Origin of the sequence: Chryseobacterium sp. (assembly GCF_019236175.1) — a bacterium.
GTDB lineage: Bacteria > Bacteroidota > Bacteroidia > Flavobacteriales > Weeksellaceae > Chryseobacterium.
In genome coordinates, this window is sequence record NZ_JAFAJM010000001.1 from 1 (window position 1) to 115,343 (window position 115,343).

Annotated in this window: 94 protein-coding genes, 1 pseudogene and 1 riboswitch (1 of these 96 running past the window's edge); of the genes and pseudogenes, 44 read left to right on the forward strand and 51 right to left on the reverse strand. The window is 37.0% G+C overall.

Annotation, left to right across the window (positions count from 1 at the left end; genetic code table 11):
• The 16 genes and pseudogenes from JO178_RS00005 to JO178_RS00080 all read right to left on the reverse strand — a co-directional run.
• Positions 1-264 (reverse strand): annotated as a pseudogene (locus JO178_RS00005) (TonB-dependent receptor); the annotation flags it as partial.
• 208 nt (positions 265-472) lie between these two features.
• A complete protein-coding gene (gene nadC / locus JO178_RS00010; RefSeq protein ID WP_291930150.1) occupies positions 473-1,333 on the reverse strand; it encodes a carboxylating nicotinate-nucleotide diphosphorylase in 861 nt (286 codons plus the stop codon).
• A gap of 10 nt (positions 1,334-1,343) precedes the next feature.
• Positions 1,344-1,979, reverse strand: a complete 636-nt coding sequence (locus tag JO178_RS00015; protein WP_291930152.1) for a hypothetical protein — start codon at positions 1,977-1,979, stop codon at positions 1,344-1,346.
• A gap of 20 nt (positions 1,980-1,999) precedes the next feature.
• Positions 2,000-3,571, reverse strand: a complete 1,572-nt coding sequence (nadB, locus tag JO178_RS00020; protein WP_291930154.1) for an L-aspartate oxidase — start codon at positions 3,569-3,571, stop codon at positions 2,000-2,002.
• A gap of 30 nt (positions 3,572-3,601) precedes the next feature.
• The gene (locus JO178_RS00025; RefSeq protein WP_291930155.1) at positions 3,602-4,228 is read right to left on the reverse strand and encodes an NAD(P)H-dependent oxidoreductase; all 627 of its coding nucleotides are present in this window, start codon (positions 4,226-4,228) and stop codon (positions 3,602-3,604) included.
• A gap of 124 nt (positions 4,229-4,352) precedes the next feature.
• Positions 4,353-6,608, reverse strand: coding sequence for a T9SS type B sorting domain-containing protein (locus tag JO178_RS00030; RefSeq protein ID WP_291930157.1), 2,256 nt, complete (start codon positions 6,606-6,608; stop codon positions 4,353-4,355).
• 93 nt (positions 6,609-6,701) lie between these two features.
• Entirely contained in the window at positions 6,702-8,957 is a 2,256-nt protein-coding gene (locus JO178_RS00035) for a T9SS type B sorting domain-containing protein (protein ID WP_291930160.1), read from the reverse strand.
• A gap of 164 nt (positions 8,958-9,121) precedes the next feature.
• Complete coding sequence (gene rnhA / locus JO178_RS00040; protein WP_291930162.1) at positions 9,122-9,598, reverse strand: ribonuclease HI; 477 nt, start codon at positions 9,596-9,598, stop codon at positions 9,122-9,124.
• Positions 9,599-9,726: 128 nt separating this feature from the next.
• Positions 9,727-11,319 (reverse strand): replicative DNA helicase, encoded by a 1,593-nt coding sequence (gene dnaB, locus JO178_RS00045; protein WP_291930165.1) that lies wholly within the window; start codon positions 11,317-11,319, stop codon positions 9,727-9,729.
• A gap of 154 nt (positions 11,320-11,473) precedes the next feature.
• Positions 11,474-13,597, reverse strand: coding sequence for a T9SS type B sorting domain-containing protein (locus JO178_RS00050; protein WP_291930167.1), 2,124 nt, complete (start codon positions 13,595-13,597; stop codon positions 11,474-11,476).
• Positions 13,598-14,008: 411 nt separating this feature from the next.
• Positions 14,009-16,099, reverse strand: a complete 2,091-nt coding sequence (locus JO178_RS00055; protein ID WP_291930169.1) for a T9SS type B sorting domain-containing protein — start codon at positions 16,097-16,099, stop codon at positions 14,009-14,011.
• Between the two features lie 455 nt (positions 16,100-16,554).
• Positions 16,555-17,790, reverse strand: a complete 1,236-nt coding sequence (locus JO178_RS00060) for an MFS transporter (protein ID WP_291930171.1) — start codon at positions 17,788-17,790, stop codon at positions 16,555-16,557.
• A gap of 92 nt (positions 17,791-17,882) precedes the next feature.
• Positions 17,883-18,245 carry a hypothetical protein gene (locus tag JO178_RS00065; RefSeq protein ID WP_291930173.1) on the reverse strand — a complete coding sequence of 121 codons (363 nt, stop codon included), beginning with the start codon at positions 18,243-18,245 and terminating at the stop codon, positions 17,883-17,885.
• Between the two features lie 69 nt (positions 18,246-18,314).
• The gene (locus JO178_RS00070; RefSeq protein ID WP_291930175.1) at positions 18,315-19,814 is read right to left on the reverse strand and encodes a GH3 auxin-responsive promoter family protein; all 1,500 of its coding nucleotides are present in this window, start codon (positions 19,812-19,814) and stop codon (positions 18,315-18,317) included.
• 501 nt (positions 19,815-20,315) lie between these two features.
• Complete coding sequence (locus JO178_RS00075) at positions 20,316-20,627, reverse strand: hypothetical protein (RefSeq protein ID WP_291930177.1); 312 nt, start codon at positions 20,625-20,627, stop codon at positions 20,316-20,318.
• 182 nt (positions 20,628-20,809) lie between these two features.
• Positions 20,810-21,205 carry a hypothetical protein gene (locus tag JO178_RS00080; RefSeq protein WP_291930179.1) on the reverse strand — a complete coding sequence of 132 codons (396 nt, stop codon included), beginning with the start codon at positions 21,203-21,205 and terminating at the stop codon, positions 20,810-20,812.
• Between the two features lie 251 nt (positions 21,206-21,456).
• Here JO178_RS00080 and mfd point away from each other — a divergent pair, with 251 nt between their 5' ends.
• The 7 genes from mfd (at position 21,457) to pth (ending at position 30,269) form a co-directional block, all read left to right on the forward strand.
• On the forward strand, positions 21,457-24,825 hold the full coding sequence (gene mfd / locus JO178_RS00085; RefSeq protein WP_291930180.1) for a transcription-repair coupling factor: 3,369 nt from the start codon (positions 21,457-21,459) through the stop codon (positions 24,823-24,825).
• Between the two features lie 372 nt (positions 24,826-25,197).
• Positions 25,198-26,019 carry a hypothetical protein gene (locus tag JO178_RS00090; protein WP_291930182.1) on the forward strand — a complete coding sequence of 274 codons (822 nt, stop codon included), beginning with the start codon at positions 25,198-25,200 and terminating at the stop codon, positions 26,017-26,019.
• A gap of 2 nt (positions 26,020-26,021) precedes the next feature.
• Positions 26,022-26,840, forward strand: coding sequence for a hypothetical protein (locus JO178_RS00095; protein WP_291930184.1), 819 nt, complete (start codon positions 26,022-26,024; stop codon positions 26,838-26,840).
• 8 nt (positions 26,841-26,848) lie between these two features.
• Positions 26,849-27,586, forward strand: a complete 738-nt coding sequence (locus JO178_RS00100) for a hypothetical protein (RefSeq protein ID WP_291930186.1) — start codon at positions 26,849-26,851, stop codon at positions 27,584-27,586.
• 149 nt (positions 27,587-27,735) lie between these two features.
• Entirely contained in the window at positions 27,736-28,599 is an 864-nt protein-coding gene (locus JO178_RS00105) for a hypothetical protein (RefSeq protein ID WP_291930188.1), read from the forward strand.
• Positions 28,600-28,661: 62 nt separating this feature from the next.
• Positions 28,662-29,621, forward strand: a complete 960-nt coding sequence (locus JO178_RS00110; RefSeq protein ID WP_291930190.1) for a hypothetical protein — start codon at positions 28,662-28,664, stop codon at positions 29,619-29,621.
• 84 nt (positions 29,622-29,705) lie between these two features.
• Entirely contained in the window at positions 29,706-30,269 is a 564-nt protein-coding gene (gene pth / locus JO178_RS00115) for an aminoacyl-tRNA hydrolase (protein ID WP_291930192.1), read from the forward strand.
• An 81-nt stretch (positions 30,270-30,350) separates the two neighbouring features.
• Here the strand turns inward: pth and JO178_RS00120 are convergent, their stop codons facing one another.
• From JO178_RS00120 to JO178_RS00150, 7 genes are all read right to left on the reverse strand, one after another.
• Positions 30,351-30,986 (reverse strand): carbonic anhydrase, encoded by a 636-nt coding sequence (locus JO178_RS00120; RefSeq protein ID WP_291930194.1) that lies wholly within the window; start codon positions 30,984-30,986, stop codon positions 30,351-30,353.
• 55 nt (positions 30,987-31,041) lie between these two features.
• Positions 31,042-32,634 (reverse strand): SulP family inorganic anion transporter, encoded by a 1,593-nt coding sequence (locus tag JO178_RS00125; RefSeq protein ID WP_291930196.1) that lies wholly within the window; start codon positions 32,632-32,634, stop codon positions 31,042-31,044.
• 157 nt (positions 32,635-32,791) lie between these two features.
• A complete protein-coding gene (locus tag JO178_RS00130; RefSeq protein ID WP_291930198.1) occupies positions 32,792-33,091 on the reverse strand; it encodes a hypothetical protein in 300 nt (99 codons plus the stop codon).
• Positions 33,092-33,114: 23 nt separating this feature from the next.
• Complete coding sequence (locus JO178_RS00135; RefSeq protein ID WP_291930200.1) at positions 33,115-33,783, reverse strand: carbonic anhydrase; 669 nt, start codon at positions 33,781-33,783, stop codon at positions 33,115-33,117.
• Positions 33,784-34,116: 333 nt separating this feature from the next.
• Positions 34,117-34,671 (reverse strand): serine acetyltransferase, encoded by a 555-nt coding sequence (locus JO178_RS00140; protein ID WP_291930202.1) that lies wholly within the window; start codon positions 34,669-34,671, stop codon positions 34,117-34,119.
• An 11-nt stretch (positions 34,672-34,682) separates the two neighbouring features.
• Entirely contained in the window at positions 34,683-35,834 is a 1,152-nt protein-coding gene (locus JO178_RS00145; protein ID WP_291930204.1) for a glycosyltransferase, read from the reverse strand.
• The gene (locus JO178_RS00150; protein ID WP_291930206.1) at positions 35,835-36,398 is read right to left on the reverse strand and encodes an acyltransferase; all 564 of its coding nucleotides are present in this window, start codon (positions 36,396-36,398) and stop codon (positions 35,835-35,837) included. It abuts the gene before it with no gap.
• 40 nt (positions 36,399-36,438) lie between these two features.
• Here JO178_RS00150 and JO178_RS00155 point away from each other — a divergent pair, with 40 nt between their 5' ends.
• Positions 36,439-37,413 (forward strand): ketoacyl-ACP synthase III, encoded by a 975-nt coding sequence (locus tag JO178_RS00155; protein WP_291930208.1) that lies wholly within the window; start codon positions 36,439-36,441, stop codon positions 37,411-37,413.
• Between the two features lie 25 nt (positions 37,414-37,438).
• Positions 37,439-37,672, forward strand: coding sequence for a phosphopantetheine-binding protein (locus JO178_RS00160; RefSeq protein WP_291930210.1), 234 nt, complete (start codon positions 37,439-37,441; stop codon positions 37,670-37,672).
• Between the two features lie 89 nt (positions 37,673-37,761).
• Here the strand turns inward: JO178_RS00160 and JO178_RS00165 are convergent, their stop codons facing one another.
• The 3 genes from JO178_RS00165 to JO178_RS00175 are packed head-to-tail and all read right to left on the reverse strand — an operon-like array spanning position 37,762 to position 40,336.
• A complete protein-coding gene (locus JO178_RS00165; RefSeq protein WP_291930212.1) occupies positions 37,762-38,928 on the reverse strand; it encodes a glycosyltransferase in 1,167 nt (388 codons plus the stop codon).
• The gene (locus tag JO178_RS00170; RefSeq protein ID WP_291930214.1) at positions 38,928-39,767 is read right to left on the reverse strand and encodes a glycosyltransferase; all 840 of its coding nucleotides are present in this window, start codon (positions 39,765-39,767) and stop codon (positions 38,928-38,930) included. Before JO178_RS00170 ends, JO178_RS00165 begins: the two co-directional genes overlap by 1 nt.
• Before the next feature lie 26 nt (positions 39,768-39,793).
• Positions 39,794-40,336 (reverse strand): acyltransferase, encoded by a 543-nt coding sequence (locus JO178_RS00175; protein ID WP_291930216.1) that lies wholly within the window; start codon positions 40,334-40,336, stop codon positions 39,794-39,796.
• 97 nt (positions 40,337-40,433) lie between these two features.
• Between JO178_RS00175 and JO178_RS00180 the strand changes: the two genes are divergently transcribed.
• The 4 genes from JO178_RS00180 to JO178_RS00195 all read left to right on the forward strand — a co-directional run bounded on the left by JO178_RS00180 (position 40,434) and on the right by JO178_RS00195 (position 44,820).
• Positions 40,434-41,204: a class I SAM-dependent methyltransferase gene (locus tag JO178_RS00180; RefSeq protein ID WP_291930218.1), complete on the forward strand. Its 771-nt coding sequence runs from the start codon at positions 40,434-40,436 to the stop codon at positions 41,202-41,204.
• A 102-nt stretch (positions 41,205-41,306) separates the two neighbouring features.
• The gene (locus JO178_RS00185; protein WP_291930220.1) at positions 41,307-42,329 is read left to right on the forward strand and encodes an acyltransferase; all 1,023 of its coding nucleotides are present in this window, start codon (positions 41,307-41,309) and stop codon (positions 42,327-42,329) included.
• Between the two features lie 135 nt (positions 42,330-42,464).
• Positions 42,465-43,898, forward strand: coding sequence for an MBOAT family O-acyltransferase (locus tag JO178_RS00190; protein WP_291930222.1), 1,434 nt, complete (start codon positions 42,465-42,467; stop codon positions 43,896-43,898).
• A gap of 1 nt (position 43,899) precedes the next feature.
• Positions 43,900-44,820: a hypothetical protein gene (locus JO178_RS00195; protein ID WP_291930224.1), complete on the forward strand. Its 921-nt coding sequence runs from the start codon at positions 43,900-43,902 to the stop codon at positions 44,818-44,820.
• On the opposite strand, the gene JO178_RS00200 is transcribed toward JO178_RS00195, so the two are convergent.
• From JO178_RS00200 to JO178_RS00300, 21 genes are all read right to left on the reverse strand, one after another.
• Complete coding sequence (locus tag JO178_RS00200) at positions 44,812-45,753, reverse strand: glycosyltransferase family 2 protein (RefSeq protein ID WP_291930226.1); 942 nt, start codon at positions 45,751-45,753, stop codon at positions 44,812-44,814. The two genes, JO178_RS00195 and JO178_RS00200, sit on opposite strands and share 9 nt — an antisense overlap.
• 135 nt (positions 45,754-45,888) lie before the next feature.
• On the reverse strand, positions 45,889-46,848 hold the full coding sequence (locus JO178_RS00205; RefSeq protein ID WP_291930228.1) for a glycosyltransferase family 2 protein: 960 nt from the start codon (positions 46,846-46,848) through the stop codon (positions 45,889-45,891).
• Positions 46,849-46,953: 105 nt separating this feature from the next.
• Positions 46,954-47,949 carry an acyltransferase gene (locus tag JO178_RS00210; protein WP_291930230.1) on the reverse strand — a complete coding sequence of 332 codons (996 nt, stop codon included), beginning with the start codon at positions 47,947-47,949 and terminating at the stop codon, positions 46,954-46,956.
• The gene (locus JO178_RS00215) at positions 47,946-48,884 is read right to left on the reverse strand and encodes a glycosyltransferase family 2 protein (protein ID WP_291930232.1); all 939 of its coding nucleotides are present in this window, start codon (positions 48,882-48,884) and stop codon (positions 47,946-47,948) included. Before JO178_RS00215 ends, JO178_RS00210 begins: the two co-directional genes overlap by 4 nt.
• A complete protein-coding gene (gene asnB / locus JO178_RS00220) occupies positions 48,884-50,680 on the reverse strand; it encodes an asparagine synthase (glutamine-hydrolyzing) (protein ID WP_291930234.1) in 1,797 nt (598 codons plus the stop codon). The genes JO178_RS00215 and asnB overlap by 1 nt, the downstream gene beginning before the upstream one ends.
• A 47-nt stretch (positions 50,681-50,727) precedes the next feature.
• The gene (locus JO178_RS00225; RefSeq protein ID WP_291930236.1) at positions 50,728-51,651 is read right to left on the reverse strand and encodes a glycosyltransferase family 2 protein; all 924 of its coding nucleotides are present in this window, start codon (positions 51,649-51,651) and stop codon (positions 50,728-50,730) included.
• Between the two features lie 10 nt (positions 51,652-51,661).
• Positions 51,662-52,603 carry a glycosyltransferase gene (locus tag JO178_RS00230; RefSeq protein ID WP_291930238.1) on the reverse strand — a complete coding sequence of 314 codons (942 nt, stop codon included), beginning with the start codon at positions 52,601-52,603 and terminating at the stop codon, positions 51,662-51,664.
• Between the two features lie 3 nt (positions 52,604-52,606).
• Positions 52,607-53,332, reverse strand: a complete 726-nt coding sequence (locus tag JO178_RS00235; RefSeq protein WP_291930239.1) for a class I SAM-dependent methyltransferase — start codon at positions 53,330-53,332, stop codon at positions 52,607-52,609.
• A gap of 27 nt (positions 53,333-53,359) precedes the next feature.
• Positions 53,360-54,283 (reverse strand): glycosyltransferase family 2 protein, encoded by a 924-nt coding sequence (locus JO178_RS00240; RefSeq protein WP_291930242.1) that lies wholly within the window; start codon positions 54,281-54,283, stop codon positions 53,360-53,362.
• A gap of 10 nt (positions 54,284-54,293) precedes the next feature.
• Positions 54,294-54,962: a hypothetical protein gene (locus JO178_RS00245; RefSeq protein ID WP_291930244.1), complete on the reverse strand. Its 669-nt coding sequence runs from the start codon at positions 54,960-54,962 to the stop codon at positions 54,294-54,296.
• Positions 54,963-55,012: 50 nt separating this feature from the next.
• Positions 55,013-55,882: a glycosyltransferase gene (locus JO178_RS00250; protein ID WP_291930246.1), complete on the reverse strand. Its 870-nt coding sequence runs from the start codon at positions 55,880-55,882 to the stop codon at positions 55,013-55,015.
• A 3-nt stretch (positions 55,883-55,885) separates the two neighbouring features.
• Complete coding sequence (locus tag JO178_RS00255) at positions 55,886-57,067, reverse strand: glycosyltransferase family 4 protein (RefSeq protein ID WP_291930248.1); 1,182 nt, start codon at positions 57,065-57,067, stop codon at positions 55,886-55,888.
• 21 nt (positions 57,068-57,088) lie between these two features.
• Positions 57,089-58,000 carry a glycosyltransferase gene (locus tag JO178_RS00260; RefSeq protein WP_291930250.1) on the reverse strand — a complete coding sequence of 304 codons (912 nt, stop codon included), beginning with the start codon at positions 57,998-58,000 and terminating at the stop codon, positions 57,089-57,091.
• 2 nt (positions 58,001-58,002) lie between these two features.
• Positions 58,003-58,635: an acetyltransferase gene (locus JO178_RS00265; RefSeq protein WP_291930252.1), complete on the reverse strand. Its 633-nt coding sequence runs from the start codon at positions 58,633-58,635 to the stop codon at positions 58,003-58,005.
• A 2-nt stretch (positions 58,636-58,637) separates the two neighbouring features.
• Positions 58,638-59,720, reverse strand: coding sequence for a DegT/DnrJ/EryC1/StrS family aminotransferase (locus tag JO178_RS00270; RefSeq protein WP_291930254.1), 1,083 nt, complete (start codon positions 59,718-59,720; stop codon positions 58,638-58,640).
• Between the two features lie 3 nt (positions 59,721-59,723).
• On the reverse strand, positions 59,724-60,494 hold the full coding sequence (locus JO178_RS00275) for an FkbM family methyltransferase (protein ID WP_291930256.1): 771 nt from the start codon (positions 60,492-60,494) through the stop codon (positions 59,724-59,726).
• 37 nt (positions 60,495-60,531) lie between these two features.
• Positions 60,532-61,785 carry a polysaccharide ABC transporter ATP-binding protein gene (locus JO178_RS00280; RefSeq protein ID WP_291930258.1) on the reverse strand — a complete coding sequence of 418 codons (1,254 nt, stop codon included), beginning with the start codon at positions 61,783-61,785 and terminating at the stop codon, positions 60,532-60,534.
• Positions 61,786-61,845: 60 nt separating this feature from the next.
• Positions 61,846-62,694: an ABC transporter permease gene (locus JO178_RS00285; protein WP_291930259.1), complete on the reverse strand. Its 849-nt coding sequence runs from the start codon at positions 62,692-62,694 to the stop codon at positions 61,846-61,848.
• Positions 62,695-62,866: 172 nt separating this feature from the next.
• The gene (gene rfbA, locus JO178_RS00290; protein WP_291930263.1) at positions 62,867-63,730 is read right to left on the reverse strand and encodes a glucose-1-phosphate thymidylyltransferase RfbA; all 864 of its coding nucleotides are present in this window, start codon (positions 63,728-63,730) and stop codon (positions 62,867-62,869) included.
• A 32-nt stretch (positions 63,731-63,762) separates the two neighbouring features.
• On the reverse strand, positions 63,763-64,842 hold the full coding sequence (gene rfbB, locus JO178_RS00295; protein ID WP_291930265.1) for a dTDP-glucose 4,6-dehydratase: 1,080 nt from the start codon (positions 64,840-64,842) through the stop codon (positions 63,763-63,765).
• A gap of 8 nt (positions 64,843-64,850) precedes the next feature.
• A complete protein-coding gene (locus tag JO178_RS00300) occupies positions 64,851-66,164 on the reverse strand; it encodes a UDP-glucose/GDP-mannose dehydrogenase family protein (RefSeq protein WP_291930266.1) in 1,314 nt (437 codons plus the stop codon).
• A gap of 214 nt (positions 66,165-66,378) precedes the next feature.
• On the opposite strand from JO178_RS00300, the gene rimP reads away from it, so the two are divergent.
• From rimP to pckA, 14 genes are all read left to right on the forward strand, one after another.
• Positions 66,379-66,846 (forward strand): ribosome assembly cofactor RimP, encoded by a 468-nt coding sequence (gene rimP / locus JO178_RS00305; protein WP_291930268.1) that lies wholly within the window; start codon positions 66,379-66,381, stop codon positions 66,844-66,846.
• 17 nt (positions 66,847-66,863) lie between these two features.
• Positions 66,864-68,099, forward strand: coding sequence for a transcription termination factor NusA (nusA, locus tag JO178_RS00310; protein ID WP_291930270.1), 1,236 nt, complete (start codon positions 66,864-66,866; stop codon positions 68,097-68,099).
• A gap of 77 nt (positions 68,100-68,176) precedes the next feature.
• The gene (gene infB, locus JO178_RS00315) at positions 68,177-71,146 is read left to right on the forward strand and encodes a translation initiation factor IF-2 (protein WP_291930271.1); all 2,970 of its coding nucleotides are present in this window, start codon (positions 68,177-68,179) and stop codon (positions 71,144-71,146) included.
• A 579-nt stretch (positions 71,147-71,725) separates the two neighbouring features.
• Entirely contained in the window at positions 71,726-74,743 is a 3,018-nt protein-coding gene (locus JO178_RS00320; protein WP_291930273.1) for a SusC/RagA family TonB-linked outer membrane protein, read from the forward strand.
• Positions 74,744-74,748: 5 nt separating this feature from the next.
• Positions 74,749-76,215, forward strand: a complete 1,467-nt coding sequence (locus tag JO178_RS00325; protein ID WP_291930275.1) for a RagB/SusD family nutrient uptake outer membrane protein — start codon at positions 74,749-74,751, stop codon at positions 76,213-76,215.
• Positions 76,216-76,644: 429 nt separating this feature from the next.
• Positions 76,645-79,527: a SusC/RagA family TonB-linked outer membrane protein gene (locus JO178_RS00330; protein ID WP_291930277.1), complete on the forward strand. Its 2,883-nt coding sequence runs from the start codon at positions 76,645-76,647 to the stop codon at positions 79,525-79,527.
• An 11-nt stretch (positions 79,528-79,538) separates the two neighbouring features.
• Positions 79,539-80,945, forward strand: a complete 1,407-nt coding sequence (locus JO178_RS00335) for a RagB/SusD family nutrient uptake outer membrane protein (protein ID WP_291930279.1) — start codon at positions 79,539-79,541, stop codon at positions 80,943-80,945.
• 77 nt (positions 80,946-81,022) lie between these two features.
• The gene (locus tag JO178_RS00340) at positions 81,023-81,697 is read left to right on the forward strand and encodes a hypothetical protein (protein ID WP_291930281.1); all 675 of its coding nucleotides are present in this window, start codon (positions 81,023-81,025) and stop codon (positions 81,695-81,697) included.
• Positions 81,698-81,775: 78 nt separating this feature from the next.
• Complete coding sequence (locus JO178_RS00345; protein WP_291930283.1) at positions 81,776-83,716, forward strand: putative porin; 1,941 nt, start codon at positions 81,776-81,778, stop codon at positions 83,714-83,716.
• A gap of 12 nt (positions 83,717-83,728) precedes the next feature.
• Complete coding sequence (gene bshC, locus JO178_RS00350) at positions 83,729-85,315, forward strand: bacillithiol biosynthesis cysteine-adding enzyme BshC (RefSeq protein WP_291930285.1); 1,587 nt, start codon at positions 83,729-83,731, stop codon at positions 85,313-85,315.
• A gap of 38 nt (positions 85,316-85,353) precedes the next feature.
• Entirely contained in the window at positions 85,354-87,294 is a 1,941-nt protein-coding gene (locus tag JO178_RS00355; protein WP_291930287.1) for a LysM peptidoglycan-binding domain-containing protein, read from the forward strand.
• 69 nt (positions 87,295-87,363) lie between these two features.
• Positions 87,364-88,239, forward strand: coding sequence for an ACP S-malonyltransferase (gene fabD / locus JO178_RS00360; RefSeq protein ID WP_291930289.1), 876 nt, complete (start codon positions 87,364-87,366; stop codon positions 88,237-88,239).
• A 10-nt stretch (positions 88,240-88,249) separates the two neighbouring features.
• Positions 88,250-89,155, forward strand: a complete 906-nt coding sequence (locus JO178_RS00365) for a GYDIA family GHMP kinase (RefSeq protein WP_291930291.1) — start codon at positions 88,250-88,252, stop codon at positions 89,153-89,155.
• Between the two features lie 127 nt (positions 89,156-89,282).
• Complete coding sequence (gene pckA, locus JO178_RS00370) at positions 89,283-90,899, forward strand: phosphoenolpyruvate carboxykinase (ATP) (protein WP_291930293.1); 1,617 nt, start codon at positions 89,283-89,285, stop codon at positions 90,897-90,899.
• A 133-nt stretch (positions 90,900-91,032) separates the two neighbouring features.
• Here pckA and JO178_RS00375 read toward each other — a convergent pair whose 3' ends face one another.
• Entirely contained in the window at positions 91,033-91,440 is a 408-nt protein-coding gene (locus JO178_RS00375; RefSeq protein WP_291930295.1) for a type II 3-dehydroquinate dehydratase, read from the reverse strand.
• A gap of 243 nt (positions 91,441-91,683) precedes the next feature.
• Positions 91,684-91,781, forward strand: a riboswitch (SAM riboswitch).
• A gap of 83 nt (positions 91,782-91,864) precedes the next feature.
• Between JO178_RS00375 and JO178_RS00380 the strand changes: the two genes are divergently transcribed.
• A complete protein-coding gene (locus JO178_RS00380; RefSeq protein WP_291930297.1) occupies positions 91,865-94,798 on the forward strand; it encodes a TonB-dependent receptor in 2,934 nt (977 codons plus the stop codon).
• Positions 94,799-94,815: 17 nt separating this feature from the next.
• Positions 94,816-96,309 carry a RagB/SusD family nutrient uptake outer membrane protein gene (locus JO178_RS00385; protein ID WP_291930298.1) on the forward strand — a complete coding sequence of 498 codons (1,494 nt, stop codon included), beginning with the start codon at positions 94,816-94,818 and terminating at the stop codon, positions 96,307-96,309.
• Positions 96,310-96,380: 71 nt separating this feature from the next.
• On the opposite strand, the gene JO178_RS00390 is transcribed toward JO178_RS00385, so the two are convergent.
• Complete coding sequence (locus tag JO178_RS00390) at positions 96,381-96,938, reverse strand: hypothetical protein (RefSeq protein WP_291930299.1); 558 nt, start codon at positions 96,936-96,938, stop codon at positions 96,381-96,383.
• Positions 96,939-97,168: 230 nt separating this feature from the next.
• Here JO178_RS00390 and JO178_RS00395 point away from each other — a divergent pair, with 230 nt between their 5' ends.
• From JO178_RS00395 to JO178_RS00465, 15 genes are all read left to right on the forward strand, one after another.
• A complete protein-coding gene (locus JO178_RS00395) occupies positions 97,169-97,492 on the forward strand; it encodes a DUF6660 family protein (RefSeq protein WP_291930300.1) in 324 nt (107 codons plus the stop codon).
• A gap of 137 nt (positions 97,493-97,629) precedes the next feature.
• Positions 97,630-101,994: a CusA/CzcA family heavy metal efflux RND transporter gene (locus JO178_RS00400; protein ID WP_291930301.1), complete on the forward strand. Its 4,365-nt coding sequence runs from the start codon at positions 97,630-97,632 to the stop codon at positions 101,992-101,994.
• A 91-nt stretch (positions 101,995-102,085) separates the two neighbouring features.
• A complete protein-coding gene (locus tag JO178_RS00405; protein ID WP_291930302.1) occupies positions 102,086-103,312 on the forward strand; it encodes an efflux RND transporter periplasmic adaptor subunit in 1,227 nt (408 codons plus the stop codon).
• A 138-nt stretch (positions 103,313-103,450) separates the two neighbouring features.
• Positions 103,451-104,332: a bestrophin family ion channel gene (locus JO178_RS00410; RefSeq protein ID WP_291930303.1), complete on the forward strand. Its 882-nt coding sequence runs from the start codon at positions 103,451-103,453 to the stop codon at positions 104,330-104,332.
• A gap of 18 nt (positions 104,333-104,350) precedes the next feature.
• Entirely contained in the window at positions 104,351-105,253 is a 903-nt protein-coding gene (locus JO178_RS00415; RefSeq protein WP_291930304.1) for a cation diffusion facilitator family transporter, read from the forward strand.
• A gap of 17 nt (positions 105,254-105,270) precedes the next feature.
• Complete coding sequence (locus tag JO178_RS00420) at positions 105,271-105,690, forward strand: transcriptional repressor (RefSeq protein WP_291930305.1); 420 nt, start codon at positions 105,271-105,273, stop codon at positions 105,688-105,690.
• Between the two features lie 44 nt (positions 105,691-105,734).
• Entirely contained in the window at positions 105,735-107,717 is a 1,983-nt protein-coding gene (locus JO178_RS00425) for a heavy metal translocating P-type ATPase (RefSeq protein WP_291930306.1), read from the forward strand.
• A 477-nt stretch (positions 107,718-108,194) separates the two neighbouring features.
• The gene (locus tag JO178_RS00430) at positions 108,195-108,557 is read left to right on the forward strand and encodes a hypothetical protein (protein WP_291930307.1); all 363 of its coding nucleotides are present in this window, start codon (positions 108,195-108,197) and stop codon (positions 108,555-108,557) included.
• A gap of 153 nt (positions 108,558-108,710) precedes the next feature.
• Entirely contained in the window at positions 108,711-108,986 is a 276-nt protein-coding gene (locus JO178_RS00435; RefSeq protein WP_291930308.1) for a YHS domain-containing protein, read from the forward strand.
• Positions 108,973-109,650: an SCO family protein gene (locus tag JO178_RS00440; protein ID WP_291930309.1), complete on the forward strand. Its 678-nt coding sequence runs from the start codon at positions 108,973-108,975 to the stop codon at positions 109,648-109,650. Before JO178_RS00435 ends, JO178_RS00440 begins: the two co-directional genes overlap by 14 nt.
• A 28-nt stretch (positions 109,651-109,678) precedes the next feature.
• Entirely contained in the window at positions 109,679-110,353 is a 675-nt protein-coding gene (locus JO178_RS00445; RefSeq protein ID WP_291930310.1) for a superoxide dismutase, read from the forward strand.
• Between the two features lie 4 nt (positions 110,354-110,357).
• Positions 110,358-110,726: a hypothetical protein gene (locus JO178_RS00450; RefSeq protein WP_291930311.1), complete on the forward strand. Its 369-nt coding sequence runs from the start codon at positions 110,358-110,360 to the stop codon at positions 110,724-110,726.
• 112 nt (positions 110,727-110,838) lie between these two features.
• Positions 110,839-111,669, forward strand: a complete 831-nt coding sequence (locus JO178_RS00455) for an MbnP family protein (RefSeq protein ID WP_291930312.1) — start codon at positions 110,839-110,841, stop codon at positions 111,667-111,669.
• Positions 111,662-112,711, forward strand: a complete 1,050-nt coding sequence (locus tag JO178_RS00460) for a cytochrome c peroxidase (RefSeq protein ID WP_291930313.1) — start codon at positions 111,662-111,664, stop codon at positions 112,709-112,711. Before JO178_RS00455 ends, JO178_RS00460 begins: the two co-directional genes overlap by 8 nt.
• Positions 112,712-112,724: 13 nt before the next feature.
• Entirely contained in the window at positions 112,725-113,675 is a 951-nt protein-coding gene (locus JO178_RS00465; RefSeq protein ID WP_291930314.1) for a transporter, read from the forward strand.
• 67 nt (positions 113,676-113,742) lie between these two features.
• Here JO178_RS00465 and JO178_RS00470 read toward each other — a convergent pair whose 3' ends face one another.
• Both JO178_RS00470 and JO178_RS00475 read right to left on the reverse strand, forming a co-directional pair.
• On the reverse strand, positions 113,743-114,531 hold the full coding sequence (locus tag JO178_RS00470; protein WP_291930315.1) for a T9SS type A sorting domain-containing protein: 789 nt from the start codon (positions 114,529-114,531) through the stop codon (positions 113,743-113,745).
• 157 nt (positions 114,532-114,688) lie between these two features.
• Positions 114,689-115,343, reverse strand: the 3' portion of a protein-coding gene (locus JO178_RS00475) for a T9SS type A sorting domain-containing protein (protein WP_291930316.1). The gene runs 128 nt beyond the window's last position; 655 of the gene's 783 nt are visible here — the last part of the coding sequence; its start codon lies beyond the right edge, outside the window; its stop codon occupies positions 114,689-114,691.

Below are 115,343 nucleotides of genomic sequence, written 5' to 3' on the forward strand. Positions count from 1 at the left end.
TGTAGCGTACACTGATGGAGTCGTGTTCAAAATCTCAGGTAATTCCTGATTTCCTAATCTTTCCACAAGTTGTGCTGCTTTAATAGTAGATGCAGCAACCGGTGTTTTTCTATCTTTAGCGATATCCGTAACACCTCTTAGGATTACCTCTTCAATATCCTTAGACTTTGTCTTCGCAGTGTCCTGAACTTGTTGAGCGTAATAAACACTAGCTGTAGATAATGTAATAACCGCAGTTAGTATCGATTTGTTGATTAATTTCATAATCGTTAGTAATAATTAGATTTAATTTTCTGCAAAATTCGCAAAATTAAAATTAACTATTATTAACTTAATGTTAATTTTTAATCAGTCTTAATAATATCAAGTATTTGATTCTCAATATCATAAACAAAAGTTGAATTTTTTTATGAAAAAAGTCATGTTGTTGAATTTTTAACAAAGCAGGGGTGTTTTTGTTAAAAACACAACGCTATTTCACTGCCTTGAGACTCAAATCAATATTTTCAGCCGAGTGTGTAAGGGCTCCCACAGAGATATAGGTGACTCCTGTAGAGGCAATTTCTTTAAGCATATCACGGGTGATTCCGCCGGACGCTTCAGATTCGCATGATCCATTGATCATTTCCACGGCCTTCTTCATGGTTTTCACATCCATATTGTCCAACATGATTCGGTCTACCTTAGCATTGATGGCTTCCTGTACTTCTTCAAGGTTTCTGGTTTCTACCTCAATCTTTAATTTTTTCTTGTTTTTCTTAATATAGTCTTTAGCCATGGCAACAGCGTTGGTAATGCTTCCGTTATAATCAATATGATTGTCTTTAAGCATGATCATGTCATAAAGCCCATATCTGTGGTTCGTTCCGCCACCGATAGCTACAGCCCATTTTTCACACATTCTGAAATTAGGGGTTGTTTTTCTTGTATCTAAAAGTTTAGTTTTAGTTCCTATCAGTCTGGAATCCCAATCATGAGTAAGGGTTGCAATGCCGCTCATTCTTTGCATACAGTTAAGAAGGAGTCTCTCCGTGGAAAGGATAGATCTGGCACTTCCTGTTACAATAAGTACAACGTCTCCTACTTTTGCAGAGTCACCATCTTTAAGAAATGTTTCAATTTTAAGATTTTTATCAAAATTTTTGAAAATAATTTCGGCGAGTTCTACACCTGCCAGAATACAGTCTTGTTTCACTAAAAGCTTTGCGCTTTGCACAAGATCCTGCGGAATGGTGGAAAGGGTAGAGTGGTCTCCATCCTGGATGTCTTCTTCCAGTGCGTTTTTTATAAATGTTTTTAGGGCTTTATCAGTAACGTAGGCCGGTCTTTTCATATTTTAAATTTTAGTAATAGTAAGATGATCTTTTTCCGAATAGCAAATCGTGAATTATAAATAACAAAATTACTTCATTTTCCTGAGCTTTTATTTTTTCAAACTCTATTTTGTTTTTTATCCGGTTATTATCCTGGTCAGTTCCTTCAAACTCCATGAGAAAGGTTCCTGTTTTTGCATAGGGTGAAGTCCTGTAAAGGAAGTATCTCCAGTTAAGATCGTTCCAGTTGTATTCCCGACTATGAAACAAAAGTTTATCTCCGTTGAATTGTAAAATAGGATACTGAGGATTGTTAATATAATATAAAGTTAATGAGAGTTTATTGTCATTAATGATTTCATCCAGACTGAATGTATCCTTTCCGAAATAAAGAGGTTTCCCAAGCTGGATAATATTGCATAGTAAATTGAGTGGCAGCGGATATTTTGATCTGGAAATAATATGTTTTTTTATATATCCGAATATGTCTTTTAATGATAATAATAACGCCACACCCATTCCGGTGAAAATCAAATGAAGAGTAGTATAGGGTTTAAAATACAGTAGGGATCCTGAAAGTATTCCCGCCACTATCAAAAACACCACTACCTGTATAACGTGCAGGATGGTAACAATTTTGAGAATTCCCAAATTGAATGTTTTCATGGGCTCTTATCTGAACTTTTTTATACCAGGTCTTTATTGTAAAAAGCCCCTTTATTTTCTGTCATTTCCATAGACTGAGTAATGATAAGGTGGGCAACAGTGGTTAGATTTCTTAATTCTGATAATTGCGGAGACAGAATAGAATAATGATAAATTTCATTAACAGCTGCTGCGATTTCCTGGTGTTTTTGTAAAGCCATGTTCAGACGTCTGTTGCTTCTTACAATCCCTACAAGATCGCTCATCATTTCCTGAAGTTGTTTTCGGAGGTAGCTGATGATGACCATTTCATCCATGATTTTCATTCCCTCTTCATTCCATTCGGGAACGGCTTTCAGATCATCAAAGTTGAAATGATTTTCATGTAAGAGTTCTACTGTTTTCATGGCTGCATTATGTCCGAAGACCAGGCCTTCCAGCAGAGAGTTGGAGGCTAATCTGTTGGCTCCGTGTAATCCTGAATTGGTACATTCTCCTACGGCAAAAAGATTTTTAATGGAAGACTGTCCGTCTCTGTCTACTTCAATTCCTCCCATAAGATAATGACATGCAGGAACAACGGGAATCAGCTGGGTAAACGGGTCGATCCCTTCATCTCTGCATTTTTTATAAATATTGGGAAAATGTTCCAGGAATTTTTCCTGATTCATTTCGCGGCAATCCAGACCTGCATATTCATCTCCTGAAATTTTCATTTCATTGTCAATGGCCCGGGCAACGATATCTCTTGAGGCTAATTCTTCGCGCGCATCATATTTATGCATGAATTTTTCTCCTCTTTTGGTTCGTAATTTTGCACCATCGCCGCGTACTGCTTCAGAAATCAGGAACAACATTCCGTCGATCTTGCTGTAAAGGGCTGTCGGATGAAACTGATAATACTGCATGTTGGAAACCTTTCCTTTGGCCCGGGCTACGAAAGCAATTCCGTCTCCGGTTGCGATTTTAGGATTGGTGGTATTCTTATAAACATGTCCTGCACCTCCTGTAGCAGCAAGTGTTATTTTGGACGTGATTTTTTTGATTGTTTTGGATTTTTCATCCAGAATATAAGCGCCATAGCAATGGATGTCACCTTCATTCAGTTCTTTTCCGGGAACATGGTGTTGTGTGATGATATCAATGACGTAGTGATGATCAAGGATTTCAATATTCGGGCTGTTATTGGCGGTCTCCAGTAAAGCTCTTTCGATCTCAAATCCGGTGATGTCTTTATGATGAACAATTCTGTTTTCAGTGTGCCCTCCTTCTCTTCCTAAAGCAAATTTGCCATTTTTCATATCGAATTGGGCGCCCCATTCTACAATCTCATTGAATCTTGCAGGAGCTTCTTTTACCACCATTTCCACAACATCGCGTTTGTTTTCACCGTCACCGGCTCTCATGGTGTCTTCAATATGTTTTTCAAAATTGTCTTTTTGAAAATCTGTAACTACTGCAAGTCCGCCCTGAGCGTATTTGGTATTGCTTTCATCTTCATCAGATTTCGTTACGATAATAATTTTGGCATCAGGGAGCTGTTCAGAAACTTTAATGGCATAGGACAGTCCGGAAATGCCGGAACCAATTACTAATACATCCGCTTTTATCATATGCTTGCTTTAGGTACAATCGTTTAAATATTACATAAATTTAAACAATTTTTCGTTTGGTTTTCTTACTTTTTTCATGTGCTGGAAGTGGTCTTCTTCAGAACGGTAACCTAAAGCGAGGGTGACGGTTACTTTTTCTGTCTCGGGATCGATCTCCAGAATTTCTTCGATCAGATCAGGCCGGAAGCCTTCCATGGGGCATGAATCTATACTTTCAATAGCTGCAGCATACATGAGGTTAGCCAGTACTATATAAGATTGTTTCTCTGCCCAATTGAAAATCTCATCCTGTGTTTTCTGAGTGATATGCTGATTAATACTGTTTCTGAACGGATCAAGTTTCTCAACGGGTGTTTCTCTTACTTCAGAAATGTGATTAAAATACCCCCGGATATAGCTCTCCTCAATTATTTTTTTTGAAATAATAACGATAAGATGGGAGCAGGTGGATATTTGGGATGGATTATAGAAAGCCGGAATCAGTTTCTGTTTCATTTCTTCACTTTCAACCACTATTATTTTATAAGGCTGAAGCCCCAAAGAGCTGGCAGACAGTTTTCCTGACTCAAGAATGTTGTGCAGCGTTTCCTGAGGAATGATCTGATGATTAAATTTTTTAACAGAATATCTTCTGCTTAAAGCTTCCAAATAATTCATATGACAAATTTAAGAATTGAATATGAATAAAACGGTTTTAAAATGAAATATATCCTTTTAAATAACACAAAAGACCAGCCCGAATAACGGACTGATCTTTTTATATAGGATGGTGATTTTGTTGCTATCTGTTTTTTACCATGATCCAGCCTGAGAACTTGATAGGGGTACTGATTTTGTTATTCTCATTCCATGTTACGGAATACCAGTAATTTCCTGTAGGAACTCTCTTGCTTCCGTCAATGGTTCCATTCCATTTAAACCCGTTAGACCGGTCGGCGCGGAATATTTTGTAACCATAACGGTCATATATATTTATCTCCAGATTTCGTTTACCGGATAATGCGGAATAGTCGATGATATCATTCACGCCATCATCATTAGGAGTAATGACATTGATGAGGTTAGGGATTGTGATGTTAATTTCAATTGGAGCACAGTTATAGCTGTCTTTAACATAGACTTTGGCCTCGCCTCTGGGAATGTTGTTGAATACATTAGACTCCTGCCACTGAATGTTGTCCATGGAATACTGATAAGGAGGTGTTCCGCCGTTGACAAATATAGTCACTGTTCCGCCTGCGATATCAATGCTGGAAACAACCGGGTTCTCGGAAGGGTATACCGTTACGGTTTGTAGGGCAACACAGTCTCCGGTTTTAAGTTTAACCCAGTATGTACCTACTCCTACATTGCTGATGACCTGTGTATTAGCACCTGTGCTCCATTCATAGCTTTTGAAACCCGGGCCGGCATCCAGCGTTGTCTTGTTTTCCATGCAAATAATTTTGTCTTTTAGGATCGTGGAGAATGTAGGGGGTATTACCGTTAATGTTATTTTAGCAATAGCATAGCATCCGTTGGAATTGGTCACCTTTACATAGACTACACCGGTAGGGGCGGTATAGGTCATTGCATTGGTGATCTCGTTGGTTCCATTGGTAGCATCGGCAAAAGAAGGATAATAATTTTTAGTGACGTTATTTTGTGTCGTTACAGAGGCAACTGTCAGATTGAATAAGCCTGTAGACGGATTGGTTTCCAGGAAACATGTTCTTATCTCAGCATTATTAACGACAACAACAGGATAAATATTTAATGTAATTTTAGCAACGCTAACACAGCCTTGCGGAGTTGTTACTCTGACGTAAATGGTGGCTGCCGGTGAAGCATACGCTGAAGGATTGGTGATAAGGTTGGTCCCTGCATTCAAATCATATAAGGTGGGGTAAAATTCTTTGGTAACACCGGCTACTGTGGTTACGGCTGCTGAATTGAGGTCAAATGTTGCAGTTCCTATATTGTTGTCACATCCTGTAAGGGTAGCGTCGGTGGCAGCAAATGGAGTAGGGTTAAGTTGTATAATCCCGTCTCCGTTATCACAAAGTGTAGAAGTGGGATCTTTAACGACTACTTTAATGGTCGTGTTGCCTGAATACTGGAAATTTGCAGGATTAGCAATCGGGGTGGAATTTCCTAAAAGATAATAGGTGAAAATATAGTTTCCGGGATTGTTTACAAATTGGTTGTTGTAAGAGGTAAGATCTATGGTGCCTGTACCTGTAGCCGGATTCGTACATACGAAAGGAGTGATTGTATTGCTTAGAATCGGAACTTTGTCTACATATACCTTTGCGTTTTTAATAGAATGTCTGGCACTTGCACCACCTGTTGCAGCGGAGAATCCGAAATATCCCTGAGACATTCCTACTGCACCTCCTGAAGGAGCGAAAGACTGATCAGCAATAAGTACACCGTCAATTTTTACTTTAATAATCCAGTTGATTGGATTAGAAAGGTCAGTTTCTCCGTTTACTTCAACATGTTTATAGGTGCTGCCTACGAACGGTTGGGTGGGGTTGAGATCCGGAGAGTGGAAGGTGCTTCCCGGTGTATTATTGAATTCTATATTATTTCCAGCGGTATTATTGGTTCCGTACAATATATGTACTTTACTCATCTGACCTTCGGTGGTATTATTGAATATATCAAAACCTACCATAAGTCCTGAAGCGTTGGCCGGAATTCCCAGTCCGCCTCCGGATACGAACCCTGTAGGAGGATTGGCCAGATACCAGAATGTAAATCCGTCTCCTCTTCCGAATTGAGTCGTTCCGTTTCCGTCAATTCTGAAATCAAATTCGACTTTCCATTTATCGCAATAACTTAGCGTGATGGGGGTTGATAGTTTGATGGCTCCGTATCTGCCGGTCAGATCATCCGTCAGGCGTATAAAGTCACCACTGACAATGGCATCTGAGACGAGATCCCAGCCTGTAGTGTTCACCGGGTTGCCTGCCAACTGATAGGTCTGGGAGCGCAGTTTTTCGGGAAGGTATATCAGTGTGGTTAGTAGAAAAATAAGTATAGTTTTTTTCATAATGAGTTATTGTGATATTATCAAAAATGTTGTGGTGTTTTTATAAGTATCAGACTACCTCATGGAGGGAGATAGCCTGATATTGTATGGTGTTTAGTCTCTGTTTTTTACCAGTACCCATCCTGAGTATTTTGTTTCGGTATTATTTTTATCGTCTTCGTTCCATGAGATGGTGTACCAATAAGTTCCTGTAAGTACTTTTTTGCCTGAGGCTGTTCCGTCCCATTTAAAATTTCTTAATTTATCAGCTTCATATAGCTTATTTCCGTATCTGTCATAGATGATGAAAACAAGATTTCTCTTATAGGCAAGCGCTGAGTAATCAATCACGTCATTGATGTTGTCTCCGTTGGGAGTAATCGCATTAATCAGATTGGGAACGGTAATCTGAACCTGAACAGGGGTACAGTTATAGAAATCTTTCACAAAAACTTTTACCTCTCCACGGTGAAGGCCTGTAAAAGTGTTGGCGTTTTGCCAGGATGCACCGTCTAATGAATACTGATAAGGAGGAGTTCCGCCTGATACATTGACCGTAATTGAATTATTGTTGATGTCAATGCTTGAAATAACAGGATTTGCTGATGCGATTACTTTTACAATTTGTTTGGTAATACAGTTTCCTGTTTGAAGCTTTACCCAGTAAAGGCCTACTCCTACGTCTTTGATGGACTGGGTTTTTGCCCCCGTATTCCATTCGTAACTTACAAAACCGGGACCTGCATCCAGATCGGTTTTTCCGTCCATACAAATAATTTTATCTTTTAAGACGGCGGATATTACAGGTGGTAATACTACAAGGTTAATCTTGGCAATGGCAAAGCAGCCGTTGGTGTCCGTTACTTTTACATATACAGTAGTACTGGTTGAGATGTATTGAAGTGGATTGGCAATTTCATTGGTTCCGTTAAGAGCGTCCGTTTCTGTTTTGTAATATTTTTTAACAGGAGTGGCAATCGAAGTTACATTGGCTGTGGAAAGATCAAACAATGCACTGGAAATATTATTTTCAATAAAGCAGGATTGAAGCGTGATATCTCTGACCTGGGTTTCTGGATAGAAAGCTAATGTTATTTTTGCATTGCCGGTACAGCCCTGAGGTGTTGTCACCTTTACATATACTGTTCCCGGAGCTGATAAATAATTGTCCGGAAAGGTGATTTCATTGATGCCGGCGTTCAGGTCATTTAATGTTTTGTAATATTTTTTAACAACACCCGGAACATTGGTTACGTTAGCGGTTGTCAGGTTGAATGTGGCGGTGCCTGCTTTGTTGTTATTACAGGCAGTGAGTATTTGGTCGTCAGCTTTAAAAGGGGCTATTGTCAGCTGTATTTTAGCGTCCGGATTATCACATAATATTCCTGCATTATCTTTTATGACTACGGTAACGGTTGTGTTGGTATTGAATTGATAGTTTGCAGGAGTTGATATCGGAGTAGAGCTTCCCAGCGGGTAATAAGTAAATGTGTAATTGGAAGGATTGCTTACAAATTGGGAATTAAACAATGTGAGATTGGCTGTTCCATATCCGGTAGAAGGATTAGGGCAGAAAGACTGAGTCGCTAGATTTTGTAAGATTGAAACCTTATCTGTGTAGATTTTTACATTTTTAATGGAATGTCTTGATCTGGCTGCGCCTGTGGAAGCTGAAAATCCGAAATAACCTATCGTCATGGCTGCGGCTGTACCGGAAGGAGCGAACGACTGGTTGCAGATTAGGGTGCCGTCAATACTAATGTTTACAATCCAGTTGGTAGGAGCGGCAGGATCTACCTGTGCGCTTACTTCAACGTGTTTATAAGTGGCACCCTGAAAAGGGAGAGTCGTATTCAGGTCGGGAGAGTGAAAAGAACTTCCGGCAACATTGAAAAATTCTACATTGTTGGTATCCGTTGTATTGGCTACCTGTCCGTAGGCAACATGCACTTTGCTCATGGTTGCTGAAGTTGTATTGTTGTAAGAGTCGAATCCTACAATAAATCCTACTGCGTTTTGAGAAACTCCGAGGCCGGATCCCAGTACACTTGCAACGGGAGGATTGGCCAGATACCAGAAGGCAAGTCCGTCGCCGTTAAAATTTTGGTTGGAATCCATTCTGAAGTCAAATTCAACTCTCCATTTATCACAGTATTTTAAATTAATGGGATCGTTTAACCGGATGGAGCCGGATTGGTTATTGGTGTCAGGAGTAAGCTGGATAAAATCAGTATTTACCTGGGTAGGAGAAACCATAGTCCAGCCTGTGGTAGTGACGGGGTTTCCAGCGAGCTGATAAGTTTGGGCGAAAGATTTTCCCGATATGCCGAATAGAATGGCGGCTAAATAGAATAGTAGATTTTTATTCATTTAATTGGGAGTTTTTAATAATAAGTAAAGATATTAAATCCCAGTTAAATAATGTGTATTTAATGTTAATTTTGTTAAAATTATTGATAATTATTTAAAATATACAAGTTCTTTTAAATAAATAATGGATATTGTTAATGTAATTATGTGTTTCTGTTAATTGGTTAAAACAGCGAATTGTTGTCCGGTGTTTCAAAGTAAGTATCGATTTCCAGGTCCGGAGAAGCTGCTGCTGCAACGGCTAATTTATCACAAAGTTCATTTTCAAAATGTCCTGCATGTCCTTTTATCCAATGCATTTTAGGCTGGTGCTTGTTGTATAATTCGATAAATTTTTTCCACAGATCCGGGTTTTTTACATTTTTCCATCCTCTTTTTATCCATCCCGTGATCCAGTTCTGATTAACAGCATCTGCTACATATTTACTGTCGGTATAGATGTGGATGTCATTCTCTGTAGACTTGAGTTTTTCCAATGCTGTGATCACAGCAAGGAGCTCCATCCTGTTGTTGGTTGTTTTTCGGAATCCTTTGGAGAAAGTCTTCTGATAATTTTTTTCAGGAACACGCATGAGAATTCCGTAACCTCCTTTTCCGGGGTTTCCGCTGCAGGCACCGTCTGTATATATTTCGATTTTCAAATCTGTTAGTATAAAAAAATAGATTATTTAAATGTACGATAATCAACATGAATATTCTTATCACTCTAATAAAAAATCATGTGAGAATAAGACACATTTAATATGTACCGCCGGATTTTATATTTCCTTTAAAACGGAAAGTCATCATCGTCATCAAAGTCATTCATTGATGATCCGGAAAGTTGTGAGCTGTCCGGTAAATCAAATGCTGCTCCGGGCTGGATTGTTGTTTTGATTTTGTCAAAGCCGCTAGGTTCATTAGATCCGAAATTAGATGGATAGCCAACTCCGGCACCTCCGTCAAAAGCCGCTTCAATGTCTCCGAATTTGGCGAAATGTTTTAAGAAGGATAATCTGACATCTGCTGTGGCACCGTTTCTGTGTTTTGCAATAATAAGCTCAGCCTGGTTTTCCGTAGAAGTTTCCTGCCCCTCTTCATCATTGTCCCAGACGGTGATTTTATAATATTCAGGTCTGAAAATAAAAGATACGATATCGGCATCCTGCTCAATCGCTCCGGATTCCCTCAGATCGGAAAGCTGAGGTCTTTTTCCCGGGCGGGCTTCCACACTTCTGGAAAGCTGAGACAGGGCGATTACGGGAACATTAAGTTCTTTTGCAATGGCTTTTAATGAACGGGAGATCATGGAGATTTCCTGTTCACGGTTTCCTACTCCTTTTCCACCACCACCGGCAGTCATCAGCTGAAGGTAGTCGACCATGATAAGTCTTACTCCGTGCTGCATGACCAGTCTTCGGCATTTTGCACGAAAGTCAAAGATGGAAAGAGATGGCGTTTCGTCAATATATAAAGGAGCATTTTCCAGTTCGGATACATTGGAGAACAGCCTCTGCCATTCATCGTCATCCAGTGTTCCTTTTCTTAATTTTTCAGAGGAGATTTTGGTTTCAGACGCGATCATTCTGGTGATCAGCTGTACTGAAGCCATCTCGAGAGAGAAAAGAGCCATTGGAATTTTGTGGCCTACAGCAATATTTCTTGCCATGGAAAGCAGGAATGCTGTTTTTCCCATTGCGGGACGGGCCGCAATAATAATCAGGTCGGAGTTTTGCCAGCCTCCGGTTTCTTTATCAACATCTCTGAATCCTGAAGGAACTCCTGAAAGTCCCTGTTTGTCTTTTAGTGATTTGATTGTGTCAATAGCCTGTTTTACCAGTGAATTTGCCGTGTCAAACCCTTTTTTGATCGTTCCGTTGGTGATCTCAAAGAAAGACTGTTCGGCTTTATCTAAAAGTTCAAATACATCGGTTGACTCCTTGTATGAAGAATCAATGACATTGGCCGAAACATTAATTAAACTTCTTAAAATATATTTTTCAAGAATGACACGTACATGATATTCAATATGGGCAGAAGAACTCACTCCCATCGTAAGGTCAATGATATAATGATCACCTCCTGCCTGGCTTAGTTTATCTTCCTTTTTTAACTCCTGAATAATAGTCATTAAATCTACCGGATGGTTTCCTTCGTAAAGTTTTAAAACCGTAGAGAAGATCACCTGATGTCTCGGGTCATAAAAAACTTCCGGAGTAAGCAGGTCAATGGAATGATCCAGCCCTTTTTTGTCAATTAAAAAAGTTCCGATAACAAGTCTTTCGAAATCCACTGCATTGGGTGGCATTTTCCCGTCTGCAATAGAAAGTTCTTTTGCAAAGTTTCCGTGAGTAAGGGAAGATAATGATTCTTTCTGTGCCATGGTGCAAAGATAGCTTATTTAAAAAATAATTAAAAAATAGTATTCAACAAATTATTAGTAGCGTTCGGTAATATACTGTCAACAGAGGATTAGCCCTGTTGATAAAAAAATCACCTCGGTCTGAGGTGATTTTCATATGATTATGGATGAGAACTTATTCTTTGTTTTTTACCAATACCCATCCTGAGTATTTGGTTTCTGTATTGTTCTTATCATTTTCATTCCATGAGATCGTGTACCAGTACGTTCCTGTAGGGATTTTTTTGCCAAAAGCAGTTCCGTCCCAGGTGTAATTTCTTATTTTGTTGGCTTCATGAAGTTTGTTTCCGTATCTGTCATAAACAATAAATACAAGATTTTTCTTATATGCTAATGCAGAATAATCAATCACGTCATTCACGTTGTCTCCGTTAGGAGTAATTGCGTTAATAAGATTAGGTACAGTAACAGTCACCTGTACAGGAGTACAGTTGAAAGAATCTATAACATACACGGTGTTTTCTCCTCTCGGAAGACCGGTGAATGTATTGGAGTCCTGCCAGTTGATGCCGTCTATAGAGAATTTATAAGGAGGAACTCCACCTGTTGCTGTCGCCTTAATGGTATTGTTGGAGATTTCTATATTTGAAATAACTGGCTGTAGGCTTGGACGTACGTGTACTTCCTGAAGAGTGAAACATTTTCCTGTTTGAAGCTTTACAGTATAAGTACCTATTCCTACATTGCTGATTGTTTGTGTAGTGGCACCTGTGCTCCATTCATAGCCGTCAAACCCTGGTCCTGCATCTAATGTGGTAGTTCCTTCGGCACAGATTGTTTTATCTTTTAAGACAGTAGATTTTACCGGCGGAAGAACGTTCAGTGTAATTTTTGCAATTGAATAACATTGTTGCTGATTATCTACTCTTGCATAAACTATAGTGCTGGCTGAAAGATATGTTCCGGGAACAGCAATCGGGTTAACCTGATTGATGGCGTCATTCATTGTTTTGTAATACTTCACTACAGTTCCTGTAGGCAGTGGCACAGGAAGTCCGATTGCAGCTTTTGTAAGGTCAAAAGTTGAGGAAGTTATATTGTCCGTGATATAACATTCCTGTAATACTGCATCCTTCAATACTACGGTCGGATGGAATTGCAATCTGATGGTAGTGGTGGCTTTACATCCGAATGCAGAAGTTACTTTTACATAAATCGTTGTTTCCGGTGAAATATAATTGGTTGGGTTGGTGATTTCATTAATTTCCGCATTCATATCTGCGACACTGGTATAATACTTAATGACAGCACCCGTTCCGCCAAATACATTGGCCGTCGTTAAATCATACAAAGCGGTGCCGGCTCCATTATTATTACAGGAATACAGTATGGCGGTGTTGGCGGTTATACTGGCATTGACAAATTTGAATTTCCCGGTAATAAAACATCCGTTGATCGGGTTATTTGGGTTGTTCGGGTCATTGTAGACAATCCTGTAGTAATATACTGTTGTTCCGTTTACTGTAGCGGTAGTAAGAGGGGAAGCTCCTATAAGAGCATCATTAACATTACTGTGATAAGTTACCTTAAAGTTATTGCTGTTTCCATTGATGATGCCTGCTGTAAGAGTAGAGAAGTCAAACTGGGTAGGAAGTCCGCATACCATTACCGTATTAGGGTCATTAGGCACTGTTGGTGGAATTCCTGGGTTTATAAACGGATTAGGAGATAATGTCGGATCGTTGAAGGCTGAGCTTAAACTTGCCGTACCAGTCCAGATCATAGAAAAACCATTGATAGATTTACTAAAGTTGTCTATGACTAAATAATAAGTTTCTCCGGGAAGTACATTGATATATGGACTCCATTGATTAACGTTTCCGCTGTTTGGCGGGGTAGGAGGAGGGATGTTAAGATCAAGACCTGTGTCTCCCGGGGTTCCTGAATAATTACATCTTAGAGGTTTTACGAAAACGTGGCTGTCATTCTGAAGAGAAGTACATCCGTTTGTCGTAGGTCCGTAAAGAGCAAAATCATAGTCATCCTGCGGGTTTTTAGGTTTAATCGTAAAGGCCAGTGTTCCTGCGGTTGCTACGGTAAAAGTATACCATACGGTAAAACGTTCGTTGGTAGAGAGGCAACCTCCGTTCTGGTTAAGAATTTCCAGAATATTTCCCGGTCCTGAAGGAGTATAGGAAATATCAGAGTTACCGCATATCGGAATTGCCGAGACACAGTCTGATTGCGAATAGAACGCCTGTGATATAAATAAGATTAAAAGAAGTAGTATTTTTTTCATTGTTGAAATGATTTTTGTAAGACAAAATTGAAATGAAATAGATAAAACGACGACAGAGGGCCTTGTAATCAAAGCACTCTTTATTTTTTAAGGAAAAGATGAAAATTGTAGAAGTTTATTCATAAGCATATATATTTCTAGCAAATATAAAAAATTATTAATGTTAAATTGAATATTTTGAAATGTATTTAAGGAAAATAAGCCATTATTGGTTGAATTTATATTTTGTTTTGGATTTATATTTTGAATTTTTCATAATTGGCTGGCTGGGAATTTCGTTTTATTACGAAGTTTCATAATGTATTATCTGAACGGTCTGTATGTCAGTGAAATAAAAAGCTCAGAATAGAATTTCTATTCTGAGCTTGTGGTTGTATTTATTTTACTTTTTAAATGATAATACCGTATTTGTTATTCTCTGTTTTTAACCATAATCCATCCTGAGAATTTAAACGGAGTGTTCTTCTTGTCATTTTCGCTCCATGTTACGGAATACCAGTAAGTACCCGTAGGAACTCTTTTACCTGATATCATTCCGTCCCATTTATATCCGTTGGATTGATCTCCCTGGTGGATTTTTGTTCCGTATCTGTCATAGATACTCAGGATAAGATTTTGTTTGTCTGCCAGAGCCGAATAATCAACTACATCATTGATGCCGTCGGCATTCGGGGTAATTACGTTGATGAGGTTAGGAACGACTACGGAGATTACAATAGGATCACAGTCATAAGCATCCTTTACATATACTTTATGATTCCCTCTTGATATATTCGTAAATGTATTGGCTGTTTGCCAGTTTAGATTATCCATTGAATATTTGTATTCAGGAGTTCCTCCTATTACATTTACAGTTATTGTATTATTTGAAATATCAATACCGGAAACGACAGGTTGTTCAGATGCATATACTTTTACGGTTTGTAAAGTGACGCAATCTCCGGTTTTTAATTTTACCCAGTATGTTCCTACGCCGGCATTGTTGATACTCTGAGTTGTAGCCCCTGTGCTCCATTCGTAGCTTTTGAATCCCGGGCCTGCATCCAGAGTTGTTTTGTCTTCCATACAGATGATTTTGTCTACCAGAATGTCGGATTTTACAGGAGGAAGTACTGTTAAAGTTACTTTAGCAACTGAATAGCAGCCCCTGCTGTCGGTCACTCTTACATAGATTACTCCGTTGGGAGCTATATAATTGGATGAGTTCAAGATTTCATTGGTAAGATCTACGGCATCCGTCATGGATGGGAAGTATCTTTTGGTAGCTCCGCCAACACCGGTGACAAATGCGTTATCAAGATTGAATAAGCCTGTCGACGGATTGCTTTCGATGAAACAGGTTCTCAGGTCGGCATCATTTACTACCACTTCAGAATAGAGCTCCAGATTGATCTGTGCTGTATCTGAACATCCCTGAGGAGTAGTTACCTTTACGAAAACAACATTCGTAGATGATACATAAGCGTAAGGATTGGTAATCTCGTTGGTTCCTGCGTTGAGATCGTTCATCGTCGGGTAATATTTTTTAACGGCTGTACCGGTAGGGTCATTATAAACATTCGCAGTTGTTAAATCAAATGTTGCGACTCCGGCCTTGTTGTTATTACACATGGTAAGAGTGTCATCATCAGCTGTAATATTACCTTGTTTGAATTTAAATTTACCGATCTGCCTACAGGAGTTGATCGGGTTGTTCGGGTCTGTAGGATCCTGGTAATGAATGCTGTAGAAAAATGTTGTTGTAGTGTTTACGGTTTGAGGGGTTAAAATCGGATTGTTTCCGGCAAGTGCATCGTTTTGACTGGTATGATACGTAACGAAAAAGTTAGCATTACCATTAACAATTCCTGCAGAGAGACTGTTAAAATCAAAAACAGCCGGATCTGTACAAATGATGACTTCATTGGGATCCGCAGGGTTGGCGTTAGGAGCTCCCGGTGTCACAAACGGATTGGGAGTTAGTGCCGGATCATTAAATGGTGATGCCAATGTTGCCGTACCACCCCATGTTAAAGAAAATCCTGTGATATTTATACTGTAATTATTGATCAGCAGATAATACGTTTCACCCGGGAGAACATCCATATATTTAGCCCATCCGTCAGCATTAGAACCTGGCGCTCCAAAATAATCATAAGGATCCGTTGAAGTTAAATTAAGCCCTGTAGGCCCTGTTCCTCCAGGAGTAGAACATCTGATGGTATTCCCTTTGTTGGCACAGGTTATATTAGGTCCCCATACATAAAAATCATAATCGGAAGCGGTATTGGGAGAAATAACAAAAGTTAAAGTTCCGGCTGTGGCAACAGTGAACTTATACCATACAGAATATCTTTCCTCATAGCTGCCGCAATTGGATTCAGGGAGTTCCTGAATTCCCGGTCCGTCAGGAAGGTAAGAAATATTAGAGTTTCCGCAAACCGAAAGAGCTGTAATACAATCCTGCTGTGCTGAAACCATCTGAGTGATACATAATATGAAAATCAGTAGATATTTTTTCATTTTGATTAGTTTATAATTTCAATCCTTGTCTATGGTCTTGTTTTAATTGGCTTTTCCCCCTTGCCGAATTAAATCGGAAGTGGGTATTGATCATCTTGGTGTTTGGGAGGGAATATGCAGGTGGACGCTGCAGACTACGTCGGTTTGTTGCTGTGTAAAAAGCGTGAAATTAGTAAAAGTTTGTTCATAAGTAGGTATTTTGTATAACAAATATAGAAAATAATTAACTTTAAATTAATGATTTGTACATATATTTAATGAAAACGGGATTTGTTATTTAATATTGTGTTTTCTGTAACGATTATGTTTGTGGGAAGATGCTATTTTTAACATAAACTGACGGGAATAAAAAAACTCAAAATAGAATCATGCCTATTTTGAGTTTTTTATAAAATTGTATTTCTGCCCGTATGGGTGGAAATTTGTTTTAAATTTTACAGGAGTCCACCTGTTGGTTAGTATTGCATTTTTCTCAGCTTAGGATTTGTACTTCCCACAATTAATGCAATCAAAACAGTCATTGTGCCTCCAAATACTACAGAACGGACTACCCCTAAAAGTTTAGCCATTACGCCGCTTTCAAATTGTCCCATTTCATTGCTTGACATAATAAATATGGAGTTGGCGCTTAAAACACGCCCCCGTATATGGTCAGGTGTTTTAAGTTGAACGATAGTTCCTCTGATGACAACGGAAATTCCATCCAGCATTCCGCTCATTACGAGAAATATAAAGGATAACCAGTAGAGTTTTGATAACCCGAATCCGATAATGCACAATCCGAATCCCGTAACTGCCACCAGCAAAATCTTTCCTTGATTTTTTCGTAGAGGAACAATAGATAAAATAGTAATGATACACATGGAGCCAATATCTGATGCTGCATTCAGTAAACCGAAGCCTTCAGCACCTGAATTCAAAATATCCGTTGCGAATACAGGGATCATAGCAACAGCACCTCCGAAAAGTACCGCGAACATATCAAGACATAAAGCCCCTAAAATTTCTTTGGTCTTCAGAATATAAGAAACTCCTTCCCACATACTTTCTACAACATTTACAGCATCTTTTTTATTTTCAGAATGCTGCTTTTTTAACTGCCAGAAAAATAAAGAAGCCAGAAAAATAAGAGACAGAATAACAACCAACGTCCATTTTACACCAAAATAACCGATAAGAATTCCTCCTATGGCATGTCCGCATACCGATGAGATCAGGAATGTAGCCTGATTAAGAGTTACAGCATTGGGAAGGTTTTCTTTCTTTACAATTTTAGGAATCATAGAAGGAACAATAGGTCCTATAAAAGCTCTTGCTATTCCGGTGAAAAATATCACACCATATATAAAGTATGTGATCTGATGTCCCGTGAAATGTATTTCTACATTGAGAAAAGCGGGAATCAGAAGCAGTCCTATCAGAAAAATGTAAGCATAGTTACAAATCAGAAGCAGGCGTTTCTTTTCTTTCATATCGATAACATGACCGGCATATAAAGCACAGCTTACGGCAGGGATCACTTCCGAAAGACCTATCAGGCCTATTGAAAAAGGATCTTTTGTTAATTGATATACCCACCATCCCAGTAAAGTGGCAAGCATTCTGAAAGCTAAAACGATAAAAAATCTTCCGGTAAGAAGATTTCTGAACTCAACATTTTGTAATGTTTGTAACGGGCTAAAGGAAATCATGAACAAAAATAGCCCTAAAAATTTATTTAGGGCTATTCATATGTTGATTTTTAAAAGATATATTAAATATATCCTGAAAGATAAAATCTATTTTAGTCTGCTCTTGTAGCACTGATTACCAAAGCTGCAACACCGGCTGCTCCGATAATAGTAGCCCCTGTTGCTATTCTTGCTTTCGATCTGTCTTTTACGGAAGCTACCTTTGCTTTAGGAATAATTACTTCTGTACTGTCTTTTTTACCTGCTGTCCCCACAAGGTTGTCTCCCACGATGTTTCTGAATAACATTTTTTGTCTCGGAGAGCCATCTCTCATTTTAACAACATATATTTTTCCGGCTTCCAGATTAGAATAGTTGTTTTTGGAAACATCCTCGCTGTATTTTGTTGTAGCGCAAGATGAAATAACGAATAGAGAGGTTAATAAAGAAGATTTTAACAGTACAGATGCTTTCATTGTTTCAGTTTAATTTTTCAAATTTATAATTTTTTTCGAATATACGTTTTTGGAATTGAAAAAATATCTTTAAAGTTTGTAAATTTCTAATAAATCAGCAATATTTCTGTCATTCGCTAATCTTGGTGTCTTATTCTGGCCACCCAGCTTTCCCTGAGATTTGGCATATTCATGAAAAGCATTTTTTTTAAGCGGTGTGACGTGCAGTTTTTGTAAAATATTTCCTGAAATCAGATCGTCATAATAAGTGTTTCTGTGTCTAAGCTGAAGATCCAGTTCGTTGATGAATGCTTCCGGATCTGCAGGTGCTTTTTCAAATTCAATCAGCCATTCGTGGTAAGGAAGTCCTTCTTCGGGATTTACCTGCGGAGCCAGATGAAACTCCGTGATCTGTGCAGGATATTTTTCTAAAGTAGCCTTCATGGCCTCTTCAACTTCAAAAGCAATGACATGTTCTCCAAAAGCTGAGGTAAAATGTTTTGTTCTTCCGCTTACCACTAGCCTATAAGGGGTTTTGTCTATAAATCGGACGACATCCCCTATGGAATATGCCCACAACCCTGAATTGGTGGTGAGAATCAAAGCATAGTCTTTTCCAAGTTCAATCTCTTGTAAAGTTAATCTTCTGGCTCCGGGCTTCCCATATTCCTCTAACGGAATAAACTCATAAAATATTCCATGGTTTGTTAATAATAAAAGACCCTCTTTTGTATAATCATCCTGAAAAGCAAAAAAACCTTCGGAAGCAGGAAAAGTCTGAATAATGTCTACTTGGCCACCCAGCAGATCTTCCATCTTATCACGGTAAGGTTCATAATTGACTCCTCCTGTGACGATAAGCTGCAAATTAGGAAATAATTTCTTGATTTTTTTACCGTGCCTTTCTGTTAGTTTTTCAAAATACATAATCAGCCACGGAGGAATACCTGAAATCAGAGTCATGTTTTCATGCTCTGTTTCCTCGATGATCCTGTCTACTTTGGCTTCCCAGTCTTCCATAATATTGGTTTCCCAGCTTGGTAAACGGTTCTTTTGAAGATAACCCGGAATATGGTGGGCGACAATACCGGATAATCTTCCGGTTTTGATACCAAAAACTTCTTCGAGTTCGGGACTTCCCTGTAGAAAAATCATTTTTCCATTAACAAAATCAGCATTGTTCTTTTGAGCAATATAATGAAAAAGAGCAGTCTGTGCGCCGGCAATCTGAAAAGGCATTCCTTCCCTGGAAATGGGAATATACTTGGATCCTGAAGTAGTTCCTGAAGTTTTAGCAAAATATTCGGGAGTATCTGTCCAGAGAATATTGGCCTGTCCTTTTTTTACCCGTTCAATATAGGGTTTAAGATCTTCGTAGTCTGCAACAGGTACCCTGTCCTGAAAATCTTTTACAGAACGGATATTTTCAAAATCGTGCTCCCGTCCAAAAAGTGTTTTTTTGGCGGTAGTGATAAGAGAAATTAATAGATCTTCCTGATTTTTCTCCGGATTTTTTTTGAATTCCTCTGCTTTTTGGACATGTTTTTTTGCCCAGATCAGTGCTGCATTTTTCTTGAAGAAGTTTAACATGCTTCAAATTTATAAATAAGTACAGAATCTGGAATCATTTTTATGAAGCTTGACATAAAAAAACCAATGAAACTGTTTCATTGGTTTTAAAGAATTTGATTTTAAAAGCAACAACATTTGCTTAGTAATTCTTATTGAGTCGCAGCTTTCTGATCAGTCATTCTTTTTTTTAACAGCATACTTCGTTTTAGATTCCGGAACTTTAGTCGTTTTAGAAGGCGCTGTTGTTGAGCTATTACAGGTCTTCACGTTGGAACTAACAGCATGCTGTCGATAATTTTTTATAGGTAATTTATCTTTTTTTATTGTCTTATAAAGTTATAGAAAAACCAGGCTGGAAATCAGATCTTTTAAAACTTAACTAAAGTTTATTATAGTTTAAAAAAAAATTAAAAGTATTGTTTTATAGCATGTTATGTGTCAATAAAAAGCCGATGAAACAAGTTCATCGGCATCTCGAAATTTGATTATGAAAATAACAACTATATGTTAATGTTATGCTTATTTGTTTTCTTTATATCTTTTGTCCGGAGTTCCGTCTTTTTTCAGATGTTTATTGTCTTTAAACCTTTTATCCGGAGTTCCGTCTTTTTTCATTTTTGCAGCAGGCTGAGCAGTAGCAGGCTTTGCTGTTTTTACTTCGGCTGTTTTTGCCATTTTTGCTGGTTTAGCCGCTTTAGCTTCTGTAGCTTTAGTAGCCTTCATTGCAGTTTTTACAGGCGGATGTGCTGTACTTGTAGCGGGAGCAGTCTGCTGAGCAGTGGCAAGTCCTAATCCTAAAATCAGTGACATTGCAGATAATAATTTTTTCATAAGAATTACTGTTATTTTGTTTGAATAAAGATATGCAAAAACCAGGCTAAAAAATTGATCTTTTTAAACTTAACTAAAGTTTATTACAGCTTAAAAAAAAATTAAAGCGTTTTAACAAGAAAGAATAAAGCCTGCATTCAAAAAGTGAATGCAGGCTTTATTATATATTAAAACTTATGGATCTAACGGGTGCAATTGGCTGTCCACGTTTTTCCATCCTTAAGGAATAGAATTTTTAATTGGCTGTTGTCAATTCTTATATAAGAAGTTGCTGTAGAGCCAATCATTACCAGGGTATGGTCTCCTTTTTGTTCAAACTCTACCCCGTTGAGGTCGGGAATATCGTTTGAGAATGCAAAATTATACTTGGTGCCGCTGGCAATCTTTGTTACGAAAACGCTTCCGTTATCTGTACTGATATTGGTTCCGCTTCCGTTATTATAAGATACACTTCCTTTATAGGTTCCGGCAAAGAAGTCATTATTAGTAGGGTCGTCATCTCTGCTGCACGACGAAAAAGATAATGCTGTAGCTACTAACAGCATTAAGACTCCTAAAATTTTAATTGCTTTTTTCATAATATTATTCTTTTAGTGTTTGGTGGGGTGAAAATCCCAAAGACTATGCCATGTGCACATATTATGTTTTTTTTAACAGGGAATTAGAAAAATTAGTAGAATTTAAGATTCTAAGAAGGTAAGTGCTTCATTTTTATCTGAATCCTGATGTTCCCTTATACTGAAAAAGAAAATATCATTACCTTTGTATAGCTTTAAACGGTTTCGGAAAACTCCCGAAATCGCTTTTCTCGTTTATACCATTACTATTTATGCAGTTAAAATCCATTAATGAGAAGTTTCTTCCCGATCTGTTGCAAAAAGAATTCGGGAAAGAGATTTTTACGTGTTTAGAGAACAATCAGCATATTGCCGTGAAAGGAAGTGCTGGGTCTTCAGTGGCTGTTTTTGTGGCCGAACTTTTTTTGGTTCAAAAGAAAACAATTCTTTATCTGGTAGATGATAAAGAAGATGCGCTGTATACCAATACTGAAATGGAAGATTTGCTTGGAAAAGAAAAAGTATTGTATTTTCCGGCAACTCACCTTGAACCCTATCAGGTGGAAAAAACCCAGAATGCCAATCTGGTGCTGAGAACTGAGGTTTTAAATAAAATAAACTCAGGAAGATCTCCTAAAGTGATTGTTGCCTACGCAGGAGCACTTTCTGAAAAAGTACTTAAAAAAGAAGATTTTAAAGCAATTTCTCATCATATAAAGGTGGGAGATCAGCTGGATTTCGATTTTGTAGATGAGCTGCTTAATCATTATCATTTTCAGCAGGCCGACTTTGTTTCTGAGCCGGGAGAGTTTTCGGTAAGAGGAGGTATTGTGGATGTGTTTTCCTATTCTTATGAAAAGCCTTACAGGATAACATTCTTTGGAAATGAAGTGGAAAGCATTAAAACTTTTGATATAGAATCACAGCTTTCCGTAGATAAGGTGAAAGAATTTCAACTGGTTTCCAATATGAATTTTTCAGTGACAGGAAGCAGAGTTTCTTTGCTGCAGCTATTGCCGAAGGAAAGCTATATCATCTCCAGAAATGGAATGATAGGAATGCAGAAGATCAAAACTTTCTATGAAAAAGCTCTTGAAAAATATGACACTTTAAGTAAAGATATTGCCCACCGTACACCACAGGAGCTTTTTATTTCAGATCAGGAGTTTTTATTTGATTATAAAAAATTTAATACTGTTGATTTTGCGGGATCTGTCATTGAAGGATTGAAAGATGTTTGCGAAGTTAGAATGGAACAGCTCCCGCAACCGTCTTTTCATAAAAATTTTGAACTGCTGATTGAAGATCTTGAAGAAAAACAAAATGAAGGATTTGATACATGGATTTCTTTTTCAACGGAAAAACAGAAGGAAAGACTGGAGTCTATTTTTGAAGAGCTGGAACATGAGCTTCCGTTTAAGAGTTTTAAGTCCGAATTACATGAAGGCTTTGTTGACAACGGCCATAAATTATTAGTTTATACAGATCATCAGATTTTTGATCGTTACCAGCGATATAAAGCTAAAAATACTTTTGCCAAATCCGAACAGCTTACTTTGAAAGATCTGATGTCTCTGAAGATTGGAGATTATATCGCCCATATTGATCATGGGATTGGAAAGTTTATGGGACTGGTGAAGGTAAACAATGATGGTAAGATTCAGGAATGCTTTAAACTTACTTATAAAAACGGAGATCTATTATATGTGAGTATTCATTCCCTGCATAAGATTTCAAAATATAATGGTCCTGACGGAAGAGAGGTTGTACTCAGTAAGCTAGGTTCACCAGCCTGGAAATCTTTAAAACAAAAAACAAAAGCGAAAGTAAAACAGATTGCTTTCGATCTTATTAAACTCTATGCGCAGAGGAAAACAGCCAAAGGTTTTGCATACACTCCGGATTCTTACCTGCAGAATGAGCTGGAGGCGAGCTTTATTTATGAAGATACTCCGGATCAGGAAAAAGCAACGGTAGATGTGAAGAGGGATATGGAAGCTGATACGGTAATGGACAGGCTGGTGTGTGGAGATGTAGGTTTCGGAAAAACGGAGGTGGCAATTCGTGCTGCATTCAAAGCGGCTACGGATGGTAAGCAGGTAGCTGTACTGGTTCCGACTACAATTCTTGCCTTCCAGCATTATAGAAGTTTCAAAGAAAGATTAAAAGATTTCCCTGTTAATGTCGCTTATGTAAACCGCTTCAGAACCGCAAAACAGAAATCTGAAACACTGGATGCTCTAAAGAACGGGAAAGTAGATATTATTATAGGAACGCATCAGCTGGTAAGCAGTTCTGTCAAATTCAAAGATTTAGGGTTGCTGATTATTGATGAAGAACATAAGTTTGGCGTTTCCGTAAAAGATAAGCTTAAAACATTGAAAAATAATGTGGATACGCTTACTCTTACAGCTACACCCATTCCGAGAACACTGCAGTTTTCTCTGATGGCGGCAAGGGATTTATCGGTAATTAAGACACCCCCTCCGAACAGACAACCTGTAGATACCCAGCTGATAGGCTTTAATGAAGAAATCCTTCGCGATGCTGTTTCGTATGAGCTTCAAAGAGACGGACAGGTCTATTTTATCAACAACAGAATTGAAAATCTTAAAGATATTGCAGGGCTTATTCAGAGGCTCGTTCCTGATGCAAGAGTGATTACAGGACATGGCCAGATGGATGGGAAGCAGCTCGAGAAAAATGTCCTTGATTTTATGGAAGGGAAATATGACGTCCTGGTTTCTACGACCATTGTGGAAAGTGGAGTGGATGTTCCTAATGCCAATACGATTTTTATCAATGATGCACAAAGATTCGGAATGGCAGATCTGCATCAGATGCGAGGAAGGGTAGGACGGAGCAACAGGAAGGCATTCTGTTATCTGATCACTCCACCTTATGATATGATGACTTCCGATGCCAGAAAACGTCTGGAAGCCATTGAACAGTTTTCAGACTTAGGAAGTGGTTTCCAGATTGCTATGAAGGATCTTGAAATCCGTGGAGCCGGAGATTTACTGGGAGCAGAACAAAGCGGATTTATTAATGAAATGGGATTTGAAACGTATCAGAAATTAATGCAGGAAGCCTTGGAAGAATTAAAAGATGACGCAGATTTTGAAAATCTGTTTGAAAATGAAGAGGATCGGAATAAACTGTTCAAATCTGTAAAAGATGTCAATATCGATACAGATCTTGAACTGATGCTGCCTGATTTTTATATTTCCAATACGGAAGAAAGGTTATTGCTGTATCAGAAAATTGCTGAAATCGATAATGAAAAAGATCTCCAGAAATTTGAACTTGAACTGATAGATCGTTTCGGAGCTCTTCCTAAAGAGGCGGTGAACTTATTGAAAAGTGTATCTTTAAAATGGCTTGCTGCGGATATAGGGTTTGAAAAAATTGTTATGAAAAACGGTGTCTTTTTAGGTTATTTTCCGGGTAATCCTCAGGATAAATTTTATCAGACCGACCGATTCAGGCATATCATTAATTACTTAACCAGAAATCCGGCAGAAGCTCAGCTTAAGGAGAAAACCGGTAAAGAAGGAAATCAGCTGATGATGAGAAAAGAAAAAGTGAAAAATGTAGATGAAGTGAATATTCTTTTAAAAGCTATTATTGAACATAATTAACGCTTGTTTTTTATAAATAGTATTATTTTCTACAAAACATGAAAAAACATATAAAAAGTTAAGTTTTTATATGTTTTTTTGTGATTATTATCATGTTTTTGTTGCGGAATATTCATGGATGTGAGAATTAACGTGATTTTGAGGACGTTAATATCACTTTTTATTGATAAAAAAACATTCACTAATCCTTGGACTGATAAGGGTTTGTGATTTTTTTTTTCCTTGTTAAAATATAAAAAAAAGTGTTTTGTAGAAATAATTCTACTTTTGTGTGGGAATAATTCTATGCTGTAATGCGTTTATTTCTATAGGATTATGAGGGGATAACTGGAATTTTTATGATTCTTAATTTGTACATTTGCAGTCCTTATTATGAAAAAAATTATTTATTGCTGCGTCATCGGATTGCTTTCATTCCATGTTAGCGCACAGGTGGGTATCGGGACTGCTAAGCCTAAGTCTACTCTCGATGTCAACGGGAAAACCACCTTACGAAAAGAACTTAGGGTAGGAGGTACTTCAACTCTGGCAGGAGATGCCGGATTGAACGGCCAGGTTTTGGTTTCTCAGGGTGAGGGTAAACCTCCCGTTTGGAAATCATTGAACGTTTCCTTTATGGAAGAGGGACAGTACAAATTAATCAATTCGTATTTGTCGTCGGATCAGGTAGGCATTTCAACCCTTTCTAATGGGGTTGCCGGAGATAATGTTTACAAAAACAGTGTCGGAGATAATATTACCGATATCTCTAAAGGGAAATGGACTAAAATTACAGGTCTTGCCAATAATTTTGCGATTAAGAACGGAAAAAACAGGCTTACGTATCAATTCCAGACCGGCGTTGAAATGAAAGCTCCTGCGGCTACCACTTCGGAAAGTGTAAGATTTGCCTGTGGAGTATTCAGAAACGGAACCCTTGTAGCTGTTCGCCCTGATAGAATCGCTTCTAATAATAATTCTGAAAAATCAGGACTACAGGATTATATTTTCACCCTTAGCTATACAGAATTGAATGTTCCCGTGGGCACTCATACCATTGAGATTGCCTGCAGAAAAATTGACACTTCAAATGCTGGGTCTCAGTTTACAATAGGACGTAATGTACAGGATGCAAACGGTGCATCGAATGCATTTACTCTGGAATCTACCATGAAAATAGATGTTATTGAGTTTGTAACCTATAAAACCAACTAATGATGAAAAAACTATTATCGACCTTATTTCTTGCGTCGGGGCTTTTGTTATCGGCTCAGGTGGGAATCAATACCGATACTCCGAAAGCAAAACTTGATGTTAACGGAGATCTTAACCTCAGAAATAAAATTGCAGTGTTTGATGCCACTGATAATTCTTTATCTCAGGGAAATAACGACCAGCTGTTGGTTTCTCAGGGACTGGGATACACTCCTACCTGGAAGACACTTCGTATTCCTGAATATGAACCCAACAAATTTTACCTGATTTTTAATAACTCGTTCTCAGATAAAACCGGAATCAGATTTACTACAGCAGAACAGGCTTCTATACCGGTAACTTCAAGAGGGAGTGTTTTCTCTAAAGGAGCAGATGTAAGTACTCTGAACGGATTTAAGAAAATTCCGGGATTGTCACAGACCATCAGTGTATTCAGTACAGAGAGTAAGGCCTACTTCCAGTTTGAGACAGTGGTGCAGGCTGATTTTGTGGCGAATGGCTCACCGGATACTTCCATAGATTATGCATGTGGGATATTTGTAGATGATAAACTGGTGAATTTAAGACAGAGAAACTTAAAAGCAATCAATACTTCTTATCCGTTTATTACCCATACTCAGATTGGAATTGTAGAAAATCTTTCCAAGGGGAATCATACCGTAAGTGTAGCCTGCTCAAGACTGGCTTCTTATGGAGCAACCGGGAGAACACTGACGATTGGAACCAATGTGTATACCAATATCAACGATTTTATCGCACAATCATCCCTTAAAGTGGATGTATATGAAGTTCCACAGGTATTTAACCCGATTATAAACTAAACCAGATTATGAAAAAAATATTCTTTATACCATTACTATTGCTGGTGGCTTTTATGAACGCTCAAGTGGGTATCAATACTCCTTCTCCAACGAATATGCTGGATGTAAACGGAGATCTTGATGTACGAAAAGAGCTGAGAACAGGAGGTACAGACTTATTGAAAGGTTCTGCAGGGAATGCGGGCGATATTTTTCATAATAATTCGGAAATGATCGCAAATGACTGGAAAAGTATTAAAATTGCAGACGGACAGGGAAGTATGTCTCTGTTTTCGATAAATACTGTTGCCGACCAGACCGGAGTGACTTTTGTTGCCCCAAACGGAGCAACAGACCCTTATTATGACGGAGATGCCTTAACGGGTAACTGGACTGTTCTTCCCAGCGCAACGGATACCTTTTCCGTAACTAACGCGACGAATAAAGTTACATTTTCTTTCCAGACCACTGTTCAGAAAACAGGAGCCAACTCGGCAAGTTTCGCTTGCGGCGTTTTTGTAGATGATAAACTTAAAGCCGTAAGAACTGATGTTTTATTAGGAGAAACCGGAGCTTATAAGATTTTTAACCTTAATGCCACTCTAGCAAATCTTACCCCCAAAAATAAATATTCTGTTAAGGTAGCCTGTATAAAAAGAGCTTTGAATAATACCACCGTTGGGATTGGAAGAGCTGTTGATACAACATATTTAAATGGTGATATGTCTCAGTCGGTACTTACAACATCGGTACTGCAGCCTTATTAATTTCGTAATAAATATAATAAAGGAGAATCTAAAAACGTTATGTTTTTAGATTTTTTTTCGTTATATCCTTTATTTGTTGTGAATTTATACAAATAAAGTGCGCGATGTTATTAAAAATTAAATTATATTTGGCGTGCAAAACTATTTCTATGGTAAAAAACTATTTCCTTAAAATGTTTGCCGGTGCAGCTCTTTTAGGTCTGCTGGCTTCATGTAATACAACAAATGATCCTACGGAATCTATCCCCAATCCTGATGCAGGGCCTGCGCCAAAGAAAGTCCTTGATAAAATCAATATGAACGGTACTTCTCAGGAACAGTATGTTACCTCCACGACAGGTGTGCTGGAACAGGCCATCTATAAAGATGAAAATACCAGTGCTTACTATATAGGAACGGTAACTTATAATACGAACAAAGCGATCACGAAAATTAACTTTGTCAGCCAGACACCGGGCAGTATGGCCTATCAGTTTGATATGACTCCGGATATTAACGGAAGAATTTACAATGCTTCCTGTACGGCAACGGGCACTACCAATGGAACGTCCTATATAAGTGATTACGCTTTTACTTATGATCTGACAGGTAAACTTACCAAAATTCTTGAAAAAAGAAAAGCCGGTGGAATCTCTGCTTACAATGTGTTTATAGAAAATGTTTTATCCTATTCAGGAAATAATATTTCCAAGGTAGTCAGTTCTAAAGGAATTTTAGATATAAACGGAGACCCTGAGATGGGTACAGCTGTTCAGACCATGTATAGTTTTCAAAACTATGATTCCTACAAGAGCCCGTTCTCTACACTTCCTAAAACATTTTTTATCATAAGAAGTATCATGAATCCGGTGAACTTTTACAGAGTCTCTCCGAATAATCCTACCTCAACGTATATTCAGCCACCATCTCCCGCTCCGGCTGTTAATACCATTCAGAGCTATAATTATGATAATGAGGGGTATCCGATAGCGGAGAAGAACCAAAAACTGACCTATACTTACAAAACGCTGTAATAGGGAATTATTAATCTTATTGAAATCTAAATAATATAATTTTATATAAAAAAATTATATTTGTGAAAAAAATAATCAATTATCAGGAAATGAAACAATTTTTCTATTTTATTTTATTAATAGCAGGCTTTTCCTCAATACATTCCTGCAAGAATTTAGTGGATGAAGAGGGAAATCCATTATTAGATCTGAATAATACAGGCGGCTTATCCGGGCCAAGAGCATTATACAGAGAAATTACGGATAAAGATACATTAGCAGAATATCGTTACAGCGGACTTCTTGTGAACACGGTAATTACAGACAGTGCTTCGGTTACCAATATTATGTATAGCGGAGATAAAATAAGCCAGATTACTTTTAACGGCTTTTTAGATCTTGACGGAAACGGAAAATTAGATAAAGACAGTGTTTCTTTTACAAGACTTCTTACCTATGCCAATAACGGAAAGTTGGAAACTATTTCTGAAAACCGTTCTGTTTTCAGAAGACCTCCGCCGATACCACCGGCGACTGCACCTGGCCCGCAAACTCTTTTAAGAAAATCAAAGTCACTTTATAATATTAAATTCAACGCAGCTACTGCAAAACTGGATTCTATTATCATGAGAACCGGTCCGGATGTGACAGGAACTCCATTCGCTTATACTGATTTCTCAAGAACAGGATATAGCTATTTTGGAGATAACGTTTCCAAAGTGGTAAGACATTACGGTCCGATGGCAGGAGGTTTATATGGAGCTGTTGTAACAAAATACAGCTATGAATATTATGCTTATGATAATGAAGTAAGCCCGTTCACATTATTGCCAACAGCCTATAAAATTTCAAGACTTTTAAATACTGATATTAACGATAAAGAAAGTCTTATTTTATCTCCGAACAACCCTAAACGATGGTCGTTTACAGATCTTGGAGTTCCCGTTCCTGTCCCTGTTGTGAAGAGTACAAATTATGTTTATGATCCACAGACTTATATGACAAAGGGATATGGAGTAAACTATATTTATAAACCTCAGTAAGAAAATTTTAAATAATATGTAAACTCAACCTTCCTAAGGTTGAGTTTTTTATTTTTTATCCCTTAATTTTGCAAAAAATTTCTGATGAAATATTTAATAGTCGGGCTAGGTAATAAAGGCCCTGAATACGAGAATACACGCCATAATATAGGATTTAAAGTTGCAGAAAAAATTGCAGAAACACTTGATACTTCGTTTAATACAGCCAATTTTGGATGGATGGCGGAAGGAAAACATAAAGGAAGAAAAGTTTTTGTACTGAAACCGGATACCTATATGAATCTTTCCGGTAATGCAGTAAGATACTGGATGCAGAAAGAAAATATTCCTTTAGAGAATGTATTGATCATTACCGATGATCTGGCTCTTCCTTTCGGAACATTGAGAATGAAAGGTAAAGGTTCCGATGCAGGGCATAATGGTCTTAAAAATATTAATGAAGTATTGCAGACTCAAAATTATACAAGACTGCGTTTCGGAATTTCTGCTGATTTTGCAGCGGGAAGACAGGTTGATTATGTTCTCGGAACATGGAATGAAGAAGAGTCAGAAAAACTGACTGAAAGAATTGAAACATTTACCAAAGCGAGTCTTTCTTTCGTTTTTGCAGGACTGAATAATACCATGTCTGCATTCAACGGAAAATAAAATGATGGTATAATATAGAAATGCCATCGAACTCCGATGGCATTTCTTATAACGTTTTAATTGATTTTTACGCGTTGATTCTTATAACCAGCTTACTGCTCCCGTTTCAACATCATAGTTTGCACCAACAATTTTAATTTTACCTTCACTTTCAAGGTTTCTCAATGTTGAACTTTGTTTGCGGATATCTTCAATAGCATGTTTTACATTCTGCTGATTAAGTCTTTCCAAAAGTGAGCTGTTCTTTGATGAACGCTCTTCATTTTCTTCAATCACCTCATTGATGATCGGGTTAAAATGATTGATCAGGTGGTTTAGGTTATCCATTCCCATCCCTTCAATTTGAGCGGCATCAAGACCTCCTTTTAATGCTCCGCATTTGGTATGTCCTAAAACCACGATAAGTTTGGAACCGGCAACATTACATCCGAATTCCATGGAACCCAGAATATCCTGATTCACAAAATTACCTGCGATTCTGATACTGAAAACATCACCCAATCCCTGGTCAAAGATAAGTTCTGCAGAAGTACGGCTGTCTATACAGCTTAAAACTACAGCAAAAGGCCATTGTCCCTCACGGGTAGCATTTACCTGTTCCAGAAGATCTCTGTTGGCTTTTAGGTTGTTGACAAATCTCTGATTGCCTTCTTTTAAAAATTCTAATGCTTTTTCAGGAGTAATTGTTGATTGAGTTTCGTATGTATGTGCTTTCATATGATTTTAATTGTTTTCGAATTTAAAGTTAAAAAAATTATTGATAATAAAGAGCTTACATTGCTCTTTTATGAGTGACCAGAATATGGGAATCTTCGCTTCTTGCATATTCTCTGTATGAGGTTTTAAAGCCCAGCAGTTCTACATTGATATCCGCTTCTTTCGCATGAATATTGGCAAAATCCTGGATCATTTCCAGTACATCGGTAGCAATATAAGACGTATTTGTTGCATCAATGGTGACTGTAGAGTTGGGTTTTATGTTTTTAAGTGTTTTTTTGATAGCCGCCTTATTTAAAAAGGAAACCTCCTCGGCCAGCTTGATGGTAATCCCATCTGCATCATTCAGTTTTTCTCTGCTTAAATAATAGGCTCTCTTCATATTTCCCTGAAGGATATAGAAAACAGAGATGGCCAGACCAATTCCAACGCCTTTTAACAAATCTGTTGCGACAACAGCGACAACAGTTGCTACAAAAGGAATAAACTGGAATTTTCCTAAATGCCAGAAATGTTTGAAAGTGGCTGGCTTTGCCAGCTTATATCCTACTAAAATTAATACCGCAGCCAATGTAGCCAAAGGAATTAAATTGAGTACAACCGGAATGGATAGGACACAGATCAGTAAGAAAATACCATGAATAATAGTGGATGCTTTAGAAGTTGCTCCTGCATTCGCATTAGCAGAACTTCTTACTACCACAGAAGTCATGGGAAGTCCACCGATGAATGAGCTGATCAGGTTTCCGATTCCCTGAGCTTTAAGTTCAAGATTGGTGTCTGTAATTCTTCTCTGTCTGTCCAACCGGTCTGATGCTTCGATGCAAAGCAGGGTTTCAATAGAGGCTACGATAGCTATCGTAGCTCCTACAATCCATACTTTAGGATTGGTAAAACCATTGAAATCAGGAGTGGTGATCAGGTTTTTAAAATCATCAAAAGATTTAGGAACCGGTAAGGAGACCAGATGCTGAGTTTCAATTGCAAGGGAACTTCCGCTCATTTTAAATAACTGATTTAGAATTATACTTACAATAACTGCAACCAGGGCTCCGGGAAGCATTTTCATTCTTTTCAGTACGTGTACCCTGTCCCATGCTATAAGAACAGCTACCGAAACTAAAGTAATAATAATAGCTCCGGGATGTATAGCACCGAATAATTCCGTGAAATATCCGAAGTTTAATCCGTTGTCAAAAACAGATTCATGCCCTTCGTAATCTTTATCGAATCCTAAAGCATGCGGAATTTGTTTTAAAATAATGATAATTCCGATGGCGGCAAGCATTCCTTCAATGACGTTGTTGGGAAAGTAATTGGAAATACTTCCTGCTCTTACAAATCCCAAAATCAATTGTATAAGCCCGGCAATGATTCCTGCGCAAAGAAATAGTTCAAAAGCACCAAGATCTGTTATCGCAGTTAAAACAATGGCGGTTAAGCCTGCAGCAGGTCCTGAGACTGAAATATTCGAATTACTAAGGAATCCTACCACAAGGCCACCTACAATTCCCGAAATAATTCCGGATAATGGGGGGGCACCTGAAGCTAAAGCAATTCCTAAACAGAGTGGAAGGGCCACTAAAAATACCACGAGTCCTGAAGGGATGTTCTCCTTGATCCCTCCTATTAATGATTTGTTTTTCATGATGTGAAGCTGTGAGGTATAACCGGAAAGTATACAGGTAAATACATGTAGACAAGCCGACTATAAAAGTTTTTAATTTTTAATTTTTTATAATACGTGTGTATCCGGTATCCCAAAATAACAGGGGATAGGTATCAAAAAAATCTAACTATAAAAACTAGGCTTCGGGAGGCGGAGAAAATATACTAAGTAAAGGTGACAGATGAAAAGAATCATCGATCAGCACAAAAGACATCGCCTGAGAATCAGGTTCGGAAAACTTCAGATAATCGAATACATCTAAAGTTTTTGGAAGTGTCTTTTCGTAAACAATAAAAGAGGTAGGGTGAGAATGAGGTTCTTCTTCATTGATGATTGTATTGGTTCTCAGAATATCCCAGCCTGCTACCGCAGCAATGCTTGGCAGCGCTGTAAAATTCAGAAAAATCGTCAATACAATAATACTCCAGAATTTCATGTTACATTCTTTTTTTTGAAAAACTATTTTGTCTTTCTGCTCATCACCCAATCGGAACTTGTAAGATTGTAGATTTTCTGAATGTCTTTTAAAGCTTTCTCAAAATCGATTTCCAAATCAATAATCTTACCGGTTCTAAGGTCAAATACCCAGCCGTGAACAATAGGATACTCTTCTAACAGGTATCTTTCCTGTACACAGGCCATTTTGATTACGTTGATACATTGCTCCTGAACATTCAGTTCCACAAGCCTGTCATAACGTTTGTCCTCGTCTGTAATAGAATCAAGCTCAGCCTGGTGTAATCTGTAAACATCACGAATATTTCTCAGCCATGGATTCAATAAACCCAAATCCTGAGGAGTCATCGCAGCTTTTACTCCACCACAGTTATAATGTCCGCAAACAATAATGTGTTTTACTTTCAGATGTTCTACGGCATATTGAATTACTGCTGTGGAACTCATGTCTAAAGTATTAACAACATTAGCAATGTTTCTGTGAACAAAAACCTCTCCCGGTTTTGCTCCCATCAGTTCTTCTGCTGTTGCTCTGCTATCTGAACATCCTATATACAGATAATCAGGAGTCTGAGTTTTAGCTAATTCACTAAAGAAGTTCGGGTCTTCTGCTACTTTTGATTCTACCCATTTTTTGTTGTTTTCGAAAATAACTTCGTACGATTGTGACATAATTTTAAATTTTTAGAGTTTATAATTATTTATTTCGTTTAAATTATTTCCAAAATCAATAGACTAAATCAATAATTGTGCAAAAATATACTTTTTGCTGAAGAATCAACTACTTTTAACAAAGTTTAATATTAAAATATGCTTAAAATCATACCTAAACAGCCGATATACTTTGTTTTAGCGGGTGTGTTTTCAGTCTGATAATCCAAACGTTTAAAAAAAACAATATAAAATTACAAAGTAAAAATTAAAATTGCGGAATTGAAGATTAAAATTTTTTTAAAATTTCTGAATTAAAAAGCTGCCTTCCGGAAAGCAGCTGAATCATAAGTATTATATTTTATTGTTGATATATCCTTCCGTCGCATTGTCCCTGGGGTATATTTTTCCCGGGTTTCCCATGACTACAGAATGAGCAGGCACATCAAAATTAACATAGGCATTAGGCGCAATCAGTACATTGCTTCCTATACTGACGTTTCCTACAATAACAGCATTGGGACCAATCCATACTTCATCATCAATGGTTGGAACCCCTTCATATCTGCCTCGGTTTTGCTGTCCTATGGTAACCCCTTGGGCAATATTGCAGTTTTTTCCGATTTTAGTCTTAGGATTAATGACCAAGGCTCCCCAGTGTCCTAAATACAGTCCTTCTCCGATTTGCGTTTCGGGATAAATCTGGTATCCATATTTGATCTGATAATGTCTTAAAAAAAATCTCCAGAATAATCCCGGGATTGACTTCTTTTTGTACTTCTGAGCTTTTCTGAATACATAGATATAATGGAGATTAGGATTCATACATTTTCTCCAAATTTCAAAAGAAGAAAGCCATTTACCGCTTTCTCTGTAAAAATCTTTCTGTATGGCTGTGTAATCTGGCATAACAAAATGTTTTATACTTCGTCAATGATTTTCTGAAGATGTGCTACTGATTTCTGAAGAACGAAAGGCAGATCGGCACTGGCGATCTCCTTTTCATACGCTGTGGCAAGGTCTTTATGGGTAAGAAATTTCTTCATTCCTTCATAGATCCCGTCTTCTGAATTAGTGGTTATAATACCGAGTTTGCCGTCCTGAAGAAGGTCTTTGATTCCGGAAACATCCGTAGATACTACCGGTTTAGTGAGTAATAAGGCTTCTGCAATAATAGTCGGGAATCCTTCATGTCTGGATGACATGACATAAAAATCAGATTTTTTAAGGTAAGGATAAGGATTGCTCCTGAAACCCAACATTTTTACAGTATTCTGAAGCCCCAGTTGATTAAGTTTGGCCTGAATAGTATCAAAATCAAACCCATCACCGATGATAATGATCTGATGCTTCAGGCCTTCATCCATTAATTTTTTATGAACATCTAAAAGCCTGTCGTAGCCTTTCTGAGGGTATACAGTCCCGATGGTGACGAAGGTGGGCAGATCTTTTGAAAAAGGGTAATCATTAATTTCGGCTTCTGCTTTTTGTAAAGTATCATCCCTGTCAATAGGGTTAAAGATTTTAACAACCGCCTGCTTTTCTTTGTCGTTTTGGGCAAGCTTTTGCATTTCTTCTTTGAGTTTATTAGAAATAACAAGAATTTTATCGAATTTGAAAAACTGCCTGATGACTTCAGGAGTATATTCCTTCAGATTAAAAATATCATTCTGAACCCAGATTATTTTTTTTGAATCTTTCTGCGGACTGGATAATATTTCCCTGTACATCCCATGAATAGCTGCAATTTCTACGTCATATTTTTTGTTTTTTAAAACATGTGTATACAGCAGGGAAGGAAATTTTAAAAATAGTTTCTGATATAGGACCCTGAATATTTTGACAGGAATTTCGTGAGGCTTATTCGTGGTAATCATTTCTCCTTTCAGTAAATAACGAAGTTTTACCCAGGAGGGAACTTCCTGAATATACATTCCTGTATAGAGATTGATCAGTAAGTCTACTTCATATTTGTCTTCCGGAAGGTTTTTGAGAAAGTTGACCAAAACTTTTTCTGCACCTCCGTGACGCAGGGAACCAATTCTGATGAGAATTTTCTTTTTTTCAGACATTTATTTTTTTATAGGTTTATATGTATAAGGGAGGTGTTCTTTAATATAAGCTTCCAGTTTAGGCCTGTCATCCTCCAGTTCTCTTGGATACATGACATTATTCTTTAATGCCTTATCACCGTATTCTTCGATGGTACATACAAATCTTGCAGGAACTCCGGCATATACTGTTCCGTCTGGCATTGAAGTCGTAAGAATAGAACCTGCGCCTAATACACAATTATTTCCCATTTCTACTCCCAGCATAATTATTGTATCAGCACCGATCAGACATTGTTTGCCAATTTTAATTCTTCCGAATGCTCTGACATCTTTATACTTTTCAAAAAAATGCAAGGCATTATATCCTCCGTCATGATTGATGAATCTTACATTGTTTGAAAATGTAGTCTCATCACCTATTTCAATTAAAAAAGGCTCCGTTCCGAATTCGGGAACTTCCACAAAACGAACATTTTTTCCTACCTTTAATCCTTTTGAAATAGCTATTTTGAGATAAATTTGCTGTATTATGTATTGATAGGTCGTATGAATTTTTAAAATAATACGATATATAAATATCATGTGTCTAAATTTGTTTGTACTACAAAGAAAAAGAATTTATATGATAAAAGTTTCTAAAATAGAATATTATTTGCCAGAGACCATTCTTACGAATGCAGACCTGGAAAAAGAATTTCCGGAATGGGATTCCGGCAGAATAAAAGAAAAGGTAGGGATTACACAACGTCATGTGGCTTCAGAAAATGAAACAGTTCTTGATCTTGCGGTAAAATCCTCAGAAAAGTTGTTTGAACATTATGACAAAAATAAAATAGATTTTATTCTCTTTTGTACCCAAAGTCCGGATTATTTTCTGCCGACCACAGCGTGTATTTTACAGGATAAACTGGGATTAAGAAAAAATATTGGCGCTGTAGATTTCAATTTGGGATGCTCGGGTTTCATTTATGGACTGGCTTTTGCTAAAGGATTAATTGCCGCAGGTATTGCCAAAAGTATATTGCTGGTGACTTCAGAAACTTATACCAAGCATATTCACCCAAAAGATAAGGGAAACCGGAGTATATTCGGGGATGCTTCTGCTTCAACGATTGTAGAGGCGTATGAGAAGGGAAGAGATTATCAATTCTGTCTGGGAACAGACGGAAGTGGTGCTGAAAATCTTATGGTACAAAAAGGGGCTTTCAGAAAAAAAAATGAAGCAAACCCCAAAAATGAATTCAGTCCTGAAAATCTTTATATGGACGGGCCTGAAATTTTTAATTTTACAATAGAAAATATCCCGGGATTGGTAAATGAAACTTTGGCAGTCAATGGGTTGAAAATAGAGGATGTTGATCATTTTGTTTTTCATCAGGCCAATTCATTTATATTGAATTATCTGCGGAAAAAGATTAAAATCCCGATGGAGAAATTTTATATTGACATGGAAAATACAGGAAATACAGTTTCTGCAACCCTGCCTATTGCATTGAAAAATATGATGAATAATGGGGTTTTAAAAGAGGGGGACAAAGTGTTGCTGGCTGGTTTCGGAGTCGGATATTCCTGGGGTGCAACCGTCTTGGAAATTTAAATATCAAATCACAAAATAAAAATATATGAAAACTTCCATTTTTTTAGAAAAACTGCAAGAAGAGCTAGAGGAAAACCAAGTATTGACCTTAGATACAAGACTGAAAGATTTAGAAAATTATGATTCAATCAGTCTACTTTCTGTAATTGCTTTTGTAGACGAAAACTTTGACAAAAAAATTGACAGTGATCAGTTTAAAGATATTGAAAAGGTGTCTGATATTGTTGAAATTATCGGAAAAGAGAATTTTGAAGATTAATATCCATCAGCTTCATTGAAAAAATAAAATGATGACCTGAAAAGATCACCATTTTTGTATTTCATATTTCGACAGATACATGGTCTGATTTATTGTTTGTCTTTATAAAGATTTTCAATAATCTGTTCTACTTCATTGAAGATTTTTTGATTGTCAAACTGATCTTCAATGGTTTCAAGGTTTTTCCGGATTTTAGCAATCAGTTCCGGATTGGTCAGAAATGTTTTCATGGCATTATACATTTCATTCGTTTCATAGTTGATAAGATATCCGGTTTCCCGGTCTTTGATCATCATTCCCACATCACCGGTATCAGTTGCTATAATAGGTTTTTGCAGAATCAGAGCTTCGGCAATAACAAGAGGCCATGCTTCAGATTCGGAAGGAAGGATAAAATAATCCGCATTTTTCATGTACGGATAAGGATTCATTTTATTCCCTGCTAAAATAAAGGTCTTCTGAACCTGGCTGGTCTGGATCTGCTCCGTGAGGTTTTTCATTTCCTCTCCATTCCCGAGAATGATAATACTGTGATGGAATCCTTCGTTGATAAGTTTTTTGTGTGCATCAATAAGTTTATGGTATCCCTTTCTGTGATGCAGCCTTCCTACGGAAACAAAAACAGGTCCCGGCGGAAGTTCTTCAATTTTTTCCTGTGCTTTCTTTTTTATTTCTTCAATCGGAATGGCATTGATGACTACGCTTTCCACCGGATATTTTAAATCAGGATAGTAACGATGCATCATATCCTTGATCTTTTGAGAACAATAGATCATATGATCGAATTTGGGAAAATTCTCAAGGATATCCGGAACTAAGGGCTGTAATGCCGGTAAATTAATTTCTGAGTGAAACCAGCCTATTTTTTTTGATCCTGTATTACTGGAATTGGTTACTGATGAAAAAGCGGCATATGTAGGAGCGATCTCAATATCAAACTTTCTGTTCCCTAATATACGATCCGAGACCTGATGATCTTTTAAAGCACGAGAAAGTTTTAGCCTTCTCCTGATTAACTGAAGTTTATGGATCAGGGGATTTTGGGAAAGGCTTTCTTTGCCCTCTACAAGGTATACTTTTTTGATATGCTTAGGAAATTCATCCCGAAGTTCTCCCTGATTCAGATTCAGACAAATTGTAATGTCGAATTTTTCAGGATTAAGATGATTAAGCATACTTAATATTACTTTTTCCACCCCTCCCATTTCCATAGAACGGTGTCTGAAGAGAACTTTTATTTTTTTATTTTCCTTCATTATCTGAAAAGTTTCTGTAAAGTAATGAAGATTTTTTTCTTTATCCTATATGGAGCTTTGTTTTGATATTCCAGAAGAGCAAAAATTTCCTTTTGGTCCGAATACGTTTCCGGAACTTTTTTCCCATTGATGCTTTTAATGTCCCTTCTTTTCATGCTTTCAAAAACTACCTGGGCAAAATAGTCGTAAGATTTTCCTTTATTATCATTTTGTGAAATTCCTCCGGCATGAGTTCTGTACAGATAGTTGGTTTCATTGATAAAACAGACATTTCCCTTTTCATACAGTTTTAAATAGAGATCCTGATCTTCTGAAATTTTCAGATCTGTGTTTATTTTTTCAGTTTGCTCATATATGTTTTTTCTGAAAGTTACAAAATGACTGATCTGTATTGGATAATTGAAAAAATAAGGGTCTCTGTTTCTTACCTGCATCGCAGATTTAAAGGGCGCTATAGGGTTAAGATCTTTATCACAGGTCATAAAACGTGAGTAGGCAAGTACCACAGTTTTTCTCTCTTGAAAGACTTGCACTGCTGATGCTATTGCAGTAGGAAGAATAGCGTCATCGGGATCTACAAAACCACAGATTTCTCCTGTAGCCAGTTCTATGAGTCTGCTTTTGGTAACTCCTACACCATAATTTTTTTCATTCTCAAAGAATCTGAATCTGTCATCTCCCGCTATCATCGCTTTGAGTTGTTCTTTTTCCTCTTCTGAAGAGGCATCATCCAGGATAACTGCTTCCCAGTTTTTGTAGGTTTGTGAAAGGAGAGAGTCATAACAATCCCTGAATAACATAGAATTGTTATAATGTGCAATGAGTACGGAAAACTTCATGTTTTAGTTTGATTCCTGTTTTTAGTTTAAAGAGTATTGTGGATTAATTCCTGTTTGTTGATCACCTGAGTATTGGGAAGGACATCCTGATAGATCGTACATCCTGCGCCGATAATACAGTTATCGCCGATGGTTACTCCTTTCAGTACTGTCACATTGCTACCCAGCCAGCAATTATTACCTATTTTTATAGGAGCTTTCGTAAATTTTGAAGGATATACTTTAAATTCAGGAGAAGCTTCATATACATGATTGTGGTCATAAAGCTTTACATTTTCACCAAATAAGGTGTTGTTTCCTATAGATATATGTTCCAGACAATTAATCGAGCAAAAATTATTCATGAAAAAATCAGTTCCTATCTCTAATAATGCATTTTCTAAAACTACGATTGAAACATAGTTTCTGAAGTCTGCTGAGGGGCCGATGCTCACTTTTTTCAGATTCTTATGAAACATAAAATGAGTTCCTATTCCCAATCTTATATTATGAGAAATAACATGAGGATGTTTTTTAAGCAGAGAGAGCTGCTTTTTCCTTTGAACCTTTTCTAAAAAACTGTAAAGCATAGGAGTAACTTTTTTTTCATTTGAGTTAGACAAATATAATCTGTTTTCGATAAATGAAAAAAAAAATCTTTACTTTTGCTGTATTAAAGCCAACACAGTGAGTGAAATAGCAAGAGTTCTCAAAACATTTATAGGGTATCTGAAAAGACCCGATCTTTATCCGGAACTGGGCCGGAAAATTATTAAAAATACCGTCAACAGAGGTAATGCTTTTAAAGGAAAAGAAAAAACACATTCCTGGGCGGCTGAAAGAGCAATAACACAAAAAGAAGCTATTTCTGGGCTTTTCGGGTTGGAAATGGATGCTTTTCGCAAAAACTATCAGGAAGTATTAGCCAATGCTGCACAGAAAGAAGAGAACTGTCCTGTTAAAATGGGAGGCCCCGGCGCGTTAGAGCTTCTGTATTATGCCTGTGAGTTTACCAATGCCGGAAATGTAGTGGAAACCGGAGTTGCGTATGGATGGTCTTCCCTTGCATCACTTTTATCCTTAACAAAAAGAGAAGGGATACTGTACAGCTCAGATATGCCTTATCTTGCACAAGATGGTGATCAGTATGTGGGATATGTTGTTCCTGAAGAATTAAGAACAGGGTGGAAACTTTTCCGATATGCAGATAAAGAATCATTACCCAAAATATTTGCTGAAAATCCTGTTTTTGATGTTCTGCACTATGACTCAGATAAAAGCTATAACGGAAGAATCTGGGCCTATGATGAATTGTATAAGCACCTGAGAAAGGGAGGCGTTTTTATCAGTGATGATATTGGAGATAATTCTGCTTATCAGGACTTTTGTGAAAAAAATGCTATTGAGACAACCGTTGTAGAGTACGAGGGGAAATACATTGGTGTTTTTATTAAATAATTTTTTGAAATACAGACGATCAATTGTTGGGAAATAGTGAGAAGCTACCGGATACCGAAAAGTGTAAATAAAACTTACAATACAGCTGTTTAAACAGTTTTTATGAAAATTCCACAGATTACATTTACCAGGTTTCTTGCGGCTATGGCTATTGTCATTTCCCATTTCAATAAAGATATGTTTCTATATAAAATAGATTACATTTCAAATATCTTTCTGAAAGCGAATGTTGGCGTTAGTTATTTTTTCATTCTTTCCGGCTTTATTATGATTGTAGCTTATCACAGGAAAGAAAAAATTGCCTATTTTGATTATTATAAAAACAGATTTGCACGGATCTATCCTCTGTATGTAGTAGGGCTTTTGCTTTATCTGGTCACAAAATATTCAGGATTTAGTTTCTATAAAGGGTTTCTGTATTTATTCGGACTGCAAAGCTGGATTCCGGGAGAAGCAATGATTCTCAACTTTCCGGGATGGTCTATTTCGGTAGAGTTTTTATTCTATCTGATCTTTCCCTTACTGTATAATTATTTTTATTCTAAAGGAAATAAAAATATTTGGGGGGGTACTGTTTTTATCTGGATCGTTACCCAGATATTTTGCAACCTGTACGCAGGTTCATCATATTATAAGGGGCCTCATACGGAAAGCCACGAATTGCTTTATTATTTCCCACTGATGCATATCAATGAATTTCTGGCAGGAAATCTGGCAGGTTTGTTTTTTGTGAAAAATCATCAACGGAAAAATTATGATCTTCCGATAATGATTATTTTCGGGCTGGTTCTGTTATCTCTGGTTTTTCTCCCTCTTTTTTACCATAACGGATTGATGGCGTTGCTGTTTATTCCGCTCATTGTGTTAATATCAAGAAATAAAGGAAGACTGACAAAGTTATTTTCATTGAAACCTTTGGAATATCTTGGAGAAGCAAGTTATGCGGTCTATATTACGCATATTCCGGTTTTGTACATTTTAAGAGAGATGCTGAAAAAATATCATCTTGATAGTAATGGCATGTTCGGGATTTATATGGTAGTGCTTATCATCACTTCAGTATTGTTTTATCAGTTTATTGAAAAGCCGTCAAGAGATTATCTTAAAAAAATAAAAATTAGCTGAGAATATTTATTTTTGTGTAATTTAAAACACTCAAAATGATCGAAATAAACTTTGTTCCCAAAGAAATAGCATCGAAAAGAAGTTTCATTGCTTTATGGGAAGTGTTTAAATATTAATAACTTCTAACAAGGTAATATGTTATTTAATTCTATAGGATTTCTTATTTTTTTACCCATTGTATTCTGCCTGTATTGGTTTGTTTTCAATAAAAAATTTCAACATCAGAACAGACTGCTGCTGCTGGCAAGTTTTTATTTTTATGCCTGCTGGGACTGGAGATTTTTGTTTTTACTGATGTTTTCAATTGGGCTGGATTTTTTTTCTGGGATTAAGATTGAGAATAGTAAGAATAAAAATGAGGCTAAATTCTGGCTTACTTTAAGCATTGTTATCAATCTTGGCTTTCTGGGATTTTTTAAATATTACAACTTTTTTATAGGAAGTTTTGCCGACCTTCTTGGAGGATTCGGATTCAAAGTCAATGTCTGGCTTCTCAGGGTTATCCTTCCGGTAGGGATTTCTTTTTATACATTCCATGGGCTTTCTTATGTAATAGATGTATTTAAAAAAAGAATCAAAGCAGAACGGAATTTTACAGATTATGCTGTATTTGTAAGTTATTTCCCATTGTTGGTAGCAGGCCCTATAGAACGAGCAACTCATTTGCTGCCTCAGATACAGAAAAAAAGAGTATTTCATTATGAACAGGCTGTTGACGGAATGCGTCAGATTCTTTGGGGATTTTTCAAAAAAATGGTGATTGCCGATAACTGTGCGCCTTTAGTGAATGACATTTTTACTAATTATCAGACCGAAAGTCCGGGAAATCTTGTCATCGGAGTGGTATTGTTTGCTTTTCAGATTTATGGTGACTTTTCAGGATATTCGGATATTGCATTAGGTGTTTCCCGGTTGTTTGGGATAGAGCTTCTGAAAAACTTTGCTTTTCCATACTTTTCAAGAGATATTGCTGAATTCTGGAGAAGATGGCATATCTCACTTTCATCATGGTTCAGAGATTACCTTTATATTCCGTTAGGAGGAAGTAAAGGCGGCCTTTTTATGAAGATCAGGAATACATTTATTATTTTTCTGGTTTCCGGATTCTGGCATGGAGCCAATTGGACTTTTATTATTTGGGGAGGGCTTAATGCACTCTATTTTATGCCCCTTCTGATTATGAATAAAAATCGTCAGAACATGGAAGTTGCTGCACAGGGAAAATTGTTCCCTACTTTTAAAGAATGTTTTCAGATTTTTATTACTTTCCTGATCACCTGTATTGCATGGATTTTTTTCCGGGCTGCCTCGGTAACTCAGGCATTTGAATATATAAAGAGAATCTGTAGTAAAGACCTTATTATAATATCCCATCCGTTACCTATAAAAATAATAGCATTGATCGGATGTATGCTTATCGTGGAATGGATTAACAGGGATAAATTCCACGGGCTGGAAATAAAGAGATTCAGCCCGTGGATACGACGCAGTTTTTATTTAATCATTATTTATATCATTCTCCGTTACGCCAATTTCGGGAATAATGAATTTATTTATTTTCAGTTTTAGCATGAAAAAGTTTTTAATAAAAATAGTACCTTATTTTGTTGCAATAGTTATTGTATTCGGTGTATTGGGAAGCTTTGCTGATGGAAATACAGATGATAATTATATGCATTTTGCCGTTAAAAAGCCACAGAATATTATTTTAGGAGATTCCCGGGGATCGCAGGGAATTGTACCCGGAGTTTTAAAGAAAAAACTTTCCAGAGAATTTGATAATTTCTCTTTAAATATTGTTCAGTCACCTTATGGAGATGTTTATCTTAAGGCTTTAAAAAGAAAATTAGATCCGGAGACTAAAAACGGAATTTTCATTTTGACTGTTAATCCGTGGAGTTTATCATTGGATAAAAACGTTAAAAATATTAAGGAATTTCCGGAATATCATTCCCCCCTCAATGATGTGTATACTTATGACCGGTCTCCAAATTATGAGTACCTGTTAAAACATTATACAAGAAGCTGGTTTAAAATCTATACCGAAAGGGAAGCGGCTGTTGGAAAATCAAATTCATTTCTTCACAAAGACGGATGGATGGAAATTAGTGTGGATATGCATCAGGATTCTGTTCAGGCCAGAACCAGGCAAAAGGTTATATTTTATGAAAAAATTGCAACACAGGTCGAGTTGTCACAAGAGCGTCTGAGGGCCTTTGATGAGATCATTAATTATCTTAGAACCAAAGGAACTGTTTATCTGGTTCGGGTTCCGACTTCTTCTCCTATTATGGCGATTGAAAATAAAAAATTTCCTCAATTTAGTAAACGCTTACAGGATATTTCCCGTAAACAGAATGTAAAATTCTTTGATTTTTCAAAAAATTCTGAAGATTACAGATATACTGACGGAAATCATATGTACAAAGAATCCGGTAAAATTCTTACTTCCAGAATTGCAGATTCTATTGATGCGAAAAAACTAAAATAGGGTGTTTCTGAAATTGATATTGTAAATTCCTGAACGGATACTCTGGTAGTCAGACAGCAGATTTTTCAGAATCATGCCCCATTTTTTAGGTACGGGTGCATTAGCAATTTGGAAACTTCTGTAAATTCTGTTGATATGAAGTTTTACATTATCCGGTATTGTCTCTTCATTTTTGGCCCAGTCATCTACTTCTTTCCATAAAAGAATTCTGGTGGTAGCCGGGTTTATTTTTTTAGAATCTACCATGGTGATTCTGTTGTTTTCATGCACGCCTCTTACCCCAACAGCTTTATCCAGTATTCCTGGGTACAGATCAAGATAAAAAGACAGACGGAATAGAAATTCCGTATCCTGATGAAGCCTTAAGCTGGATTTAAACAGGGGATTCATTTTCCGGATCAGCGCGTCTTTTCTGATGGTTAACGCATCAATACTGAATAAACCAAAAGCTCCCAACATATAAATCTGGCCGGGAAAAACCTCTTTTGGATTATGTTTTTTGTAAACAGTAGTCAATTTATCTCCGAATACGGGATAATATTGTTCTTTTGCTTTTTCAGAGTAATAATGAACGCCCAGAGCGCCATAAACGCCTTCTACCTTCGGGTCTTTAAAAAGTTCTTTTTCTGCATCGAATCTGTTCGGAAGATAATAGTCATCGGCATCCAGAAAAGCAATGAAATCACCTGTGGATTTTTCTATTCCCAGATTTCGGGTAGGGCCCGCCCCGTGGTTTCCTTTGTCAGGATGTTGGTATAATTTTACTCTGTTGTATTTTTCAACAAGTTGTTCACATACCTGTAAGGCATTGTCCGGGGATTTGTCTTCAATCAGGATGACCTCATATACTTCATCAAACTGAAGCGCAGATTCTACGGCCTGAGTTACAAATTTTTCGGCATTATAAACGGGAACTATTACTGAGATTTTCATTAATTGCCTTTTTTGATCATTTGTTTGGGATAATGACTGCAAGATAATCAAATATAAAGACTTGCACCTTAAAAACCAATTAAAAAAAGCGGAAATACAGTTGTTTTTTATAGACTGATACTTATATCTTAACTGTCAGATCAGCGATTCCCTAAAGTTAATATTATAAAGACCGGATCTTATACTCTGATAATCTGTAAACAGGTATTTAAGAATCATGCCCCATTTTTTTACAGTCGGAGCTTTGGCAATTTCAAAGCTTCGAAGCATCCTGTTGATATGGATCTGTATTTCTTCGGAGGTATCTTTTTCGCTTTTATACCAGTATGCGAGCTCCTTCCAAAGCAATGCTCTTGAAACGGAAGCATCTGTTTTACGAGGGCTTATTTTTGTTATTCGGTTCTCTTCATGAACACCGCGCATGGCAATTGCTTTATCTATGATTCCCGGATAAAGATTAAGATAATAAGACAGTCGAATCTGGAATTCTGTGTCTTCGTGGAGTTTCAGATGAGATTTGAATAAGGGATTAAGTTTCCTTAGCAAAGCTTCTCTGCGTATGGTCAGGGTATCAATACTGAAATGGCCAAAAGTACCTAACATATGAAGTTGTCCCGGAAAAACATCTTTCGGATGGTAGGTTTTATACACCGTGGTGAGTCTGTCTTTAAATAAATGATAGTATTGTTCTCTTGCTTTTTCAGAGTAATAATGGACTCCCAGTGCTCCATAAACGCCTTCTACTTCAGGATTTTTGAAAAGTTTTTTTTCTGAATCAAAGCGGTTGGGAAGGTAATAGTCATCGGCATCCAGGAATGCAATAAAATCGCCGGTTGATTTTGCGATTCCTAAATTCCTACTTGGGCTTGCTCCGTGGTTTTTTTTATCAGGATGCTGATAAAGTTTTACACGCTCATATTTTTCGGCAATCTTCCGGCATACCTGTAGTGCATTATCCGGAGACTGGTCTTCAATAAGAATCACTTCATAAACTTCATCAAACTGAAGAGCAGATTCCACTGCCTGAAGGACATATTTTTCGGCATTATAAACAGGAATAATTACTGAGATCTTCATTTCACCTTGACAATACATTGAGTGTTTAATTTAGTACCATTTCAAAAACGAAATTAAGCCTTTAATTTTAGTTTTCCAACGCTGATTATCCTGTTATTGTGAAATATTTATTAATAAATTGTTTTATGCCTTCAGTTTTAGTTTTAAAAATTCTGTAATCTTTTTTTCTACAAAATGATACAGCAATGCGGCCAGTGCAACCACCATAATTAATTTCAGAATAAAATAAGGGATATTGAGGTAGCCGTCAACTTTAAATCTTCTGAAAAGTATTTCAACAAAAGGGTGGGAGAGGTATAAAGAATAGGAAATATCCCCTAAAAAAACTAGAAAACGATTTCCTTTGAAGTGAAAAGTATAATCAAAAAGTAAAAATGAGAATACAAATAGTGATACAATTAATAAAGTTATCAAAGTTCCTGAAGGAATGGCATTAAACAAGAGTAACAGAAAAGAGATAATCCCAGTTATACAAATTAGGACTGCCAGTTTTTTACTGATTGCTACTTTATTCAGAAGCAATGCAAATAATATTCCGGTTACAAAATAAAGATTTAACGGGCTTGTGACCATCTGAAGGTATGAACTATCAGACGGTATCAAGAGTCCTGAAAGGTAAGTGCCGATAAAAAAGATGATAATAAAAAGATATCTTTTTGTAAAAAACAGGAGTGAAATTCCGAATATCAGATAGAAAAACATTTCATAATTGAGTGACCAGCCGAGGTATAATACCGGAAAAGTATTTTTTTGAGGAAGGAACAGAAAAGAATGGATCAGTCTGTTCAAACCTTCTCCGTGCATATAGGTCATAAGAGATCTTCCAAGGATAATCCATGCCAATGTCAGTAAAAAATATAAGGGTACTATTCTGATAATTCTTCTTTTGAAAAATAAAGCAATTTCCTTTGATGTGTTGATACTGAAGTCCTTTTTTCGGGTAGTAAATGCCATAATAAACCCACTGATCACAAAAAAAATATTAACCCCGATACTGCCCTTACTGAATAGGATATCACCAAGAGGAAGATGCGGGAAGTTGATATATCCTGCAAAATGGAAGCAGCATACTAATAATGCTGATATACCCCTTAATATTTGAAGGTTATTGAGCTTCATGAGTGGGTATATGTAAAGCGGTATTTGGTCTTCAGTATATCAGGATTTTTAAGAACAGCAGCCAAAAGCCCTGTTATTTTTGAAATTCCTTTTTTCTCTGAAAGTTCAAATGCTTTTTTCTGCAAATAGAGATGTTGGGCAACATCTGTTTCCAGTGATAAAGACTGAGACCAATCATATAGAGAGTTCCAGAAAAGATATTGTCTCTGATTATACTGGGGTGAATATCTCACAATCTTTGTAATTCTGTTATCATCATGTATTCCTCTCATCGCAACGGCCTGATCTATGATTCCCGATTTTAAATGACAATGGTAAGCCAGCTTAATAATAAAATCAGAATCCTGATGTACGCGGAGAATATTATTAAATCTTAGATGATACCGTTCAAGAGCAGACTTTCTTATCGTTAATGCATTCAGGTGAAAAAATGAACCGAAAGTTTTCGGTGTAAGTCCCAGAAGCCCTCTGAAGATTTCTTTTCCTTCTGCCGGATAGTTTACCGTAGTTAATGTACTGTCACTGAATTTAGACTGAAACTCCTGTTTCCCTTTTTCTGTGAGATATTCAATACCAGTGGCACTGAATACACCTTCTACTTTTGGATCTTTAAAAAGTTCTTTTTCTGCATCAAATCTGTTCGGAAGATAATAATCATCTGCATCCAGGAATGTAATGAAATTTCCGGCAGCTTTTTCAATACCGAGATTTCTTGATGCGGCAGCACCATGATTTTCTTTATCAGGATGCTGAAACAGCTGTATTCTTGAATCTTCACCGGCTAATTTTTTGCCAATTTCTAATGAGTCATCAGTAGACTTATCTTCCACTAAAATAATTTCTTTAACTTCTTCAAACTGCAATGCCGATTGTACTGATTTTTCTAAAAACTCAGCAGCATTATATACGGGGATGATGACAGAAATATCAAGCATTATAATACAGATTTATTGTTATGAGCCCATAGAGCAAGCTGCAGTAAATTCCAGTGTTTATGATCTTTGTTCAGGAATTTTTGGGTAGCCTTAAAGTCAATATAGCTGAAAACTTTCTGATCCGGATCTTTTAGAAGATCGTTGGAAAGCCGCATAAGATTATCTTCTTCAAACCAGCTTTTAACGCTAAGCCCGAAACCTTGCTTATGACGGCCTCTGATGGTATCGGTCCAATAAGATCCCATGGATTCACGGAGGATGATTTTATCGTTTTCGCTGGTAAGTTTCAGCTGATCAGGAAGCTGGATACAAAATTCTGCAAAATCAATATCCAGAAAAGGGGTTCTTACCTCCAGCGAATTGGCCATCGCCATTCTGTCTGATTTTACCATCATATTGCCCGGCACATAATTCTCCAGATCTACTCTCATAATGTCATTTAATGAATCCGGGTCAGGTGTAAAGCTGTATCCCTGCTGATAATCCGTTGAACACCCTAACATTGAACGTTCAGTTGTATTAAAATCATTTCTGACGGAATTCAAATGAAAATCCAGGATAGAACCGTATTTTAAATTCTGCTGGGTAACGAAGGAAACGGTTTTTGCTTTTTTATAAAGATTGAGCGCGAATCGTGCGATTAGATTTTTATAACTGAAATGATTTTTCATCATATTTTCCACCGTATAAAAGTGATACCCGCCGAACAGCTCGTCTCCGACATCTCCGGAAAGGGCTACGGTAAGATTTTTCCTTGCATTTTTGCAGATCTCATAATGAGGGAGGTAAGAAGTATCGGCAAAAGGTTCGTCAAAGAAAGGAGAAACATGCAGTAATGATTCTGCCAGATCTTTTTTCTGCTCATGAACTTCTATGTGATTGGTTTTATATTTATCGGCAATCTCTTTGGCATATTTGAGCTCGCTGTTTTTATGGTCGTAGCCGAAACTGATCGTAGTCTGATGAGGTAAAAATTCATCTACTAAGGCAACCACAGATGAAGAATCCAGGCCACCGCTTAAAAAACTTCCTACCTGAACATCTGCAATAAGCTGTTTTTTAACGGCATTTTTCAGAAGGTATAAAAATTCTTCCTTGGCATCAGACAGGCTGATTACCCTGTCTTTTGACGGTAAACTATAATATCGTGAAACATATACGCTGCCTTCTTTCCAGATCAGTTGATGAGCAGGGGGTAAGGTGTGTATATTGCTGTAAATACTTTGATAAGCACTTACATATCCGTACTGAAGATAATTGGAAACTGCTTCGGGATTTACTTCAGGCTGAATGAGCCCGGAAGCCAGAATCGCTTTGATCTCCGAAGCAAAAATAAACTCATTATTATGGCCTATAGCATAATAGAAAGGTTTTTCACCAAAACGGTCTCTGGCGCAGAACAATTGCTGTTTATGGTCATCCCAGACGGCAAAAGCAAACATTCCGGGAAGGTCATGAATAAGGTTTTCCTGTTTTCTCTGATACATGGCAAGAATAACCTCAGTATCTGAACCTCCGTGATAAGGATATTCTGCATATTGTCTTTTAAGGTCCTGATATCCATAGATTTCCCCATTAAGAACAATGCATTCGTTTTTTGTATTGGAGAACATGGGTTGTTTCCCATTTTCAGATAAATCTATAATAGAAAGCCTGCGATGGCCCAATGCAGCATTGTCATAGAATTCAAAGTCTGAAGAATCAGGGCCACGATGGATCAGGGAATCTGTCATTTTTTTGATTTCCTCCTGATAATTTCTGGCATTGTTACTTATAATTCCTGCTATTCCGCACATATGCTTTTGTTTTTCATCATTACTATTCTCATTTTGTATACGCTAATTTACGATAGATTAAGGAAAGTAGGACCGGTTTGTATCAGCTGCTTCCGTAAACTGTTGAGCTGGTCTCCGTCAGCGGAAATTTTTTTGTACTTTTTAGACAGTTGTCTGTAAGTACTGAAGTTACCGGTCAGAAAATTTTTAAGCATACTTTGTTGTAGTGCTTTCTTTTCCTGTTCCCATCCATCAGGTAAATTAGGGTTCATAGCATTAACCTCCACCCGGACATCTTCAAATTTTGTAAAATCTATTTTATATAATGACTGTACTCCGTCATGCACCACTTTACTACCGGGAACAAGCAGTACTTTTTTCCGGTGAAAATGAATACGGTTAACATATTCATCATCCTCTCCGTAATGGAAAAAATACGGATTAAAGCCGCCCACAGTTTCTATTGTTTTTCTGGGGAGCAGCCAATGGGCAGCATTTACAAAACGGATCTCATAATAAGGTTTCAGCGTCTGAAAATACAGATCTGAAATCAGTCTGGTTTTCTCATAATTTTTAGCAATATACTGATCTAAAAAAATATCCAGATATTTTTCTGAGCCGTCAATATGGAAAGGGCTGATTATTCCAATTTCATCCTGATTAGGATGCTGCATATAAATATCAAGCATTTTCTCCATGCTGTCTTCATAAAGCCATGCATCCTGATTCATCAGGTAAAAAAAGTCTGCCCCTTTTCTATAAGCTTCTTCAATTCCTATATTATTGGCTTTCCCGAATCCTAAGTTGGTTTCAGACTGGAGAAAACTGATTTCGGGAAACTGATTTTTAATATAATCCTGTGTTCCGTCTGAAGAACCATTATCAATTACAGTACACTGCACAGGAACTGAGGACTGCCTCAAGCTTGTAAAACATCGTTCAGCCCATTTCATGGCATTGTAAGTAACAATAATAATATGAACGTTAGGCATTGTAAAAGTTTTAATTGTAAGTTTTAATTGATCTGGTAAAAGTATACTTTATAATCTTTAATAACTGGCTTATGCCCGTACCGATATTTCCGGAAATAGAAAAACGTTCAAAAATAGCTGAATAGAGTTTTCTGTTGAGCAGGGGAGAAGTAAATTCCTTTTCATAATAATATTTATTGATGAGCTGATCAAGGGTATTCACAATCTGCTGATCTGCTCTTTTATCATTATTAATCCGTTTGATGTTTTTAAAAATATCAATAGAGGTACGGTATTGTTTTTCAGTTTCTAATGAGCTGAATACACCTCCGCTGTGAAGACGGTAGACCCCCACTACTTTATTAAAGCTTCTGCCTTTTCCAAACTCCAGCACATGATAAAAATAATAAAGATCTCTGTAATTAGGATATATATCTATCCATTTGCTGTCAATACAATCTTTTCTGATCAGATAGGTAAAAGTTTGGGTTGGGCGCTGTATAAAAAAGCTATCCTGTGTGTAATCAATATATTCCCGACCCTGAAACATAGCATCTTTTCCGTCTTCTGTCAGTTTATTTTCATCCTGATGAAGCAATAAATTTCTGGCGGTCACCATTGCATATTCCGGATTGTTTTCAAGAAAATCATACTGGAACTGTAGCTTTTCCGAATCAGTCCAGTAATCATCTCCTTCACAGTATGCTACATATTTTCCTTTAACCTGTGCGAAAGCAAATCTTTGGTTTTCCACAAATCCGATATTGACTTTATGACTAAAATACCGGATAATATCCGGATATTGGGCCGCATATTCAGAAATAATATGGTCAGAATCATCCGGTGAGTTATCATTGCAAATGATCAGTTCAAGAGGGAAATTTGTTTTTTGGGATAGCACGCCTTCAATAGCCTCCTTAAGATAAGGAGCATGATTGTAAGTGAGCATGATGACTGATATTTTTGGTTTCATCGACTAATAATGGAATCTGTTAATAAGAGATGGAACGATCTCTTTAGGCTTCAAATTTATTAATTCCTGAGGATTCTTCTTAAGATCCTGATAAGTATAGGGAATAAACTGTCTGAAAAGATCCGTATCCAGCTCAACGTTTATAGGTAGGTTATGTTTTTTCTGAACAATACCAAGCCCATAATCCGTATCAAGAACAAAAACATCCAGATCCTGCGGATATTTTTTTAATAAATAAAGAATAGCTTTCCAGGTATCCCCGTTCCATTCACCAGTCCAGTCAGGATGCTTTTCCTTCGCCAAAAATTCTTCTGAGTTATAAGCTGTGGAAGCGGGTTCACTGACAGGAAAACAATCATGCATCACAATGATCGACTTTTCATTCATTAAGGGAAGTATATTGAGAACGTCTTTGAGAGCCTGATGGTAAGTGTGCATTCCGTCTACCAGAGCAATGTCAATATTTCCGAATGTTTTGATAAAGCTTTTCTTCTGGTCAAAAAAATCATCACTGGTCATCTCAAAATAATGGGTTTTTCTGTTGTTTTTAATATCAAAAACTTTTCTTTTGAGTTTTTCCATCTTAGGAATGATGAAGTTGGGGTCAATAGCTATTTTATTTTTACAGCCTATCGCATATAGAGAACTGCCGCTGCGGGTACCAATCTCAAGATACCTTTTGAAATTACCCTTTTGAATAATGTTGTTGATAAGATGTACTCTGTTCATTTGTGTAATGAGGGATTAAGTTTAACATTAATATTTGTGAGTGATATTGAGAAAAGCAGCCCTTTTGTTTTTAAGGATTGCCCGGGAATTCATAATTTCAGTAAATCTGCCTTTCTGATACTGATATTCTTTCCAGGTATCCGCGGCTGCAGAAACCTGCAGTTTAAAGGCTTGTTTTATTATTTTAGGAATAAAATCTCTGGTCAATGCTTCTGAATCAAAGCTGAGTGCAGGATCCAGGTAGCGTTGTTCCCGTTGTACTCTCTGTGCATTGATGTGACTGGTTTTAAGAAAATCCTGTTTACCGTCATGCACCACTCTGCTTGCCGGACAAACGATGATTTTTTTCTTAAAGAATGAAATACGCTGTACATATTCATAATCTTCAGAATAATGAAAAAAATAAGGATTAAAGCCCCCGATCTCTTCAATAGTTGTTCTGGGAAGCAGCCAGTGTGCGGCATTCACAAAGTCTATTTCGTAATAGTCTTTCAGCGTACCGTTAAAGCTGTCTGAAAAAATTCTGTTGATATGGGTATTCCGTGCAAGATAGCGTTCAAAAAAGACATCCAGTTTTTTCTCACTGCCATCCATATGTATAGGGCTTAGAATTCCAAGCTCGTTTTTATCGGGGTAAGCATGATAGACCTCCAGTAATTTCTGAAAACTATCCGGATAAATCCATGCATCCTGATTCATCAGGTAGAAAAAATCGGCTCCTTCTTGATATGCTTTTTCTATTCCCGCGTTATTAGCTTTTCCAAAACCCAGATTTTGTGGAGACTGCATGAAATCCACTTCAGGAAAATGCTTTCTGATGTATTCCTGTGTGCCGTCTGTTGAACCGTTGTCTATGACAATACACTGTACCGGAACCAAAGAGTTTCTCAGGCTTGAGAAACATCTTTCCGCCCACGGCATGGCATTATAAGTAACAATAATCACATGCATAATCGTCATCTTAAATATACTTTCGGGTTAAAGATTCAAGATAATTTTCAGGACTTATTCCTGAAAAGAAACTGAGGATTTCCTCTTCAAAGTCGACTTTGTAGAAGTCGCCTTCGTTCACTTCCGAATAACAGGCCTTCTTACGGGTTTCTTTTTCGATAGCACCAATGATTTCTTTCAGATCAAAATTATAAGGAAAAGAAAAATTAATAATCTTATTCGGAATAGATTGGCAATGTGATGCTAAAAACGTAGAAATATCCTCTATATCCAACAGCAGTCTTCTGGCTTTAAGATGCAGTGCAAATTCATTTTTATGAGCTATCTGGGTTTTCAGAAAATTAAAAAGGGTATTGGGGTTTCCGCCTTTTCCTACAATATTTCCGATTCTTAAAATCAGATAGTTTTCAATATTATTCTTTATATATTCCTCAATATTCTTTTTATAAATGACATAAGGACTTTTTTGCTTGGACTGGTCATGGATACTTAAAGTAGAAAAATAGACGAACTTTTTTTCTTTATGTTGTTCATGGGTAGTTTTTAAAAGAGAAAATTCTCTTTCAAATTCGGAACTTCTGGTTTCGAGGGAATTTGAAACACCGGAAGCAAAGAATAACGTGTCGTTGGTATCAATATTTTTTAATGCATGAGCAATTAGGCCTGTTCCTATAATCATATTGTATCAGATTTTTCTTCACGATAGTAGTGAAAGTAATAAATTTAATTCTAATTATTTGTGTTTATCTTATTGTTAATGCTTTTGTGGTATCTAATATATTTGAAGTACTGTTTAGCAATAGCAGTATGGTCTTTAAAATTAAGCTTTTTAGGATAAAACCTTAGTGTAAATAAGATATTTTTTTTATTAATGGGATAATATTCGAAATACTTGTATAAAAAACTTAAAAAAGCCTTTTTTTCAGTTTCCGAATCATTTTTTTGGCGGAAACTTAGATTAATATTTTGTTTGACCAGAATATTATTATCCAGCCATACTTTATCGCGATTGCCTTTTGAAAAATGTTCGATGAGAATATCATCCACCACATAGTTCTGAAGCTTTTCTGACATCCTCAGGCTTAGATCAAGATCATATCCATGAAAACCTTTAAGGATTGCTTCATTAAATCTGAATTGCAGATAATTCTCTTTTTTAACAGCCATAAAGACACCGTCTATAGCAAAAACCTCTTCTCTGTTTCTTTTTGTTGAATGAATGAGAAAGGAGTCTGTATTTTTTTTATCCCCTTGCAGTATATTTACGAAATTATATTGTTCAGAAACAGTCCAGCTTGAAGGGGCAGAAGGAACATATGATGATCCTGCCACTCCTATAATTCCCGAACCTTGCCCGTTCAAATGGGTGATCAGTTTATCACCCCAGTTTTTTGTTTTAAAGAGGATATCTTCATGAATGAAAAGCAGATAGTCAAATTGTGCCTTTTGAGCTCCTTTGTTATAGGCTTCACAGATCCCCATCAGTCCCGGATTATCAATCTTGATCACTTCGTAGGAGGTACCAATGGTTTCGGCTATATTTTTTTCGAGTGCAAAAAAATATTCAGGCAGATAAGAAGAGACGATAATAGAAATCATTTTTTAAAGTAAACTGTCGATTATAGTGAAAATTTTACCAGCCAGTCTTTTGTCCGAATATTCATTTTCCAGCCTTCGGTGGATATTTTCTCCGTAAGTTTCCCGCAGTCCGGAATTCTGCATAAGGCTCACCGTCTTTGCTGCCATTACATCCAGATCCAGATAGGGCACAAGAACTCCATGGTCGTTCTCTAAAAATTCTACTGCACCACCACTTTTTTCAAAAGCTATAATGGGTTTTTTAAGTTTGGCAGCCGTAAGCATCACCAATGGAAAAGGATCCTCACGCGACATCAAAATAAAAACATCAAAAATATTGATATAGTCATTAGGGGTCTTGTTATGATCGATAAAGATCATCTCATTTTCCACTCCCAGTTTTTCTGCATCCAGCTTTGCACATCTCACGGCAGGGCTTTTTGAATTTCCCCCCAGATTGATAAACTTAAAAGGAAGGTCGGTTTTTTGTTTTATTTTCTGAACCAACACCGGAATCATATCCGTTCCTTTTCTCAATTCCTGAGAGCTTGCAATTCCAATGACATATTCATTATTCTGAATATTGAGTTCACGTCTTAAACTGTCTTTATCTTTTTGAATGGTAAGAACCGTGTCAACAAAAGAATGAACTGCAGTGACTTTTTGAGGGTTCGCATTGTATTTCGCAATGAGATTATCAGCAACGGCTTGTGAGCCGGCAATAATCTGAGTGATATTAGAAAGGTTTTCTAAAACGAATTCTTTAGGAAAAGTACTTTCAATTCCAAAACTCAGCTCATGAATGGCTACAATCGTCGGAATATTTTTTTTATAGAAAGGGAGTGTCCAGACTAGTGATTCCAAAGTATTTCCATACACAAGATCGTAATTGTTAACAAAAAGACCATTGGTGATCTTATCAATTTTATCCTGCTGGCTTTCCGTTTTTCTGAAGATAAGAGACTGAATTCTTTTTACATTTCTTTTTATAAATGAAAAAGACTGCAGGTGATAATGGGCTACAACAATGTGGTTGGATACTTTTGCAAATTCTTCATATAACTCTCCACCTCTGATCAATAAAACATCAATGATATAATTTTCTTTTTCCTGTTTCAACCTCTTTATTAAATCTAAAACAAGAATTGGAGCACCCGATAAAGAAGCTTCGTGGGAAATGAATAATATTTTTTTATGAGAACACATTAAATGAAATTTTGGTGGATATTATTTTTTTAGACCTATTTTTTTAGCAATTTTTAATATTACAATTTTTAAAAGATTATTAAAATCTATGATTTTTTCTATATAATGATAATCTTTTAATTGTAAAGATAATTTTTCTTTATCTTCAATAGGTTTTGATAACGCTGTATAATATTCATCATATTGTGTTTTTAAATTTGTATTTACTTGTTGATTTTTTTTAAAATGTTCTATTAAAAGTTTCAAACAAAACAAAACATTTACCATTTGGTAAACTTTACTTTTTGTACTCCATATCCCGCTACCCACTCGATAGGTTGCCATACAGTCAGGGAAGTATTTTATTAAGCCAAAAGAAGCATTAATCATATGCAAAGGATAATCTCCTATTGGTGAGTGATTGATCCATTGAGGCAGTTCTTGAATGTTTTTTCTGAAAACAACCGAAGGTGTATGAATAAAATTTCCTTTTGAGAGATCATTTATCGAATAATCCTTTTCTTCATCAGGATTATTAAAAATAATAGGCTCTGTATCATTAGAACTTATTCCTTTGATTTTATGAAAACTTAAACTGTATTTAGGATTGAGCTCAAGAAAATCAACTTGTTTTTGAAGTTTTAATGGATCTGTCCAATAATCATCACCCTCACAAATAGCAATATACTTTCCTTTAGCCTGAGAGATTGACCATGTGAAATTGGGGATTGCTCCTTTATTTTCGTCATGTTTTATATACTTTATCCAATGGCCATTAGGATGTGTATTAATGAGATTTTGAATAATAATTTCAGTATTGTCAGGTGAGTTATCATTAGAAATAATAAGTTCGACTTCAGCATTGAAAATTTGAGATAAAACTCCATTAATACTCTCTTCAATATATTGTTCATGACCGTATGTAATCATGATGACGCTTACTAAAGGTTTCATTATTATTTTTTTTTTATAATTTTTGCCGGAACACCAGCGGCAATGCAGCCATCCGGAATATCTTTGGTGACAACGGCACCTGCTCCAATGATGACATGATCACCAATGTGAATATCAGGAAGGATGATTGATCCTGAACCTAATTGACAGAAATTTCCAATACTGGCTCTTCCCAAAATTTTTACATCTGGAGATATTTCAACAAAATCTCCGATTTTTACATCATGTGTAATAATTGAATTGTAATATATAATTGGGGCCAGACCTATCGAGACATCATTGGAAATTTTAACACCATCTAAAATATTTGCTCCATTACCTATATGGATTCCATAGGATCCAATATCTGCTTTTGAACTGATTGTTGACGTTAGTTGTCCACCAATATTTAAAAATTTTTCTGCTAGTTTTTTTCTTAGCTCAGGATTTCCAATACCAATTGTAAATTTATTATCAATTGTTTTAAAATAACTTTCTGATGATTCAATGTTTTTTAGGATGGGAAATGTTTCATAAAGAAATCCATTCACATCATCATTTATATCATCATAAAAAGCAAGACCATTTAAGTCATTATTCTGATGGCAAATTTCAAGTACTTCTTTTGCAAAACCTTTAGCTCCTATTATTAACATATTTAATTGTTTTGAATTCTTAACATTAACCGTGCAATGAACTCTATTTCTTCAAATGTTAAATCATAATACATTGGAAGACACAATACTCTTTTTGAAATATTTTCAGTAATTGGTAATTCTTGAGTAGGTAAATAAGGTAATGCAGAAGCAAGGCTAGGATAAAAATATCTTCTTGTAAAGACTTCCTGTTTATCCATTTCTTTCTTTAGTTTTAAAAGAAGCTCTTCACTTTCCAACACAATTGGATAGTACGGATGATTTTTACTTGCTTTTGGGTTCCATACAGGTTTTACAGCTTTTAAGTTTTTTAGCTTTTCATCATAAAGATCAGCAAGAGCTTTTCTTTTGGCATGTATTTGTGGAATATATTTTAGGTTTGCCAATCCCATTGCTGCATGAAATTCAGAATTTTTACCGTTAATTCCCAACTCAGAAAACGCGTCGAAATCGGAAATTCCGAAGTTTCGGATATAAGCCAGTTTTTTTAAAAGTTCAGCATCTTTAGTAACAATTAATCCACCTTCAATGGTATGATAAAGCTTTGTAGCATGGAGAGAACAAGTGGAAACATCACCATATTCAAATATAGATTTTCCATTTATTTCTACACCAAAAGCATGGGCGGCATCATAGATTATTTTTAAATTATGCTTCTTAGCAATAAGTTCTATAGCTTCTACATCGCAGGGGTTGCCATAAACATGGGTAGCCAGAATTGCAGTAGTTTTTTCTGTTATGGCTTCTTCAATCTTGGTAGCATCTATACAAAGGCTTATGGGATCAATATCTACAAATACGGGGGTGCAGTTTTCCCAGACAATACAACTGGTGGTGGCAACAAAAGAAAACGGGGTGGTAATAACTTCTCCGCTTATTTCTAAACCTTTTATCGCCATTTGAATGGCAACAGTTCCGTTCGTCACAAAAAGGAGATGCTTTAATTTCAGATGATCCTTCAGTTCCATTTCAAGCTGGCTTGCTAAAGGGCCCATATTGGTAAGCCAATTTCTTTTCCAAATGCCATCCACATAGGCATTATATTCTTCCTTCGGAGGAAGAAAAGGTTTTGTTACAGGAATCATAAGTTAAATATTCAAAGGGAGTTGAGTGAGTATTCCATTTTTCTTGACAAAGACAACTTCAACAAGCCATAAAACAGGGAGATCAAATGGTCTGTTTAAATCTGTTATATCATACATTTCATAGCCGGCTTCATCCATTTTATTTATTAATTTAATTAAAGAATTTTTATAAATCTTATTTTGAATTCCAGCTTCTACCATGAAGACTTCTGTTTTTCCAAAAAAATCAGATGCTCCATCTAAAACTTCTAAATCTAATCCTTCAGCATCAATTTTTACAATATCGGGGTATGGTAATTGGTTTTCTTGTATGATTGTATTTAAGGTCTTTATTGGCACTTCAATCTGCTTAAAGCCTCTTTGACGTGCTTCCTCTTCCGAATAGATAAATGAACAACTGTCATCTCTTTCATGAATCGTGAATTTCAGAACATCATTCTTATCACCGACTCCTACAGGAAGATATTTTATCTTTTGATTTTGAAGTAAATCTTTAAAGTATTCAGAAAGTCTTTCCTGTGGCTCTATTAGAAGATAACAAGCATTGGGGAATTCCTTTAATGCTTCTCTTGTCCATGTACCTGTATTAGCGCCGATATCAATAATGAAGTTGGGCTGGAAATTCAATTTTTTTAAAGTACTGTAAAACTTATTTAATAGATTATTTTTATCATTCTCCATGACAGGAGTGTTAGGAACAGAATGATAATTAACCGTGTTCTTAACAATTCTGTAACCCAATTTATTGGCTGCCTTTTGTATAATTTCTTTCATGATGATAAGGTGTATTATTTTGGTACTTATTTTTGAATTATTGTAACTCCCAATTAAATTCAGGGCGGATAAATCCAGGTTCTCGCCCCATATAAACTCCTATTTCTCTATTACCGTCAACTACTGAAAAAGAAACAATATCATTCTCCATAATAATAGATTTGCTTTTATCCTCAACTAAAAAAAAGCTTAAATAATAATTTCCTGATTGAAAGAATTTTTTAGGAAAAGTACATATGAGAGAGTTATTTCCTTTATTAAATTTAATATCAGTATTGTAAAATGAAAATAAAGCTTCTCCATAATCGTTTTTAAGATGATAGGTGATATGGTAACGCTCAGGCTGATCAGTATCCAAAATGAAGTTTGTAATAAACTCTATTGTTTCATTTTCATCCAGAGGCTCATTCATACTTTTTGACGAATTTTTTAAAGTAATTTCTTCTAGTTTGAAAAATTCATTTTTAATATTCTCGTAGATAAAATGATTTGTATTGTATGAATTATTGCTACCTAAATATCTTAAAACAGTCTCATCAATATTACCCTGATAAACCACTTTTCCGGTGTCAAGTAGTACACCTTTGGTACATAAAGTTTTAATGGCAGCCATATTGTGGCTTACAAAAAGAATAGTTCTTCCTTCTCCCTTGGTGACATCACTCATTTTGTTTAAGCATTTTTTCTGAAAATCTGCATCTCCCACAGCTAATACTTCGTCTACAATCAGAATCTCGGATTCCAAATGAGCTGCTACTGCAAAGGCTAGTCGTACATACATTCCGGAAGAATATCTCTTTACTGGAGTGTCAATATATCTTTCAACTCCGGAAAAGTCTACAATCTCATCAAATTTTCGTTTGATCTCTTTTCGGGTCATGCCTAGAATAGCACCATTCAGGAATACATTTTCACGACCCGTCATTTCCGGGTGAAAACCGGTTCCTACTTCCAGTAATGAAGCGATTCTTCCATGAGTATATATTTTCCCTGTAGTAGGTTTTGTTACTTTACTTAAAAGCTTGAGAAGGGTAGATTTTCCGGCACCGTTTCTTCCGATAATTCCTACGGCATCTCCCTGTTCAATTTCGAAATTGATATCCCGGAGAGACCATACATAATCAGAATTACCTTTGGAAGTTCTGTCATTGGCTTCACCAACTTTGAGATAGGGATCTTCTTTCCCTCTCATTTTATGCCAGAATCTGTTGAGGTCATGAGAAAGAGTTCCTGTCCCCACTTCACCCAGGCGATATTGTTTTGATATATTTTCTGCTTTTAAAGCTAGCATGTTTTAGTGTTTTAAATTTTTTATTCAGGTGTTTTTACGGCGGTAAAGTTTATACTGTGTTTATACCGTATCCATAAATGTTTTTTCAACTTTATTGAAAGTAACCACTCCTACCACAAGAAGAATTAAAATGATCACCGTACTCGCAATTAACATGGCAGGAGAAAAATCACCTACTCCCAGCCATCCGTATTTAAAGCATTCGAAAATACCTGTTAATGGATTAAACTTTGCCAGGCTTTTGAAATATCCCGGTAACATTGATACAGGATAGATCACTGGTGTCGCATACATATATAACGTGATACCGAAAGCCAGTAGCATGCTTAAATCTTTATATTTTGTTGTTAATGCTGAAAAAATCATTCCCATTCCCAGGGCAAATAAAGCCATCAGAACAAGTAGAAAAGGAGTGGCCAGTACCCACCAGTTCGGGGAAATTTCATGATTGATCACATAGTATGCCCAGACGATCAGGAATAAAAGAAACTGTACACTTAATCGCATTAAGTTTGAAATAACAATAGAGATCGGGGTAACCAGTCTTGGGAAATATACCTTACCAAAAATATTGGAATTTCCGGTAAAGGTTGCCGATGTGCCGAGCAGTGCTCCTGAGAAATAATTCCATAAAGTGACTCCGGCAAGATAAAAAATAACCCCCGGAGCTCCATCTGTCGGGAGCTTTGCGAATCTTCCAAAGATAATCAGATAGGTAATGGTGGTGAAAATAGGATTGATAAAAAACCAGATTGGCCCTAAAATGGTCTGTTTAAAGCTGGATATAAAGTCTCTTTTTACAAACATGTAGATAAGATCTTTATATCTCCATACTTCTTTAAGCTTTATATCAAATAAAGAATGATCAGCTTCAATTGTTTCGGTCCACTTTTGTTGTGGTTCATTCATCTGTGTAAGTTTTTACAAATTTATAATAATTAATTCTTACCATATTTCTTAGTTTGTGAAACATATTTTTGCACAAAGCCAAAAACAACAACTAATATATTGATATTTGTTGTTACAAACAAAAACTATTGGCTGTAAAGCCAATAGTCTGTGAAATTTATAAATCGTATGATTATTTACGGATAAGCTGTTTCAGGTATTCACCATAACCACTTTTGCCATATTTGGCAGCGGTTTCCAATAGCTTTTCCTCATTGATGAATTTATTTCTGAAAGCAATTTCTTCAATACATCCAATTTTAAAGCCCTGTCTTTTTTCAATAACGCTAACAAATTCAGAAGCGTCATGCAGAGAATCGAAAGTTCCGGTATCTAACCAGGCAGTTCCTCTGTCCAGTACACCTACTTCAAGTTTTCCCTGTTTAAGGTAAACATTATTTACATCCGTGATCTCGAGCTCGCCTCTTGCGGAAGGCTGGATATTCTTGGCAATTTCCACAACCGTATTGTCATAAAAATAAAGTCCGGGAACGGCATAGTTTGATTTTGGCTGTAAAGGTTTTTCTTCAATAGAGATTGCTTTAAAGTCATCATCAAATTCCACTACTCCGTATCTTTCGGGATCTGCAACGTGGTAAGCAAATACAACACCGCCATCGGGGTTTGTTTTGTTTTTTAATAATGTCCCCATTTCGGAACCGTAGAAAATATTATCTCCTAAGACAAGCGCAGCCGGATCATTTCCGATAAACTGCTCACCCAGAATGAATGCCTGCGCCAGTCCGTCCGGGCTTGGCTGTACTACATACTCTATATTACAGCCTATTTGGGAGCCGTCTCCTAATAATTTAATGAATCCAGGCTGGTCATGCGGGGTTGTGATGATCAGGATGTCCTTAATTCCGGCTAAAAGAAGCGTAGAAAGAGGATAATAAATCATCGGTTTGTCATAAACAGGCATTAACTGCTTACTTACGGCAATCGTTAAAGGGTAAAGTCTTGTTCCGGATCCTCCGGCTAATATTATTCCTTTCATCTTTTTTATTTTATATTCTGTGATTGACAATACTAATTGTACTGATTTTCATAATATTTTTGGTAATCTCCGCTGGTTACATTCTCGAGCCATTCCTTGTTCTCAAGGTACCAGTCTATGGTTTTTCCTAATCCTTCTTCAAATGTTACGGAAGGTTTCCACCCCAAATCCTTATTTAATTTAGTAGCATCAATAGCATAACGCTTATCATGCCCCGGTCTGTCTTTGACAAATGTGATCAGTTTTTCAGAATAACCTTCCGGTTTTCCAAGTTTAGCATCCATCTGTTTGATTAATTCTTTAACCAGGTCAATATTCTGCCATTCATTGAATCCTCCTATATTATAAGTTTCTCCGGTTTTTGCTTCGTTGAAGATCTGGTGGATTCCTTTAGCATGATCGATTACAAATAACCAGTCTCTGGTGTATTTTCCGTCACCATAAATAGGTAAAGGTCTTTCATTAATAATATTAGAGATACAAAGAGGGATCAGCTTTTCAGGGAAATGATTGGGCCCATAGTTGTTTGAGCAGTTGGATACAATAAATGGCATTCCATACGTGTTTCCATACGCTCTTACTAAGTGGTCAGAAGCTGCTTTTGATGCGGAATATGGTGATTGAGGGTCGTAAGAAGTAGTTTCCAAAAAGAATCCTGTTTCTCCTAAGCTACCATATACTTCATCTGTTGACACGTGATAAAACAAGTTGGTTCTCTTCTCATCCGGAAATCTTCCGTGAGTATGATCCGGGTTGAGTGTCCAGAATTCTTTACAAAGATTAAGAAGATTAGCCGTTCCGTTTACATTGGTATTGATGAATGCCATAGGATCGGTAATACTTCTGTCCACATGACTTTCTGCAGCTAAATGTACTACTGCATCCGGATTGTATTTTTCAAAAACCTTTCTTAATTCTTCAGGCTTTGTAATGTCTGCTTTTTCGAAAACGTAATTCGGCTCATTTTCGATATCTTTTAAATTTTCAAGATTTCCGGCATAAGTCAGAGCATCAAGGTTAATGATGGTGCTATCCGGATTGTTTTTTACAAATTCTCTTACAACGTGTGATCCGATAAAACCAGCTCCTCCTGTAATAATTATATTTTTCATTTTTTTGTTTACTTTAAAATTGTTTTTCGTCCTATACTTTTATAATAAAACCCGTTTTGTTCGGGAACTTCTAACGGATACATATTTCTGCCATCAAAAATAACTTTATTCTTCATTTTTTTAGCCATGAGTTCAAAATTAGGATTTTTAAACTCTGGCCATTCGGTTGAAATAAATAAAGCATCTGCACCTTCCAGAGCGTCATACATTCCTTTTGCATATTGTATTTTATTACCCATAAGTTTCTGTACGTTGCTTTCTGCAACAGAATCATAGGCAATGACTTCAGCTCCTTTTTCCAGGAGAAGAGCAATATTATCTAAAGATGACGCTTCACGGATATCATCCGTATTCGCTTTAAATGCTAACCCCCACATTGCAATTTTCTTGCCTTTAATACTTCCTCCGAAATATTTTTCAATTTCAGAAACTAAAATGACTTTCTGCGCGGTATTTACATTTTCTGTAGCTTCAAGGATCTGAAAGTTGAAATCTTCCTGTTTTCCTGATTTGATCAATGCCTTCACATCTTTAGGGAAACAGCTTCCTCCGTATCCGATCCCTGGAAATAAAAACCGATGACCAATTCTGTCATCACTGCCCATTCCCAATCTTACTTTGTCCACATCGGCACCTACTTTTTCACAATAATTAGCGATCTCATTCATGAAAGTAATCTTTACGGCTAAGAATGAATTGGCTGCATATTTTGTAAGCTCAGATGATTTTTCATCCATGAAAATAATCGGGATTCCGGTATTGGTAAAAGGCTGATAGATTTTAGACATGATTTCTTTTGCTCTTTCAGAACTTGCTCCAACCACTACCCTTGAAGGGTTCATGGAGTCTTCAACAGCAAAACCTTCTCTTAAAAATTCGGGATTTGAAACCACATCAAATGAGAGGTCTGTTTTTGAAGATATAACCTCTCTTACTTTATCTGCAGTTCCTACCGGTACGGTACTTTTGTTGACAATGACCTTATATTCCGTCATCATTTCGCCGATATTATTGGCAACATGAAGAACATATGACAGGTCTGCAGAGCCATCTTCTCCCGGAGGAGTTGGGAGTGCAAGATAGATAACCTCGCTTTTGTCCAGTGCTTCTTTAAGGTTGGTCGTGAAAAATAATCTCTCAGATTGGATGTTTCTCAAAAACATTTCTTCAAGGTTCGGCTCATAGATGGGAACAACGCCGTTTTTCATACCTTCAACTTTCTTTTCATCAATATCAACACAGTATACTGAATTGCCAAGTTCTGCGAGAGTAGTTCCTGTGACTAGCCCTACATAACCTGTTCCTACAATCGTTATATTCAAAATGTTTGTTTTAAAAATTCAAGACAAAAATAATAAAAATACTTTCATGGGCTTGTTTAATTTATTGTAAATGAAATTTATGCTATTTGCTTGATAATAAGATAATTTTGCTTTTTTAGAAAAAAAACGTATATTTGCAATGGATTTACGGTAAAAATGGGAAGGCTTCGGAAGAAAGCCTTTTTTCGTACAGTAAATTAAGATAAAACAATGTATGGAGTTTAGAAAGAGAATTGAAGAATTATTAAATGAATTCCTTGAAACCAGAAAAGATCTGTTCCTTATTGATCTTAAATTTTCTGCAGGGGATGATATTACAGTGATTTTAGATGGTGACAATGGGGTTTCTTTGCAGGACTGTCTTGATGCAAGCCGTGCAATAGAATTCAATATGGACCGTGAGGAGCATGATTTCAGTCTTCAGGTAATGTCTGCAGGACTGAGTGAGCCGCTGTCCACTCCAAGACAATTCATGAAAAATTTAGGAAGAGAGATTGAGGTTATGCTGGAAGATTCTTCTAAGATTGAGGGTGAATTGGGAAAAGTAGATGAAGATAAGATCACTCTTATTTTACGTTATCGCAAACCGAAGGATATCGGAAAAGGAAAAGTAGATGTGGAGGAGGAAAAAGAAATTCCTTACTCTGATATCAAAAAGGCATTAGTAGTAATTAAATTTTAAAAAAGAAAAAAGAATAGATGGATAATATAGCGTTGATTGAATCCTTTGGTGATTTTAAAGACGAAAAAGGGATCAGTAAGATTGATCTTATGGCAATTATTGAGGACTCACTGAAGACACTTTTGAGAAAAAGATTTGATTCAGATGATCACTTTGATGTGATTGTAAACCCTGATAAAGGAGATTTTCAGATATTTTTAAATAAAACAATTGTAGAGGATGAAATGTCTGAGGATGATGACCTGGAAATTGAAATTTCCGAGGCTAAAAAGATAGACCCGACATTCGAAGTAGGAGAGGATTTTACAATGGAAATTCCTGTTGCACAGCTGGGAAGAAGAAATATTCTTACCTTAAAGCAGATTTTGGCAACAAAACTTCAGGAGCACAATAATGCAATGCTGTACGAGCAGTTTAGAGATAAAATTGGTGAAATCGTTGTAGGAGAGATCCACCACATCCGTCATAAGCATGTTATCTTATTGGATGATGAAGGCAATGAATTTATTTTACCGAAAGAGAACCAGATCCCATCCGATTTCTTTAAAAAGGGTGAGAATATCAGAGCTATTGTTGAAACAGTAGATTTTAAAGGTTCTAAGCCACAGATTATCATTTCCAGAACTGCTCCTAAATTCCTGGAGAAATTATTAGAGCTGGAAATTCCTGAAATTCAGGACGGAACAATTATCCTGAAAAAGGTAGTGAGAATTCCGGGTGAAAAGGCGAAGATCGCAGTAGATGCTTATGATGACAGAATTGATCCTGTTGGTGCTTGTGTGGGTGTTAAAGGATCCAGAATTCATGGGGTTGTAAGAGAGTTGAGAAATGAAAACATCGATGTTATTCAGTGGTCTAAAAACCCTGAGATTTTGGTGAAGAGAGCTTTAGGAAATGTTACGATCAATAAAATTGATATCAATGAGGAGCAAACTTATGCGCTGGTATATACTCCTGTTGAGGAAATTTCTAAAGTAATCGGAAAACAGGGACAGAATATCAGACTGGCTTCTTGGTTGTCAGGATATGAGATTGATGTATACAGAGAGTCCAGCGAAGATGACGATGTTGAATTGAGAGAATTCAATGACGATATTGAGCAGTGGATTTTGGATGAATTTAAGAAAGTAGGACTTACAACTGCAAAATCAGTATTAGATAAAGAAACTGAGAGTCTTTTAAATATGGTTGACCTTGAAGAAGAAACAATCGAAGAGGTAAAACGTATTCTGAGAGAAGAATTTGAAGATTAAAATTTTAAATAAATTTTAATAAACAGTAAAAAGAAAATACTTTAATTTTAAAAATTAAAAAACAGTAAATAATATAGATGCCAAAAATTAGATTAAATAAAGCGGTTAAGGAATTCAACATTTCGATGTCCAGATTAGTAGAATTTTTACAGTCTAAAGGATTCGAGGTTGAAAGCAATCCTAACGCTCAATTGGAAGAATCGGCATATTCTGCATTGGAAGCTGAGTTTGCTAAAGATGGCGAACAAAGAAAAGCTTCCCATGAGGTGGTGATCACTAAAGTTCCGGAAGAAAAACTGGAAATTGAAGAGAAGAAAACCCCTGAAGTGATAAGAGCTAAAGCAAATAAACCAGAAACTAAAATTTTAGGTAAAATAGATTTAGAGCCTAGTAAACCTGAAGTTGAAGAAACCCCTGCTGCTCCTGTAGTAACACCGGTTGAAGAAAAGAAAGAAGAAATCGTGAAAGAAGAACCGGAAGTGAAAGCAGCTCCTGAAAAGCAGGAATTTAAAGTTTTGGATAAAATTGATTTGTCTCAGATAGAATCTAGAAATAGACCCGTAAAAAAAGACAAACCAAAAATGGAGGAGAAAAAAGAAGAAGTAAAGCCTGTGGAACCAATAAAAGAGACTCCGAAACCTGTAGTAGTTGCAGAGGAGAAAAAAGTGGAAACACCCAAAGTAGAGGCTGAACCTGAATCTCAGGAGCCACAAAAAATTGAAACAGTATATCAGAAACTTGACGGTCCTAAGATCGTTGGTGAGAAGATAGACTTAACTCAGTTCGCCCCAAAACCAGGTTCTGGAGCAAAAAAGAAAAGAAAGAGAATTGAAAAACCAGGCCAGAATAATCAGGGGCAGGGGACTCATCAAAACTCCGGAAATAATAACAATAATAACAATAACAACCAGGGAGGTCAAGGCCAAGGAAACCGTCAGCATAATAATGGTGGACAAGGTGGAAACCGTAATCAGGGTCAAGGTGGACAAGGAAACCGCCCTCAAGGTCAGGGAGGTCAGGGAGGAAACCGTTTCGGTAATAACCAGGGCGGAAATCGTCCGGGTGGCCAAGGTGGTGGCTTCAAGAAAGGAGGCCAGAACAACAGACCGGGTCAGAGAGTTATGCCGGTTGAGTTAACTGATGAACAGGTTAAGAATCAAATTAAAGAAACTTTAGAAAAACTTACCAATAAAGGTGGGAAATCTAAATCTGCAAAACACAGAAAGGATAAAAGGACTTTCCGTAGAGAGCAGGATGAGCGTCAACAAGAGCTTGAGGCACAAGACAGAACTCTTAAAGTAACAGAATTCATCACAGTAGGTGAATTGGCTAGTTTGATGAATGTTTCACCAACTGAAGTAATCTCTGCATGTTTCTCATTAGGAGTGATGGTAACCATGAACCAGAGACTGGAAGCTGATACTTTATTATTAGTAGCTGACGAATTCGGTTATAAAATTGAATTCTCTGATGCGGATCTTGAGGATACAGAGTCAGAAGATGAAATTGATACAGAAGAAAGCTTAGTGTCAAGAGCACCTGTTGTTACTGTAATGGGACACGTTGACCACGGTAAAACGTCATTACTTGACTACGTTAGAAAGACCAACGTAATTGCCGGGGAATCCGGAGGTATTACCCAGCACATCGGTGCTTATAATGTGAAACTGGAAAATGGACAGAGAATTACATTCTTGGATACACCAGGTCACGAAGCCTTTACGGCAATGAGAGCGAGAGGTGCACAGATTACAGATATTGCAATTATTGTAATTGCTGCTGATGATGATGTGATGCCACAGACGAAAGAGGCAATTGCTCACGCTCAAGCTGCACAGGTTCCAATGATTATTGCAATCAATAAAGTTGATAAGCCAAATGCAAATCCGGACAACATCCGTCAGCAACTGTCAGGTTTAAATCCGCCGGTTTTAGTTGAAGAATGGGGAGGAAACGTTCAGGCGCAGGAAATTTCTGCGAAGTTTGGTAATAATGTAGATGTGCTATTGGAAAAAGTTTTATTACAGGCTGAAATGCTTGAATTAAAAGCCAATCCGGATCGTTCTGCAAACGGAGTTGTTATCGAGGCATCTTTGGATAAAGGAAGAGGTTATGTAGCAACAATGCTGGTGCAAACCGGAACTTTAAGAGTGGGAGACTACGTAGTAGCAGGTAAGAATCACGGTAAAGTAAAAGCTTTGCTTGATGAAAGAGGTAAAAATCTGGCGGAAGCCGGGCCTTCAATTCCTGCCACAATCTTAGGATTGGACGGAGCGCCAACAGCTGGGGATAAATTCCGAGTATATGCTGACGAGAGTGAAGGAAAAGCTATTGCTAATAAAAGAGAGCAGCTTCAGAGAGAACTTTCTATCAGAACGAAAAAACATACAACGCTTGAAGAATTAGGTAGACGTATTGCTTTAGGAGAATTCAAAGAACTGAATATTATCCTTAAAGGTGACGTGGATGGATCTGTGGAAGCACTTTCTGATCAGTTACAAAGATTGTCGACAGAGGAGATCAGCGTGAAAATTCTTCACTCAGGTGTAGGACAGATCACAGAATCTGATATCAACTTAGCGGCAGCGTCAGATGCGATTATCATCGGGTTCAACGTAAGAGCGGGTGCTAATGCAAAAGAACTTGCAGACCGTGAAGAAATTGAAATCAGAACATATTCTGTAATCTATAAAGCTATCGATGAGGTAAAAGAAGCAATGGAAGGAATGCTTTCTCCGGAAATTCAGGAGCAGGTAATTGGTAATGTTGAAATCCGTGAGGTATTTAAGATCTCTAAAGTTGGTTCAATTGCTGGTTGTATGGTTCTTACCGGAAAAGTAACAAGACAGTCAAAAGTACGTCTACTGAGAGATGGTATTGTGAAGTTCGATGGAGAATTAGAAAGCTTAAAACGTTTCAAAGACGATGTGAAAGAAGTGACCAAAGGTTACGAATGTGGTCTTAACCTGAAAGGGTATAACGATATTGAAATCGGTGATATTCTTGAGGTTTATGAAGAAGTAGCTGTTAAGAAAAAGCTGAAATAATATCTTTAGATATATTGTAAAGCGCTGTCCTGTGGACAGCGCTTTTTTTTGTTTAATTAAACTATAAACTGGAATCGGGTTTTATTATTTTTTTTAAATTTTCATTTTTTATGAGTATTGACTAATGTTTTGGTTAAATGTATGTTTAATTATTGGTTTTTTTTGATTATTGAAATGAAATTTATAATTGTCATTCGCCGGTGAGTAAATTTAGACAAATGAGTTTGTTTTATCAGTAAACAAAGGGAATGTTTAGTGTTGAAAAATAAATAACTGTTCTTTTTATTAAAGTATTCTAAGAAAAAAGGAGCTATTTAAACGACTTGTTTAATTTAGATTGAGTATAAATAAAAAATATACTAAATATGAATAATTTATAAATGGCCGTATTTTTAAACTATTTTTTATTTTTTTATTTATTTTTTTATATAAAAATTGTGAGATTTTTATCTTTTGAATTGTAAGTTGTTCATATTGTGAAAATTATAAAAGATTGATGAAGTTAAAAATTTGCTGGTATTAATATTTATTAACATATTTGCGCCTAAAATTTTTTAAAATTTATTAAAATTTGTTAATATGAATGTTAAACTACGTGTGCTAAGTGCAGGAGTTTTGTTCTTTATGGGTGGACAAGCTTTGCAGGCGCAAAAAAAAGCGAATGATACGATTCCTCAGAAAACAAAGGAGATTGATGAAGTCGTGGTGGTCGCTTTTGGAGCACAGAAAAAACAGTCTATTGCTGGATCTGTTACAAAAATTGATGCAAAGGAACTTGCTAATGTTCAATCAAGTAATATGATAACATCACTATCCGGTAAGGTAGGTGGAGTTCAGATTACTACTAATTCAGGACAGCCTGGAGATCCTCCGCAGGTTAGATTCAGAGGTTTGGGATCTCTTTCTTCTTCTAACAATCCTCTTTATGTTGTGGACGGAATGCCTTTCGGAGGAAATATTAATTCCCTTAACAACAATGATATTGAAAGTATTACTTTCCTGAAAGATGCATCTGCTAACGCATTATACGGAAGCAGAGGTGCCAACGGAGTTGTGATGATCACAACAAAGAAAGGGAAGAAAGGAAAAATGAATATTACTTTTGATACAAAATTCGGGGTTAACTCGAGAGCGGTAAAAGAGTATGATCTGATCACTGATCCGGGAGAGTTTTACCAGGTTTATTTTGAAAGACTTAGAGTGGGTAATGTTTTTTCAGGAATGAACTATGGCGCAGCTTCTGCAGCAGCGGCAGCTGATCTTATCGACGGAGTTGAAGGCTTGGCTTATAACGCTTACAATGTTCCGGGTAATCAATTAATTGATCCTGCAACAGGACAACTTAATCCAAATGCCAAATTGTTATATCGTGATGACTGGCAGAAAGAGATGTTCAAGCCAAATGTGCGACAGGAATATAATGTAAGTCTTCAGGCGGGATCTGAGAAATTAAATACTTATTTTTCATTAGGGTATTTGGATGATAAAGGGTTTTTATTAAATTCAGGTTTTAAAAGATTTACAGGACGTTCAAAAGTTGATTATCAGATCACAGATAAATTAAAATTAAGTACATCTTTAAATTACTCAAGATCAGACCAGTCTTCACCAAACTCTCAATCTACCAGTAGTCAGTATTCTAACTTAATCGGATGGGGTAGAAATATCGCACCTATTTACCCAATCTGGGCCAGAAATGCTGATGGTAGCATGAAGTATACTAAAGATGGAGCGAGAATGTATGATTTTGGAACAATCAGTAATCCAAACGGAATGGGATTAGCCAGACCTTACGGAGGAGGATTGAATGCATATGCTAAAGCCCAGTTGGATCAGATCAGAAATATTGAAGATAATGTGAGCGGTAGAGCGAGTTTGTCTTGGAATTTCTATGACGGATTTGAATTTATCTATAATTTCGGTATGGATATCGTAGACGGTAACTATAGCGGTTATGGAAATAATCTGGGTGGAGATTATATTGGTCAGAATGGTCAGGTAAGATCTTCAACTTCTTTCGAGCAGACATTTAACAACCAGCAGTTGTTATCGTGGAAAAAGAATTTCGGAAGTCATAATTTGGATATTATGATCGGTCATGAAAGTAATGATTATAAAGCTAAAATGCTTTCCGGAACAAGAACGAATCTGGTAATTCCTGATTTGACAAATGTGAGTAACGGTTCAAGATTTTCTGATTTAAATGGTTATAATGATAACTATGCTGTTGAAGGATTCTTGTCAAGGGTAAACTATGGCTATGCTAATAAGTATTTTGTTAATGCAAGTTTCAGAAGAGATGGTTCTTCTGTTTTCAGTCCTGAAAACAGATGGGGGAATTTCTTCGGTTTAGGAGGTGCCTGGATGGCTTCTAATGAAGATTTCTTAAAAGGAAATAAAATCATCACGAGCTTAAAACTTAAAGCAAGTTACGGAGAGCAGGGGAATGACGCATTGTTTTACCCGGGTTCAGTATCATTGAATCACAGAAGTTATTTTGGATGGGGAAGAAACTATAAAGCTTATCAGGATCAGTATGAGAATATCCCTGATGCAGGAGGAAATACTTCCATTGTACAAGTGTATGTAGGGAATAAAAATATTAAATGGGAGACTTCCAAAAACTTTAATACAGGTTTTGAATTGGAATTATTCGGAAGAGTTAATCTAGACGTTGAATATTTCCAGAGAAGAGTAAATGATTTATTGTTTAACTTCCCGATCGCGTTATCTACAGGTACAGCATTCCAGACCAGAAATGTCGGAGATATGAAAAACACAGGGGTTGAATTAAACCTTTCTGCGGATATCATAAAAGGACAGGATTTTAACTGGTCGGTATTTGGTAATACTACCTATTATAAGAATAAAGTGACTTATTTGCCAAGCTCTTTTACTTCAGGACTTTTCAAATTTAATGAAGGGGAGGAAGCGTATACTTATTATATGAGAAAGTTTGCCGGAGTTAATACAAGTAATGGTAATGCTATTTGGTATCAGGATATTATTGACGCTAATGGTAATGTTACAGGGCAGACAACAACTGAAAATTATTCTAATGCTACATTGTATTCATTGGATAAAACTGCCAACCCTAAATTCTATGGTGGTTTTGGTACTAAAGTAGGGTATAAGGGAATTAACCTTGCTGTAAACTTTGGATATCAGTTTGGTGGTTATATGTATGATAGTATGTATGCCGGAATGCTTCAGTCAAGAGCATCTGGAGATGTTACTAATTTCCATAAAGATATTTACAATACGTGGACACCTACAAATACTTCAGCACCATTACCTGCTGTTGACAGGGTAAGACAGAATAATATGGCGACTTCAGACCTGTTCTTAATCAAGTCAGATTATATCAGTCTTGAAGATGTGTCAATTACTTATGACTTAAATAAAAATCTTCTTCCGAATGGACTTTCCGGAGTTACTTTCGGAGTGTTCGGGACTAATCTTGCACTTTGGTCAAAAAGAAAAGGAATGGATCCTCGTTTGAACAATTTGGGGAACTCTTTGGAAACTAATGGTGTTTCTACCAATAAATATGGTGCACAGAGAACAATTTCTTTAGGTTTAACGGTTAAATTTTAATTAAAATGAAAAAAATATTCGGTATATTATTTTGTTCCGCTTTAGTATTGACAGGGTGTAGCAAAGATTATTTGGACACTGATCTGGAGTCAACAAATAATGAACAGCAGATTGCAACATCTCCAACAGCTTTACAAGGGCTTGTTAATGGGGTGTACACCAGTCTTCATACGTACGGTTTATCTGAATCTGCTACTCATGAGGCATTCGGACATAAAGCAGTGCTTTCTGCAATGGATATGATGTCTAATGATATGGTTCAGACAAGAGGGAGCTGGTTCGCCTCTTTTTATAACTATACAGGAAGGATTCAGTCTAGTGTTAGAACTACGATGATCTGGAATACTTATTATCAGCAGATTAAAGCAGTGAATAATGTTATTGCTTCTATTGAAAAGACAGGAGTAACGCCTCAGAACAAAGCAATTTATGGTCAGGCACTGGCATTAAGAGGATATTTCCATTTTATGCTGGCTCGTATTTTTGGGCCTACTTATGCAGGACATGCTTCAGCTGATAGTGTTCCTTTATATACAGAGGTTACGCTTGTTGGGAAACCGCGTTCTACTGTGGAGGTTGTTTATAAGCAGATAGTGGATGACTTAACAAGATCATTAGGCTATTTGAATGGATATAAAAGAGAAAATAAAGAAAAAGTAGATCTAAGTATTGCTCAGGCGTTTCTGGCAGAAGTGTCATTAGAAATGGGTGATTATGCTAAAGCCGCTGAAATGGCTCATAAAGCCAGGTTGCCATATGTGCAGCCAACACAGGAACAGTGGCTTGATGGATTCTATGATTTACAGGCAAGCCCGGATGCTATGTGGGGTGGAATTATTTCAGAATCTACAACTTCTTTCGTAGCAAGTTTCTTTGCTCATTTTGATAATACGGATCCTAACGGGTATGCTGGAGGATTAGCCTTTATTAAATCTATTGATAAGAGATTATATGAAGCGATGCCGGCTACGGATTACAGAAAGTCAGCTTATCAGGCTACTAACGGAGCAGCTCCTTATGATGGTGAAGATGATCATGTTTACCTGCCTCAATATGCGAATATTAAATTCAGAGATCAGTCTATTGGTAACGGAGGAGATTATATTTATATGAGAGCTTCTGAAATGTATTATATCGAAGCTGAAGCTTTGGCGAGAACAGGAAATGAAGCACAGGCAAAGGCTGTTTTAAGTGAGATTACTACTTCAAGAAATTCTGCCTATACGGTAACTGCTTCTGGAGCTGCGTTGATTAACGAAATTATCTTACAGAAAAGAATCGAACTTTGGGGTGAAGGTTGTGCCTGGACGGATATGAAAAGGTTGGGTGTAGACTTGGTAAGAGATTACCCTGGAAGTAACCATGTTCTTCTGTCAGGTAAATTAAATATTCCTGCTGGTGATCTGAGATTTACTTATCAGATTCCTCAGGCGGAAATATTAGCTAATCCTGCTGTAAAGCAAAATCCTTAAGAAGTTAATTTATTTCTAAAAATACCAGAGAGGTTGTCTACATAGACAGCCTCTTTTTTTATGCTGTTTTTAGGATATATTTTAGCTACCAGATTTATTTTCTACATAAAAAAATATTTAAATATGAGTTTGGTATATTTTTTTCTTATTCGATAGGTTTTATTCCTGTTCTGAAATTTTTTATAATTAACAAATAATATTTCTTAGTTTTCTAAAATCGTTAAAATTCGTTTTTTGATATTTGTTTTTTTTACCAGTTTTTTTTATCGTAAAAAATATTAACTCATTTAACATAATGATAGTAAATTTTTTAATCAAAAAAAGTAGAGTTAATATGTGGGAAATGGCTTCCAGACGTAAAAAGCTTGCGAATGTTAATATTTATTAACATATTTGTCACCTTAAAATTTATTAATAAAATTTGTTAATATGAATGTGAAACTAAGTGTGTTAAGTGTTGGGGCTTTGTTTTTCGTAGGGCAGTCAGCTTTTGCGCAAAAAACAAAAAAGGATTCGGCGACAACACAACAGATCGAAGAGGTTGTAATGGTTGGGTTCGGTCAGAAAAAGACCGTACAGGAGATCACAGGTGCTGCAAGTAAAATGTCTGGGAAGGCTATTGAGGATGTACCTGTTGCTTCGGTAGACAAAATGTTACAGGGAAGAGTGACCGGGGTTCAAGCCGGGAGTGCTTCAGGACAGCCGGGAGGTTTTGCGAATGTAAGGGTAAGAGGGGTGTCCTCTATTAATGGTGTAACCTCTCCAATTTATATTGTAGATGGTGTTAGAATTGCCAACGGAAGTTTAGGAACTGCCAATGGTACATCAAACCTTACTAACGTTCTTGCAAACCTAAGTCCGGATGATGTAGAGAGTATTACAGTTTTAAAAGATGCTGTTTCTACAGCAGTTTATGGAGCTGATGCTGGTGCAGGGGTAATTGTAATTACCACTAAATCCGGTAAGAAAGGAAAACCTAGATTCAATTTATCATTCAATAGTGGTTTCAACCAGCAAGCGGTTGATATGCACAGAGGATATACTGCAGGAGAATATAAAACATATTTAAGAGATATGTTCAACAACACCTATAATACCAATTATAGTGTTGAAGAAATCGCAGCAGGAGCATTATCGTCTAAATTATCTGCTTCCAATAACGGACAGGCAATGTCTATCATGGGATCGCCATACGATACCAACTGGTTAGATGTTTCAAGAAAAGACGGATATCAGCAGAATACTGACTTCAGTATGTCAGGAGGTAATGATAAGTTTACGTACTATGTGGCTGCCAATATGTTTGAACAGAACAGTATTATTAAGAACTCTTTCTTCAAGAGATTATCTTATACTACGAAATTGAGCTATCAGGCAACAGATAAATTAAAAATCAGTACAGATTTCCAGATTTCACATAGTAAAACAAGAACATTGAGTGATGCAGGGGCGTTTTCAAACCCTATCTTATCTCAATATTTTAACAGACCCACAGATCCGGCTAGAAACCCTGACGGTTCTTGGTATTTAGGAAACCCTGCGAACAGCAGATTGAGCAATAACCAGTTTAACCCAGGTTTCTTACTCGATAACAATTATATTCAGGCTGGTACATTCAGAGCTTTTGCAAATGTAAATATTGAATATAAAATCCTGAAGAATCTAACGTATAGATTTGTATTCTCTCCTGAATATATCAGCATGGAGGAAGATACATACTGGAACCCTCTTCACGGTGACGGATATACTTATGGAGGATATCAGAGAACTTCAGTGAACAGATATTTCAACTTCAACGTACAGAATATCTTAGACTATTCACAAAAGTTTGGTAAGCATAATGTAGGGGCTTCATTAATTCAGGAAGCATATAAGAGTGACAGAAAATTCTTAAGAGCAACCGGTATTACAGTAGGTACTCCAACATTGGAAACGTTAAGTAACTTCGTTGTACCTTACGGTTATCAGGGAACTAGAGGTATTAACTCCAGATACGGATATGCAGCAACAGGACATTATGACTATGATAAAATGTTATTAATTGATGCATCATATCGTAGAGACGTGCTTTCTCAGTTTACACCGGGAAATAAAGCAGGTAACTTCTGGTCTGTGGGTGCAGGATTTGACCTTGCAAGACTGAGTTTCGTAAAAGAACTGCAAGCTATCTCTATGGCTAAATTCAGAGCGTCATATGGTAAATTAGGTAACCAGGTTAATGCTAACCCGTACGCACTATACGCTTATGATACGAACTATAATGATTATGCAGCAGGTAGATATTATAATGTTTACAATCCAAACTTATCTTGGGAAACTGTTAATCCATTCAACGTAGGTATTGATTTAGGGTTCTTGAGAAACAGAATTACAGTGAGCGCTGAATACTATAACAAGAAAACTAAAAACCTAATCTATAATGTTCCTTTATCTCTAGCTCAGGGTGGAAATATCAATGATAACGGTACCATAAAGTACGGTCTGATGGTTGATAACGTAGGATCTCTTGTTAATAAAGGTTTTGAATTCTCAGTAAATGCTGATGTATTCAAAGGAGACAGAGATCAGTTGAACTGGTCAATCGGTGCTAACCTTTCCACACTTAAAAATGAAGTTACAGAACTTTATGGAGGTAATGTAGATACCGGTACTACTACGCTTAGAGTAGGAGAAGGTGTTCGTTCATTCTATTTAAGAAAATGGGCGGGAGTAGATCCTTCAAACGGTGATCCATTATGGTATATCAACGGTGTTGACGGTGCTACAACTAATGATTATAACAAAGCTAAACAGGCTGTTCAGGGATCTTTCCTAAGTACAGTTTTTGGTGGGGCTAATACTAGTATTTCATACAAAGGATTTGCTTTAGATCTACAGTTTACTTACGGATTCGGAGGTAAAATCTATGATAACTGGGCAAGTTATTCGTACAGTGACGGACAGTACTCTTTAAACTATCCTGGATACGGAGATGTGATGGGAGATTACTGGACTCCACAAAATACAACTGCAGCTAACCCAAGACCTATCAGCGGTGGAAATAAACTTTCCAACAGAGCTTCAACAAGATTCTTATACGATGCAGATTATATCCGATTGAGCAATGCTAAATTCGGTTATACCTTTACAGGAGAATTCCTTAAAGGATCAGGACTTAACTCTTTACAGGTATATGTAATGGCTAACAACGCGTGGACATACAGATTTGATAAGAGATTAAATTTCGACCCTGAAACTAATATCTCAGGATATACAGATTTAAGCTTACCTGTATTGAAGTCATTCGTATTTGGTGTTAATATTAGCTTTTAAAAAAAGAAACAATGAATAAAATAATAAAAATAGCATTATTATCAATCGGGGTTCTAGCTACCACAACAGCTTGTTCCGATGATTTTGTAGACAGAGAGTTTTATCAGGAAGTACAACAGGGTCCTCTTAAAACTGAAAATGAGGTGGTATCATTCGTAAGAGGTGGTTATGATGTAATGCGTGCCAAAGAATATTACGGTGCGGACTTCTTAGCCTATGGTGAAGTAAGATCTGACGAAATGTACAGTAACCTTGCAGGAGGATACTATCAGAACGTTATGAACTATACGATGCTTTCTAATGATCCATATGCAGTAGATACATACAGCAGAATTTACGAATTGGTTGGAAAAGCCAATATTGTAATCAACACTGATATGGCAACTATCGAGGGTACGGATCTGAACAGAAAAAATGCTAAATATGCTCAGGGACAGGCTTACGCGCTAAGAGCGATTGCATTCTTTGATGCTTTAAGATTATACGGACAAAAGTATATTGCTAACGGAAAATCTTTAGGAATTGTTCTTCCTTTAAAATATGATCCGAAAGCAATGATGGCCAGAGCGACTATTGCTGAAAGTGAAGCTCAGATTGAAGCTGACTTTACAAAAGCCATCGAAATAATGACTGCTAACGGATCTGCTGCCAGTGTAATTAAAACAGAACTTACCGTTAATTCTATAAAAGGATTAATGTCAAGATTCTACCTTTACAAAGGAGATTATGCAAAAGTAAGATCACTTACTAACGATCTTATCGGGAAATATAGCGTTGTTTCTGCTGCTCTTTTACAGGAATCTTTCAGATATACATTGAACGGAGCTGCTCCGAACTCTATTTTTGAACTGGCTGTAGGAATTAACTCATCTCTTTCTACATCATCTTACAGACAAAGACTGAATCCGAACGGTTACGGAAACATTGTTGTAAACGCGAGTACTGAAGCTGCTTACAACAATAATGATATCAGAAAAACTTTCATTACTACTTTAAGCGGACAGAAATACCTTTCTTACAGCTCTAATTCAAGCGGTATCGGAAAATATACTCAGGGTGTAGGTGCTGATAACATCAAAATGCTTCGTTATGAAGAGATTTTATTAAACGGTGTTGAAGCAGAATTAAACGGAGGTGATCCGGCTAAAGCTCTTGCTTATTATAATCAGGTGATTACCAATAGAGGGTTAACGGCGGCAACTACTGTTGATATGCCGGCTCTTAAACTGGAAAGAATGAAAGAACTTCTTGGAGAAGGTGTTAGACAATGGGATTTAAGAAGATGGGGCGATAATGTTCCAAGACCTGCAGGTGCTAAAACAGATGCAGACCTTAATGCATTCCCTATTCCAAGACAGGAAACGGATAAAAACGGTACTTTAGTAGAACCGAATCCAGGGTATGATAATTCTAAATAATTAGAAAATAATTATAAACTTAAGCCACTCCTTCATGGGGTGGCTTTTATTTTGTTATTTTTGTTAAAAATAGGTCCATGAAAAAAATATTCTTAATCTTGTTTTGTGGTGCAGTGTCTGCAGTGAATGCTCAAATGGGTAACGAAAATGTTTCCTACTCAAACGGAATCTTTTATACCCGCGCCAACAGACCTACCAATAAAGAGAATGTGATCGACGGTAATCCTTACATCAACGGAGATAAGTTTAATAAAGTAGTTATCCATGGGTATAACAAAAATATTCAGGATTTGCGATATAATGCTTACGAAGATGAAATGGAATTTAAAATGGGTGAAGACCTGTACTATGTCAATAAAACGAATGATATTAAAATTCAGTTTCCGGCACTTAATAAAATCTATGAATCTCTTACTTATACCTATGACGGAAAAACAAAAGCCGGATATTTGGTAGTGCTTGCTGATAATCCTAAGTTCTCTTTATATAAAAGGGAGCGGGTTGAGCTGTTAAAAGGAGAGAAAAGTCCTAATGCATTTACAAAAGATGCTAATGATTATTATGCAAAAGATAAAGATCTTTATCTGGTCGCCAGAGACAAAACATTCTATAAATTTCCTAAAAACATCAATGATGCAGCAGGCATTTTTTCAGTAGATAAAAAGGAACTGGAGAATTTTGTGAAATCCAATAAAATTAATTTCGGTAAAGAACCGGATATGATTAAACTGATGGAATTTGTAAACAAGTAGATCTATATATCAACCCTTGCTTTCAGCAGGGGTTTTTATTTCTTATTATTTCTTATTTTTGCTGTACAATAATGAATAATGAAGTACATCCTTTTCATAATCATCTTTTTGGGTTTTGCAGGTAAAGCTCAGGTTGTTAATAAAACCGACGCTGTAAAGGCTTCACAGAAAGAAGAAGATACCTTAGTGATTGATTCCGGGAAAAAAGATTCCCTAAAAATTTTCAAACCTACCATCAATGATTACCAATATCAGACTCAATTCTCAGAAAAAAAAGTTTTTGATACAGTAATGACCTTCGATAAAACCTATATTTTCTCGCAACAAAATAATAAAGACAATTTCGGAAGAGTACAGCCAGCCAATATAGGATCAGGCTTTAATCCTCTTGTGTTTGAAGTGAACCCGGAACAGAATCTGTCTTTATTGCCATCCAATAAATCATATATGATTATAGGGGCTGACGATATTAAATATTACGATGTAAAAACCCCTACCGCCACATTCATTTATCATAATGCAATGAGAAACGGAGCCGAACTGAACTCTACCTATACTCAGAATATCGGAAAAAGATTCAATTTTGCTATTGAATATATGGGATTACGTTCTCAGGGACTTTACAGAAATTCATTAGCAGCGAATAATAATACTATATTTTCAGGACACTATGTTTCCAAAAGCGGGAACTATGAATTGTTTGCCCATTATATTCATCAGAATGTAAACAATCAGGAAAGTGGTGGTATTACTGATGATAACCTCTTCCAGACCGGGGACAGTAATTCGAGAAACAGACAAAACGTACAGGTTAATCTGGCATCTTCAAGCTCACAGTTTGCATACAGAAGATATTATTTAAGTCATCAGTTTACACCATTTAATGCTGAAAAATTTCCTTTTAGTATCAGACATACCCTGTCTCATCAGGGAAATAAATACTACTACAATCAGGGAACTGCAGAAACGTATTGGTATAAACTGCCCGCAGAACTGGTTAACGGTTTCCCTTTAGCCACTAAAAAATATTCTGAGAATTTTAGCAATACCGTAAGTCTGGTTTTTAATAATGAAAAATTTAAACTGGATGCCGGAGTACGTTATCAGATATTGAAATACGGTATACAGGATGTGGTAACAGTAAACGGTGTGCCTTATCCTAACGAGCTTAAAGAAAACAGAATCGGAGCCGTAGGAAATTTACAGGTAAAACTTTGGGATAAAGTTCAGTTGAATTCATTCCTGGAATTTTCAAACGGAAGTCAGTTTAAAAGTTATCTGAAAACAACCAATAACTTAAAATTCGAACCGATAAAAGACTATTTCGTCAATGCAAAAGTGAACTTCCAAAGCGCTTATCCTTCATTTAATTATTTATTGAACACTTCAGTGTATAATAAGTATAATTATTATTTTGACAATGCGAAAAACCAGTCTGTCATGGAAATCGGGGGAAGTGTGAATCTGAAATGGTTTAAGACGGAAATTTTTGCCAACTATTTCAGAATTGAAAATTATACCTATCTCGACAGCAATGCCAGTCCGAAACAGAGTGATAATTCACTGAATATCTCTCAAATCGGGGGCGATGCAACATTCAGCTACGGAAAATTTCATCTGAATACAAGGCTGCATTTCCAAAATGTATTAACCAATAAAGCATTGCTTCCTATGCCGAGCTTTATCGGAAGAGCCAATTTCTTCTATCAGACACAGGCATTTAAAAAAGCAGCAGAAATTCAGGCAGGAGTAAAAGTATATTACTTCTCTAAATTCGCTTCAAGAGATTATTTCCCAATTCTTAATGAATACATCCTTCCCGATGCCAATTCATTTTCCATCGGAGGACAGCCTATGATAGACCTTTATATCAATATGAAAGTTAAAAAAATGTTCTTCTTTATCGAAGGGCAGCAGATAGGAACTGTTCTTTCCACCAATAAAGCATATGCATTTCCGCACTATCCGGTCTATGACTTCAGATTAAATATCGGAATTGTGTGGTATTTGTTCAACTAAAAACAGAGCAAGTTGAAAACAATCAATAAGATATCATTTAACGATATAGAAAGTATCCCTCAGCTGGTAAAAGACTTTTTAAGCCAGAAGATCGAGGGTTTTGAAAATAATACATTTTCTTTAGAGCATTTCAGAAATCAGATTCATCTAAAGAAGGATTCTTTTACCCCGGAGCAGAGAGATGTTCTGTTTGATGTATTTAATCAGCAGTTATCAGATCTTACACTGTCTTCAAAACAGAAGACAAATATGGAGAATCTTAAACTGCCTGATACATTTACAATCACTACCGGACATCAGCTGAATTTATTTTCAGGTCCTGTTTTCTTTGTGTATAAAATTTTACAGACTATTAAAACGTGTACCTGGCTGAAAGAGAATTTTCCGGATTTTAATTTCGTTCCGGTATACTGGATGGCTTCAGAGGATCACGATTTTGTGGAAATCAATCATTTTAAGACCGAAAATAATTACTACGAAACCAAAGAGAAAGCCGGCGGACCTGTAGGAAGAATCGAAATTACAGATACATTCTTTATTTCTGAATTTGAAAAAGAATTTAAAGATTCCGTATTTGGAACAGAATTGATTCTGATGATGAAAGAAGCCTACAAGCAGGGGAATACTTTGACACAGGCCATTAAAATTTTAGTGAATCGTCTTTTCTCAGATTTCGGACTTCTGATTCTGGATGGCGATTCCCGGGAGCTTAAAAACCAGGTTAAAGAAATTTTTAAAGAAGAACTTCTTCACTTTAGCTTACAAAAAACTTCAAAAAATAAAGTGGATTTTCTGACTGAAAAGTATGGTAAAGTACAGGTGAATCCCCGCGAAATTAATCTTTTCTATCTTACAGAAACAAGAGACAGAATTGATTATAACGGTCGTGAATACATCGTGGTAGATACCCATATCCGGATGACGCAGGAGGAAATCATCACGGAACTTGAAAGCCATCCTGAAAAATTCAGCCCGAATGCATTGATGCGTCCGGTATATCAGGAAAAAGTATTGCCCAATCTGGCTTATATAGGGGGGAATGCTGAAATCATGTATTGGCTGGAGCTTAAAGATTATTTTTCCACCATTAATATCCCTTTCCCGATTCTGATTCCAAGGAACTCGATGCTTTTCCTGAAAGAGAAAACAGTAGGGAAAATTCAAAAACTGGATCTTACGATAGAAGACTTTTTCCAGAACTTTACTGTTATTACCAATCGTAAAATACTGGAAGATAGTGCTGTTTTGCAGCTGTTACATGAAAAAGAAGAACTTCTGATCCGTAATTTCTCAGCGCTGAAAACAGCTGCGGAAACTACAGAACAATCTTTTGGAAATATGGTGAAAGCAGAAGAAGTAAGACAGTTGAAGTCTTTTAAAAGAATGAAAAAACGCCTTCTTCATGCTGAAAAGATAAAGCAAAGTGAGCTGTTGGAAAGACTTGAAAATCTGTTTCTGAGTGTACACCCTTCTAAGACATGGCAGGAACGGGTGTATAATTTTAGTGTATTCTTTTCAGATTATGGATATTCATGGCTTGAAAATTGTTTAGAAGAGATGGTGGTTCAAGAATCGAAATTAATAATTGTTGCCATTTAATTTTAAAGAAGTATTTTTGTAAATTATAATTATCGAATATGATAAAGAGGTTTTTTATTCTATCTAGTTTATGTATGGTTTTGGGAGTTTCAGCTCAGAAATCTCATACGGTTGTACAAGGTGATAACCCTTACAATATTGCAAAAAAGTATGGAATAACTGTAGATGAACTGCTGAAGCTAAACCCGAAGTTTAAAGACGGTAAATTAGCTATTGGAGACGTTTTAACCATAAAATCAGATAAAACAGCCACCCCGGCTGTATCTAAAACTCCTGTAGTGGAGAAGGTAAAAACAAATACGGGTGTTTCCACCGGTAAAATTGTTTTACAGCCTAAACAAACCATCTACGGAATTACCAAACAATACAGAATCTCAGAAACAGATTTAAGAAAGCTGAATCCTGAACTGGATTCCCATATGAAAATCGGAGATGAGATTACATTGCCTCTTGAAAGTATTAAAAAATACGGTGGAAACCAACAGGCTGTTGTTGCTGAAAAACCTGCGGAAGTTAAAGCCGAAAAACCTGTTGTTGCAACACCTGCAGCAGAGGAAGCTGAAACTCATGTGGTTCAGGCAAAAGATAATTATTACAGAATCTCAAAACAGTTTGGTACCAGCCAGCAGGAACTTTATGCTTTAAATCCGGGATTGGAAGAAAAAGGACTGAAACCAGGAGAAACTATTAAAGTCAAAAAATCCGGTACAGAAACTGTTGCTGAACCTGCCAATCCAAAAGCAAAAATGGATTCAGGAAACGAAAAATCTACACCAGTGTCTAATAATGTTAGTGCGGGAGATGATTACGTTACTTATACTGTTCAGCAAGGGGATACGGTATTTTCTATCGTTAATAAATTTGGAGTAAGTATCGACGAACTGATCGCTCTCAACCCTGAGCTTTCAAAAGGACTGAAATCCGGAATGGTACTGAAAATCAAAAAGCAGGACCCGGTGTATGTAAAGAAAAACGGTGACGCTCTGAGTGTGGTATTAATGCTTCCTTTCGGATACAGTACAAACGAAACCCAATACAGAGCTATGGCCCTGGATTTCCTGACAGGAGCTAAGCTGGCTATTGAAAGAAATGCAAGAGGAGGACAAAAACTGGATATCAAAATTGTGGATTCAGGAAATGAAGCTTCTTTTAAAAACTCTCTGACTCAGATTAATCCCGATAATACGGATCTGATCATCGGACCATTCTTTAAATCCAATGTAATCGATGTATTAGACTTTACAAAAAACCAGAAAATACCGGTAGTAGCACCATTTGCCAATTCACCGGAATTGTATAATTACAACAATCTGATTATCGTTGAGACCAACAGTCAGACTTATGCGGATAAAATCGTAGAAGAGGTAAAATCAGTATATTCAGATCAGAAAATATATGTAGTGGCAGATCCCAAAAAAGAAAATGCCAACTATATTAAAACCGCTCTTGAAAAAGCGGTGAAAAATCCAACTATTGTTATTGTCAACTCTCCTGCTGAAATCCAGCTGGATCAAAATATGATGACAGGGCAGTCTGCTCCGGTAATTGCTGTTTTGGCTAATGACAATGACGGAATGGGAGACGCTTTCGCTAATAGAATCATTTCGCTTTCCAAAGAAGTACAAGGCGTGAAGGCATTCAGTATGTTCTATTCTCCGGTTTTCGAAAAGAGAGTAGATGATTTAAGTCAGGCAAGTCTGGTGTATCTGATGGACCGAAAAATCAATACAGACGGAAGCTTTGAAAAAGAAATTCTTGCCGCATATAAAACAAAGTATTGCAAAACACCTCCGAAATATGCCATCGTAGGTTTTGATGTTGTCAATGATATGCTGACCAGAGAAAATAGAAAAGGAGAGATTTTTAAACAGATGAATAAAGTTCAGACTCAGCTTGCTACAAAATTTGAGTTTGTAAAATCTAAAGCAAACGGGGCTTATGTAAATACTGGTTACAGAGTAATCAGATTAGTTCCTTAAATGATTTTCTCCCTTTAATAGAATTTAGTTAACATTATAGTTATATTTGCATAATATTTAATTCAATACATGAAAGCACTTGTATTTCCGGGGCAGGGTTCTCAATTCGTAGGAATGGGAAAAGAGTTGTACGATTCTAGAAAAGATATTAAAGATCTGATGCAATCTGCCAATGAAATTTTAGGTTTCGATATTCTTTCCATTATGTTTAACGGAACAGATGAGGATCTGAAAAAAACAGAGGTTACCCAGCCTTCAATTTTTATACATTCAGTAGCTGCATTAAAAGCAGTAAACGGTCTTGGAGCTGAAATGGTAGCAGGACATTCTTTAGGAGAATTCTCCGCATTGGTGGCTAACGGGGTTTTATCCTTTGATGACGGTTTGAAACTGGTATCAGAAAGAGCTAAAGCAATGCAGGAAGCCTGTGATGCTAATCCGAGTTCCATGGCTGCTATTTTAGGGCTGGAAGATGCTAAAGTTGAAGAAATCTGTGCTCAGATCAGTGGGATCGTAGTACCTGCCAATTACAACTGCCCTGGGCAATTGGTAATTTCAGGAGAAACTCCTGCCGTAGAAGAAGCTTGCGCAAAATTAAAAGAAGCAGGAGCTAAAAGAGCATTATTACTGCCTGTAAACGGAGCTTTTCATTCACCATTAATGCAGCCTGCACAGGAAAGACTGGCAGCAGCTATTGAAGTGACGAAATTCAGAAAAGCAACAATACCTGTCTACCAGAACATCACGACTACAGCAGTAACGAATCCTGATGAGATCAAACAGAATCTTATCGCTCAGCTTACAGGTCCTGTAAAGTGGACGCAGTCTGTTCAGAATATGATTAAAGATGGTGCTTCTAACTTTGTAGAAGTAGGACCTGGAAAAACACTACAGGGATTGATCAAAAAAATTGACAATACAGTAGAATCTACCTCAGCAATCTAATTAAGAAAATATGAACGCGATATTTTCACCGGGCAAGCTTATGCTTACTTCAGAATATTTCGCAATCGATGGAGCTCTTGTCTTAGCGGTACCTACCAGGCTGGGACAAGAGTTTTTTTTTGAAGAAATAGATAATGGCCAATCCCTGATACGATGGGAAGCCTATCATCAGAATATTTTATGGTTAACTGCTGTTATCGATTACAGAGACTGGCAGATTCTGGAAACCAATATTCCGTCAAGCGCTGAATTTATAGTAAAAACTTTAAAGAATGTTCAGCAGCTTTCCGATATTCAGTTCAAAAATGATTTTACCTATCATGTAAAAACAAACCTTCAGTTTCCTTCAGACTTTGGTCTTGGAAGCAGTTCTACTCTCATGAACAACCTGGCTGAATGGGCAAAAATCGACCCCTTTCATTTAAATACAGTCAGCCTTGGAGGAAGTGGCTATGATATTGCCGTAGCCAAAGAAAAAGCAGCTGTTCTTTTTCGGAATCAGCCGGAAATCCGATATGAGAAGGTCAATTTTAATCCTTCTTTTAAAAATGAACTGATTTTTATCCACTTAAATCAAAAACAGGATAGCCGGGAGGGAATCCGCTTGTACAAGTCCAAAACCAGATCTCAAAAACAGGTTGATGAATTTTCAGATATCACAAAGAAAATTTTGTTATGCAGTGAATTGGAAAAATTTTCCGAACTAATGGTGATTCATGAACATAAAATTGCCGATTTCCTTGAAATACCCACAGTTAAGGATAGGTTATTTCCGGATTGCCCTGTATTTATTAAAAGTTTGGGCGCATGGGGCGGAGATTTTGTAATGAGCTCCAAATTTGGGGACTATAAGAACTATTTTTGGGAGAAAGGATTTACCACCGTTTTAGAATGGTCTGATATAATTGATTTGTAATCAGTATTTTACAAACCTGTTTTTTTATTTGTCATTCTGACTTATATCAGTATATTTAAACCGTCTTTAACAAATAATTAATATTATTTTTGTTGAAGTCAATAAAGAAATAGAAAATATAAGTAAAATGAAAAACACTAAAATCATCCAGGATTTAGAGAAATTAGGGATTAAAGGAAACTATGAGGTAGTGTATAATCCTTCTTACGAAGAATTATATCAGGCTGAAGTTTCTCCTGAAAATCAAGGGTTTGAGAAAGCTGAGCTTACAGAGTCTGGCGCGGTATCGGTAAAAACAGGAATTTTCACAGGTCGTTCACCTAAAGACAGATATATTGTTCAGGATGATGTTACAAGAGATACAATTTTCTGGGATGGTAAAGTAAATTTACCTACTACAGCGGAAATTTTCGGTTCTTGTAAAGAACTAGTGATGAACCAGCTTTCTGAAGCTAAGAAAATTTACGTCGTTGATGCTTTCTGCGGAACAAATGCAGATACAAGGCTTAAAGTAAGATTTATCGTTGAAGTAGCATGGCAGGCACATTTTGTGACCAACATGTTCATCCGTCCTTCTCACTATGAGCTTGAAAACTTCGGTGAGCCGGATTTCACAGTAATCAACGGATCTAAAACAACAAACCCGAACTGGGAAGCTCAGGGATTGCACTCTGAAAACTTCATTATGTTCAACCTTACTGAAAAATTACAGATCATCGGAGGTACATGGTACGGTGGTGAAATGAAAAAAGGAATGTTTGCAATGATGAACTACTACCTTCCGTTAAAAGGTATGGCTTCTATGCACTGTTCTGCAAACGTAGGGGAAGAAGGTGATGTTGCTTTATTCTTCGGGCTTTCAGGAACTGGTAAAACAACCTTGTCTGCAGATCCTAAAAGATACCTTATCGGTGACGATGAGCACGGATGGGATCATAACGGAGTATTCAACTATGAAGGCGGATGCTATGCGAAAGTAATTGACTTATCGGAAGAAAAAGAACCGGATATCTTCAGAGCAATCAAAAGAGATGCGCTTCTTGAAAACGTTGTTGTACACAACGGAGTAGCAGATTATACAGACGGATCAATCACTGAAAATACCAGAGTTTCTTATCCGATATATCATATTAACAAAATTGTATTGCCATCTAAGGCAGGACATGCTAAGAAAATCGTTTATCTTTCTGCAGATGCATTCGGAGTACTTCCTCCCGTTTCCATCTTAAATGAAGATCAGGCGCAGTACCACTTCCTTTGCGGTTATACTTCAAAGTTAGCCGGAACAGAGAGAGGAATTACTGAACCTACACCCTCTTTCTCTCCTGCATTCGGAGAAGCATTCCTTACACTGCACCCTACGATGTACTCAAAAACACTGATCGGTAAAATGAAAGAACATGGTGCTAAAGCTTATCTTGTAAACACAGGATGGAATGGTACAGGAAAAAGAATTTCATTAAAAGATACAAGAGCTATTATTGATGCGATTATTGACGGTTCTATTGATAATGCTCCTAAAAATCAGGTGCCCATCATGAATCTTGAAATTCCTACTGCACTTCCGAACGTGTCTGAAGGTATTTTAGATCCTAGAGATACATATGCCGATGCCTCTGAATGGGAGGAAAAAGCAAAAGATCTTGCTTCAAGATATATCAAGAACTTTGAACAGTACTGCGATACTGAAGAAGGTAAAAAATTAGTGGCGGCAGGACCTCAACTGCAGGAACAAACCATCTAACAGATTACTTATACCTATAAAAAAGCCTCATCACTGATGAGGCTTTTTATTTTTTTGGCAATTTTTAATCAATTCATTTTTGTTCATCCGGTTTATCAATTGCTGTCTGAATTGAATGTTTATTCAGTTAAATTTATTGTAAACTCAGTACAGCCAGCCTGTAACCTTCCATTCCAAATCCGGATAAAACAGCATCGGTATTAGCCGCAGTAACAGATTTTTGTCTGAATTCTTCTCTTTTGTAAATGTTGCTGATATGAACTTCTATTTTAGGCTTTCGGATATTTTTCAGGCAATCTGCTATCGCATAAGAATAGTGGGTGAAAGCTCCCGGATTGATTACAACAGCATCAAAATCATCTTTCTGAAGCCTGTTGATAAGCTCACCTTCAATATTAGACTGGTAATATGATAATTCATGAGCTTGAAACTCAGATTTTAGAGTTTCCAAATAGCTTTCCATGGAAACTGTCCCATAGATTTCCGGTTCTCTGGTGCCTAAAAGATTAAGATTAGGCCCGTTTATAATCAAAACTTTCATTGTATAAAATTAAAACTTTTTTCGTTTCAAGATTAAAAAAATCAATTCCCGTTTTAAATTTTATAATTTGAATAATTGATAATGATATTTGTCATGTTTTGATGAATGTTAATTTTTGTAAGTATTTGTTTTAGGGTGTTTTGTTAAAAAATTAAGTTAAATTTTGAAAAATTATCATCATTTTTAATAAGTCTACTTGTTTTGTAGACTAAATATTTTTAGCTTTGCAACTATATTTCGATCGGCTTATAAAGAAAGATGGAGGGAACTGACCCTGTGAGATCTTGACAACCTGCTTGTTTGCAAGGTGTTACATTCAGCCTTTAAAGGAAAAATAAGCATTTGGTTTATCGTATTTATCGATGCCCTTTGCTGTGTTATCTGCAAAGGGCAAAATTTTAATATATGATAAATAAAATTGATTATGATTGATAAAAAATTAATAAAATCTAAAATTTGGATTCCGCCTGTTGCTGTATTTTTCTTAGGAATTGGCAGTATCAGCGGACAAAATACGAAGACTAAAAAAGATACACTTAAAGAGAAAGAGATTGATGAAGTAGTGGTTGTTGCTTATGGAAAAGCCAAAAGAACAAGCTATACAGGTTCAGTGGCAACGATTTCCAGTGATAAAATCAATAACAGAGCCATTACCAATATTACCAAAGCGCTGGAAGGCCAGGTTCCCGGTGTGCAGGCAACCAGTTCTTCAGGGCAACCCGGAGCTACTGCAACGATCAGAATCAGGGGTATTGGCTCTATCAGTGCATCCAGCGATCCGCTGTATGTTGTAGACGGGATTCCTTTTGACGGAAATCTGAACGCTATAAGCCCCAATGATATTGAATCCATCAGTGTACTGAAAGATGCTACAGCAAGTGCCCTGTATGGTTCGAGGGGAGCCAACGGAATCATTATCATTACCACAAAATCAGGTAAGAAAGGAGAGGCGAAGATCAACTTCAATATGAGCCAGGGTTTTTCCAGTAGGGCCGTAAAAGATTATAAACAAGTCAGTACCGATCAGTATTTTCAGTTATACTGGGAAGCGTTGAGAAACGGCTATACTTCCAGTCAGGTTAATGCACAACAGGCTGCCCAAATGGCGACCAATAATCTGGTTACCGAACTGGGAATCAATCCATACGGAATTAATTATCCTAAACCTGTGGGTACGGATGGAAGACTTTTAGCAGGAGCAACCCCTCTTTGGAACGATGACTGGAGAGATGTTTTACAAAGAGTTGCTGCAAGAAGTCAGGTAGATCTGGATATCAGTGGCGGAAGTGAAAAAAGCAATTATTTCTTTTCATTAGGTTATCTGGATGACAAAGGGATCGCTATAGAATCCGGATTTAAAAAATACAGTACCAGATTAAAATTAAATTCTGAAGTAAAAAAATGGTTAAACGTAGGCGTGAACTTAAGTTATACCAACAGTATTCAACAGGCTCCGCCATCTTCAGATTCCAAAACAAGTAACATTATTAATGCAGCAAGGGTTATTCCTTCTTTTTACCCTTATTTTGAAAGAAATCCTGATGGATCCTACGTTCTGGATGCTGCCGGAAACAGAGTCTATGATTTTGGGAAATACAGACCTTCCAGTGCCTTACAAAATGAGAATGCTGCAGCAACCTTACCTTTGGATAAAAACGAAAATAAAGAAGACAACTTCTCAGGAAAAGGATACCTGGATTTTACATTGTTACCGGAACTGAAATTCAGATCAAGTTTCTCCGTGGATTTAGTCAATTATAATGGTCATTATTATTCGAATCCGTTAATCGGGCAGGGAAGTGAAATTGGAGGTTCGGTAACCAGATCAAACAGCAGAACATTATCTTATACAACGAGTAATATTCTGACCTATGATAAAAAATTCGGAAAACACCATTTCAACGTTTTGGCAGGTCAGGAATTTTACAAATACGATTATCAGACGATTTCAGGAACGAGAAGTCAGTTTTCACTTCCTTATTACTATGAACCGGATGCTGCCGCTTTATTGGGAAGTTTCAGTGGAAACAGCGATAAAGTAAGCCTCTTGAGTTACCTTGGGAAAATTGAATATGACTTCAATAATACCTATTTCTTATCCGCCTCAGGGAGAGCAGACGGATCTTCAAGATTCTTTGAAGATAACAGATGGGGAAAATTCTGGTCTGTAGGAGGTTCATGGAAAATTTCAAATGAAGAGTTTATCAAAAATCTTAATTTCTTCAATCAGCTGACCCTTCGTGCAAGTTACGGAGGACAGGGGAATGATAAATTATTACAACCCAATAAACTCCCTCTTTATTACGCTTATCAGGAATTATATAAATTCTATAATAACCTTGGTGAGCCCGGAGCTGTTCTGGAAAAAGCAAGAACAAACGGTTTGAAATGGGAAACCAACCTGAATCTGAATGTTGGATTGGAGTTTGCCATTCTCAATAACAGAGTAAAGGGAAATATCGAATATTTTGAAAGAAAAAGCCAGGACCTTTTATTTAATATGCCGGTAGCTCCGTCCCTGGGAATCAATGATTTTCCTGCCAACATCGGAACGATAAAAAATACCGGTTTTGAGTTTTCATTATTCACAACACCTGTCAGAACCGACGACTTCCAATGGAATGTAGATATCAATCTGAGTACTCTAAATAACAGAATTACCAAACTGCCTAAGGGCTCTATCCTTACCGGAACAAAGCTCTTGCGTGAAGGAGGTTCCGTATATGACTTCTATATTCCGGAATGGGCAGGAGTAGATCCTAGTAACGGAAAACCTTTATGGAAAACCTTTAGTACAGATGCTAACGGAAATACAGTAGAAGGAACAACTTCCGAATATGCAAAAGCTACCAGAACTTTGCAGGGGTCTGCATTAGCAAAAGTAACAGGAGGGCTTAGTACAAGTATTGCTTATAAGAATTTTGATTTCTCAGCACTACTGACGTTCAAGATCGGAGGGAAAATTCTGGATACCGATTATACTTCATTAATGCACAACGGAAGTGCGGGAGGCCGTGCATGGAGTGCGGAAATGCTAAACAGGTGGACGCCTGAAAACCCTAATACGGATGTACCGGGACTAAGCACAATTACTAATAACTGGACTTCCAATTCTTCGAGATTTTTATACTCAGGTACCTATGCAAGACTTAAAAATGTAAGCTTAGGATATACACTCCCTTCAGATTATTTTGAAAAAATGGGACTTAAGAAATTCAGAATTTATATTCAGGCAGAAAACCTCCTTACTTTCTATAAGCATAAAGGAATGGATCCTGAGCAGGCTCTGGACGGAACTACTTATTACAGATATCCGGCCATGAGAACGATTACTTTTGGTCTTCAGGCTACTCTTTAACTCTTAAAATTGAAACAATGAAAAAATTAAAATATTTATCTCTTGCTGTCATCACTTCATGGCTGTTTACAAGCTGTGAAAGTGAGCTGGAAACCGCTCCGACAAATCAGGCTAACGATGTGGAGGTTTTTAAAACGGCAGAAAGTGCAGAAACCGTAATTAACGGGGCCTGGGCGAAATTCAATGACGACGGTACTACCTACGCCAATATCGGATATTCAACCGTATTACGTGCCAGTGATGCCATGGGAAGCGATGTAGCAATACTGACCAATAAATATGGTTTTGCCGCAGCCTATAACTTTACAGAAATGGTGAACAGTACTGCGGGACGTCCGGCATTTATATGGTCAATGCTTTATTCTACAATTAACAATATGAATAATGTGATTGCCAGAATTGACGGTACGGAAGGAAGCCAGGAAAAAAAGAACCAGGTAAAAGGGCAGGCACGAGCATTGCGTGCTTTCTGCTACCTGAATATTGCAAGTTTTTATCAGTTCAGTTATTTTAAGGATAAAAATGCTTTAACGGCTCCAATTTACACAGAACCTTCAACCATAACTTCGGTACCCAAGAAAAGAGCAAGTCTGGAGGAAATTTATACTTTAATTAAAAGCGATCTTAGTGATGCGGATAAGTTACTGAAAGATTACAGCCGGAATAATAAGGATAAAATCAATCGCGCGGTAGTCAACGGGATTTTAGCAAGGGTATACCTGAATACTGGGGAATGGACTAAAGCTTCTGCTTCCGCAAAAATTGCGAGAGAAGGCTATCCTTTAATGACTCCTGAAAAATATAAAGACGGTTTCAATGATATCAATAATGGAGAATGGATCTGGGGACATGGCCAGACTCAGGAACAGTCGGGAGCCAGCTATGCATTCCATTACCTGGACGTATCTTCTTCCGGAAGTTATTATTATAGTTTTATGGCAGACCCTTATTTTAAAGATTTGTTTGATACTAATGATATCAGATATCAGCTATTCTCATGGGATGGCCTGAAAGGTAGAGAAGGCCTTTTGAGGTATGCCAAATTTAAATTTAAAACAGGGCTTATTGCCGATATCGTGTATATGAGAGCCGCCGAAATGTATCTGATTGAAGCTGAAGCTGAAGCCAGAAACGGAAATGTTTCCCAGGCAGTCACTGTTTTGAATCAGTTGAAAACAGCCAGAAAAGCAAATGTTTACAGTGGCTCTTTAGCCCAGGATAATGTGATAAAAGAAGTCCTGACTGAGAGAAGAAAAGAATTGTTCGGGGAAGGATTCTCTTTATCAGATATTATCAGAACACAGGGAACTGTGGTCAGAAAACGTTTTGCAGATGCAAGTGGCCAGCCTGTTAAAGTTCAGATAACAACACCTGACGGAACGATAAAAACAGTAGACGGAAGAGGGCATTCTATTTTTGCATTCCCTGATCAGTCCGGATTTGTACCCAACAGTAAATATTATCTGTTTAGTATTCCGCAGAAGGAATTTGAAAATAACCCTAATTTATAATCTCTCGTTCATAATTAGATTTGATTTTTTAAACCACCGCATTTGCGGTGGTTTTTTTATGATCATACAGCTTATTTTAAAACCACTGTAAGGAGATTTGATTTTATCTCACCGGAATACAGGGGAACTGTATTGTCAAAATTGATAAGGCTTTCGCGAACGGTTTCAGGATGGTAGATCAACCTGAATTGCACAGTCTTCCCCTGATGTTCATTGCCGAACATATAATAATTCCGATTATTTCCATATACAGACTCATGTTTTTTTAAGAATATAAGCAATGGAAAAGTGAAAACATAAGATTCATCAGGATTTAAAATAAAAAAAAGGTCTTTCACTGTTTGAAAATCAGCTGGATAGTCATGATCTTGGCCTTGTACTATATTCTGTATCTTGTATCTTGTTTTTACGGATAAACGAATGTCATCAAAATCATATGCCTGAGATAAAGGTGTAAACAGATTGGTCTTGTAGCGGAATAAGGTGATTCTTTCCTTACATCTGCTGGTCAATTTTACCTGTAAACTGTCATTTTTATTCAGATTTGCCGTCATACTAACGCAGTTCGTCTGAGAAAAGAGCAGGCTATACTGAACAATGAATAATAATGTGATTTGTTTTATATTCATTTTTTTAGTCTGTAAATTTTTAAACACCGGATATTATTTTTTCAGATAACGAGAAAATTCAGGAGAAATAGCCTGGAGTCTGTATTTTTGAAACTGGTCAAATTTATAAATAAAGATCTTATTGCTTCGTGTAGAAAAATATTTTTTTGAGGATTAAAAATAATTCTGCACGACATACTAAGATTCGAGACTGTTTATTCATTTTAGAAAAAAGCCTTACCTTTGTTGCAATGAATCTGTTAAGATGGATACTGGCAATTTATTTCATGGCGTTATCATTAATGCCATGTGAAGATACGTCCAGACCATTGGATACCGGGAATAAAAAAATTGCGGTAAGTATCCAAGGGGTTCACTCAGGCGAAAAGGGTGATATCTGTTCTCCGCTTTGTGCCTGCAGCTGTTGCCAGATTACGGTTTCAGCTTTTAAAATGGATCCGTTACTGGAGATTCCTGAACAGATTCCTGCTTATTTCTCCAAGAAAATTCTTTTCCAGAAGAATGACTTTGCTTACCAGGTGTATGACCACGTCTGGCAGCCACCCAAAATTTAATTTTTATTGATTTTTAGAAAGTATGCTTTCTAAGCACTTGAAACTTTGCAATACCATTGCAGGGGTTTTCAGGATATTTTTGCTGCAGTATTATACCCTGTATGCATTCATTTTTCAATAAAAATTAAATATAAATCGTGTTAGATAAAATCATAAAATTCAGTATTAAAAATAAGGTCATTATCGGAATTATGACTTTACTGCTGATTATCTGGGGAACCTGGAGTGCTACCAGACTGCCGATAGATGCGGTCCCGGATATTACCAATAATCAGGTGCAGATCATCACCGTATGTCCTACACTGGCAGGACAGGAAGTAGAGCAGCTGGTTACCTTTCCTATTGAACAAAGTATTGCAAACGTTCCGGATATTCAGGAAACCAGAAGTATTTCAAGGTTTGGGCTTTCCGTAATTACCGTCGTTTTCAAAGAAGATGTTAATATTTACTTTGCAAGACAGCTGATCAGTGAGCAGTTAAAAAATGCAGTTGAAGAAATCCCGAAAGGAGTAGGAACTCCGGAACTGGCTCCGGTAAGTACCGGTCTTGGAGAAGTTTATCAGTATATTCTTCACCCTAAAAAAGGAAGTGAGAAAAAATACAATGCAAAAGATCTCAGAACAATGCAGGACTGGATCGTTCGCAGGCAGCTCAACGGAACTCCGGGTGTGGCTGAAATCAACAGTTTTGGAGGAGAATTAAAACAATATGAGGTAGCGATTGATCCCAACCGATTAAAGGCAATGGGTACAAGTATTACCGAAATATTCACTGCACTTGAAAAAAATAATCAGAATACCGGAGGTGCTTATATTGATAAAAAACCAAATGCTTATTTCATAAGGGGAATAGGTCTTGTAACTTCCCTTGAAGATATCAAAAATATAGCCGTTAAAAATGAAACCGGCAGTGTTCCGATTTTTATAAAAGATGTAGCCGATGTCCGTCTGGGAAGTGCCGTTCGCTATGGAGCGCTGACTTATGACGGGAAAGTAGATGCTGTAGGTGGTGTGGTCATGATGCTGAAAGGAGCAAACAGTAATGAAGTCGTAAATAATATTAAAGCTAAAATTCCGACCATTCAGAAATCTCTTCCTGATGATGTGGTTATAGAGCCGTTTCTGGACAGAACCGATTTAGTCGGAAGAGCCATCAGTACCGTTCAGAAAAACCTTATTGAAGGAGCGCTGATTGTTATTTTTGTCCTTGTCATCTTTCTGGGCAATCTTAGAGCAGGGCTTATCGTGGCTTCAGCGATTCCTTTATCTCTTTTGTTTGCGTTGGGAATGATGAATGTCTTCGGAGTAAGTGCCAATCTGATGAGCCTTGGAGCTATCGATTTCGGGTTAATTGTTGATGGCGCTGTGATTATTGTGGAGGCAACCCTCCATCATTTAGGATTAAGAAAATCCGTACGTGCCCTGACGCAGTCTGAAATGGATGAAGAAGTATTTCTTTCTGCTTCAAAAATAAGGAGTAGTGCCGCTTTTGGAGAAATTATTATCCTGATCGTGTACATCCCGATTCTTACTTTGGCCGGAGTAGAAGGGAAAATGTTTACCCCAATGGCAAAAACTGTAGGTTTCGCTATTTTGGGAGCCTTAATTCTGTCACTGACTTATATCCCGATGATGAGTGCGCTGTTCTTATCCAAGAAAATTTCCCATAAAGAAACTTTTTCAGATAAAATGATGAACCGCCTGCAAAAGATCTACCAGCCTTTATTAAAGAAAGCTGTTCAGGTAAAATATGCTGTGGTTTCGGTAACGGTAGTGGTATTTGTGGTCGCCGCATTCATCTTTAAAAATATGGGTGGGGAATTTATTCCACAGCTGCAGGAGGGAGATTTTGCTTTCCATTGTATATTACCGCAGGGAAGTTCACTGAGCCAGAGTATAGAAACGTCAATGCAGGCTTCCCGAATTATCAAACAGTTTGATGAGGTGAAAATGGTTGTGGGAAAAACAGGATCTGCAGAAGTGCCTACCGATCCGATGCCGCCTGAAGCAACAGATATGATTGTGGTACTGAAACCTCAGAGTGAATGGAAAACCAAAAAATCATATAATGAACTGGCTGATGAAATCAGTGAGAAACTGGAAACTATTCCGGGAGTATTCTTTGAGAAAAATCAGCCTATCCAGATGCGTTTTAATGAGCTGATGACCGGGATCAGACAGGATGTAGCCGTGAAAATTTTCGGGGAAAATCTGGATTCACTGGCGGTATATGCCGATAAAGTAGGGAAGGTGATTCAGACTGTTGATGGCGCTACGGCTCCTCAGATCGAAAGAGTAAGTGGCCTTCCTCAGATCAATGTACAGTATGACAGAACCAGAATTGCCAATTACGGATTGAATATTGAAGACGTAAACAATGCCGTAAGTACTGCCTTTGCAGGAAAAGCGGCAGGCCAGGTTTTTGAAAATGAAAGACGTTTTGATCTGGTAGTCCGTCTGGACAGTCTTCACAGAACAGATATTGCTGATGTGAATAATCTGATGCTCACCTCAGGTACGGGAGCTCAGATTCCATTGTCACAGGTAGCTAATATAAGCTACAAACTAGGTCCGGCCCAAATCAGCCGAGAGCAGGGAAAACGAAGAATTGTTATCGGTTTCAATGTAAAAGGACGCGATGTGGAAAGTGTGGTAAAAGATATTCAAAGCAAACTGGATCGACAGATCAAATTACCGTCGGGATACTACTTTACCTACGGCGGACAGTTTGAAAACCTTCAGGAAGCTAGCAAACGTCTGATGATTGCTGTTCCGGTATCATTGCTTCTTATTTTTATGTTGTTGTATTTCACATTCAGATCGTTTAAACAGGCTGCTTTGATTTTTACTGCTATTCCGATGAGTGCCATTGGAGGGATATTTGCTCTTCTCTTAAGAGATATGCCTTTCAGTATCAGTGCGGGAATCGGGTTTATTGCTTTATTTGGTGTTGCGGTACTTAACGGAATTGTTTTAATCGGAACATTCAATGAACTGGAAAAAGAAGGCGAAACAGATATTCTGAAAAGAGTTTTTGAAGGAACAAAAACCAGATTAAGACCGGTTCTGATGACAGCCACCGTTGCTTCTCTGGGATTTTTACCCATGGCAATATCCACGGGAGCGGGAGCTGAAGTACAGAAACCACTGGCGACCGTAGTGATCGGGGGACTGGTAACAGCAACTTTCCTTACATTATTCGTTCTGCCGATGCTGTATATTATTTTCAACACGAAAATTCTGAAGAGAAAAAATAAAACAACCGGCACCTTTACGATCGTTCTTGTATTGGGATTCATTATGCTGGGACAGACCTTTAAGGCACAATCCACACCGCTCTCCGTTGAACAGGCAATTGAACAGGCGGTTAATAATAATTTAACCCTGCAGTCCAAAGATTTAAGCATCAAATCTGCTGAAGCATTAAGGCCCACAGCAAAAGAGCTGCCCAAACTAAGTGTTGAAGCTCAGTTAGGACAGTATAACAGTCCGAAATTCGACCAGTCTTTTGCCATTTCACAGAGTATTCCTTTTCCGACACTTTTTAAAGCCAGAAAAGAACTGATCAATGAGAATATTAAAAGTAAACAGATTGATAAAGAAATTACGGCAAATGAACTGATCAGACAGGTTCGTACCTATTATTATCAGATTGAATATCTTCAGTATAATAAAGCTCAGTTAACAGGTCTTGATACCTTATATGATGATTTTATCCGAATTGCCACCGTAAGATTTAAAGCAGGTGATATTAAAAAGATTGAAATCAATACGGCGGAGACCCAGAAGGGAGAAATTGATCTGTTACTCAGACAGAATGAAGTGTATCTGAATAATGCCTATAAAAATTTAAAAACCCTGTTGAATACATCTGAAAATCTTGAAGTTCCCTTTAAGAAAGACTATGAGCCTTTAAAGGCAGAAAATGTGCTGGATAGTTCGCTGGTCGCCAATAATCCGTCTGTGAGAGCTTTCTATCAGGAAATGGAAATCGCTGAAAAAAACAAAAAGGTAGAAAAAGCGACTGGTCTTCCGGATTTCAGTCTCGGATATACCAACCAGTCTCTGATTGGTATGCATACCGTTAACGGACAGGAAAGTTATTATGGCTCCGGAAAACGTTTTCAGTCTGCAACGGTAGGCGTGTCTATTCCTTTGACATTTGGAGCTACAAAAGCAAGAATGCAGGCTCTGGAATATGAAAAACAGGTGGCAGAAACCAATGCAAAGATGCAGCAAAAACAACTGACAGCACAGCTGGAAAACGCTTTCAGCCAGTATCAGCAGGATATCCAGCAGTATGATTATTATACCGGTCAGGCACTTCCTAATGCTGAAAAAATTGTCAAAGCAGCCCAGCTTGGATATAAAACAGGAGAGATCTCTTATGTGGAATATCTTTTTGCTCTGCAGACGGCAACCAATATCCAGCTGAAATATCTGGAGTCGATCCAGCAGGTTAATCAGTCTGTAGTTACCATTAATTCAATCATTAATAAATAATATGAAACCGCTATTCAAAACATTTTCTGAAAAACAGTCACCAATATCAGTGACGGAATCATATTACCCTGAAAAAAGTAAACATTTTCATATGAAACTCAAATATAATATCATATCTATCGCCCTCATCTCCCTGGTTACCGTAAGCTGTGGAAAAAAAGAAGCCGCTCAGGAAAAGGCTCCTGAAAAAACGGAACAGAAAGAGAAAGTCACCGAAGAAGCTCCTGAAACGATCGCTTCCCTGACGGAAGAACAGATGAAATCTGTGGGAGTTGCAGTAGGAACGGTAGAAATGAAAGAACTGACCTCTACCATAAAAGCAAACGGGCTTTTAAGTGTTCCCAACAGTAATAAAGCTACCATCACTTCTCTCTACGGAGGAATTATCAAAACATTAAACATACAGGTCGGAAGTATTGTAAGAAAAGGACAGGTAATCGCTACGATTGCCAATCCTGAATATATACAGCTTCAGGAAGACTATCTTACAACCAATAGCAGGATTACCTATGCAGAACAGGAGTTCAGAAGACAACGGGAACTTTTTGATAATGATGCAGGAGCCAAGAAAAACCTTCAGACTGCCGATGCTGAGCTGAAAACCCTGAGAACGAAAAAAGCCTCTCTTATAAAACAACTTCAGATGATGGGGATAAGCCCGGGAGCAGTAAGCAATGGCAATATGAAATCAGGACTGGTGATTACATCTCCGATTAATGGAACGATCAGCGGAATTACAGCACAAATCGGAAGCTATGTAGATATTTCTTCTCCTGTGGCTACTGTGATTGATAACGGCTCTATTCACCTTGATCTGCAGGTGTTTGAAAGAGACCTGCCTAAAATGAGAGTAGGGCAGATTGTACATTTTAAACTGACCAATAATCCTGAAACGGAATATGATGCAAGAATTTACAGCATAGGATCTTCCTTCGAGAATGAAAGTAAAACCATTTCCATGCACTGCGAAGTGACCGGAAATAAGAGCGGCCTGATTGACGGAATGAATATCACAGGGATTGTAAGCCTGGATAAAAGTACAACTCCTGCAGTTCCTACTGAAGCTATCGTAGAAGCAGACGGGAAATATTATGTCTTCATTCAGACTGATAAAAAAGCTGAAGACCATGATGAGAAAGGAAAGCCCCATCCTAAAACACTGAATTTTGAAAAAATAGAAGTGATGAAAGGAACATCAGATATGGGCTATACAGCAATTACGCCTGTGGGGGAAATTGCTCCCAATGCAAAAATTGTAGTGAAGGGAGCCTTTTTTGTGAATGCCAAACTTGTTAATTCCGGGGATCACGAACATTAATGAACACGCCCTGAATCAGGTAAATATCGTTTTTTATGCTTACATTAGAACTGTTGTAAGAGGTTGGTATACAAGTCTGAAAAGCGACTGAGGAGAAGAGAAAATTGGTTAATGTATTTAATAAATAAATGATCCATTATGTTATTAAACAAAAAAATATCAGTCTGGTATTTTATTCGTGAAATAAAATCTCAGATCCTGTTTATCGGGATATTCGCGGTGGCTATCGGCTTTTTGGATATGCTGCCATGGTTCAGAAAAATTTCGCTCCCGCTGAATATTCCTGCTCTTTTAGGAACGGCAGTCTCACTATTGCTGGCTTTCCGTACTTCCCAGTCGTATGAAAGATGGTGGGAAGCCAGAACTGTTTGGGGAGCCATCGTAAATGATTCCAGAACATTTGTAAGACTTGTTATTCAGTTTTTGCCTGCCGGAGATGATAAAACAGTGAAAGAATTTGCAGAAAGACAGATTATCTGGACTTATGCACTTGGAGAATCTTTAAGAAAGCAGCCATTCTCTGACAAAGTGCAGCAATACCTTGACCGGAATAACATCACAGGGATGAATATTCCTAATGCTATTCTGGATGAGCATTCCAGCCAGTTAAAGAAAATTGCAGGTTCAAATGAGCTGACGGATTTCCAGCAAATGCAGCTGAACGATATCATTACCAGACTCTGCGACAGTATGGGAAAATGTGAGAGACTGAAGAATACGGTTTTTCCAAGATCTTACAGCATTTTAGTACATATTTTGATTTATGTATTTGCAGCGGTACTTCCTTTTGGGCTGGATGACTCGCAGCTGATTGTAGAGATATTGGTTACTTTCCTGGTTCCGATTGTGTTTATAGCCATAGAAAAAACATCCATTATTATGCAGGATCCGTTTGAAAACGGTCCGGTAGATACCCCGATGACTTCTTTGGCACAAACCATTGAAATCAATATCAGACAAATGATCGGCGAGCAGAATGTTCCCGGGAAAAAAGAAAACAAGTCTTATTATGAAATGTAATTAAACCATACCTATCCTATGGAAGATATAAAAACACAAACCCAGACTCCTTCTGCAGCGAGCAGGCATAAAAAGAATCTGCTTATTGTATTGTGCCTGAGCGGAACTTATCTGATTGCTGAGGTTATCGGCGGAATACTTACCAACAGTCTTGCATTACTGGCTGATGCAGCTCATATGCTGACTGATGTGGTGGGATTGCTCCTGGCTTTTATAGCCATCAAAATAGGAGAAAGAAAAGCGGATTCCTCCAGAACATACGGATATTACAGGACTGAAATACTGGCCGCAGTAATTAATGCCGTTGTATTACTGGGAATTTCAATGTATGTGTTGTTCGAAGCGTATCAGCGTTTTCAGAATCCGCCGGAAGTGCAGAGTAAATCCATGCTGATTGTAGCAGGAATAGGATTACTGGTTAATATTGCCGGAATGATGATCCTGAGAAAAGATTCGGAAGGTAGTCTGAATATGAAAGGTGCTTATTTTGAAGTATTATCTGATATGCTTACTTCCGTAGGAGTAATGATTGCCGGAGTGGTTATGCTTATGACAGGCTGGTACTATGCCGATCCTCTGATCTCTGCAGCCATCGGATTGTTAATTTTTCCACGAACATGGAGATTATTGAAAGAAGCTATCAATGTATTACTGGAAGGAACCCCGAAAGATGTGGATATTCACGGATTACGTCAATCCCTGGAACAGGTTCCCGGAGTAGAAAATGTTCATGATCTTCATGTATGGTCTCTTACCTCAAGTGTGAATGCCATGAGTGCTCATATTGTGAAGCAAAACGGGATTGCTCAGAACCCATTGTTAAAACAACTGACAGAGGAGACTCTTAATAATTTTAAAATACATCATACTACGTTTCAGATAGAAGAGGAGGGATATGAAGAAGGAGAAGTTCATCTGTAAACATAAATTGTAGAACAATGAAAAAGGACATAGAAAACAAACTTATAGATAAAAACACCAAGCCTACCAGCATGAGAATTCTGGTGTATGATTTTTTGAGCTCACAGGAAGCTGCACTATCTCTTTCCGAGATAGAAAATCATTTTGATAATGCCGACAGAATTACCATTTACAGAACCTTAAAAACCTTTGAAGAAAAAGGAATTGTTCACGGCATTCAGGAAAATACAACAACAAAATACAAACTGTGTGAGGATGATTGTGATGAAAAGACACATAAAGACTGGCATCTGCATTTCTATTGTAAAATATGTAAGCAGACCACCTGTAAGGAAGATATTTCCTTTCCGGAAAACATACAGACCAATTTTAGAATTGATGAAATCAGATTGTTTGCTAAAGGAATATGTGAAAATTGTCTTGAAAGTTTGCAATAGCATTGCATCAGTCTCACCCTTACATTTGTATAAAAATATCAGTTATGGAAAAATGCTGTAGTACAACCCCGGAAAAACCAGATACAAAAAAACATAATCATAATCATTCAGAAGGTGATGGACATGATCACGACGGGCATGACCATTCTCATGATTCCGGAGATCAGACGGTCTTTCAGATGTTTCTGCCGGCCATGCTCTCTTTTGTCCTTTTATTATTAGGAATTGCTTTCGACAACTATATAAAACCCGCATGGTTTACAGGCTGGGTGCGTTTAGTCTGGTTTTTGGCAGCCTATATTCCTGTAGGACTTCCTGTATTAAAGGATGCCTGTAAAAGTATTATCAAAGGTGATGTCTTCTCAGAGTTCTTTCTGATGGGAATTGCTACCATTGGTGCTTTTGCTATCGGTGAATATCCTGAAGGGGTTGCTGTAATGCTGTTCTATGCGGTAGGAGAAGTTTTTCAGTCTATGGCCGTATCAAGAGCAAAGGGGAATATAAAAGCCTTGTTGGATCAGCGCCCGGATGAGGTAACGATTATTGAAAATAATCAGCCTAAAACGATTAAAGCAAAAGATACTAAAATAGGAGATATAATCCAGCTGAAACCTGGTGAAAAGCTTGCTTTGGACGGAGAGCTGCTTTCAGATGCCGCTTCATTCAATACAGCCGCCTTGACAGGAGAAAGCAAGCCGGATACAAAAAATAAAGGAGAAGTTGTTCTTGCAGGAATGATCAATATGAATAGTATAGCTCTTGTTCAGGTAACGACAGCGTATGAAGACAGTAAGCTGAGTAAGATTCTGGAGCTGGTCCAGAATGCTACCGCTCAAAAAGCCCCCACAGAATTATTCATCAGAAAATTTGCCAAAGTGTATACGCCGATTGTAGTGCTTCTGGCAATAGGAATCTGTTTACTGCCTTATTTCTTTGTCAATGACTATCAATTCAGAGACTGGCTGTACAGAGCTTTGATTTTTCTTGTCATTTCATGTCCTTGTGCATTGGTAATTTCTATTCCGCTTGGGTATTTCGGAGGAATCGGGGCAGCCAGCCGGAATGGTATCTTATTTAAAGGAAGCAATTTCTTAGATGCGATTGCAGAGATTCAGAATGTAGTGATGGATAAAACCGGAACGATGACAGAGGGAGTCTTCAAAGTTCAGGAAGTAAGCATTACTCCCGAATTCAGCAAAGATGAAATCCTTCAGCTGGTGAATGTTCTGGAAAGTAAAAGTACCCACCCTGTCGCGACTGCTATTCATGATTTCGTGGGAGATATCAATCACTCTATTCCATTAGCCAATGTAGAAGAGATTGCCGGACATGGGCTAAAAGCTGAGGTTAACGGGAAAGAGCTTCTGGTAGGGAATTTTAAACTAATGGATCAATTTAATATCCGTTATGATATCAACCATGCCAATATTGTGTACACACTTATTGCAATAGCTTATGATAAAAAATTTGCCGGATATATTACCATTGCAGACAGTATCAAAGAAGATGCAAAGGAGACTGTTGACAACCTTCATAAAATGAATGTAAAAGCCACCATGCTGAGTGGTGATAAGAATACTGTGGTGAAATATGTGGCAGATCAGCTGGGTATTGATAATGCTTATGGAGATCTGCTGCCTGAAGATAAGGTAAATAAAGTTAAAGAGATTAAAGCCAAAAATCAAACCGTAGCTTTCGTTGGTGACGGAGTTAATGATGCACCGGTTGTTGCTCTGAGTGATGTAGGAATTGCTATGGGAGGTCTTGGAAGTGATGCTACTATTGAAACGGCAGATGTGGTTATCCAGGATGATAAGCCAAGTAAAATTCCGATGGCGATTAATATTGGTAAACAAACGAAAAAAATAGTCTGGCAGAACATTATTCTGGCCTTTGCTGTAAAAGCAGTAGTTTTAGTACTGGGTGCAGGAGGTCTTGCTACTATGTGGGAAGCAGTATTCGCTGATGTAGGTGTTGCATTGCTGGCTATTTTAAATGCAGTAAGAATTCAGAGGATGAAGTTTTAAAAAACGCACAAAGTATAAACACAAACTAAATTATATTTATAAAGGCTCTGCTGATTTTCGGCGGAGCTTTTTGTTTAAGGAAAATGCTGGTCAGGAAGCATGATATTATAAAAAAAGCTCTGCATAGTATCTGCAGAGCTTTTTATTAACAAGATTAAACTTTTATAAAAGAAACTAATTTTTTATTTTAATAACGAACTTTTTCCTGATGGGATGGATATTCTCCAGTATTGGAAGTCCGTTATGATGACAAAAATTCGGGGAGATTTTAAATATTTATTTCAAAGGTCGGAATAATCTCAAGAATGCAACAGGCACAGTTTAATTATTTTTATAGGTAACAGTCCGGAATGTTGTTTAACGGGATAAAGCTGAGTTCCAATATAGGTCGAAATATAAAGCCTTTGAATGACATTCATCAGGAATGAAGCTTAAAACAATTTTGAAATAGTATATTTGTAGCACAGAACAGAAGAGTTGAAGCTATTCATTTCCATATTTATCATTTTTACTGTTGCATTACGCCCCGTTTTGCCCTTGATAAATTATGCTGTTAACTATGATTATATCGTAAAGAATCTTTGTGAAAACAGGAATGTTCCTCAGTCTACCTGTAAAGGTAAATGTTATGTGGAAAAAGAACTGGCAAAAACAGAGAAACAATCCAACGGTTCTCAAACCATAAAGATTGCAGGACTGGATGTTTTTCTTTCCAATGAGATTCTTTCTTTCTCATCTAAAAATATCCTTGAAAGATCTGTCGAATCTATGGGTTCAAATTACTTTGATTTTCATACTACAGAATATTTTTCCCGAATATTCCATCCTCCGTTGATTTAACTTTTATTTAAACTAATCATTTAGTTTTGTAACTTTAAATAAACTATTTTCACATGCTGTTGTGTTGATTATGCTATGCTGAGAGCGATGAATAGTTTGTTGTTGAGTTATTATTCCGTTTAATAATATTCATTAATTTCAATTTACATTAAAATGAAATCTCCGATTATTTTGGCAGCCCTGTTGTCAATATCATTAATGTCCTGTGCAAAAGAAACGCCGCAGGTAAAACATAAAACTAAGATGAGTTCTTCCAAAGAGAACCTCACGAATGCTCAGGTAGTGAACGACGAAGATCCTATATGCCATATGAAGACCGCGGAATTCCTTAAAGATACAGCTGTCTATAAAAATAAAACCTATGGTTTCTGCAGTGCTTACTGTAAAGATGAATTTAAAAAAAGCCCTGAAAAATATGCAAAAAAATAAAAAAAACAATAACAAGAGTAAAGTGATTATTCCCATCGCTGTTATTGCTTTACTTTTTCTGGGAATTGGAGTAGGAATGGGGTACTTTAAAAAAAACCTTTACACAGTAATGAAAGTTCCGGATTTTGAACTGACTGATCAGCACGGAAAAAAAATAAGTAATAAGGAAATGCTGGGAAAAGTATATCTGGTAGAGTTTTTTTTCAGTAAATGTCCTACCATATGTCCGGTGATGAATACCAATATGAAAGCGATTCAGAATCAGATTAACAGTCCTGATTTTGGTATTATCTCCATCAGTATCGATCCTGAAAACGATACTCCGGAAATGTTAAAAGAACACGCACAGAGAATAGGAGCGACTTCTCCCAACTGGCATTTTTTGACCGGAGACCGTTCTTATATCGGTAATCTTGCGGATAAGTTTAATATTTATGTAGGAGATCAAGAAGATGAGGGAGAAAGTCTCAACCACAGCGGAATGATTGCTTTGGTAGACCAGCAAGGAAATATCCGTTGCCGATATAATAAAGAGAATATGCCTATCTTGTATTATTCAGGATTGAACTATGAAGATCCGGAAGGGAAAATACCGAAGTTAACCGGTAAATATCACCCGGACCGTGAAATTCTGATTGAGGATATTAAGAAACTTTTAAAATAATATTGTTTAACCCTTATAACAAAATCTTATGAAAATTTTGAAAATAGCTGCTGTAAGTGCAGTATTTGCGGCTCAGATTACAATGGCCCAGTTTAAGCAAACCCCACTGCCATACGCTTATAATGCGCTGGAAGGGTCTATTGATGCACAAACCATGGAGATCCATTATTCGAAACATGGTGCAGCGTATGTGACTAATTTGAATAAGGCAATCGCCGGTACTCCTCAGGAAAAACAGACTTTGATCCAGATTCTGTCTGAAACTTCCAAACTGAGCCCTGCGGTAAGAAATAATGCGGGAGGTCATTTTAATCATGAGCTTTTCTGGACCATCCTTACGCCGGAAAAGAATACCCAGCCTTCTGCGAAATTAGCAAAAGCAATTAATGAGGCTTTCGGAAGTCTGGAAGCTTTTAAGGAAAAAATGAGCAAAGCAGGAGCAGATCGGTTCGGTTCGGGATGGGCCTGGCTTTCTGTGGATAAAAACGGAAAACTTTTTGTTTCTTCAACACCCAATCAGGATAACCCTTTAATGGATATTGTAGAGGAAAAAGGAACTCCTATTTTAGGAATTGATGTTTGGGAGCACGCTTATTATCTGAAATATCAGAATAAAAGAGCAGATTATCTGAGTGCAATCTGGAATGTGCTGAACTGGAAAGAGGTAAGCAGAAGATATGATGAAGCTTTAAGCAAAAAATAAATTTATGAAACTAATTTGCAGTATACTCTTTACTCTTTACATGGTGTTCAGGCCTCTGATACCGGTAGTAGAGTATGCTGTAAATTATGATTATATTGTCAGCACACTTTGTGTCAATAAAAATAAACCGGAAATTCATTGTAATGGAAAATGCTATCTGAGTAAAGAGTTGGCAAAAGCCAACGATTCTGAAACCTCTCCGTTCAATAAGACCAAACCTTCCGGGCAGAAAATGCTGGATATTTATATCCTTCCTGAAATTGCAAAGATTTCTGTTACAGAGAAAATTCCTTTTTTCAATTTTAATTTTATCTATGAAACAGCCTATTCTTTCCTGTTTCTGAATTCTATTTTCAAACCGCCGGTTTTTTAAGTTTTCATATTAACTTCCTTTATGCCATAAAATGCCGTGCTTTTTAAGGCTGAAAAAATGAATGTTTTCCACATTCAAAGAATACCTATTGACTAAACTTAAAAAATCAACAATGAAAATTTATAAATATTTATCCCTGTTCTTTATTGCCTTAACTCTGTTTTCTTTCTCTTCCTGTAGCAACAGCAGAGATGAAGATGACTCACAGGATACCACCCCCGGTAACATTCAGATCAAATTTGAAAACGGATTTAACAATCTTGGTGATATTGTTTTAAACCAAACAATACAGACTTCCTCTCTGGGACAAAAACATAATTTTTCCAACTTAAAATATATTGTCAGCAATATTACACTGATTGATGACAATGGAAATGAATTTAAATACAATGAAAATAATCCCGATAAAGGAGCCTTCATTGTAGACCAGGCAGACGCTGTAGCTGGAATTGTATATCTCAACCTTAACGGTATTCCCAAAAATAACTATAAAAAAATAAGATTCGGACTGGGGATCAGCCAGAATGCTTATTTACTGGGAATGGACGGACAGGCAGAATTCTGGAACCGGGCAAAGCAAAAAGGAATGTCTTGGTCCTGGGCCGCCGGTTATGTATTCGTAAAGCTGGAAGGAAAATACGGAACAGGTTCACCGGGTACAGCGTTTATGAACCATACCGGAAATATGGGGAAAGTAACAGATAATAATACCCCGGATCTGTACAGAGAAATCACTCTGAATTTTCCTACTACAGCAAGAGTAACAGGCCAGATCAGACCATCCATTCATATTTTGGCAGATTTAAATCAGTTTTTAAGCGGTGATAAAGCTTTAATGCTTTCATCTTCCAATGATATGATGATGGGATCAAGCCAGCATCTGGTGGACGTGACCAATAATCTTACAAAAATGTTTAAGGTAGATCACGTTCACAATGATTAATTTTTTGATAAAGACCATATTGATTATGGTAGCCGTATTGCTGAGTTGTATTTCCTGTTCTGATGAGGTGATCCAGCCGCTGGAGAAAAATGAGGCCTACCGTTTTAAAGTACCTTCTTATTTTCCGGAAATGACTTTTGATCAGTCAGCGAATCCGGTGACAACAAATGGAGTAGAATTGGGACGGAATTTATTTTATGAAGGAAGGCTTTCCCGAAATAATACAATTTCCTGCGGGTTCTGCCATATCCAGGAAAATGCATTTACCCATCACGGACATACGGTAAGCCATGGTGTAGATGACAGAATTGGAATCCGGAATGCTCCTCCCATTCAGAATATGGCATTTCTGAAAAGATATATGTGGGACGGAGTGATTCATAATTTAAATGAACAGCCAATTATCCCAATGACTGATGTCAATGAAATGGATAGTTCAATGCCTGAAGCGATTTCAAAAATAAAAGATGATCCGAAATACAAAAAACTTTTCAGAGCAGCATATGGTGACGAAAATGTGACAGGTGAAAGGGTATTAAAAGCTCTATCACAGTTTATGGCTTCGATGATTTCGGGCGGTTCAAAATATGACCGCTTCAGACAGGGTACAGAAAATATGACTCCGGAGGAATCGCAGGGACTGGGGCTTTTCAATCAGAAATGTGCTTCCTGTCACAGCGGGGCTTTGTTTACAGATGAAAGTTTCAGAAATACCGGAATGTATTACAATGCACAGTTTAAAGATGCAGGACGTTATCGGGTTACTCTTGACCAAAATGACTGGATGAAATTTCGTGTACCAAGTCTCAGAAATGTAGAATATACTGCACCTTATATGCATGATGGAAGATTTTACACCTTAGAGGCTGTACTCAACTTTTATACCGATAGTGTAGAAGATAATCCCAATCTCGATCCGCAGCTAAAGCAGAATGGCCATGTCGGAATTGCAATGACTCAGCAGGAAAAGCAATTTATTATTGCTTTTTTGAAAACATTATCCGACAAAGAGTTTATATCCAATCCAAAATTTGCAGAATAATTTAAATACAGACATGAAGAAATTCATTTTAATTATAAGTATGTTCATATTGTCTATGAACCAGGCTAAAACAATCAGAGACAGTGCTGATATTGCTCCGCAGCATCATTTTAATACGTTTAATTTTGATGATGATTGTGATGCGTGTGGATGCGCTGCAGGAAACGGATCTTCCGGTTTTGAATCCCTGTTGAATCCTCAATTTATCGGGATTAAATATTTTGCACAGCACTACAAGGCAAAAGAGAATCTATTCGTTAAAGATTTGACGCAGGATCAATATTTTAATACCATACAACTTTGGGGTAAAATTCCACTGACTAAAAAATTGAGTGTTTATGCAAGCTTACCCTTCCATTTTCATGAAAAACAAACCCTGCAGGGTGATATCAGAATCAACGGAATCGGAGATCTTAACCTGATGGGAATTTATCAGCTTATGGGGTCCAAAGATAATACTCACCAGTTGAATGGTGGATTGGGAGTGAAAATTCCGTTGGGGAAATTTGATGAAAAAGGAATTTCAGGTGTCAATCCCAGTTTTCAGCTGGGAACAGGAAGCTGGGATTATCAGGCAGCACTAAATTATAAATACCAGAAAAATAAGATAGCTGTGTTGCTTAATACAGATTATACGATTAAAACAGAAAACAAAAAAAATTACCGATTCGGAAATCAGTGGAATTATGCAGCAACAGGCTTCTACCAGATTGCAGGTAACGAAAAGACTATCTTTTCTGCTAAAACCGGAATTCAGGGAGAAGTGTATGCTCAGAATAAACAGTTTGATGAAGGGTTGCCCAATACTGCCGGAAGTGCATTATACGGAAAGCTGGGTTTTGAAGCTTCCTATAAAAAATTCAGTCTCGGAAGTGAAGTGATGCTTCCTGTTTATACCCATCTTGCGGGAGGAGATATTGAAGCAAAATCAAGATTCAGTATTTTCATTAATATCGGAATATAACAAACACTACAGAAATAAAAAACGCGGCAGGCTTATAAAGCCTGCCGCGTTTGATAAATTATATCTTTTATTTAATCATAATTTTTTGGGAATAGGTCTTTCCTTCTTTCGTTTTCAGGGTCATGATATACATTCCCTGAGGTTGTTTTGTTTCAAAACTATTTGATGTAAGCTTAGAACGATATACTTCTTTTCCTGAAACGTTAGTTAAGCTAACTTCAGTTCCTTCTACAGGAAGTTTTTTATCAAGAGTAATGAGCCCTCCGTCAGCATGAGACTTCATGTTGATGAAAGGATCTTTGTACTGGTAAGCATAATATACACGAAGCTCACCACCCAGATTCAATAATCCTGAGTTTACATTGATCTTGACACGATCAAAAGGAATATTCATTGTCAGTTCGATTTCACCCTTGCTCGGATCTGCACTTCCAAGCTGAAGAATATCGTTATTGATGTTTTGATAGTCATTATTGGAAACATCGCCATTAAATGTTTCAATGGATACTCCTCCCAGTACCTGCGCAGATAAAGGCGTTCCGTTGGAGCCGATTCCGATAACAAGCTTATTCGTGTTATTGGCAATGTTAGAAGTAGGGAAAATCAGAGTTTGCTCTGTTCTTGCCAGTAATCCTATGGAAACCTGAATCGTAGAATAGTCATTTTCATTACTTCCTACCGCGTTTTGAGGATTTAATACTCCGCAGCCGATACAAATTCCGGTTACCTGATTCGTTTGGCTGCTTGCATACGTTTTAACGATTTGTGCAGTAGACATTGAGCTCATTAGGAACAAAAATGCTGCAGACACGGCCGCTTTTACAGCACGTTGTCTCAAAAATAAATTAGTTTTCATATATAAAAAATTTTGATTTTTAGCTTTGTGTAAATTTATAAATAAAAAGATTATGTTAGTTATTTTATTTCATATTATGGTGATTATGTAACAATTTGTTTATATAAGTGAAATTTTTTAATTTATGTTTAATGATTGTGGTTTTTTAAAATGAAATTTATTTAATCATAATTTTTTGGGTATATGTTTTACCCTCTTTTGTTTTTACTGTCATGATATACATTCCCAGTGGTTGCTGGGGATTAAATGTATGAGAAGTCAGCTTTGAACGGAATACTTCTTTTCCGTCGGTATTGGTTAATGTGATTTCCGAACCTTCTGCCGGGATTTTTTTATCAAAGGTGACCTGCCCGTTTTCAGTATGGGCCATAAGATTAATATAAGGATCTTTATACTGATAAGAATAATAAATTCTAAGTCCTCCGTTGAGATTCAAAAGCCCTGCATTCAGATTTATTTTAACACGGTCATAAGGTTTTGAAGTGATAAATTCCACCTCTCCCTTGCTGGGATCTGTTCCTCCTAATTTCAAAATTTCATTATTGATATTTTTATAATCATTATTGGATACCTGTCCGTTAAATGTTTCTACAGATACTCCTCCTATCAGTTGCGCTGTTAAAGCAGCCTGTCCTGTTCCGATACCAATGACCAGTTTATTGGCATTGGTGATTGAAGTAGGAAAGATCAGGGTTTGTTCGGTCCTTGCAAGTAAGCCTAGTGGAACAATCAGGGTTGAATAGTCATCTTCATTGCTTCCCACTGCATTTTCCGGATCTATGACTCCACAGCCTATACAGATTCCATACGTC

Coding starts and splice junctions, on each gene's coding strand:
- nadC (WP_291930150.1), bottom strand. CDS start 1,333: ATGAAAAGACCGGCCTACGTTACTGATAAAGCCCTAAAAACATTTATA.
- JO178_RS00015 (WP_291930152.1), bottom strand. CDS start 1,979: ATGAAAACATTCAATTTGGGAATTCTCAAAATTGTTACCATCCTGCAC.
- nadB (WP_291930154.1), bottom strand. CDS start 3,571: ATGATAAAAGCGGATGTATTAGTAATTGGTTCCGGCATTTCCGGACTG.
- JO178_RS00025 (WP_291930155.1), bottom strand. CDS start 4,228: ATGAATTATTTGGAAGCTTTAAGCAGAAGATATTCTGTTAAAAAATTT.
- JO178_RS00030 (WP_291930157.1), bottom strand. CDS start 6,608: ATGAAAAAAACTATACTTATTTTTCTACTAACCACACTGATATACCTT.
- JO178_RS00035 (WP_291930160.1), bottom strand. CDS start 8,957: ATGAATAAAAATCTACTATTCTATTTAGCCGCCATTCTATTCGGCATA.
- dnaB (WP_291930165.1), bottom strand. CDS start 11,319: ATGGCACAGAAAGAATCATTATCTTCCCTTACTCACGGAAACTTTGCA.
- JO178_RS00050 (WP_291930167.1), bottom strand. CDS start 13,597: ATGAAAAAAATACTACTTCTTTTAATCTTATTTATATCACAGGCGTTC.
- JO178_RS00055 (WP_291930169.1), bottom strand. CDS start 16,099: ATGAAAAAATATCTACTGATTTTCATATTATGTATCACTCAGATGGTT.
- JO178_RS00060 (WP_291930171.1), bottom strand. CDS start 17,790: ATGATTTCCTTTAGCCCGTTACAAACATTACAAAATGTTGAGTTCAGA.
- JO178_RS00065 (WP_291930173.1), bottom strand. CDS start 18,245: ATGAAAGCATCTGTACTGTTAAAATCTTCTTTATTAACCTCTCTATTC.
- JO178_RS00070 (WP_291930175.1), bottom strand. CDS start 19,814: ATGTTAAACTTCTTCAAGAAAAATGCAGCACTGATCTGGGCAAAAAAA.
- JO178_RS00075 (WP_291930177.1), bottom strand. CDS start 20,627: ATGAAAAAATTATTATCTGCAATGTCACTGATTTTAGGATTAGGACTT.
- JO178_RS00080 (WP_291930179.1), bottom strand. CDS start 21,205: ATGAAAAAAGCAATTAAAATTTTAGGAGTCTTAATGCTGTTAGTAGCT.
- mfd (WP_291930180.1), top strand. CDS start 21,457: ATGCAGTTAAAATCCATTAATGAGAAGTTTCTTCCCGATCTGTTGCAA.
- JO178_RS00090 (WP_291930182.1), top strand. CDS start 25,198: ATGAAAAAAATTATTTATTGCTGCGTCATCGGATTGCTTTCATTCCAT.
- JO178_RS00095 (WP_291930184.1), top strand. CDS start 26,022: ATGAAAAAACTATTATCGACCTTATTTCTTGCGTCGGGGCTTTTGTTA.
- JO178_RS00100 (WP_291930186.1), top strand. CDS start 26,849: ATGAAAAAAATATTCTTTATACCATTACTATTGCTGGTGGCTTTTATG.
- JO178_RS00105 (WP_291930188.1), top strand. CDS start 27,736: ATGGTAAAAAACTATTTCCTTAAAATGTTTGCCGGTGCAGCTCTTTTA.
- pth (WP_291930192.1), top strand. CDS start 29,706: ATGAAATATTTAATAGTCGGGCTAGGTAATAAAGGCCCTGAATACGAG.
- JO178_RS00120 (WP_291930194.1), bottom strand. CDS start 30,986: ATGAAAGCACATACATACGAAACTCAATCAACAATTACTCCTGAAAAA.
- JO178_RS00125 (WP_291930196.1), bottom strand. CDS start 32,634: ATGAAAAACAAATCATTAATAGGAGGGATCAAGGAGAACATCCCTTCA.
- JO178_RS00130 (WP_291930198.1), bottom strand. CDS start 33,091: ATGAAATTCTGGAGTATTATTGTATTGACGATTTTTCTGAATTTTACA.
- JO178_RS00135 (WP_291930200.1), bottom strand. CDS start 33,783: ATGTCACAATCGTACGAAGTTATTTTCGAAAACAACAAAAAATGGGTA.
- JO178_RS00140 (WP_291930202.1), bottom strand. CDS start 34,671: ATGCCAGATTACACAGCCATACAGAAAGATTTTTACAGAGAAAGCGGT.
- JO178_RS00145 (WP_291930204.1), bottom strand. CDS start 35,834: ATGTCTGAAAAAAAGAAAATTCTCATCAGAATTGGTTCCCTGCGTCAC.
- JO178_RS00150 (WP_291930206.1), bottom strand. CDS start 36,398: ATGATATTTATATATCGTATTATTTTAAAAATTCATACGACCTATCAA.
- JO178_RS00155 (WP_291930208.1), top strand. CDS start 36,439: ATGATAAAAGTTTCTAAAATAGAATATTATTTGCCAGAGACCATTCTT.
- JO178_RS00160 (WP_291930210.1), top strand. CDS start 37,439: ATGAAAACTTCCATTTTTTTAGAAAAACTGCAAGAAGAGCTAGAGGAA.
- JO178_RS00165 (WP_291930212.1), bottom strand. CDS start 38,928: ATGAAGGAAAATAAAAAAATAAAAGTTCTCTTCAGACACCGTTCTATG.
- JO178_RS00170 (WP_291930214.1), bottom strand. CDS start 39,767: ATGAAGTTTTCCGTACTCATTGCACATTATAACAATTCTATGTTATTC.
- JO178_RS00175 (WP_291930216.1), bottom strand. CDS start 40,336: ATGCTTTACAGTTTTTTAGAAAAGGTTCAAAGGAAAAAGCAGCTCTCT.
- JO178_RS00185 (WP_291930220.1), top strand. CDS start 41,307: ATGAAAATTCCACAGATTACATTTACCAGGTTTCTTGCGGCTATGGCT.
- JO178_RS00190 (WP_291930222.1), top strand. CDS start 42,465: ATGTTATTTAATTCTATAGGATTTCTTATTTTTTTACCCATTGTATTC.
- JO178_RS00195 (WP_291930224.1), top strand. CDS start 43,900: ATGAAAAAGTTTTTAATAAAAATAGTACCTTATTTTGTTGCAATAGTT.
- JO178_RS00200 (WP_291930226.1), bottom strand. CDS start 45,753: ATGAAAATCTCAGTAATAGTTCCCGTTTATAATGCCGAAAAATTTGTA.
- JO178_RS00205 (WP_291930228.1), bottom strand. CDS start 46,848: ATGTATTGTCAAGGTGAAATGAAGATCTCAGTAATTATTCCTGTTTAT.
- JO178_RS00210 (WP_291930230.1), bottom strand. CDS start 47,949: ATGAAGCTCAATAACCTTCAAATATTAAGGGGTATATCAGCATTATTA.
- JO178_RS00215 (WP_291930232.1), bottom strand. CDS start 48,884: ATGCTTGATATTTCTGTCATCATCCCCGTATATAATGCTGCTGAGTTT.
- asnB (WP_291930234.1), bottom strand. CDS start 50,680: ATGTGCGGAATAGCAGGAATTATAAGTAACAATGCCAGAAATTATCAG.
- JO178_RS00225 (WP_291930236.1), bottom strand. CDS start 51,651: ATGCCTAACGTTCATATTATTATTGTTACTTACAATGCCATGAAATGG.
- JO178_RS00230 (WP_291930238.1), bottom strand. CDS start 52,603: ATGAAACCAAAAATATCAGTCATCATGCTCACTTACAATCATGCTCCT.
- JO178_RS00235 (WP_291930239.1), bottom strand. CDS start 53,332: ATGAACAGAGTACATCTTATCAACAACATTATTCAAAAGGGTAATTTC.
- JO178_RS00240 (WP_291930242.1), bottom strand. CDS start 54,283: ATGCATGTGATTATTGTTACTTATAATGCCATGCCGTGGGCGGAAAGA.
- JO178_RS00245 (WP_291930244.1), bottom strand. CDS start 54,962: ATGATTATAGGAACAGGCCTAATTGCTCATGCATTAAAAAATATTGAT.
- JO178_RS00250 (WP_291930246.1), bottom strand. CDS start 55,882: ATGATTTCTATTATCGTCTCTTCTTATCTGCCTGAATATTTTTTTGCA.
- JO178_RS00255 (WP_291930248.1), bottom strand. CDS start 57,067: ATGTGTTCTCATAAAAAAATATTATTCATTTCCCACGAAGCTTCTTTA.
- JO178_RS00260 (WP_291930250.1), bottom strand. CDS start 58,000: ATGAAACCTTTAGTAAGCGTCATCATGATTACATACGGTCATGAACAA.
- JO178_RS00265 (WP_291930252.1), bottom strand. CDS start 58,635: ATGTTAATAATAGGAGCTAAAGGTTTTGCAAAAGAAGTACTTGAAATT.
- JO178_RS00270 (WP_291930254.1), bottom strand. CDS start 59,720: ATGATTCCTGTAACAAAACCTTTTCTTCCTCCGAAGGAAGAATATAAT.
- JO178_RS00275 (WP_291930256.1), bottom strand. CDS start 60,494: ATGAAAGAAATTATACAAAAGGCAGCCAATAAATTGGGTTACAGAATT.
- JO178_RS00280 (WP_291930258.1), bottom strand. CDS start 61,785: ATGCTAGCTTTAAAAGCAGAAAATATATCAAAACAATATCGCCTGGGT.
- JO178_RS00285 (WP_291930259.1), bottom strand. CDS start 62,694: ATGAATGAACCACAACAAAAGTGGACCGAAACAATTGAAGCTGATCAT.
- rfbA (WP_291930263.1), bottom strand. CDS start 63,730: ATGAAAGGAATAATATTAGCCGGAGGATCCGGAACAAGACTTTACCCT.
- rfbB (WP_291930265.1), bottom strand. CDS start 64,842: ATGAAAAATATAATTATTACAGGAGGAGCTGGTTTTATCGGATCACAC.
- rimP (WP_291930268.1), top strand. CDS start 66,379: ATGGAGTTTAGAAAGAGAATTGAAGAATTATTAAATGAATTCCTTGAA.
- nusA (WP_291930270.1), top strand. CDS start 66,864: ATGGATAATATAGCGTTGATTGAATCCTTTGGTGATTTTAAAGACGAA.
- infB (WP_291930271.1), top strand. CDS start 68,177: ATGCCAAAAATTAGATTAAATAAAGCGGTTAAGGAATTCAACATTTCG.
- JO178_RS00320 (WP_291930273.1), top strand. CDS start 71,726: ATGAATGTTAAACTACGTGTGCTAAGTGCAGGAGTTTTGTTCTTTATG.
- JO178_RS00325 (WP_291930275.1), top strand. CDS start 74,749: ATGAAAAAAATATTCGGTATATTATTTTGTTCCGCTTTAGTATTGACA.
- JO178_RS00330 (WP_291930277.1), top strand. CDS start 76,645: ATGAATGTGAAACTAAGTGTGTTAAGTGTTGGGGCTTTGTTTTTCGTA.
- JO178_RS00335 (WP_291930279.1), top strand. CDS start 79,539: ATGAATAAAATAATAAAAATAGCATTATTATCAATCGGGGTTCTAGCT.
- JO178_RS00340 (WP_291930281.1), top strand. CDS start 81,023: ATGAAAAAAATATTCTTAATCTTGTTTTGTGGTGCAGTGTCTGCAGTG.
- JO178_RS00345 (WP_291930283.1), top strand. CDS start 81,776: ATGAAGTACATCCTTTTCATAATCATCTTTTTGGGTTTTGCAGGTAAA.
- JO178_RS00355 (WP_291930287.1), top strand. CDS start 85,354: ATGATAAAGAGGTTTTTTATTCTATCTAGTTTATGTATGGTTTTGGGA.
- fabD (WP_291930289.1), top strand. CDS start 87,364: ATGAAAGCACTTGTATTTCCGGGGCAGGGTTCTCAATTCGTAGGAATG.
- JO178_RS00365 (WP_291930291.1), top strand. CDS start 88,250: ATGAACGCGATATTTTCACCGGGCAAGCTTATGCTTACTTCAGAATAT.
- pckA (WP_291930293.1), top strand. CDS start 89,283: ATGAAAAACACTAAAATCATCCAGGATTTAGAGAAATTAGGGATTAAA.
- JO178_RS00375 (WP_291930295.1), bottom strand. CDS start 91,440: ATGAAAGTTTTGATTATAAACGGGCCTAATCTTAATCTTTTAGGCACC.
- JO178_RS00380 (WP_291930297.1), top strand. CDS start 91,865: ATGATTGATAAAAAATTAATAAAATCTAAAATTTGGATTCCGCCTGTT.
- JO178_RS00385 (WP_291930298.1), top strand. CDS start 94,816: ATGAAAAAATTAAAATATTTATCTCTTGCTGTCATCACTTCATGGCTG.
- JO178_RS00390 (WP_291930299.1), bottom strand. CDS start 96,938: ATGAATATAAAACAAATCACATTATTATTCATTGTTCAGTATAGCCTG.
- JO178_RS00395 (WP_291930300.1), top strand. CDS start 97,169: ATGAATCTGTTAAGATGGATACTGGCAATTTATTTCATGGCGTTATCA.
- JO178_RS00405 (WP_291930302.1), top strand. CDS start 102,086: ATGAAACTCAAATATAATATCATATCTATCGCCCTCATCTCCCTGGTT.
- JO178_RS00410 (WP_291930303.1), top strand. CDS start 103,451: ATGTTATTAAACAAAAAAATATCAGTCTGGTATTTTATTCGTGAAATA.
- JO178_RS00415 (WP_291930304.1), top strand. CDS start 104,351: ATGGAAGATATAAAAACACAAACCCAGACTCCTTCTGCAGCGAGCAGG.
- JO178_RS00420 (WP_291930305.1), top strand. CDS start 105,271: ATGAAAAAGGACATAGAAAACAAACTTATAGATAAAAACACCAAGCCT.
- JO178_RS00425 (WP_291930306.1), top strand. CDS start 105,735: ATGGAAAAATGCTGTAGTACAACCCCGGAAAAACCAGATACAAAAAAA.
- JO178_RS00435 (WP_291930308.1), top strand. CDS start 108,711: ATGAAATCTCCGATTATTTTGGCAGCCCTGTTGTCAATATCATTAATG.
- JO178_RS00440 (WP_291930309.1), top strand. CDS start 108,973: ATGCAAAAAAATAAAAAAAACAATAACAAGAGTAAAGTGATTATTCCC.
- JO178_RS00445 (WP_291930310.1), top strand. CDS start 109,679: ATGAAAATTTTGAAAATAGCTGCTGTAAGTGCAGTATTTGCGGCTCAG.
- JO178_RS00450 (WP_291930311.1), top strand. CDS start 110,358: ATGAAACTAATTTGCAGTATACTCTTTACTCTTTACATGGTGTTCAGG.
- JO178_RS00455 (WP_291930312.1), top strand. CDS start 110,839: ATGAAAATTTATAAATATTTATCCCTGTTCTTTATTGCCTTAACTCTG.
- JO178_RS00460 (WP_291930313.1), top strand. CDS start 111,662: ATGATTAATTTTTTGATAAAGACCATATTGATTATGGTAGCCGTATTG.
- JO178_RS00465 (WP_291930314.1), top strand. CDS start 112,725: ATGAAGAAATTCATTTTAATTATAAGTATGTTCATATTGTCTATGAAC.
- JO178_RS00470 (WP_291930315.1), bottom strand. CDS start 114,531: ATGAAAACTAATTTATTTTTGAGACAACGTGCTGTAAAAGCGGCCGTG.